This is a genomic window from Burkholderia semiarida, assembly GCF_029268935.1.
Lineage (GTDB): Bacteria > Pseudomonadota > Gammaproteobacteria > Burkholderiales > Burkholderiaceae > Burkholderia > Burkholderia semiarida.
On the sequence record NZ_JAHLCL010000001.1, the window covers coordinates 113,386 to 225,073 of the forward strand.

103 protein-coding genes and 2 pseudogenes (2 of these 105 running past the window's edge) are annotated in these 111,688 nt (G+C 68.5%); 48 read left to right on the forward strand and 57 right to left on the reverse strand.

Annotated features, from left to right (window positions below):
- From KPB06_RS00525 to KPB06_RS00545, 5 genes are all read left to right on the forward strand, one after another.
- Positions 1 to 257, forward strand: the final stretch of a protein-coding gene (locus tag KPB06_RS00525; protein WP_060011252.1) for a hemin-degrading factor. Its footprint begins 835 nt before the window's first position; only the last 257 of its 1,092 coding nucleotides appear in the window; its start codon lies beyond the left edge, outside the window; it ends in the stop codon at positions 255 to 257.
- Positions 254 to 1,171, forward strand: a complete 918-nt coding sequence (locus KPB06_RS00530; protein ID WP_059581930.1) for a heme/hemin ABC transporter substrate-binding protein — start codon at positions 254 to 256, stop codon at positions 1,169 to 1,171. Before KPB06_RS00525 ends, KPB06_RS00530 begins: the two co-directional genes overlap by 4 nt.
- Before the next feature lie 15 nt (positions 1,172 to 1,186).
- Positions 1,187 to 2,275 (forward strand): FecCD family ABC transporter permease, encoded by a 1,089-nt coding sequence (locus KPB06_RS00535; protein ID WP_060011250.1) that lies wholly within the window; start codon positions 1,187 to 1,189, stop codon positions 2,273 to 2,275.
- Between the two features lie 19 nt (positions 2,276 to 2,294).
- On the forward strand, positions 2,295 to 3,125 hold the full coding sequence (locus KPB06_RS00540; RefSeq protein WP_059581923.1) for a heme ABC transporter ATP-binding protein: 831 nt from the start codon (positions 2,295 to 2,297) through the stop codon (positions 3,123 to 3,125).
- A gap of 105 nt (positions 3,126 to 3,230) precedes the next feature.
- Complete coding sequence (locus KPB06_RS00545; protein ID WP_181035506.1) at positions 3,231 to 3,620, forward strand: VOC family protein; 390 nt, start codon at positions 3,231 to 3,233, stop codon at positions 3,618 to 3,620.
- 31 nt (positions 3,621 to 3,651) lie between these two features.
- Here the strand turns inward: KPB06_RS00545 and KPB06_RS00550 are convergent, their stop codons facing one another.
- Together KPB06_RS00550 and KPB06_RS00555 are read right to left on the reverse strand one after the other, a co-directional pair.
- A complete protein-coding gene (locus tag KPB06_RS00550; RefSeq protein ID WP_060011249.1) occupies positions 3,652 to 4,263 on the reverse strand; it encodes a trimeric intracellular cation channel family protein in 612 nt (203 codons plus the stop codon).
- Between the two features lie 8 nt (positions 4,264 to 4,271).
- Positions 4,272 to 6,410: a penicillin-binding protein 1A gene (locus tag KPB06_RS00555; RefSeq protein ID WP_060011303.1), complete on the reverse strand. Its 2,139-nt coding sequence runs from the start codon at positions 6,408 to 6,410 to the stop codon at positions 4,272 to 4,274.
- 244 nt (positions 6,411 to 6,654) lie between these two features.
- Here KPB06_RS00555 and KPB06_RS00560 point away from each other — a divergent pair, with 244 nt between their 5' ends.
- Complete coding sequence (locus tag KPB06_RS00560) at positions 6,655 to 7,449, forward strand: aminoglycoside phosphotransferase family protein (protein WP_060011247.1); 795 nt, start codon at positions 6,655 to 6,657, stop codon at positions 7,447 to 7,449.
- A 382-nt stretch (positions 7,450 to 7,831) separates the two neighbouring features.
- A complete protein-coding gene (locus KPB06_RS00565) occupies positions 7,832 to 8,695 on the forward strand; it encodes an LD-carboxypeptidase (protein WP_060011245.1) in 864 nt (287 codons plus the stop codon).
- Positions 8,696 to 8,814: 119 nt separating this feature from the next.
- Here the strand turns inward: KPB06_RS00565 and KPB06_RS00570 are convergent, their stop codons facing one another.
- Positions 8,815 to 9,375, reverse strand: coding sequence for a hypothetical protein (locus tag KPB06_RS00570; protein ID WP_124860230.1), 561 nt, complete (start codon positions 9,373 to 9,375; stop codon positions 8,815 to 8,817).
- Between the two features lie 321 nt (positions 9,376 to 9,696).
- Here KPB06_RS00570 and KPB06_RS00575 point away from each other — a divergent pair, with 321 nt between their 5' ends.
- Entirely contained in the window at positions 9,697 to 10,110 is a 414-nt protein-coding gene (locus tag KPB06_RS00575) for a hypothetical protein (RefSeq protein ID WP_059581907.1), read from the forward strand.
- Between the two features lie 78 nt (positions 10,111 to 10,188).
- Here KPB06_RS00575 and KPB06_RS00580 read toward each other — a convergent pair whose 3' ends face one another.
- From KPB06_RS00580 to KPB06_RS00600, 5 genes are all read right to left on the reverse strand, one after another.
- Entirely contained in the window at positions 10,189 to 11,025 is an 837-nt protein-coding gene (locus KPB06_RS00580) for a bifunctional allantoicase/(S)-ureidoglycine aminohydrolase (RefSeq protein WP_059581905.1), read from the reverse strand.
- Between the two features lie 849 nt (positions 11,026 to 11,874).
- Positions 11,875 to 12,315 (reverse strand): hypothetical protein, encoded by a 441-nt coding sequence (locus KPB06_RS00585; RefSeq protein ID WP_059581902.1) that lies wholly within the window; start codon positions 12,313 to 12,315, stop codon positions 11,875 to 11,877.
- Between the two features lie 377 nt (positions 12,316 to 12,692).
- Positions 12,693 to 13,352: a methyltransferase family protein gene (locus KPB06_RS00590; protein WP_059581898.1), complete on the reverse strand. Its 660-nt coding sequence runs from the start codon at positions 13,350 to 13,352 to the stop codon at positions 12,693 to 12,695.
- A 159-nt stretch (positions 13,353 to 13,511) separates the two neighbouring features.
- Positions 13,512 to 13,676: a hypothetical protein gene (locus KPB06_RS00595; protein ID WP_162838116.1), complete on the reverse strand. Its 165-nt coding sequence runs from the start codon at positions 13,674 to 13,676 to the stop codon at positions 13,512 to 13,514.
- 231 nt (positions 13,677 to 13,907) lie between these two features.
- Positions 13,908 to 14,327 (reverse strand): HIT family protein, encoded by a 420-nt coding sequence (locus KPB06_RS00600; RefSeq protein WP_059581895.1) that lies wholly within the window; start codon positions 14,325 to 14,327, stop codon positions 13,908 to 13,910.
- 230 nt (positions 14,328 to 14,557) lie between these two features.
- On the opposite strand from KPB06_RS00600, the gene KPB06_RS00605 reads away from it, so the two are divergent.
- Positions 14,558 to 15,979, forward strand: a complete 1,422-nt coding sequence (locus KPB06_RS00605) for a serine hydrolase domain-containing protein (protein ID WP_059581893.1) — start codon at positions 14,558 to 14,560, stop codon at positions 15,977 to 15,979.
- Positions 15,980 to 16,060: 81 nt separating this feature from the next.
- Here KPB06_RS00605 and KPB06_RS00610 read toward each other — a convergent pair whose 3' ends face one another.
- The 4 genes from KPB06_RS00610 to KPB06_RS00625 all read right to left on the reverse strand — a co-directional run bounded on the left by KPB06_RS00610 (position 16,061) and on the right by KPB06_RS00625 (position 19,220).
- Positions 16,061 to 16,684, reverse strand: coding sequence for a glutathione S-transferase family protein (locus KPB06_RS00610; protein WP_059581890.1), 624 nt, complete (start codon positions 16,682 to 16,684; stop codon positions 16,061 to 16,063).
- Between the two features lie 125 nt (positions 16,685 to 16,809).
- Positions 16,810 to 17,280 (reverse strand): DUF2269 family protein, encoded by a 471-nt coding sequence (locus KPB06_RS00615; protein ID WP_059581888.1) that lies wholly within the window; start codon positions 17,278 to 17,280, stop codon positions 16,810 to 16,812.
- A complete protein-coding gene (locus KPB06_RS00620; protein ID WP_060011243.1) occupies positions 17,277 to 18,599 on the reverse strand; it encodes an SDR family oxidoreductase in 1,323 nt (440 codons plus the stop codon). The genes KPB06_RS00615 and KPB06_RS00620 overlap by 4 nt, the downstream gene beginning before the upstream one ends.
- An 87-nt stretch (positions 18,600 to 18,686) precedes the next feature.
- Positions 18,687 to 19,220: a GbsR/MarR family transcriptional regulator gene (locus KPB06_RS00625; RefSeq protein ID WP_011548968.1), complete on the reverse strand. Its 534-nt coding sequence runs from the start codon at positions 19,218 to 19,220 to the stop codon at positions 18,687 to 18,689.
- 162 nt (positions 19,221 to 19,382) lie between these two features.
- On the opposite strand from KPB06_RS00625, the gene fabV reads away from it, so the two are divergent.
- Positions 19,383 to 20,585 (forward strand): enoyl-ACP reductase FabV, encoded by a 1,203-nt coding sequence (fabV, locus tag KPB06_RS00630; RefSeq protein WP_060011240.1) that lies wholly within the window; start codon positions 19,383 to 19,385, stop codon positions 20,583 to 20,585.
- A 61-nt stretch (positions 20,586 to 20,646) separates the two neighbouring features.
- Here fabV and KPB06_RS00635 read toward each other — a convergent pair whose 3' ends face one another.
- The gene (locus KPB06_RS00635; RefSeq protein ID WP_059641434.1) at positions 20,647 to 21,351 is read right to left on the reverse strand and encodes an SDR family oxidoreductase; all 705 of its coding nucleotides are present in this window, start codon (positions 21,349 to 21,351) and stop codon (positions 20,647 to 20,649) included.
- A gap of 345 nt (positions 21,352 to 21,696) precedes the next feature.
- Between KPB06_RS00635 and KPB06_RS00640 the strand changes: the two genes are divergently transcribed.
- A complete protein-coding gene (locus KPB06_RS00640) occupies positions 21,697 to 22,281 on the forward strand; it encodes a TetR/AcrR family transcriptional regulator (RefSeq protein WP_060011238.1) in 585 nt (194 codons plus the stop codon).
- A 46-nt stretch (positions 22,282 to 22,327) separates the two neighbouring features.
- Here the strand turns inward: KPB06_RS00640 and KPB06_RS00645 are convergent, their stop codons facing one another.
- A complete protein-coding gene (locus KPB06_RS00645; RefSeq protein WP_060011236.1) occupies positions 22,328 to 22,906 on the reverse strand; it encodes a hypothetical protein in 579 nt (192 codons plus the stop codon).
- Between the two features lie 268 nt (positions 22,907 to 23,174).
- A complete protein-coding gene (locus tag KPB06_RS00650; protein ID WP_060011234.1) occupies positions 23,175 to 23,705 on the reverse strand; it encodes a GNAT family N-acetyltransferase in 531 nt (176 codons plus the stop codon).
- Positions 23,706 to 23,909: 204 nt separating this feature from the next.
- Between KPB06_RS00650 and KPB06_RS00655 the strand changes: the two genes are divergently transcribed.
- The 4 genes from KPB06_RS00655 (at position 23,910) to KPB06_RS00670 (ending at position 26,073) form a co-directional block, all read left to right on the forward strand.
- Positions 23,910 to 24,275: an ArsR/SmtB family transcription factor gene (locus KPB06_RS00655; RefSeq protein ID WP_059581871.1), complete on the forward strand. Its 366-nt coding sequence runs from the start codon at positions 23,910 to 23,912 to the stop codon at positions 24,273 to 24,275.
- Positions 24,247 to 24,732, forward strand: coding sequence for an SRPBCC family protein (locus tag KPB06_RS00660; protein ID WP_059581869.1), 486 nt, complete (start codon positions 24,247 to 24,249; stop codon positions 24,730 to 24,732). The genes KPB06_RS00655 and KPB06_RS00660 overlap by 29 nt, the downstream gene beginning before the upstream one ends.
- 119 nt (positions 24,733 to 24,851) lie before the next feature.
- On the forward strand, positions 24,852 to 25,328 hold the full coding sequence (locus KPB06_RS00665) for an SRPBCC family protein (RefSeq protein ID WP_059581866.1): 477 nt from the start codon (positions 24,852 to 24,854) through the stop codon (positions 25,326 to 25,328).
- A gap of 106 nt (positions 25,329 to 25,434) precedes the next feature.
- Positions 25,435 to 26,073 (forward strand): 2-hydroxychromene-2-carboxylate isomerase, encoded by a 639-nt coding sequence (locus tag KPB06_RS00670; protein WP_059581864.1) that lies wholly within the window; start codon positions 25,435 to 25,437, stop codon positions 26,071 to 26,073.
- Between the two features lie 29 nt (positions 26,074 to 26,102).
- On the opposite strand, the pseudogene KPB06_RS00675 reads toward KPB06_RS00670, so the two are convergent.
- Positions 26,103 to 27,086: pseudogene (locus KPB06_RS00675) on the reverse strand (LysR family transcriptional regulator).
- A 101-nt stretch (positions 27,087 to 27,187) separates the two neighbouring features.
- Here KPB06_RS00675 and KPB06_RS00680 point away from each other — a divergent pair.
- Together KPB06_RS00680 and KPB06_RS00685 are read left to right on the forward strand one after the other, a co-directional pair.
- Complete coding sequence (locus KPB06_RS00680) at positions 27,188 to 28,420, forward strand: MFS transporter (RefSeq protein WP_060011301.1); 1,233 nt, start codon at positions 27,188 to 27,190, stop codon at positions 28,418 to 28,420.
- A 425-nt stretch (positions 28,421 to 28,845) separates the two neighbouring features.
- Positions 28,846 to 29,538, forward strand: coding sequence for a phosphatase PAP2 family protein (locus KPB06_RS00685; RefSeq protein ID WP_059582197.1), 693 nt, complete (start codon positions 28,846 to 28,848; stop codon positions 29,536 to 29,538).
- A gap of 102 nt (positions 29,539 to 29,640) precedes the next feature.
- Here KPB06_RS00685 and KPB06_RS00690 read toward each other — a convergent pair whose 3' ends face one another.
- Both KPB06_RS00690 and KPB06_RS00695 read right to left on the reverse strand, forming a co-directional pair.
- A complete protein-coding gene (locus KPB06_RS00690; RefSeq protein WP_059581859.1) occupies positions 29,641 to 30,300 on the reverse strand; it encodes a glutathione S-transferase family protein in 660 nt (219 codons plus the stop codon).
- A gap of 127 nt (positions 30,301 to 30,427) precedes the next feature.
- Positions 30,428 to 31,498, reverse strand: coding sequence for a rhodanese-like domain-containing protein (locus KPB06_RS00695; RefSeq protein ID WP_060011231.1), 1,071 nt, complete (start codon positions 31,496 to 31,498; stop codon positions 30,428 to 30,430).
- 289 nt (positions 31,499 to 31,787) lie between these two features.
- On the opposite strand from KPB06_RS00695, the gene KPB06_RS00700 reads away from it, so the two are divergent.
- Together KPB06_RS00700 and KPB06_RS00705 are read left to right on the forward strand one after the other, a co-directional pair.
- The gene (locus tag KPB06_RS00700; RefSeq protein ID WP_059581854.1) at positions 31,788 to 32,693 is read left to right on the forward strand and encodes an HTH-type transcriptional regulator ArgP; all 906 of its coding nucleotides are present in this window, start codon (positions 31,788 to 31,790) and stop codon (positions 32,691 to 32,693) included.
- 160 nt (positions 32,694 to 32,853) lie between these two features.
- On the forward strand, positions 32,854 to 33,066 hold the full coding sequence (locus KPB06_RS00705) for a DUF1059 domain-containing protein (RefSeq protein WP_059581851.1): 213 nt from the start codon (positions 32,854 to 32,856) through the stop codon (positions 33,064 to 33,066).
- Between the two features lie 104 nt (positions 33,067 to 33,170).
- On the opposite strand, the gene ltaE is transcribed toward KPB06_RS00705, so the two are convergent.
- Positions 33,171 to 34,184: a low-specificity L-threonine aldolase gene (gene ltaE, locus KPB06_RS00710; protein ID WP_059581849.1), complete on the reverse strand. Its 1,014-nt coding sequence runs from the start codon at positions 34,182 to 34,184 to the stop codon at positions 33,171 to 33,173.
- Positions 34,185 to 34,571: 387 nt separating this feature from the next.
- On the opposite strand from ltaE, the gene KPB06_RS00715 reads away from it, so the two are divergent.
- The 3 genes from KPB06_RS00715 to KPB06_RS00725 are packed head-to-tail and all read left to right on the forward strand — an operon-like array spanning position 34,572 to position 37,181.
- Positions 34,572 to 35,993 carry a cytochrome ubiquinol oxidase subunit I gene (locus KPB06_RS00715; RefSeq protein WP_059581846.1) on the forward strand — a complete coding sequence of 474 codons (1,422 nt, stop codon included), beginning with the start codon at positions 34,572 to 34,574 and terminating at the stop codon, positions 35,991 to 35,993.
- A gap of 29 nt (positions 35,994 to 36,022) precedes the next feature.
- Positions 36,023 to 37,030: a cytochrome d ubiquinol oxidase subunit II gene (gene cydB / locus KPB06_RS00720; RefSeq protein WP_059581843.1), complete on the forward strand. Its 1,008-nt coding sequence runs from the start codon at positions 36,023 to 36,025 to the stop codon at positions 37,028 to 37,030.
- Positions 37,002 to 37,181, forward strand: a complete 180-nt coding sequence (locus tag KPB06_RS00725; protein WP_034187692.1) for a hypothetical protein — start codon at positions 37,002 to 37,004, stop codon at positions 37,179 to 37,181. Before cydB ends, KPB06_RS00725 begins: the two co-directional genes overlap by 29 nt.
- A 126-nt stretch (positions 37,182 to 37,307) precedes the next feature.
- Here KPB06_RS00725 and KPB06_RS00730 read toward each other — a convergent pair whose 3' ends face one another.
- Positions 37,308 to 37,592 (reverse strand): helix-turn-helix domain-containing protein, encoded by a 285-nt coding sequence (locus KPB06_RS00730; protein ID WP_059581841.1) that lies wholly within the window; start codon positions 37,590 to 37,592, stop codon positions 37,308 to 37,310.
- A gap of 118 nt (positions 37,593 to 37,710) precedes the next feature.
- Positions 37,711 to 37,905: a YqaE/Pmp3 family membrane protein gene (locus KPB06_RS00735; protein ID WP_059582194.1), complete on the reverse strand. Its 195-nt coding sequence runs from the start codon at positions 37,903 to 37,905 to the stop codon at positions 37,711 to 37,713.
- Between the two features lie 311 nt (positions 37,906 to 38,216).
- Between KPB06_RS00735 and KPB06_RS00740 the strand changes: the two genes are divergently transcribed.
- Positions 38,217 to 38,438, forward strand: coding sequence for a hypothetical protein (locus KPB06_RS00740; RefSeq protein WP_059641394.1), 222 nt, complete (start codon positions 38,217 to 38,219; stop codon positions 38,436 to 38,438).
- Between the two features lie 60 nt (positions 38,439 to 38,498).
- Here KPB06_RS00740 and KPB06_RS00745 read toward each other — a convergent pair whose 3' ends face one another.
- Complete coding sequence (locus tag KPB06_RS00745) at positions 38,499 to 42,326, reverse strand: DUF748 domain-containing protein (protein WP_104013317.1); 3,828 nt, start codon at positions 42,324 to 42,326, stop codon at positions 38,499 to 38,501.
- A 151-nt stretch (positions 42,327 to 42,477) separates the two neighbouring features.
- Entirely contained in the window at positions 42,478 to 43,914 is a 1,437-nt protein-coding gene (locus KPB06_RS00750; protein WP_275905264.1) for a DUF1254 domain-containing protein, read from the reverse strand.
- 469 nt (positions 43,915 to 44,383) lie between these two features.
- Here KPB06_RS00750 and KPB06_RS00755 point away from each other — a divergent pair, with 469 nt between their 5' ends.
- Positions 44,384 to 47,185, forward strand: a complete 2,802-nt coding sequence (locus KPB06_RS00755) for a heavy metal translocating P-type ATPase (RefSeq protein ID WP_275905265.1) — start codon at positions 44,384 to 44,386, stop codon at positions 47,183 to 47,185.
- Positions 47,186 to 47,327: 142 nt separating this feature from the next.
- Here KPB06_RS00755 and KPB06_RS00760 read toward each other — a convergent pair whose 3' ends face one another.
- From KPB06_RS00760 to KPB06_RS00775, 4 genes and pseudogenes are all read right to left on the reverse strand, one after another.
- Positions 47,328 to 47,807: a GNAT family N-acetyltransferase gene (locus tag KPB06_RS00760; RefSeq protein ID WP_104013315.1), complete on the reverse strand. Its 480-nt coding sequence runs from the start codon at positions 47,805 to 47,807 to the stop codon at positions 47,328 to 47,330.
- 129 nt (positions 47,808 to 47,936) lie between these two features.
- On the reverse strand, positions 47,937 to 48,092 hold the full coding sequence (locus tag KPB06_RS00765) for a hypothetical protein (protein WP_167351646.1): 156 nt from the start codon (positions 48,090 to 48,092) through the stop codon (positions 47,937 to 47,939).
- A gap of 175 nt (positions 48,093 to 48,267) precedes the next feature.
- Positions 48,268 to 49,626 (reverse strand): flagellar hook-length control protein FliK, encoded by a 1,359-nt coding sequence (locus tag KPB06_RS00770; protein WP_104013329.1) that lies wholly within the window; start codon positions 49,624 to 49,626, stop codon positions 48,268 to 48,270.
- Positions 49,627 to 49,826: 200 nt separating this feature from the next.
- Positions 49,827 to 49,949: pseudogene (locus KPB06_RS00775) on the reverse strand (IS3 family transposase); the annotation flags it as partial.
- Positions 49,950 to 50,266: 317 nt separating this feature from the next.
- Between KPB06_RS00775 and KPB06_RS00780 the strand changes: the two are divergent.
- A complete protein-coding gene (locus tag KPB06_RS00780; protein ID WP_275905266.1) occupies positions 50,267 to 50,845 on the forward strand; it encodes a YbhB/YbcL family Raf kinase inhibitor-like protein in 579 nt (192 codons plus the stop codon).
- A 139-nt stretch (positions 50,846 to 50,984) separates the two neighbouring features.
- Here the strand turns inward: KPB06_RS00780 and KPB06_RS00785 are convergent, their stop codons facing one another.
- Positions 50,985 to 51,683, reverse strand: coding sequence for an MgtC/SapB family protein (locus KPB06_RS00785; RefSeq protein ID WP_060011227.1), 699 nt, complete (start codon positions 51,681 to 51,683; stop codon positions 50,985 to 50,987).
- A gap of 117 nt (positions 51,684 to 51,800) precedes the next feature.
- Here KPB06_RS00785 and KPB06_RS00790 point away from each other — a divergent pair, with 117 nt between their 5' ends.
- Positions 51,801 to 52,910, forward strand: coding sequence for an AGE family epimerase/isomerase (locus KPB06_RS00790; protein ID WP_275905267.1), 1,110 nt, complete (start codon positions 51,801 to 51,803; stop codon positions 52,908 to 52,910).
- Here KPB06_RS00790 and KPB06_RS00795 read toward each other — a convergent pair.
- On the reverse strand, positions 52,883 to 54,502 hold the full coding sequence (locus tag KPB06_RS00795) for a methyl-accepting chemotaxis protein (protein WP_275905268.1): 1,620 nt from the start codon (positions 54,500 to 54,502) through the stop codon (positions 52,883 to 52,885). The two genes, KPB06_RS00790 and KPB06_RS00795, sit on opposite strands and share 28 nt — an antisense overlap.
- Positions 54,503 to 54,783: 281 nt before the next feature.
- On the opposite strand from KPB06_RS00795, the gene KPB06_RS00800 reads away from it, so the two are divergent.
- Positions 54,784 to 55,227, forward strand: coding sequence for a PaaI family thioesterase (locus tag KPB06_RS00800; protein ID WP_006480333.1), 444 nt, complete (start codon positions 54,784 to 54,786; stop codon positions 55,225 to 55,227).
- Positions 55,228 to 55,267: 40 nt separating this feature from the next.
- Here KPB06_RS00800 and KPB06_RS00805 read toward each other — a convergent pair whose 3' ends face one another.
- From KPB06_RS00805 to KPB06_RS00820, 4 genes are all read right to left on the reverse strand, one after another.
- Positions 55,268 to 55,486, reverse strand: a complete 219-nt coding sequence (locus KPB06_RS00805) for a type II toxin-antitoxin system RelE family toxin (RefSeq protein WP_081075346.1) — start codon at positions 55,484 to 55,486, stop codon at positions 55,268 to 55,270.
- 48 nt (positions 55,487 to 55,534) lie between these two features.
- Positions 55,535 to 55,783 (reverse strand): type II toxin-antitoxin system Phd/YefM family antitoxin, encoded by a 249-nt coding sequence (locus KPB06_RS00810; RefSeq protein ID WP_060011222.1) that lies wholly within the window; start codon positions 55,781 to 55,783, stop codon positions 55,535 to 55,537.
- Positions 55,784 to 55,912: 129 nt separating this feature from the next.
- On the reverse strand, positions 55,913 to 56,965 hold the full coding sequence (locus KPB06_RS00815) for a CaiB/BaiF CoA transferase family protein (RefSeq protein ID WP_060011221.1): 1,053 nt from the start codon (positions 56,963 to 56,965) through the stop codon (positions 55,913 to 55,915).
- Positions 56,966 to 57,090: 125 nt separating this feature from the next.
- Complete coding sequence (locus KPB06_RS00820; protein WP_059581813.1) at positions 57,091 to 57,855, reverse strand: IclR family transcriptional regulator; 765 nt, start codon at positions 57,853 to 57,855, stop codon at positions 57,091 to 57,093.
- A gap of 134 nt (positions 57,856 to 57,989) precedes the next feature.
- On the opposite strand from KPB06_RS00820, the gene KPB06_RS00825 reads away from it, so the two are divergent.
- The 7 genes from KPB06_RS00825 (at position 57,990) to KPB06_RS00855 (ending at position 65,504) form a co-directional block, all read left to right on the forward strand.
- Positions 57,990 to 58,772, forward strand: a complete 783-nt coding sequence (locus KPB06_RS00825) for a crotonase/enoyl-CoA hydratase family protein (protein ID WP_059581810.1) — start codon at positions 57,990 to 57,992, stop codon at positions 58,770 to 58,772.
- A gap of 80 nt (positions 58,773 to 58,852) precedes the next feature.
- Positions 58,853 to 60,073, forward strand: coding sequence for a CaiB/BaiF CoA transferase family protein (locus KPB06_RS00830; protein ID WP_060011219.1), 1,221 nt, complete (start codon positions 58,853 to 58,855; stop codon positions 60,071 to 60,073).
- Complete coding sequence (locus KPB06_RS00835) at positions 60,070 to 60,867, forward strand: enoyl-CoA hydratase/isomerase family protein (protein ID WP_081075345.1); 798 nt, start codon at positions 60,070 to 60,072, stop codon at positions 60,865 to 60,867. The genes KPB06_RS00830 and KPB06_RS00835 overlap by 4 nt, the downstream gene beginning before the upstream one ends.
- Before the next feature lie 80 nt (positions 60,868 to 60,947).
- Complete coding sequence (locus tag KPB06_RS00840) at positions 60,948 to 62,000, forward strand: porin (protein ID WP_060011296.1); 1,053 nt, start codon at positions 60,948 to 60,950, stop codon at positions 61,998 to 62,000.
- Between the two features lie 10 nt (positions 62,001 to 62,010).
- Positions 62,011 to 63,333 carry an MFS transporter gene (locus tag KPB06_RS00845; RefSeq protein WP_059581803.1) on the forward strand — a complete coding sequence of 441 codons (1,323 nt, stop codon included), beginning with the start codon at positions 62,011 to 62,013 and terminating at the stop codon, positions 63,331 to 63,333.
- A gap of 39 nt (positions 63,334 to 63,372) precedes the next feature.
- Positions 63,373 to 64,527, forward strand: coding sequence for an acyl-CoA dehydrogenase family protein (locus KPB06_RS00850; protein WP_059581800.1), 1,155 nt, complete (start codon positions 63,373 to 63,375; stop codon positions 64,525 to 64,527).
- 38 nt (positions 64,528 to 64,565) lie between these two features.
- The gene (locus KPB06_RS00855; RefSeq protein ID WP_059581796.1) at positions 64,566 to 65,504 is read left to right on the forward strand and encodes an alpha/beta hydrolase; all 939 of its coding nucleotides are present in this window, start codon (positions 64,566 to 64,568) and stop codon (positions 65,502 to 65,504) included.
- A 58-nt stretch (positions 65,505 to 65,562) separates the two neighbouring features.
- Here KPB06_RS00855 and prpF read toward each other — a convergent pair whose 3' ends face one another.
- From prpF to prpB, 4 genes are all read right to left on the reverse strand, one after another.
- On the reverse strand, positions 65,563 to 66,753 hold the full coding sequence (gene prpF / locus KPB06_RS00860) for a 2-methylaconitate cis-trans isomerase PrpF (protein WP_060011217.1): 1,191 nt from the start codon (positions 66,751 to 66,753) through the stop codon (positions 65,563 to 65,565).
- A 26-nt stretch (positions 66,754 to 66,779) separates the two neighbouring features.
- Positions 66,780 to 69,374, reverse strand: a complete 2,595-nt coding sequence (acnD, locus tag KPB06_RS00865) for a Fe/S-dependent 2-methylisocitrate dehydratase AcnD (protein WP_059581791.1) — start codon at positions 69,372 to 69,374, stop codon at positions 66,780 to 66,782.
- Between the two features lie 82 nt (positions 69,375 to 69,456).
- A complete protein-coding gene (prpC, locus tag KPB06_RS00870) occupies positions 69,457 to 70,629 on the reverse strand; it encodes a bifunctional 2-methylcitrate synthase/citrate synthase (protein WP_059644323.1) in 1,173 nt (390 codons plus the stop codon).
- Positions 70,630 to 70,668: 39 nt separating this feature from the next.
- Entirely contained in the window at positions 70,669 to 71,562 is an 894-nt protein-coding gene (gene prpB, locus KPB06_RS00875; protein WP_059581788.1) for a methylisocitrate lyase, read from the reverse strand.
- A 170-nt stretch (positions 71,563 to 71,732) separates the two neighbouring features.
- Between prpB and prpR the strand changes: the two genes are divergently transcribed.
- Entirely contained in the window at positions 71,733 to 73,715 is a 1,983-nt protein-coding gene (gene prpR, locus KPB06_RS00880; RefSeq protein WP_059644326.1) for a propionate catabolism operon regulatory protein PrpR, read from the forward strand.
- A gap of 24 nt (positions 73,716 to 73,739) precedes the next feature.
- Here the strand turns inward: prpR and KPB06_RS00885 are convergent, their stop codons facing one another.
- Positions 73,740 to 74,393 (reverse strand): CGNR zinc finger domain-containing protein, encoded by a 654-nt coding sequence (locus tag KPB06_RS00885; RefSeq protein WP_275905520.1) that lies wholly within the window; start codon positions 74,391 to 74,393, stop codon positions 73,740 to 73,742.
- A gap of 251 nt (positions 74,394 to 74,644) precedes the next feature.
- Between KPB06_RS00885 and KPB06_RS00890 the strand changes: the two genes are divergently transcribed.
- Positions 74,645 to 75,028, forward strand: coding sequence for a VOC family protein (locus KPB06_RS00890; RefSeq protein WP_059581780.1), 384 nt, complete (start codon positions 74,645 to 74,647; stop codon positions 75,026 to 75,028).
- 224 nt (positions 75,029 to 75,252) lie between these two features.
- On the opposite strand, the gene KPB06_RS00895 is transcribed toward KPB06_RS00890, so the two are convergent.
- On the reverse strand, positions 75,253 to 76,101 hold the full coding sequence (locus tag KPB06_RS00895; RefSeq protein WP_275905269.1) for an ureidoglycolate lyase: 849 nt from the start codon (positions 76,099 to 76,101) through the stop codon (positions 75,253 to 75,255).
- A gap of 659 nt (positions 76,102 to 76,760) precedes the next feature.
- Between KPB06_RS00895 and KPB06_RS00900 the strand changes: the two genes are divergently transcribed.
- Positions 76,761 to 77,582 carry an IclR family transcriptional regulator gene (locus tag KPB06_RS00900; protein WP_059581775.1) on the forward strand — a complete coding sequence of 274 codons (822 nt, stop codon included), beginning with the start codon at positions 76,761 to 76,763 and terminating at the stop codon, positions 77,580 to 77,582.
- 176 nt (positions 77,583 to 77,758) lie between these two features.
- Positions 77,759 to 78,310 carry a hypothetical protein gene (locus KPB06_RS00905; protein ID WP_059581772.1) on the forward strand — a complete coding sequence of 184 codons (552 nt, stop codon included), beginning with the start codon at positions 77,759 to 77,761 and terminating at the stop codon, positions 78,308 to 78,310.
- 663 nt (positions 78,311 to 78,973) lie between these two features.
- Here the strand turns inward: KPB06_RS00905 and KPB06_RS00910 are convergent.
- The 5 genes from KPB06_RS00910 to KPB06_RS00930 form a co-directional block, all read right to left on the reverse strand.
- Entirely contained in the window at positions 78,974 to 81,331 is a 2,358-nt protein-coding gene (locus tag KPB06_RS00910) for a bifunctional acetate--CoA ligase family protein/GNAT family N-acetyltransferase (protein ID WP_059581770.1), read from the reverse strand.
- Positions 81,332 to 81,912: 581 nt separating this feature from the next.
- Entirely contained in the window at positions 81,913 to 82,218 is a 306-nt protein-coding gene (locus KPB06_RS00915) for an H-NS histone family protein (protein WP_059581767.1), read from the reverse strand.
- 102 nt (positions 82,219 to 82,320) lie between these two features.
- Positions 82,321 to 82,593 carry a hypothetical protein gene (locus tag KPB06_RS00920; RefSeq protein WP_059608900.1) on the reverse strand — a complete coding sequence of 91 codons (273 nt, stop codon included), beginning with the start codon at positions 82,591 to 82,593 and terminating at the stop codon, positions 82,321 to 82,323.
- A gap of 61 nt (positions 82,594 to 82,654) precedes the next feature.
- Positions 82,655 to 83,191, reverse strand: coding sequence for a BON domain-containing protein (locus KPB06_RS00925; protein WP_059581764.1), 537 nt, complete (start codon positions 83,189 to 83,191; stop codon positions 82,655 to 82,657).
- A 53-nt stretch (positions 83,192 to 83,244) separates the two neighbouring features.
- The gene (locus tag KPB06_RS00930) at positions 83,245 to 84,732 is read right to left on the reverse strand and encodes a sigma-54 interaction domain-containing protein (protein ID WP_059581763.1); all 1,488 of its coding nucleotides are present in this window, start codon (positions 84,730 to 84,732) and stop codon (positions 83,245 to 83,247) included.
- Positions 84,733 to 85,059: 327 nt separating this feature from the next.
- Here KPB06_RS00930 and KPB06_RS00935 point away from each other — a divergent pair, with 327 nt between their 5' ends.
- Together KPB06_RS00935 and KPB06_RS00940 are read left to right on the forward strand one after the other, a co-directional pair.
- A complete protein-coding gene (locus KPB06_RS00935; protein WP_059581760.1) occupies positions 85,060 to 86,463 on the forward strand; it encodes a GntP family permease in 1,404 nt (467 codons plus the stop codon).
- Between the two features lie 344 nt (positions 86,464 to 86,807).
- Positions 86,808 to 87,059 (forward strand): DUF4148 domain-containing protein, encoded by a 252-nt coding sequence (locus KPB06_RS00940; protein WP_059582185.1) that lies wholly within the window; start codon positions 86,808 to 86,810, stop codon positions 87,057 to 87,059.
- Between the two features lie 39 nt (positions 87,060 to 87,098).
- Here the strand turns inward: KPB06_RS00940 and KPB06_RS00945 are convergent, their stop codons facing one another.
- Complete coding sequence (locus KPB06_RS00945) at positions 87,099 to 88,697, reverse strand: thioredoxin family protein (protein ID WP_104013304.1); 1,599 nt, start codon at positions 88,695 to 88,697, stop codon at positions 87,099 to 87,101.
- A 267-nt stretch (positions 88,698 to 88,964) separates the two neighbouring features.
- Positions 88,965 to 89,465: a GNAT family N-acetyltransferase gene (locus KPB06_RS00950; protein ID WP_059581756.1), complete on the reverse strand. Its 501-nt coding sequence runs from the start codon at positions 89,463 to 89,465 to the stop codon at positions 88,965 to 88,967.
- A gap of 470 nt (positions 89,466 to 89,935) precedes the next feature.
- Between KPB06_RS00950 and KPB06_RS00955 the strand changes: the two genes are divergently transcribed.
- The 3 genes from KPB06_RS00955 to KPB06_RS00965 all read left to right on the forward strand — a co-directional run bounded on the left by KPB06_RS00955 (position 89,936) and on the right by KPB06_RS00965 (position 93,970).
- Positions 89,936 to 92,281, forward strand: a complete 2,346-nt coding sequence (locus KPB06_RS00955; RefSeq protein ID WP_275905270.1) for a phosphocholine-specific phospholipase C — start codon at positions 89,936 to 89,938, stop codon at positions 92,279 to 92,281.
- A gap of 272 nt (positions 92,282 to 92,553) precedes the next feature.
- Complete coding sequence (locus KPB06_RS00960) at positions 92,554 to 92,823, forward strand: hypothetical protein (RefSeq protein WP_059581751.1); 270 nt, start codon at positions 92,554 to 92,556, stop codon at positions 92,821 to 92,823.
- A gap of 154 nt (positions 92,824 to 92,977) precedes the next feature.
- Entirely contained in the window at positions 92,978 to 93,970 is a 993-nt protein-coding gene (locus KPB06_RS00965; RefSeq protein ID WP_059581748.1) for a DedA family protein/thiosulfate sulfurtransferase GlpE, read from the forward strand.
- A gap of 54 nt (positions 93,971 to 94,024) precedes the next feature.
- Here KPB06_RS00965 and KPB06_RS00970 read toward each other — a convergent pair whose 3' ends face one another.
- From KPB06_RS00970 to KPB06_RS01000, 7 genes are all read right to left on the reverse strand, one after another.
- Complete coding sequence (locus tag KPB06_RS00970) at positions 94,025 to 95,497, reverse strand: OprD family porin (protein ID WP_059581745.1); 1,473 nt, start codon at positions 95,495 to 95,497, stop codon at positions 94,025 to 94,027.
- Between the two features lie 163 nt (positions 95,498 to 95,660).
- Positions 95,661 to 96,683 (reverse strand): ABC transporter ATP-binding protein, encoded by a 1,023-nt coding sequence (locus KPB06_RS00975; protein WP_059581742.1) that lies wholly within the window; start codon positions 96,681 to 96,683, stop codon positions 95,661 to 95,663.
- The gene (locus KPB06_RS00980; RefSeq protein ID WP_226223484.1) at positions 96,680 to 97,672 is read right to left on the reverse strand and encodes an ABC transporter ATP-binding protein; all 993 of its coding nucleotides are present in this window, start codon (positions 97,670 to 97,672) and stop codon (positions 96,680 to 96,682) included. Before KPB06_RS00980 ends, KPB06_RS00975 begins: the two co-directional genes overlap by 4 nt.
- A gap of 2 nt (positions 97,673 to 97,674) precedes the next feature.
- Positions 97,675 to 98,577, reverse strand: coding sequence for an ABC transporter permease (locus KPB06_RS00985; RefSeq protein WP_059644373.1), 903 nt, complete (start codon positions 98,575 to 98,577; stop codon positions 97,675 to 97,677).
- Positions 98,578 to 98,590: 13 nt separating this feature from the next.
- Entirely contained in the window at positions 98,591 to 99,529 is a 939-nt protein-coding gene (locus tag KPB06_RS00990; protein ID WP_059581735.1) for an ABC transporter permease subunit, read from the reverse strand.
- Positions 99,530 to 99,540: 11 nt separating this feature from the next.
- Positions 99,541 to 101,157 (reverse strand): peptide ABC transporter substrate-binding protein, encoded by a 1,617-nt coding sequence (locus tag KPB06_RS00995; RefSeq protein WP_124658194.1) that lies wholly within the window; start codon positions 101,155 to 101,157, stop codon positions 99,541 to 99,543.
- 178 nt (positions 101,158 to 101,335) lie between these two features.
- Positions 101,336 to 101,914: a cupin domain-containing protein gene (locus KPB06_RS01000; protein ID WP_011548888.1), complete on the reverse strand. Its 579-nt coding sequence runs from the start codon at positions 101,912 to 101,914 to the stop codon at positions 101,336 to 101,338.
- Positions 101,915 to 102,411: 497 nt separating this feature from the next.
- On the opposite strand from KPB06_RS01000, the gene KPB06_RS01005 reads away from it, so the two are divergent.
- Both KPB06_RS01005 and KPB06_RS01010 read left to right on the forward strand, forming a co-directional pair.
- Entirely contained in the window at positions 102,412 to 103,932 is a 1,521-nt protein-coding gene (locus KPB06_RS01005) for a peptide MFS transporter (protein ID WP_104013327.1), read from the forward strand.
- A gap of 120 nt (positions 103,933 to 104,052) precedes the next feature.
- Positions 104,053 to 104,259 carry a hypothetical protein gene (locus KPB06_RS01010; protein WP_059581729.1) on the forward strand — a complete coding sequence of 69 codons (207 nt, stop codon included), beginning with the start codon at positions 104,053 to 104,055 and terminating at the stop codon, positions 104,257 to 104,259.
- 44 nt (positions 104,260 to 104,303) lie between these two features.
- Here KPB06_RS01010 and KPB06_RS01015 read toward each other — a convergent pair whose 3' ends face one another.
- From KPB06_RS01015 to KPB06_RS01025, 3 genes are all read right to left on the reverse strand, one after another.
- A complete protein-coding gene (locus tag KPB06_RS01015) occupies positions 104,304 to 105,428 on the reverse strand; it encodes an OpgC domain-containing protein (RefSeq protein ID WP_059581727.1) in 1,125 nt (374 codons plus the stop codon).
- Between the two features lie 421 nt (positions 105,429 to 105,849).
- Positions 105,850 to 106,749, reverse strand: coding sequence for an EamA family transporter RarD (gene rarD / locus KPB06_RS01020; protein WP_059644386.1), 900 nt, complete (start codon positions 106,747 to 106,749; stop codon positions 105,850 to 105,852).
- A gap of 16 nt (positions 106,750 to 106,765) precedes the next feature.
- On the reverse strand, positions 106,766 to 107,062 hold the full coding sequence (locus KPB06_RS01025; protein WP_006480292.1) for an acylphosphatase: 297 nt from the start codon (positions 107,060 to 107,062) through the stop codon (positions 106,766 to 106,768).
- Positions 107,063 to 107,214: 152 nt separating this feature from the next.
- Here KPB06_RS01025 and hpnA point away from each other — a divergent pair, with 152 nt between their 5' ends.
- Positions 107,215 to 108,222, forward strand: coding sequence for a hopanoid-associated sugar epimerase (gene hpnA / locus KPB06_RS01030; RefSeq protein WP_011353724.1), 1,008 nt, complete (start codon positions 107,215 to 107,217; stop codon positions 108,220 to 108,222).
- Between the two features lie 108 nt (positions 108,223 to 108,330).
- Positions 108,331 to 109,653 (forward strand): hypothetical protein, encoded by a 1,323-nt coding sequence (locus KPB06_RS01035; RefSeq protein WP_060011205.1) that lies wholly within the window; start codon positions 108,331 to 108,333, stop codon positions 109,651 to 109,653.
- A gap of 122 nt (positions 109,654 to 109,775) precedes the next feature.
- Here KPB06_RS01035 and KPB06_RS01040 read toward each other — a convergent pair whose 3' ends face one another.
- The gene (locus KPB06_RS01040; RefSeq protein WP_089465864.1) at positions 109,776 to 110,963 is read right to left on the reverse strand and encodes a glycosyltransferase; all 1,188 of its coding nucleotides are present in this window, start codon (positions 110,961 to 110,963) and stop codon (positions 109,776 to 109,778) included.
- A gap of 402 nt (positions 110,964 to 111,365) precedes the next feature.
- Between KPB06_RS01040 and ispH the strand changes: the two genes are divergently transcribed.
- Positions 111,366 to 111,688 carry the 5' end (the start) of a 4-hydroxy-3-methylbut-2-enyl diphosphate reductase gene (gene ispH / locus KPB06_RS01045; RefSeq protein ID WP_059581714.1) on the forward strand. Its footprint extends 619 nt past the window's final position, so 323 of the gene's 942 nt are visible here — the first part of the coding sequence; the start codon lies at positions 111,366 to 111,368; its stop codon lies off the right edge, out of view.

The following is a 111,688-nucleotide window of genomic DNA, read 5'->3' on the forward strand; positions in this document are numbered from 1 at the left end:
TGCGCGAGGTCGGCGCGTGGATCAACGTCCTCGATCCGGGCTTCAACCTTCATGTACGCGAGGACCTGATCGCCGCCGCATGGGTCGTGAAGAAGCCGACGAGCGACGGCATCGTCACGTCGCTCGAGCTGTTCGACCGGCAGGGCGAGCACGTCGCGCTGCTGTTCGGCGAGCGCAAGCCCGGCAAGGTCGAGCGCGACGACTGGCGCTCGCTCGTCGCGACGCTACCGGCGGCCGCACGCGGGGCCGCGCGGTGAGCGCGCGGCCGTTCGATCCGCGCCGCCGGTCGCTGCTGGCCGGCGCGGCGGCCGGTGCGCTCGCCGGCGCGCTGCCCGGCGGCGTGCTCGCCCAGGTCGCGGCCGCCGCCCCGAAGCGCGTGATCGTGATCGGCGGCGCGCTCGCGGAGACCGCATTCGCGCTCGGCGGCGCCGAGACGCCGCGTTACCGGCTCGTCGGCGCCGACACGACCTGCACGTATCCCGACGCCGCGAAGCGCCTACCGAAGGTCGGCTACCAGCGCGCGCTGTCGGCCGAGGGGCTGCTGTCGCTGCGGCCCGATCTCGTGCTGGCCTCGGCGGAAGCCGGCCCGCCGACGGCGATCGCGCAGGTGAAAGGCGCGGGCGTCGCGGTGACGACGTTCGACGAGCGCCACGACGTCGAATCGGTGCGCGCGAAGATCACCGGCGTCGCGCAAGCGCTCGACGTGCGCGACGCCGGCACCGTGCTGCTGCAGCGTTTCGATCGCGACTGGCAGGCCGCGCGCGACGCGGTCGCCGCGCGCGTGCCCGGCGGCGCGCAGCCGCCGCGCGTGCTGTTCGTGCTGAACCATACCGGCGCGCAAGCGCTCGTCGCGGGCCAGCGCACGGCCGCCGACGCGATGATCCGCTATGCGGGCGCGCGCAACGCGATGCAGGGCTTCGATCACTACAAGCCGCTGACCACCGAGGCGCTCGCGGCGGCCGCGCCCGACGTCGTGCTGATCACCGACGAAGGACTGGCGGCCGTCGGCGGTCACGCCGCGTTGCTCGCGACGCCCGGGTTCGGCGCGACGCCGGCCGGCCGCGCGCGGCGCGTCGTGTCGCTCGACGCGCTGTTCCTGCTCGGCTTCGGCCCGCGCCTGCCGCTCGCCGTCACGACCCTGCATCGACGCCTGTCCGATGCGCTCGCCTGATTCCGGATCGACCCGATGCCCGCTCACGCTTCGCCCTTCAACGCACCGAGGCGCGCCGCGCGCACCGGCGCCGCGCGCCTCGGCACGTCGCGCCGCTTCGCGCCGGTCGTCCTGGCCGCGCTCGCCGTTCTGGTGGCCGCGATGTCCGTCGTCGCGCTGTGCGTCGGCGCGTACCGCATTCCGCTGGCGCAAGCCTGGGCCGCGCTGAGCGGCGACGCGGCCGCACAGCAGGCGCGCGCGGTGCTGCTCGACATCCGCGCGCCGCGCGTCGCGCTCGCGCTGCTGGTCGGCGGCGGCTTCGGCGCGACCGGCGCCGCGATGCAGGCGCTGTTCCGTAATCCGCTCGCCGATCCGGGGCTCGTCGGCGTGTCGAGCGGCGCCGCGCTCGGCGCGACCACGCTGATCGTGCTCGGGCCCGCGCTCTTCGCCGCGCACGCGAGCGCGGCCGCGCTGCCGGTCGCCGCGTTCGCGGGCGGGCTCGCGGTCGCGGCGCTCGTCTACCGGCTGGCCGCGTCGCGCGGCCGGCTCGCACTGCCGCTGCTGCTGCTCGCCGGCATCGCGATCAATGCGCTGGCCGGCGCGGCGATCGGGCTGCTCACGTTCGTCGCCGACGACGCCCAGCTGCGTTCGCTGACCTTCTGGAGCCTCGGCAGCCTCGGCGGCGCGCAATGGACGACGCTGGCGGCCGTCGCGCCATGCGTCGCGCTCGGCTGCGGGCTGCTCGTGCGCGAACGCGACGCGCTGAACGCGCTGCAGCTCGGCGAAACCGAAGCGCTGCATCTCGGCGTGCCGGTGCAGCGGCTGAAGCGGCGTGTGCTCGTCGCGGTCGCGCTGGCGGTCGGCGCGCTCGTGTCTTGCGCGGGCGTCATCGGCTTCATCGGGCTCGTCGCGCCGCATTGCGTGCGGCTCGCGTGCGGCCCCGACCAGCGCATCGTGCTGCCCGGCGCCGCGTTGCTCGGCGCGTTGCTGACGCTCGCGGCCGATCTCGCCGCGCGCACCGTCGCCGCGCCCGCCGACATTCCGCTCGGCGTGCTGACCGCGCTGCTCGGCGCGCCGTTCTTCCTCGTGCTGCTGTGGAAGAACCGCGGCGCGCTCGGCGGGTAATCCCTTCATCACGACGACCATGCTGACTGCCCACCACCTCGACGTCGCCCGCCGGCACGATACGATCCTGCGCGACCTGTCGCTGTCGATCGAACCCGGCCGCGTGACCGCGCTGCTCGGGCGCAACGGCGCCGGCAAGAGCACGCTGCTGAAAACCTTCGCCGGCGAGCTGACCGGCAGCATCGCACCGAACGGCGTGCGCGTGACGGGCGACGTCACGCTGAACGGCGAACCGCTCGCGCGCATCGACGCGCCGCGGCTCGCGTGCCTGCGCGCGGTGCTGCCGCAGGCCGCGCAGCCGGCGTTCCCGTTCAGCGTCGACGAAATCGTGCTGCTCGGCCGCTATCCGCATGCGCGGCGCGGCGGCGCGCGCCACGTGATCGCGCATCGCGATCGCGACATCGCGTGGCGCGCGCTCGAACGCGCGGGCGCCGACGCGCTCGTCGGCCGCGACGTCACGACGCTGTCGGGCGGTGAACTCGCGCGCGTGCAGTTCGCCCGCGTCCTCGCGCAGCTGTGGCCGGACCACGACGCGATGGAAACCGGCCCGCGTTACCTGCTGCTCGACGAACCGACCGCCGCGCTCGACCTCGCGCACCAGCACCGCCTGCTCGATACCGTGCGCGCCGTCGCGCGCGAATGGCGGCTCGGCGTGCTCGCGATCGTCCACGATCCGAACCTCGCCGCGCGGCATGCGGATACGATCGCGATGCTCGCCGACGGCACGATCGTCGCGCATGGCGCACCACGCGACGTGATGACGCCGGCCCATATCGCGCGGTGCTACGGCTTCGCGGTGAAGATGGTGGAAACCGGCGACGGAACGCCGCCGGTGATGGTGCCCGCGTAGCGCGGGCGTGTGTCGCATGATCGTTGCGTCGCTCGATGTCGTACGCCACCGTGGGCGGCCGCATTGTCTCGAGACCTTTCGTTTCTCCCCTTCCAGGAGACCCCCGTGCCGCTGCCGATGACCCGCATCATCCTGTACGTCCGTGACGTCGCGTTGCTGAAGGCGTTCTATCAACGGCATTTCGCGCTGCCCGTCATCGAGGAAATCGACGGCGAATGGGCCGTGCTCGATGCAGGCGCGATCGAACTCGCGCTGCATCGGGCCGGGCCGGCGTTTCGCCACGCGGCCGCATCGGCAAGCGCAAATGCGAATGCCGCCGCCAGCAACGTGAAACTCGTATTCAGGATCGACGCCGATATCGCCGCGTATCGCGACCGGCTCGCCGGCCACGGCGTGACCGTGCGCGATCTCAAGCGCTATGACGGCTTCCCGTACCGAATGCTCGACGGCGTCGATCCGGAAGGGAACGTCTTTCAGGTGATGCAGCCGGACTGAATGCCGGCGCGGCAGGCACCGGCGCGTGCGCTCAATGCTCGACGTCCGCCGCGCCGAAGGTCCGCATCTTCCAGCCGAGCCGCACCGCGAGCATCCGCATCGAGAAGCCGGCCGCCAGCGCGACGAGCGTCGCGAACCCCGCGTCGATGCCGAGAGACTGCATCCCGACATACAGCGTGCCCGTGACGAACGCGACGCTCGCATACAGCTCCTCGCGCAGGATCAGCGGCATCTCGTTGCAGAGCAAATCGCGCAGCATCCCGCCGCACACGCCCGTGATCGCGCCGGCCAGCACGACGATGATCGGCGCCGTGCCGGCCGACGCGCCGATGTCGCAGCCGATGATCGTGAACGCCGCGAGGCCGATCGCATCGACGGTGACGAACAGCGCCCTCATCCGCGCGACATGGCGTGCCGCCCACGACGCGACGGTCGCCGCGACGAGCGTGATCACCAGGTATTCGGGATGCGCGATCCAGCCGAGCGGATAGTGGCCGAGCAGCACGTCGCGCACCGTGCCGCCGCCGAGCGCCGTCACCGCGCCGACGAGCGCGAGCCCGAAGCGGTCCATTCCGCGGCGCATGCCCATCAGCGCCCCCGACATCGCTTCCGCGACGATCGCAATCAAGTAGAGCGTATGCATCGCGCGCGTCAGTCGTCGGTCCGGAACAGGTCGAGCACGCGTTCGCGCTCGGCCGCATCGACGGCGGCGGGCATCGGTTCGTCGCGCTTGCCGTGGTCGGCCCGCGCACCCAACGCATCCGGCGCATCGACGGCCGCCGCGCCGCCGCATGCGAAGCGGCTGCGGATATACGCCGGCACGTCGGCCGTGCACGTACCGCGCGTGTATTCGGCGTAGACGAAATCGCCGTCGACGAGCACGACGTCCTGCGGCGGCGTCGCATCGACCGGCGTGCGCCCGTCGACGGCCGTCTTCATGTAGTCGAGCCAGACCGGCAGCGCGAGCGTCGCGCCGGTCGCGCGCCCCATCGGGCGCGGCGTGTCGTAGCCGAGCCATGCGACCGCGACGATGCCCGACGAGTAGCCCACGAACCATACGTCCTTCGACCCGTTCGACGTGCCCGTCTTGCCGGCCGCGTCGTCGCGCCGCAGCGCGAGCGCGCCGCGCGCGGTGCCGGCCCGCACGACGTCGCGCAGCATGCTGTCCATCACGAACGCATTGCGCGCCGACACGACGCGCTCGCCCGCCGGCACGGTCGCCTCGTACATCGCGCCGCCGTGGCGCTGCTTCACCGACAGGATCAGGCGCGGCTCCATCCGCGTGCCGCCGTTCGCGAACACACTGTACGCGCTCGCGAGTTCGAGCGGCGTCACGGCGCCCGCGCCGAGCGCGAGCGGCAGCGACGCCGGATTGCGCTGCGCGTCGAAGCCGAAGCGCACCGCGTGCTGCTGCACGTAGCGCGCGTCGGTGGCCTGCATCAGGCTGACCGCGACGAGGTTCTTCGAGCGCACGAGCCCGCGCCGCACCGGAATGAAGCCCTCGTAGTGGTTGGCGAAATTACGCGGACGCCACGGCCGCGCGCCGGTTTCCGCATGCGTGAGCGTGCGCTGCGTATCGTCGACGAGCACGCCGGGGAAGTAGCCCTTCTCCAGCGCCGCCGAATAGACGAACGGCTTGAAGCTCGACCCCGGCTGGCGATACGCCTGCAACGCATGGTCGAACACGTTGCGATTGAAATCCGCGCCGCCCACCAGCGCGAGCATGTCGCCGGTAGCCGCATCGAGCGACACGAGCGCGCCTTCGAGCCCGTTGCGCGTATCGCGCTTCGCGCGCGCCTGACGGCTCAGCGTGCGCTCGAGCGCGGCTTCGGCCGCGCGCTGGTCGCGCATCGAGATCGTCGTCGTCACGTCGAGGCCCAGCGTGTACGCATCGTCATGAAACCGCTCGACCATCATCCGGCGCGCCCGCTCCGCGACGTACGGCGCGGCGACGATGCCGGGCGGCGGCGTGGTCGCGAGCGCGATCGGCGCGTCGACGGCCGCGCGATACGCCGCATCGTCGAGCTGGCCGAGCGCATGCATGCGGCCGAGCACGTAATTGCGCCGCGCGGTCGCGCGCGCCGGGTTGACGACCGGGTTGAACGCGGACGGCGCCTTGGGCAGCCCGGCGAGCACGGCCGCCTCGCCGGCGCTCAGCGCGTCGAGCGGCTTGCCGAAGTACACGTGCGCGGCGGCCGCGAAGCCATACGCGCGCTCGCCCAGATAGATCTCGTTCATGTACAGCTCGAGCAGCTTGTCCTTGCTGTATTCGCGTTCGAGCTTGGCCGCCATCAGGATCTCGGCGAGCTTTCGGCTCAGCACCTTGTCGCGCGTCAGGTAGAAGTTCCGCGCGACCTGCATCGTGATCGTGCTGCCGCCCTGTCCCGGCTGCCCCGTGACGACGTTCGCGAACGTCGCGCGCGCGAGGCCGCCGATATCGACGGGGCCGTGCTCGTAGAACTTCGCGTCCTCGGCCGCGAGCAGCGCATGGCGCATCAGCAGCGGGATGCGTTCGAGCGGCACGAACTCGCGCCGCTCGACGCCGTATTCGGCCAGCAGGTCGCCGTCGCGCGAGAAGATCCGCAGCGGCAGCGCGGGACGATAGACGGCCAGGTGTTCGACGGACGGCAACTGCGTCCAGATGCGATCGATCGTCCACGCGCCGATGCCCGCGCACGTGAGCGTCAGGCCGAGCAGCGCGCCCGCGAGCGTGCGCCATACGCGGCGGCGGCGCGGCGGTGCGGTTGGCGGCGCGGGCGGTGGCGGCGGGTGGGCGGTGGGATCGGTCATGTCGGGCTCCTTCTTCAATGCCGCGACGGCCGGCGCGCGGGCGGCGCGCCGATCGGTCACGAAAGGCGCGCATTGTCGAAGGGATGGCGCGAAACCGGAACATTCTTTAGCCAAAGTTTGGCTGGCTAAATTTTATTTAGGAAAGCGCTTTGGAGGTCGCTCGGACCGTGCATGCGGGTTTGCGGCATGCCGTTGCGGTCACGTGTGCCGGGCGCGCGAGCCGGTTCGCTTGTACCATCGTCGGATGTTCGATCGATATCTCGACCTGTGGGGCCTCGTTCCCGACGGCGGCCCGATCCTGACCGCGAGCGGCGGCCTGCTGCCGGTCGTCTGGCACGCGCGGCCCGCGATGCTGAAAGTCGCGACGTGCGACGAAGAGCGGCGCGGCAATGCGCTGATGGCCTGGTGGAACGGGCAAGGCGCCGCGCAGGTGTGGCAGCACGACGGCGACGCGATCCTGCTCGAGCGCGCGCAGCCGACGCCGACGCTCGCCGCGTTGTCGGCCGCGGGCCACGACGACGACACGATGCGCATCGCGTGCGACGTCGTCGCGCGGCTGCATGCGCATCGTGCGCCGCAGGTGCCGCGAGTGGTGCCGCTGCATGACTGGTTTTACGCGCTGCTGTCGAACGATGTCGATAACGACGCGCTGCGCGGCTCGGCGACGGCCGCTCGCCAGTTGCTCGCCGAGCCTTCCGTCGACGAAGTCGTGCTGCACGGCGACATTCACCACGACAACATTCTTCATTTCGGCGATCGCGGCTGGCGCGCGATCGACCCGAAAGGGCTGCGCGGCGAGCGCACGTTCGATTACGCGAACCTGTTCTGTAATCCTGCGCATGACATCGCGGTCGATCCGGTGCGTTTCGAGCGGCGTGTCGTGGTCGTGGCGGATGCCGCGCAGCTTGACTCGCGCCGGCTGCTGCAATGGATTCTCGCGTGGGTCGGGCTGTCGGCCGTGTGGTTGATGGAAGACGGCCAGCCGCCCGACACGCGGCTGCAGGTTGCGATGCTTGCGACGAGAGCGCTCGGGCTGTAGCGATACGCATCGGCCATGAAAACAGCTCATCGCGGATTTCCGCAGGAAAGCTGCGAAGACCACCGGTATTCGGCCAGGAACGGCTACTCGACCTCAGCGCCTGAATCGTCGACAATCGGCGTCAGGCTGATAAAGGCGTGAATCGGGTTGCATTGCCACTTCACCGGGGGCGCATGTCGTAAGCTTGCGGGTCGCATGATGTCTCGTGCATACGGCGGCTCGCGGCTCGCCGTTCGAGACAATCGTTGCGTCAGAAGCGGCAAGAGGTAGGCAAGATGCAACGATTTCTGCTTTCAATGCGGAGGCGGGCTCTGGTTGGCGCGCGGCTACGTTCCGCTCAATGCTTGGCGCCGGCGACCGGTGAAACAACGGAGCAACCGACTTGATAGTGCAAAGTAAACGGGTGGCCGTCGTGGCGCCGGCGGGCATTCCTGACAGGGATAACCTGGCGCTGGCCGTGTCGCTGCTGGAAAGTTGGGGATTTTCCGTCTCTGTGGCCGCGCACGTAGCTGACCGGTTCCGGTATCTCGCGGGATCTCATCAGGATCGTATCGACGATCTGCTTGCGGCGTTGTCAGACCCGGCAGTCGATATCGTCTGGATCGCACGCGGCGGCTATGGCTCTACGCATGTGCTGCCCGCGCTGCCCACTACCGTGCCCCGAAAGAAAACCGTGATCGGCTTCTCCGACGCGACCGCGCTTTTCTGCGCGCTGCGGCAGATTCCCGGCATCGACGTAATTCACGGGCCGACGCTCAACGGCCTCGCGACGAAAGTTGACGAGGAGTCGCGCCTCAGCGTTCTGGGTGCGCTCACCGGGGTCCCGCCGACGCCACTGCCGCTCGAACGTCTGCATGGGTCGGCTGATTCGATCGAAGGGTCGCTTGTCGGCGGCAATCTCACGGTACTCGCGAGCATGGCCGGCAGCCGTTGGCAGCCGAGATTTCGCGACTCGATTGTCGTTCTGGAGGACGTTACTGAACTTGCATACCGCATTGACCGCAGCATCATGACGATGCGTCACGCCGGTATCCTCGATGGCGCACGCGCGATTGTGCTCGGCGACTTCATCCGCTGCCCGTTGCCAGCCGGGGCCGACTACTTACTCACGGACGTTCTGCTGGACGCACTGGCGCCGCTCGGCGCCCCAATCTATGGGGGCCTTCCCGTGGGTCATGGTCAGCGCAATCTGTCGTGGGTGGTTGGACGGCCTGCCGAGATCCGCGGGAGCATATTGCTGCGATAGCTTTGCCCTTCGCACATGCTGTCCGATCGTCGATTGTCGGGCGGCGGACGGGATTCGGCCCGGGCAGACGCTTGGTATCTCGCCTGATTCGTCGATAAAGAAGCGGCGGCGACGTTTGTTCAGCCTGCTTTGAGGAAGATCTGCTTTACCCCTCGTTTTGCGATGATGTCGAGAAGATGCATCAGGGCTGTCGTCGGCGCGGTCCCGAAGTCAACTGTGAAGAACGACCAGTGATCGTTAGATTCGACTTGGCTCGCACCGTGGATCGCACCGGCTAATCCATCGACGCTATTGCCACCGCATTCACCTACGTCTAGCCATGTGGTAATCCAGTTGTCCAACGCAAAGGTCTCTGGCGGCTGCCGATCGAAGACCACCTGCAATCTATTCCACGTGAATGGATGGAGATTCAGGTCGAACGCACGGAAACGGAAAATTTCTGCAACGAATGCTGGGTCCGGATCGATAGCGAATTCGTACGGTTTGATTTGATCTCTTTCATCCTTTGCCAAGGCATCGACGCGAAGGTAGCGGTACGGATACGGTATCCGATCGTTGTTTATGGAGATCAGGACTTCCGTCGCCACGTTGCGCACGGAGGTTTGAAGTTGGCTGACCGTCGAACGGAAGAATTGCAGGTAGCGATCACGCTCTGCCTCGAGTATGGACTCGACTGCCACCTTAGCCGTTCTCCGCGAGTGCTGTTCGTGCAACCATTTTACATTGCTCGGGTGGCCGCTGTTGCTGTGGATTGGCGTCTGCTCCGGGTCCGATTCCAGCCGTCGACCTCGCGCGCAAGCGCATCGTTCGACGCGCGTCACGGACGGTGCCGCACCGATAGACTCAAGCGTTGAATTCCGGGCTCGCTCGAAACAGCGGCCGTCTGATCGTGGAGTAGTATTCCCGCATGTTCAGGTGATTGCCCGGCCCCTACCGCGCGCAGCCGCTCCGTCTATGTGTGGCGACGCCGGCCGTGGCGACGACATCGACGGAAACGCATCATGTCAACCGAGTGGAAGCACCGCGTCAGACTCTTCGTCCAGCGTTTCTGGCAGCCGACCAGTGCGTGCATGACCTGCATGCCCGGGAGCTGGGGAAACGTCATGAGCCTTGCCCACTGGACCATCGCCTTTCATACGGGTCTCCTGACAGGGCTCCTGGCTGTACTTCTGACTTTCACGCCTGTGGCGAAACTCTACGCGCATCGATACGGCAACGCGCTGGTCGTCGGCGTCCTGACGACGTTGGGCGACGCCTACTCGCACACGAGTCACTACCGTATTCCCTATGTCGAGCACATCGTGACGGGTGCGATTTCAGGTCTCCTGGCGCTTGCGGCCTCATATCTCTTCGAAGACCGCGCGCGACGCCTTCGGGCGATGTGGGCTCGGGTTGTCGGACAGCTTGTCCGCTGACTTTCTAACCCACGAAGCCCCCGAAAAAAACCCGCCGGCATACGCCGGCGGGCTTTCATGTCCGACGTACGCGGCGCTTCAGCGCGCCGGGTTCAGCGTCAGATTCATGTGACGGTTCACGTCCTTGTACAGCAGATAACGGAACCGCCCAGGCCCGCCCGAATAGCACGCCTGCGGGCAGAACGCACGCAGCCACATGAAGTCACCGGCTTCAACCTCGACCCAGTCCTGGTTCAGCCGATAGACGGCCTTGCCTTCCAGCACGTACAGGCCATGCTCCATCACGTGCGTTTCGGCGAACGGGATCACGCCGCCCGGCTCGAACGTCACGATGTTCACGTGCATGTCGTGACGCATGTCGCTCATGTCGACGAAGCGCGTCGTCACCCATGCGCCGTTGGTGCCCGGCATCGGAATCGGCTCGACGTCCTGCTCGTTCGTCACGAACGCTTCGGGCAGCGGAATGCCGTCGACGGCCTGGTAGTGCTTGCGGATCCAGTGGAAACGCACCGCGGCATCGCTGACGTTGTGCAGCGTCCAGTCCGCGCCCGGCGGAATGAACGCATAGCCGCCCGGCTTCAGCGTGTGCTGCTTGCCTTGCAGCGTCAGCTCGGCTTCGCCTTCGACGACGAACAGCACGGCTTCGGCGTGCTTGTCCTGCTCGGGCTTGTCGCTGCCGCCGCCCGGATTCACTTCGACGATGTACTGCGAGAAGGTTTCCGCGAACCCCGACAGCGGGCGCGCGATCACCCACAGGCGCGTGTGGGTCCAGAACGGCAGCCAGCTCGTGACGATGTCGCGCATCACTCCCTTCGGGATCACCGCGTACGCCTCGGTGAACATCGCGCGATCGGTCAGCAGATCCGTCTGCGGCGGGTGGCCGCCATGCGGCGCGTAATACGTTGTCTTAGACATAGTGCATCCAGGCAATGGGTTGGTCCGGCCCCAGGCGCAAACGGCATCGGGCGGTTCGCATGCGCGTGGAGTGCGCGTGCGGCGGCGGGACATCGTTGCCGGGGTGGCTTGAAAGCGCATGCGCCTTCGATCGGTCGGCCAGGCTTCGCGGCGGGTCGTCCGGTTCAGCGACGCGGCGGCCCGGGTGGTCGGGCCGGCGGCCGCGCCGCGGCGCTCGCGATCAGGCGAGGCGCGGACGGCCGCACGGTTCGACTCCGTACGCGAGCATCGCCGACGATAGCGAAGTCGATCCCGATCGACCAATTAAATGTTGCGATGCCATCCATTCGATTTCCCACTACCCGCCGGCGCCCGCGATGCACGGCGGGGACGCGTCGCGCGAGGTGCCGACCATCAGGGAAATCCTGACGGTCGCGATGTTCGCGCGATGCGCCGGTGCGGCAACGCGGGGAGACACGCGCTGGTCTCGATGCATCCCGTTACCCGTGGCGCGGCGAAGGAGGGCATACGTGTGCGGCAGCGGATCGCGGCGCGAGGGCCGCACGGAGACCGTCACGTCAGGCTGAAACGAGCCGACGGGTCGAAGGAAAAGCAGATGTCATTCGGCCGCCCCTGTCCGAGCACATTCGGATGCGGCAACGGGTGTCGTCGAGAAACGGAGAAAAACAGCGGAAGGAGCATTGCCGGCCCGTCGATCGGGCACATGGCAGCGGCTGATGAAGCCGGAGGAGGATCGCCGGTCTGGCCGGCGAAGCCACCCGGCGGCGTGCCGGGCCGAGGCTCGCGTCGGGTGCCGACGCCGGCAGCGCGCCGGTGCGCGGCTCGCGCACCGTGCCGCGCCAGCGGCGATCAGTCCCAGTCGCGGTGGTGACGATGCTTGCGGTGATGACGGTAGCCGCGGTCGCCGTGATCGCGATCGTACGAGCTGCGCGACAGGTTGCCGCCGAGCGCCGCGCCGGCGCCGCCGCCGACCGCCGCGCCCAGCAGGCCGCCCGTGCGGCCGCCCATCGCGTTGCCTGCCGCGGTACCCGCGCCGCCGCCGAGTGCGCCGCCGATGATCGCGCCGGTGCGCTCACGACGGTTCGACGTCACCGCGCCGCCCGCGCCGCCGCCGATCGCGCCGCCGATGACGGAGCCCGTGCTGCCGCCAACCGCGCCGCCGACCGCTGCGCCGGCAACCCCGCCGAGCGCGCCGCCGAGCGCGTTGTTCAAGTCACCGGCCACGGCCGGCAGTGCAGTCGCGCCGGTCAGCACGGCGACGACGAGAGTGGGGGCGATTTTCTTCCACATTCCCGTATTCTTCCTTGTTCGCAATTCTGGTTATCGAGGTCCGCTCGGTACGACGACCTGAATCGATCGACATCGGGCCAGGCATTGTGCCGAACCGTGGACCAATTCATTTCAATGAGCTTGCGGCGAAGAATAGCACCGGTCCCGCATCCTTGCCGTGGACATTCTGGTAACAAGTTGTTGTCGAATAACAGGCGTTGAACACGCCCGCCGAATCCGGCTGAAACCCTTGCCGGTATTGACTCCGGCAAGGGTCCGTCCCCGCGTTGCGACACGTCGGTCACGCACGCGCTCGTACGTTCGAGACACACGTGGCAACACATCGGCACCTGCCGCAAACGGGCATCCGAACGATGGTGAGGGGGAAGATGGCGGGGTCAGTACACGCCGGGCAGCAATCGCCACGTCCGCGCGCAATACGCGTCGTATTCCGCGCCGAATTGCGACCGCAGCAACGCCTCTTCCGAGCGGATTCGCGCGACGAGCGGCACGAGCGTCAGCACGACCAGCAGCACGCCGACACCCGAGCGAAACGCCAGCGCCCAGCCGAGCGAATTGAGGAGGAGGCCGAGATAGCTCGGATTGCGGATGCGGCTGTAGATGCCGCCGGTCACGAGCGTATGGCCCGGCTGGATCGCGACGAGCCCGCTGAAGCGCTTGCCGAGCACGAACACGGGCCACATGCGCAGCCCGCCGCCCACGAGGTACAGCGCGACGCCGATCCAGCGCACCGTCTCGCCGCCGAAGGTCCAGACGTCGAGCCGGTCGGTCAGCGCCGGCAGGTACGCGAGCAGGAAGCCGCTTACCGCGAAGGCCGCGAGCACCCAACGGTTGTCGCGATTTTCGCGCTCGCCGCTGCTCAGGTTGCCTTCGCTGAACAGCGCGGCGACGGCCATCGCGAACGTCGCGACGACGATGACGATCAGCTGCGGGTGCGAGAAGAACGCAGCGAACCCGCCGCTGCCGAGCACGGCGAGCCCGAGATAGACGAGCGTGGATACGCCCGACAGGACGACGACCTTCGGGGTGACTGTCATGACGGCCTCGCGGGGATGCGCTTTCCTGTGAAGTATAGGAACTGCGCGCCCCGCGCGCCGGGCGGCACCGTCATGCGGCGCGCGAACTCGCGTGCATCGGCCGGCCGGCCGACCGCAGCCGGCCGAGCCGGTATATCTCGGCCGGCGCGCTGCAACGGATCAGCGGATGTGGAAGTGGCCGCCGATGCCGACGGTGACGGGCGGCGCGTAGTACGCGGGCGCATAACCGTAGTAGGCCGGCGCGGGCGCGTAGCCGTACGGCGGCGCCACGTAGCAGCCGGACAGGCCGCCGATCAGGGCAAGCGTGATGAGAAGTCTGGACATGGCTCGATTCCCGGCGCGAAAGACGAACGACACCTCGCGAAGGCCCCACCGCAGCACAACGCGGCGGCCGGCACGAAGAGGCGATCCGCCCTTCCTGTCGCTCGATGAAACAATGCGCGCAGTCTAGCGCCGGGCCTGGCCGCGCGAGTTTCCCGGGCGGTTACACGTGTTACGTGGTGTGACCGCTGAAACAGGCTCGGGAGGCGCAACGGCCGACCGGTGGGCGGGCTGTTACACGAAGCGCGCGCGAATGCGCTGCGCGAGCGCTTCCAGCGTCGCCGCGTCGGCGATCTCGCGCGCATGCATCCGCAGTTCGACGCCTTCCCAGCGCGGAATCACGTGAAAGTGCACGTGCGGGACCGTCTGGCCGGCTGCCGCGCCGTTGAACTGGCCGATGAACACGCCGTCCGGCTCGAGCGCCGCGCGCACCGCCGCAGCGACGCGCTGCGTCATGCGGATGCCGGCCGCGGCCGCGTCGCCGGACAACTCGAAGATCTGCGCGGCCGGCTCCTTCGGGATCACGAGCACGTGACCGTCGGCCTGCGGCATCAGGTCCATGATCGCGAGCGTCGCGTCGTCTTCGGCGACCTTCACGCACGGCAGTTCGCCGCGCAGGATTTTGGCGAACGGGTTGTTGTTGTCGTAGGACATGGCGTTTCCGATCTCGGTTGGTCAGTGGGACGGGCAGAGCAAAGCGCAATGCCGGACGATTATCGGCCGACGGCCGACCCGATATCAACTCGCCCGATGCGCGACGCCGGCCGCGCCGTCGGACACGCGGCGGTCATCATGCGTCACACGGCAGCGATTGCACCGCATCGCCCGAACCTGCGACACTGCCGCATCGATGCCGGCCGGCACGCCACCGAGGACGCTCGCGCATGACGATCCCCCTCAAGAAGCCGATACTGCGCGGTGTCGCGCTCGTGTTCGTGGCCGCGATCGGCTATACGGGCTACATGCTGTCCCGGCTCGCGCCGATCGCGACCGGCTATGCGGCCAAGGCGCTGTGTTCCGGCGTGTTCGTATCGGGCCGTCCGGCCGCATCCGTGATCGACGTCGACATCATGGCCGGCGTCCATCCGCTGCTGAAACTGGTGCGCCCGTCGCTCGATCCCGACCATCGTCGCGCCGTGGCGACCTTCGCCGGCTTCGCCGAACGCGAAGCCGACTTCCGGCCCGGGCTCGGCTGCACGCTCGCGCTCGGGGCCACGGCCGGTGCGGCGGCGGCCACCTTGCCCGCCGCGCTGCCGGCCCTCCCCGATCCGCCGCCCGCGCAACCCGACCCGCCCGCACCGGCCACGCCGCCCGCCGGCATCGACACGCACAAGCTGCAGACCGCGCTCGACCGCGCGTTCGACGAACCCGATCCGGCGCGGCCGCGGCGCACGCGCGCGGTCGTCGTGATGTGGCGCGGCCAGGTGATCGCCGAACGCTATGCGCCCGGCTTCACGGCCGCCACGCCGCTGCCCGGCTGGTCGATGACGAAGACCGTCACGGCCGCGCTGGTCGGCACGCTGGTCGCGCGGCACAGGCTGTCGCCCGACGCGTCGGCACTGCTGCCAGAATGGCGCGGCAGCGGCGATCCGCGCGCGGCCATCACGCTCGACGAGCTGCTGCGGATGACGAGCGGCCTGCAATTCAACGAGGACTACGACGATCCGCTCTCCGACGTCGCGGTGATGCTGTTCACGCAGCCCGATACCGCGCGGTTCGCGTCGGCGAAGCCGCTTGCCGCGACGCCCGGCACGCAGTGGTCGTACTCGAGCGGCACGAGCGCGATCGTCGCGCGCGTGATGCGCGAAGCGCTGGGCGGCAGCGACGCCGACTACCTCGCGTTTCCGCGCCGCGCGCTGTTCGCGCCGCTCGGGATGCGCAGCGCGGTGTTTGAGCCCGATGCGTCCGGCACGCTCGTCAGCGCGTCGTACATGTATGCGAGCGCCCGCGACTGGGCGCGCTTCGGGCAGCTTCTGCTGCAGGACGGCGTGTGGAACGGGCAGCGGCTGCTGCCCGAAGGCTGGGTGCGCTATCTGACGCGCGCGACGCCCCAGTCACCGCGGCAGGAATTCGGCGCGCAGCTGTGGGTCAAGGTGCCGGAGCCGTTCAACGATCGCGATCCGCATGCGCGGGCGATGCCGGCCGACGCGTTTCATGCGGTCGGCCATGAAGGCCAGTTCGTCAGCGTGGTGCCGAGCCGCGAGCTGGTGGTCGTGCGGCTCGGGCTGTCGCGGCCGGAAGCCGCGTGGAATCACGAGGCGTTTCTCGCACGCGTGCTCGACGCGGTGCCGGCGCCCGGTGCGTGACGACGGGCAGGTGCGTCGGTGAATCGGTCGTGAAGCGGCGATGAAGGCAATACCACCGCTTCAAGCGCTGCCTGCGCCGCATTACGGATTCGCGCTGCCCGCGTACTGCTTGAACCCTTCGCGGGTCGCGAGCCGTTCAACGTAGCGCGACACTGCCGGCAGGTCCGGATGCTCGAACGGCGTACCGAACCACCGGTTCACCGACAGGCCGATCGGGATATCCGCGAGCGTGAACGTGTTGCCGGCCACGTACGCGCCGGTCTTTTCGAGCTGCGCATTCAGCACGCGCATGTGAGTCGTCCAGCCCGCGATCGACTGAGCGATGCCGTCCGGATCCTGGTGATCGGGCGACTTGCGCACGAGGCCGAGGAAGGCGCCGACCCACGAGCGGTTCAGGTCCGAGCCCTGCCAGTCGATCCACTGGTCGACGCGCGCACGCGCCTGCGGCTCGGCCGGATACAGCGCGTCGCCGCCGTAGCGGTTCGCGAGGTAGCGGATGATCGTGTTCGATTCCCAGAGCACGAAGTCGTCGTCCTTGATGACGGGCACGAGCGCGTTCGGATTCAGCGCGAGATAGGCCGGGTCGTGGGTCGTGCGAAAGCCCGCGCCCCAGTCTTCCTGTTCGAACGGCAGGTTCAGTTCGGTGCACAGCCACAGCACCTTGCGGACGTTGATGGACGGAATCTTGCCGAGGACTTGCAGCATGCAGGCTCCTTGTGAGGTCGGGTGCGAACGTTCGGCGCGCACGGCACGCGCCGAACGCGGTCACGCCGAAGTTATACACGACCTCGCGGGAAACGGCAGGCCGCTTCCGCACGACGGCGACGGGCTCACATCGGCTTGACCACCATCAGGAAGTAGACGGTCAGCATCGCGAAGAACGCCGGATAACCGAGCCGTTCCCAGCGCTTCGCATAGCGCCAGTAGCGCTCGGGCAACGCGGCGTCGCCGTTGGCGTGCGCGAGCTTCGCCATCGCCGCCAGTTCGAGCTGCAACCACACGACCGGCAGCCAGCACGCGCCGGCGACCGCGTACAGCACGATCGACGCGAGCAGCCACGGCGTATGCCACGGCCACCCGGCCGTATGCGCGAGCCACAACCCGGACGCCGGCTGGAAGATCACGGCCGGCGTCGTGAACCACCAGTCCGCGCGCACCACGAGCCGCGACACGGCCGCGATCGCGGGCACCGATCGCGTGCGGTTCGCGAAGAACAGGTAGAACGCGGTGCCGAACCCCGTGCCGACCAGCAGCACCGAAGACAGGATGTGAAGCGCCTTGATGACGAGATAGGTGTTCATGCGCGTTCTTCTTCTGAAAAGAGGATCAACAGGATGGCGAGAATCGGCACGTTCTTGAGCACGGGGCCGAACGGTTCGGCCAGCAGGCCGGGCATCGTGACCGCGATGACCGCCGAGTACGCGACGATCAGCGCCGCCTGCACGGCCCACAGGCGCCGCGACGGCGCGACGACGGTCGCGATGCCGAGCGCGAAGTCCAGCGCGCTGGCGGTGTAAAGCGCGATCAGCGCGGGCAGCCCCGTCAGGTGCGCGGGCGCCAGCAGCGCGAGGCTTGCGTGCAGCGGATGGATGAAGGCGCTCGCGATCGCCGTCCAGATCCACACGATCGCGAGCGCGCCCAGCAGCAACGGACGCCGCCACATCGCGAGCGCGTCGCGGCGCAGCGCGGCGGCTTCCGCGCCGATGAACCCGCCGATGCGGCGCGGCGGCCGGCCCAGCACGGCCGCGGTGGCAGCCGGATCGCCCGTGTTGCCGCCGCGCAGCATCGTCCACGTGTCGCGCGTCAGCATCGCGCCCGGCAACGCGCCGAGCAGTACGGCCGCCGCGCCGACCAACGGGCCCGGCAGCGTCACGCGGGCCGCCGGCGGAAACCCGAGCGCAGCGCGGTAGCCGGCCAGCATCTCGCGGTATTCGACTTCGTCGCTGCCGACCACGTCGATCACGCGACGGCCCGCCGCCGACGGCGAATCGGCCGGCTCCATCACGAGCCGCGCCACGACTTCGGCGAGATCGTCGACATGCACCGGGCGCAGCCGCTGACGGCCGCCCGCCGGCAGGACGTGCACGGGCAGGCTCGCGAGCATCCGGAAAAACCGCGCCGATGCGCCGGCCGCCCCGTAGACGAGCGCCGGGCGCACGATGCGAAAGTCGATCGGCAGCGTCTGCAGGAAGTGGTCGGCCGCCTGCTTGCTCGCGAAGTACCGCGTATCGCCGCGCTCGACGCCGAACGCCGAGATCTGGATCACGCGCCGCACGCGGGCGCGGCAGCACGCGGTAAAGAGCGCGCACGGCGCGGCGCGATGCACGGCGTCGAGCGTCGCGCCGCGTCGATCCGCCAGCATGCCGACCGCGTTGATCACCACGTCGACACCCTTCAGCCGCGCGAGCCATGCTTGCGGATCGACGTCCCGCACGAAGTCCATCGCGACGTCGTGCGGGCCGGCCGCGTGACGCACGCCGCGCAGCACGCGATGCCCGCCCGCTTCGAGCTGCGCGCACAGCGCCCGCCCGATGAAGCCGTTCGCGCCGCACACGAGCACAGTCACGCCGCGTGCGCCGGAACGCTCGGGCGGGCAGGTCGACGGCAAGACTGCGTTCATGTTCGTCCTCTATTTACAGTTATTTCTGTAATGACAGAAACAACAACTCCGAAAAAAGCGGGCTGCGTGCCCGCTCTCCGTTACCGCTTACTTCGACGGCTTGCGCCTGACCGTCTGGCTGATCTTCGCACCGATGCCGAGCGCCTTCATCAGCGTATCGGGCTTGAGCCGCAGCATCTCGTCCGACCAGGTCGTCAGCGTCTCGACGAACTGCAGCGTGTCGCGGATGCGCTGTTCGGTCTCGCGGCTTTCGTTCGCGATCTCCGGGCTCGTCAGGCAATCGCGCAGCACCGTGAGCGTCGGCTCGATCTCGCGCTGCCGCCGCCCTTCGACGATCAGCTTGAACAACTCCCAGATGTCGGTCGACGTCTCGAAGTGGTCGCGGCGGTCGCCCAGCACGTGCACGACCTTCGCGAGCCGCCACGCCTGCAACTCCTTCAGGCTCGTGCTGACGTTGGAGCGCGCGACGTTGAGCGTCTCGGCGATTTCGTCCGCTGCCACCGGCCGGCCGGCCAGATAGAGCAGCGCGTGAATCTGCGAGACGGTGCGGTTGACGCCCCACCGCGAGCCCATTTCGCCCCAGTGGAGGATGAATCGTTCGGCAATCGGTGTGAGTTCCATGTCTGGAAATTTATTCATTTCAGTTATTTCTGTCAAGAGAGAAATAACCGGGCGATCGCGCGCCTTCCGGCCGCGCCCGCCCGCGATCGGCCGCTTCCTTTACAATGCGCGGGATTTTTCCGATTTCAGGCCGTCCCCGCCTTTCTGACTAGAGGTTCTCCCATGATCATCAAACCGCGCGTGCGTGGCTTCATCTGCGTGACGACTCATCCCGTCGGCTGCGAAGCCAACGTCAAGGAACAGATCGATTACGTGACTTCGCACGGCCCGATCGCCAATGGCCCGAAAAAGGTGCTCGTGATCGGCGCGTCGACCGGCTACGGCCTCGCCGCCCGGATCTCCGCCGCATTCGGCTCGGGCGCGGACACGCTCGGCGTGTTCTTCGAGCGCGCAGGCAGCGAGACGAAGCCGGGCACGGCCGGCTGGTACAACAGCGCCGCGTTCGAGAAATTCGCCGCCGAAAAGGGGCTGTATGCGCGCAGTATCAACGGCGACGCATTCTCCGACAAGGTCAAGCAGGTCACGATCGACACCATCAAGCAGGATCTCGGCAAGGTCGATCTGGTCGTCTACAGCCTCGCCGCCCCGCGCCGCACGCATCCGAAGACGGGCGAAACGATCAGCTCGACGCTCAAGCCGGTCGGCAAGGCCGTCACGTTCCGCGGCCTCGACACCGACAAGGAAGTGATCCGCGAAGTGTCGCTCGAGCCGGCGACGCAGGAAGAGATCGACGGCACCGTCGCGGTGATGGGCGGCGAGGACTGGCAGATGTGGATCGACGCGCTGGCCGAAGCCGGCGTGCTGGCCGACGGCGCGAAGACCACCGCGTTCACGTACCTCGGCGAGCAGATCACGCACGACATCTACTGGAACGGCTCGATCGGCGAAGCGAAGAAGGATCTCGACAAGAAGGTGCTGTCGATCCGCGACAAGCTGGCCGCGCACGGCGGCGACGCCCGCGTGTCGGTGCTGAAGGCGGTCGTCACGCAGGCCAGCTCGGCGATCCCGATGATGCCGCTGTACCTGTCACTGCTGTTCAAGGTGATGAAGGAGAAGGGCACGCACGAAGGCTGCATCGAGCAGGTGTACGGGCTCCTGAAGGACAGCCTGTACGGCGCGACGCCGCATGTCGACGAGGAAGGCCGCCTGCGCGCGGACTACAAGGAACTCGATCCGCAGGTGCAGCAGAAGGTCGTCGCGATGTGGGACACGGTCACGAACGAGAACCTGTACGAGACGACGGACTTCGCGGGCTACAAGACCGAGTTCCTGCGCCTGTTCGGCTTCGAGATCGCCGGGGTCGACTACGGCGCGGACGTGAACCCGGACGTGAAGATCCCGGGCATCATCGACACCACGGTCTGACGGCACGACCCGCCGCCGCCGCGCCCACGGCGCGGGCGGCGGGTTCGCACGACCGGCGGCGTCAACGCGGCGCCGGTTCTTCCAGATAGACGCCCGACGACAGCGTGGCCTTCACCTGCCGCGTGAACTCGTCGGTCGACACTTCCTCCGCCCCTGCCTCGATGGCGTCGTACGCCTGCCGCACGACGTCGGCCGGCGTGGCTTTCGGCACGTCGAGGCCGGCCGTCAGGTCGGTATCGATGAAGCCGGCATGCAGCCCGACGACCTGCGTGCGCTGCTCGCGCAGCGAATGGCGCAGCCCGTTGGTCAACGCCCATGCGGCCGATTTCGACACGCCGTAGCTCGACAGGATCGGCCGGTTCACCCAGCTCGCGACCGACAGGATGTTCAGGATCGCGCCGCCGCCGTGGGCCGCCAGGGTGCCCGCGAATGCGCGCGACATCGCCAGCATCCCGAACACGTTGGTCTCCAGGTGAGCGCGCAATGCGTCGGGCGCGCCCTCGTCGGTCAGGCTGCCGAGCCGCGCGATGCCGGCGTTGTTGATCAGCAGCGTGACGTCGCGCGCCGCCTCGGCCGCTGCCGCGACCGCCGCGGGGTCGGTCACGTCGAGCTTCACGGGCACGACGCCCGGCAGCGTCACGCTGGCCGGATCGCGCGCGCCCGCATAGACCTTCCGCGCGCCCCGTTCGAGCGCCTGCTTCGCGAACTCGAGCCCCAGCCCGCGGTTCGCGCCCGTGATGAACACCACTGCACCTTCGATTTTCATGATGCGTCCTTTCGCGTGATGAATCGCCCGCGCGCCGGCTCGCCGCGCGTGAGATCCGGGTAAAAACGAGACTGTCGTTGCCTGGCGAACCGTGGCGCCGCGGCCTGCCGCCGACGGCAAGCCGCCCGCGACCCACACCCCACGGCGCCAAAGACGCTGACCCGTTGCCATCCGGTGTACCCGCCGTGGCTTTGCCACGATCCGCCCAGTCGGCTACACTCAATGTCAATGTTGATCACCATTGTCTTTGCGGTGCATTGTGTTCTCGCCGCATGGTCGTGTCAATGGCGATCACCATTGTGTTTTTCAATCGACGCGATCGAACAGGAAATCAGGGAGAGATCGATGGGCGTGTCCAGACAACAGGCTGCCGAGAACCGAAGCGCGATCGTCGCGGCCGCCGAGCGGCTGTTCCGCGTGCGCGGCGTCGACGCCGTGGGGCTGACGGAACTGATGAAGGAAGCCGGCTTCACGCAGGGCGGCTTCTACAACCACTTCAAGTCGAAGGACGCGCTGGTCGCCGAAGTGATGGAAAAGGCGATGCACGACCGCGCGGATTCACCGAATGCCGGCAGTCTCGACGCGCAGGTGGCCGCGTATCTGTCGCCCGCGCATCGCGACAACGTCGAGGCCGGTTGCCCGCTGTCTGGCTTCGCGGGCGATGCGCCGCGGCTGACCGATGCGGCGCGCGCGTGCTATGCGCACGGCCTCGCAGCGTATCTCGATCGGCTGGAACGGATGGTGGCGGCCGAAGGCGCGACGCCCGCGCAGACGCGTCGCGACGCGCTCGCGGTCTTCAGCCAGATGGTCGGCGCGCTCGTGCTGTCGCGCGCGATCGCCGGCACCGATCCGGCGCTGGCCGACGAGATTCTCGACGCGGGACGGGACACGCTGGCCGGCCGACGCGGCGAATCGGCCACGTCGAGTTGAGCGTTGGCCGTGCGCGCCGCGGCGCGGCGTCCGCGTTCTTGTCGCGCTATTCGATCGCCCGCGCGGCGTCCCACAGCGGCTGCGTGCCGCGCGCCGCATTCCACGCGGCGAACCGCGTGCGCCACGATTCGAACGGCTCGGCCAGCGGATGGCGCGGATCGTCGCTGAGCGAATACGCCATCCCTTCGATCAGCCAGCGCGGTTTGGTCAGGACGGCCAGGTTGCCGAGTACTTCGGCCTGCCGGTGGTGGATCAGCTCGTGCGCGAGAAAGTACGTCTGCCAGCCGCGCGGCGCGATCACCACGCCGAAATCGCCGAGCGTCAGCGCCGCGCGTGTGCCGAGGCCGAACGCATCGGCGCACGTGCGGGTCGCGCAGAACACGACGCGCGGTGCGGCGCGGAACGCGCCGACGGTCGCCGCCGCGCGCGCGTAGCCGTCGTGATAGAGCTGCCGCGCCTCGCCGAGCCTCGCGACATCGTCCGTGCAGATGTCGGTGCTCGGGCACGACACGCCGGGGATCAGCGCGGGCGCGACGACGCGCAGCGGCTTGACGAGCGCATACGCGGCGATCGGCAGCGCGACGAGCAGGCCCGTGAGGGCGAAAGCGGCGTGGGAGCGTTTCATCGAGGCGGCGGTTTCGTGACGTGTGGTGGGCGTCTTGCTGCGTGCACGCGACTATATCGGACCGGGGGCCGCGCGCGGTGACGCTTTTCTCACAGGCCACACCCGTCACGCGACGCGCGCCCGCATCGACGACACCGGCTCCGCCACGGCACCAGCGTGCGGCGGCGCCACCCGGCAGCGAGCCACGCGGGCGCGATCGGCGCAACGACACCGGCCGCACGCATGGCGAACAACGGCGCCGGCGCGGCCGGATGCATGACGATGGCCGTTACGCGAGCTGCTTGTGGAAATACGTCGTCGCGCACGGCGCGCCGTCGGGCATCAACGCATAGTTCGGCACGACGCCGACGCGCTGCCAGCCGGCCCGCTCGTACAGCCGCTCGGCGTCGCCTCCCATCACCGTGTCGAGCACGAGCACGGTCTTGCCGGCGTCGCGCGCGGCCGCGTCGGCCGCCGCCATCAGTCGTGCGGCGACGCCCTGCCGGCGCGCATGCCGCGACACGAGCATCTTCGCGATGTCCGCGCGATGCGGCTGGTTCTCGGGCTGCGCGATCACGATCTGCACCGTGCCGACGATCCGGCCGGACGCATCCTCGGCGACGAGCAGGATGCGCTCGTCGCTCGCGACGCCCTCGGCCACACGCGTCCAGAACGCGACGGCGGTCGCCCGCTCGATCGGCAACATGAAGCTGACGGACGCGCCGCCTTCGACGCAATCGATCAGCACGTCGGCCAGCGCATCGACACAGGCCATCGCTTCGCTTGCGCCGACGCGGCGAACGGTAACGGGTTCGGTCATGCCCTCTCCGGTAGTCAGGTGGGCCGCACGCGCGGGTTCGGCATGGGCCCCAATCGGAACGAACGCGGGCCGGGCGTCGCGGCACGCGCGACGACGGCAGGCGTCCGGCAACGCGGCGCCCGACCGGCGCGCGTTACCGCCCCATCATCGTACGCGACGAAAATTGTCGTTGCACCGATGGCCACATCGCCTACACTTAGCCAAATGGATAACTTTCAACCCGGCATCAGCGACGTGTTCCATGCCCTTGCCGATCCGACGCGCTGCGCGATCGTCGGCGCGCTCGGCCAGGGCGAGCGGACCGTCTCCGCGTTGGCCGCGCCATTCGACATGGCGCTGCCGTCGTTCATGAAGCACCTCGCCGTGCTCGAGCGCAGCGGCCTCGTGGCGACCCGGAAAACCGGCCGTTCGCGCACCTGCGCGCTGGTCGGCAGCCGGCTGACCGAGGCCGAGGCATGGCTCGCCGCGCAGCGCGCGCAGTGGGAAGCGCGATCCGATCGTCTCGTCGAATTCGTCGAACGCCGTCACCAGGAGGAGCAAGATGTCAGCCAGCCACGTCGAACCCGCTGAAGCCAATGATCTCGTCATCACGCGCACGTTGCGCGCGCCGCGCCACGCGCTGTGGCGCGCATGGACCGACCCGGCACTGCTGAAGGAATGGTGGTGCCCGAAACCATGGACCACCGAGGTACGCGCGTTCGACCTGCGGCCGGGCGGCGCCTTCCATACGTTCATGCGCGGCCCCGATGGCGGCACGAGCGACAACCCCGGCTGCTTCCTCGACATCGTGCCGGAATCGCGTATCGCGTTCACGTCGATGCTCGCGGGCGGCTGGCGGCCGCAGACGCCGTGGCTCGGCTTCACGGCGATCGTCACGATGGCCGACGACGACGCGGGCAGCCGCTACGAGGCGCGCGTGATGCACCCCGACGCCGCGACGCGCGAGCGCCACGAAGCGCTCGGCTTTTTCGAGGGCTGGAACACCTGCATCACGCAGCTCGACGCCTTTGCCGCCACGCTGCGCTGAACGCCGCTTCGCGTGCGGTCATTGCATGCCGCCACGCCCGCGCCTAGGATTCCTGAAGGAAGCATGACGACACGCCGGGCGCCGGCGTGCACCGTCTCGCACGCTTCGCGGGAGGCGACATGTTGCACACGCACACGCATTCGACCCGGGTCAGCCGGCACCTGAACGCGCCGCGCGGGCGCGTCTATCGCGCGCTGCTCGACCCGCACGCGGTCGAGCAATGGAAGGTGCCCGACGGCATGACGTGCCGCGTGCACGCGTACGACACACGGGAAGGCGGCGCGCTGCGGGTGTCGCTGAGCTACGACGCGCCGTCGGCCGGCACCGGCAAGACCACCGCGCGCACCGACACCTATCACGGCCGCTTCGTCACGCTGGTGCCCGACCAGCAGATCGTCGAGATCGACGTATTCGAAACCGACGACCCGATGCTGCGCGGCGCGATGACGATCACGATCACGCTGTCCGACGAAGCGGGCGGCACGCGCGTGGACGCCGTGCACGACGGCATACCGCCCGGCGTGCCGGCCGCCGACAACGAGACCGGCTGGCAGATGGCGCTGGCGAAGCTCGCGGCGCTGGTGGAAGCCGCTTAGCGGTCGTTCATTCCGGTGACGAAAGGCGGTGCTGCGGCGCAAAACGCCGCCGCGTGCGACACTGCCCTGCAGCCGACAACCGGATCCGCCCGAGGAGACTCCCGCGATGAACGCCCCGCGCACCGCCAGCTGGTATTTCGATTTCGTTTCGCCGTTCGCCTACCTGCAACAGGAACAGTTCGACCGGTTGCCGCCCGCCGCCGCGTTCGAGCCGCGGCCGATCGTGCTCGGTGCGCTGCTCACGCACTGGGGCCAGAAAGCGCCGGCGGAGATCGCGGCCAAACGCGTGTTCACCTATCGGCATGCGCAATACCGCGCGGACAAGCTCGGCATTGCGTTCCGGATGCCGCCCGCGCACCCGTTCAATCCGATCAAGCCGCTGCGCCTCGCGATCGCGATGGGCGGCTCACGCGACGCGATCCAGCGGATCTTCCGGCATATCTGGCGCGACGGCGAGGACGTGTCGACGCCGGCAGGTTTCGCCGCGCTGTGCGAAGCCGTCGGCTTCCCGGAAGGCGTGACGGCCGTCGAAGCCCAGCCGGTCAAGGACGCGTTGCGCGTGAACACGGATCGCGCGATCGCCGACGGCGTGTTCGGCGTGCCGACCTTCGTGCTCGACGGCGACCTGTTCTGGGGCGAGGACGCGACCGACATGTTCGTCGACTGCGCGACGTCGCGCGCGTGGCTCGATTCGCCTGAAGTGCGCCGCATCAGCGCGCTGCCCGAAGGGATCCGGCGGGGCTGACGGCGTACCGCCACCCGGGCCGCGTTGCTTCAGCCGTCGCGCCCTTCGACGAGCGCCGGCACGGCCTCGCGCATCATCGCGGCGAACCGCACGAGCCGCGACGGATAGAACTGCGCATGCGGATAAGTCAGGTAGACGGGCAGCGACGCGGCCTCCCATTCGGGGGCGAGGTGCACGAGATCGCCGCGCGCGAGATCGTCGGCGAGCATCCACGATGATCCGACGCACGCGCCGACGCCCAGCAGCGCCGCGCTGCGCAGCGCATACAGGTTCGCGGTCGTGATGCGCGGGCGGATCGCGATGCGCCGCGTGTCGCCGGTGGCCGCATGCGTCAGCGCGAGCTCGTTGCGGTAGTACGTGCGCAACGCGAGCCATGGCAGCGCGGCGAGCGCGTCCGGATCGGCCGGCACGTCGGCGCCGTTCAGTATGGACGGCGCGGCGACCACGAAACGCGGCACCTTCGTCAGCCGGATCGCGACCACGCCGGGATCGGTGGGCTCGCCGACCTAGATCGCGCAATCGATGCCGCTGCCGACGAAATCGCGCACCTCGTCCTGCAGCAGCCACTCGACCGACACGCGCGGATAGTCGCGCAGGAACTGCGCGAGCGGCGCAACGAAACGTTGCTGCCCGAACGCGTGCGGCACCGCGACGCGCAGCAGCCCGTCCGGCTCCTCCTGCGCGCCGCGCAAATCGGCCTCGAACGCCGCCCAGCTCGCCAGCAGCTCCTTCGCCTGCTTGAAGCACCGCTCGCCGTCGACGGTCAGCCGCATCGTATGGGTCGTGCGTTGCAGCAGCCGCATGCCGAGCGAACTTTCCAGCGCCTGCAGCCGGCGGCTGATCGTCGGCTGCGTGGTATGCAGCTGCACGGCGGCCGCCGACAGGCTGCCGGCCTCGACTATGCGCACGAAGGTTTCCATCAGCTCGAAGCGATAGCCCGCACCGTTCACCGGCACCGTCTGAACGCGCGGAGATCCGCCAGCAGCGCGAGAGGGAGGAGATTTTTCGGTCATTCGTGGAGCGTATAACAAATGTGCGCAAGGCGGCACTACCGTCGTCCGCCGAGTACCGCCACACTCGCGTCCAACCCTTTCTTCAACCGAGGATGCACGCGATGTCCACCCCGACCAGTCTCGACGCCGCGCCCCGCGTGGCGCATGCCCCGGCCCGCCCGGCTGCCCATTCGATGCCCGATCGCCGGCTCGTGCTGCTGCTCGCGGCCGCCGCCGGCCTCGGCGTCGCCCCGCTCTACTACGCGCAGCCGATGCTCGGCGCGCTCGCGCCCGATCTCGGCGCGTCGGCGCGGGCGATCGGCTTCGTGCCGACGCTCACGCAGCTCGGCTATGCGCTCGGCATCCTGCTGCTCGCGCCGCTCGGCGACCGCTTCGACCGGCGCCGCGTGATCGTGACCAAGGCCGCCGCGCTGGTCGTCGCGCTGCTGCTGGCCGCCGTCGCGCCGTCGCTCGGCCTGCTGCTCGCGGCGAGCTTCGCGATCGGCCTCGCCGCGACGATGGCGCAGGACGTCGTGCCGGCCGCCGCGACGCTCGCTCACGACACGCATCGCGGCCGCATCGTCGGCACCGTGATGACGGGGTTGCTGCTCGGCATCCTGCTGTCGCGCGTCGTGGCCGGATTCATCGCCGAGACGGCCGGCTGGCGCGCGATGTTCGCGCTCGCGGCCGCCAGCGTCGCCGTGATCGGCGCGGTGGCCGCACGCGGGTTGCCGCGCTTCGAGCCGACCACGCGGCTGCCGTACCGTGCGCTGATCGGCTCGCTCGGCGCGCTGTGGCGCGAGCATTCGGCACTGCGCCGCGCCGCGCTCGCCCAGGGGCTGCTGGCCGTCGGGTTCAGCGCATTCTGGTCGACGCTCGCGGTGATGCTGCACGGCGCGCCGTTCCATCTCGGCAGCGCGGCAGCCGGCGCATTCGGCCTCGCGGGCGCCGCCGGCGCGCTGGCCGCGCCGATCGCCGGACGTCTGGCCGACCATCACGGCCCCGAGCGCGTCACGCGTATCGGCATCGGCATCGCGACGGTGTCGTTCGCGTCGATGGCCGCCGCGCCGCTGATGTCGCCGCATGCGCAGCTCGTGCTGCTCGCGCTCGCGACGATCGGCTTCGATCTCGGCGTGCAGGCCACGCTGATCGCGCACCAATCGATCGTCTACCGGATCGATCCCGCGTCGCGCAGCCGTCTCAACGCGGTGCTGTTCGTCGGCATGTTCATCGGGATGGCGGCGGGCGCGGCAATCGGCAGTTCGTTGCTCGCGCAACTGGGCTGGAATGCGGTGACCGCGCTGGCCGTCGTGACGTCGCTGGCCGCGCTCGCCGTGCGGGTGTGGCGCAACTGAAGCCGCGCATCGCGTCACGCCGGCGGGCAGGCCGATGAGGCTTGCCCGCTTTTTAATTTTTTGATCGGCACACGCATGACGCTGCGCCGCCCGGCAGATTTACGCCACTCCGGCACGGCAATCACTCATTCGGCGCAAGGTCCGCACCGTCCTGCCGAATTGTCCAGTTCAACAAAATATTTTTCCGGCGCGCGTGCATGGCCGCCCGCAAACGTCGGACGATTCGACCTACCGCACCACACGGCGCTCGCCCATCCGGCCCCACCACACAGCCCCGGTTTATCAGGGGAATCCCGGTATTTTTTCGCATTTTCTTCGAAATAACGGGTGACATACTTGCCCCCCGTTGCGCTCGGTGCGAGCGCGCTTTTCGATCCAGCCGGCCGCCCGTCATGCGCGGCGCGTCCGCCCGGGTCGCACAGGACATGAACGATTTCGACACCACGATCCAGATCTTCCTCACCCACGTGACGTTCGGCCCGTTGATGAATCACGCGATCCGCGTGATCGCGGGCCTCTACACGTTCAAGGGCTTCGTGCTCGTTCCCGTGCTGTGCTGGCTGTGGTTCCAGCCCGGCCCGCATCGCGAACGGCAACGCGAACTGGTCGTCGCCACCGTCGCGAGCGGGCTCGTCGCGCTCGCCGTCGGCCGCGTGCTCGCGCAGGTGCTGCCGTTCCGCGTGCGGCCGATCTACAACCCGGACCTGCACCTGCACTTCCCGTCGGCCGGACTGCGCGCGGCGACCCTGCAGACATGGAGTTCGTTTCCGAGCGATCACGCGATGCTGTGGATGGCGATCGCGACCGGCATCTTCATCATCGCGCGCCGCGTCGGCGTCGTCGCACTGCTGTATTCGGTCGTATTCATCTGCCTGCCGCGCGCGTATCTCGGCTTTCACTACCCGACCGACCTGATCGCGGGCGCCGCGATCGGCATCGCGATCGCGTGGCTGCTGACGCGCGACGCGATCCGCTCGCGCTTCGCGCCGCAGGTGCTGGAGATGATCCGGCGCTTCCCCGCGCCGGCCTATACGCTCGCGTTCCTGCTGTGCTTCGAGTTGATCACGCAGTTCGACGAACTGCTGACGCTCGCGCAGTCGGCCACGCACACGATGTAACGGGCACCCGCGCGATGCTGCCGCTGCTGCTGTCGTTCCGTCGCCCCGGCGCGCGCTGCCGGCCATGCTCGGCGGCGGCACGCCGTGCGACGGCCGCGCCCGTCAGTCGCGATCGGGTGCGCCGAGCGGAAAGAACGAACGGTACGGCCGCGCCTCGTCGACCGCGCGCGCAAACGAAGGCCGCGCGAGCAGGCGCTTGCGGTACGCGATCACGTTCGCGAACGCCGGATCGATCCGGTGCGTCCAGTCCGCGTAGAACAGGAACGGCGCCGCGCCGCAATCGGCGAGGCTGAAACGATCGCCGGCCGCCCATTCGCGATCGGCCATCGTCTTGTCGAGCCACGCGTACGACGTATCGAGCATCGCGCGCGCGTCGGCCACCCCGCGCGCATCGCGCTCGGCTTCCGGCCGCAGCGCGTCGAACACGACCTTCTGCTGCGGCGTCGCCACGTAGTTGTCGAAGAAGCGGTCCATCGTCCGCACCTCGAGCGCGGCGCGCGGATCGTCGGGCAGCAGGCGCACGGGGCCCGGATGGGCCAGGCCGAGATACTCGATGATGATCGACGCCTCGATCACCGTGCGGCCCGCGTCGACGAGCACCGGGAAGCGCTTCAGCGGCCACAGCGCGGCCAGTTCCTGCATCGGCTTCGGATCGTCGTGCGCAAGCACGCGATAGTCGAACGGCGTGCCGTTCTCGTACAGCGCGGTCAGCACCTTCTGGCAGTAGGACGAAAAGGGATGGGCGTAAAGCGTCGGCATCATCGCGGGTCTCTCAGGGTTTCGGCGCCGCGTCAGGCGGCGCCACATGATCGGATACCTGGACGACGAACGGCGCCGGGCCGTTTCGACACCGGTCCGGATTTTTTTTCGAGGGAGCCGGCCTCGGCCGCTACGACCGGCCGTCCATCACGACGCGCCCTTCGGCGCGCCAGCGCAGCATCCCGCCACCGAGATTCGCGACCGCATCGAAGCCGGCCTGCTTCAGGATCACCGTCGCCTGCGCGGAGCGCCCGCCGGCCCGGCACACGGTCACGACCGGCCGGTCCCGCGCGATTTCGCCGGCGCGCGCGGCCAGTTCGCCGAGCGGAATCGGCGTCGCGCCGGGCAGATGACCGAGCGGGCCCGTGAATTCGTCCGGCTCGCGCACGTCGACGACCTGCACGGCCGGCAGATGATCCTCGAGCCATTGCGGATCGATTTCCCAGAAGCCGGCGAACGTATAGACGAGCGGCGCCCAGCCGGGGGCGGCCTGCGCATCGGGCGCGTTCGCGGCCACGCCGCACCGCAGGTTCGCCGGCACCGCGACGTCGATCTGGCGCGGATGCGCGAGCCCGAGATTGCGCATGTAGCCGGCGAAATCGTCTTCGCTGAGATCGCCGCCGAGGCGCGGGTTGAAGCGCCGCTCCTCGCCGACGCTCGTCACCGTGAGCCCGCGATAGTCGTGCGCCGGATACAGCAGGCACGCGGCCGGCAGCGTGAAGAGCCGGCCGTGCACCGCGCGATACAGCGCGCGCGGGTCGCCCTGCTGGAAGTCGGTGCGGCCGGTGCCGCGGATCAGCAGGCAATCGCCGGTGAACGCCATCGATTCGTCGTCGAGCACGAGGCTGATGCAGCCGTTCGTGTGGCCGGGCGTCGCGCGCACGGTCAGGTAGCGCGCGCCGAACGCGCAACGGTCGCCGTCGTTCAGGTAGCGGTCGGCGCCTTGCGCGCCGCTCGCCGCCGAGATCGCGATCGCGCTGCCCGTGTGCTGCTTCAGCAGCCACGCGCCCGTCACGTGATCGGCGTGCACGTGCGTGTCGACGGTCGCGACGAGCCGCAGCCCGAGTTCGTCGAGCAGCGCCGCGTCGCGGCGCACCTGCTCGAACACGGGATCGATCAGCAGCGCTTCGCGCGATGCGCCGTCGGCGAGCAGATACGTGTACGTCGACGACTGCGGGTCGAAAAGTTGCCGGAAGATCATTGCTTTATTGCTCCGTCGCGTGTTCTTCAGTGAGGTGTAGTCGGATCGGCACACTGCATGGCGTCGTCAGGGGCCTGCGCCGGCACGACGACATCGCCGCCGCGCGAGCGGCATCGCGCACATTCATACAGCGTAGATCAAAATGCCCGCGCCGCCGCGCCCCATGCGCGGCAACCGATTCCGACGACGAATCGCGCACCGCCGAACGACGTGCCGCGCCGGGACGGCAACGCACGCTGCCTTACACTACGGCCTGTTCTCGTCCCCGATCACAGGAATTGCTCCCGACATGTCGATGACGATCGATCCGAAGCAGGCCGCCGCGCTGCTGGCCGTCGCCGACACCGGCAGCTTCGAGCAGGCGGCCGTGCGCCTGCACGTGACGGCGTCCGCCGTCACGCAGCGGGTCCGCGCGCTGGAAGCGAGCCTCGGCACGCCGCTCGTGCTGCGCACGCGGCCGTGCCGCCCGACAGTGGCCGGGCAGCGCGTGCTGCAGCATCTGCGCCGCGTCGCGCTGCTGCAGGCCGACCTCCAGAGCACGCTCGCGGCCGAGCGCGAATCGCCGATCTCCGTGACGATCGCGCTGAACGCCGACAGCCTCGGCACGTGGTTCCTGCCCGCGCTGACGTCGGTACTCGCGGGCGAGCGGATCCTGTTCGAACTGATCGTCGAGGACCAGGACCACACGTTCGCGCTGCTCGAAAGCGGGATGGCGGTCGGCTGCGTGACAACCGAGCCGAAGCCGATGCGCGGCTGCCTCGCGACGCCGCTCGGCACGATGCGCTACCGGCTGCTCGCAGCCGCCGCGTTCGCGGTGCGCTGGTTTCCACGCGGGCTGAACCGCACGAGTGCGCGCCACGCGCCCGTCGTCGCGTATTCGCGGCGCGACACGCTGCAATCGTCGTTTCTGAAGGAAAAGTTCGGGTTGCCCGAAGGCGCGTATCCATGCCACTACGTGCCGGGCACCCATTCGCACTTCGCGGCGGTACGGCACGGGCTCGGCTACGCGATGGTGCCGGAGCCACTGATCGGCACCGCGCCGCTCGATGCGCAAGGGCTCGTCGATCTCGCGCCCACGCATCCGACCGACGTCACGCTGTACTGGCACGCGTGGACCGTGCAGTCGCCGACGATGGCGTCGCTGTCCGCGCGGGTGGTCGAAGCGGCGCGCCGGCTGCTCGCGCCGTTGCCGTGACGCGCCGGCCGGCGCGCGGGCGATCGACACGGCCGGCGCGGTGCGCACTGCGGCGAGAAAAGTCGGCCGCGCCGCCTATACTTTTTCCATCGGCCTCGCGAACGCGCCGCGCGGCCGATCATCCAGGTCCGGCCGTTCCCTTTCGTGTGAGGAGAACATCATGTCCCGCCGCTATATCGATTGCCGCGAGTTTCCCAGCGCGATGCATTGCTCGGTCGCCATTTCGGCCGACTCCGACAACGAACTGCTCGAGGCCGCCGTGCAACATGCGGTCTCGGTACACCAGCACACCGACAGCGCCGAACTGCGCACGCAACTGAAATCGCTGTTCCACGACGGCACGCCGCCCGTCGACACGCCGTCGCAAGCGTAATCCGCCCGCGCGGTAACGATCGACCGCCTACATGCCGCGTCGTCCCTCGGGGTTTTGCGTCATGCCACGTCGCGCCGGCCCGTCGCCGGCCGGCGCATTCCGCTTCACGCGCGACGCTGCGCGAAATACGCGCCGACCGCGTCGATGAACGTGTCGATGTCCGCGCGCGACACGTCGCAGTGCGTGACGAAGCGGGACGCATACAGCATCTGCGTGAGGATGCCGCGTTCCTTGAGCCACGCCTCGAGCGGCGCGCAATCGGCTTCGGGGAATTGCGCGAACACCATGTTCGTCGCATGCGACAGCACCTTCACCGAATCGATGCGCGCGAGGCCGGCCGCGAGATGCGCGGCATTCGCATGATCGTCCGCGAGCCGCTCGACGTTGTGATCGAGCGCATACAGGCACGCCGCCGCGAGAATGCCCGACTGCCGCATCCCGCCGCCCAGCACCTTGCGCCAGCGCTGAGCGCGCTCGATCAGCGCACGGCTGCCGACCAGCACCGAGCCGACCGGCGCACCGAGCCCTTTCGAGAAGCAGATCGACACGGTGTCGAACGGCGCGCACAGCTCGGCGATCGGGCGCCCCGACGCGACGGCCGCGTTGCACACGCGCGCGCCGTCGAGGTGCGTCGACAAGCCGCGGCCGCGCGCGAACGCGACGGCTTCCTGCACATAACCTTCCGGCAACACCTGGCCGCCGATCGTGTTTTCGAGCGCGAGCAGGCGCGTGCGGGCAAAGTGATTGTCGAGCGGCTTGATCGCCGCGGCGATCTTCGCGAGCGGCAGCGTGCCGTCCGGCGCGTTCTCGATCGGTTGCGGCTGGATGCTCCCGAGCACGGCCGCGCCGCCGCCTTCGTACTTGTAGGTGTGCGCGAGCTGGCCGACGATGTACTCGTCGCCGCGCTCGCAATGCGACATCAGCGCGGCCAGGTTGCTCTGCGTGCCGCTCGGGAAGAACAGGCCGGCTTCCTTGCCGGCCCGCTCGGCCGTCACCGCCTGCAGACGCAGGACGGTCGGGTCGTCGCCCCAGACGTCGTCGCCAGTTTCGGCGGCGGTCATTGCGGCCAGCATCGCCTGGCTCGGACGTGTCACGGTATCGCTGCGTAAATCGATCATCACTGTGCCCTGGGTAAACGCGAGCCGGAACCGATGCGCCCGGCCCTGCCGAAACGAAGCTGAGAGTGTACGCAATTCGCGCGGCGCCTGCCGGCCGCCGCCGCGCGCGCCGATTCCGGACGCGCGACGTCGTTCCGATGACGCGACGCGCCATATTGACGCACGTGCGTCAGACCGCCACGCCGCGGCCGCACGCGCGGCGAACGGCCTTCTTGATACGAATCAAAGATTTACCGCGAAACCGGGCGCGATGGGCTGGACATCTGCGACGAGTTGGCGCATTTCGCGGTGCAACATCGCGGCCCATACTCCAGCCAACCCCGACGCCAGTCCGCCGGGGTCCGTCGGCACCCGCCGGCGGGTATCGTCAAGCCTCGGTCAACTGGTATGGACACCGCACTTTCGGCCCTCGATCTGGCCCGCCTGCAATTCGCGTTCACCGTCTCCTTTCACATCGTCTTCCCGGCACTGAGCATCGGCCTCGCCAGCTTCATCGCCGTGCTCGAATACCGCTGGCTCAAGACCGGCAAGCAGTACTACAAAACCCTCTGCCTGTTCTGGTCGAAGATCTTCGCGGTCGCGTTCGGGATGGGCGTCGTGTCCGGCGTCGTGATGAGCTATCAGTTCGGCACCAACTGGTCGGGCTTCTCGAGCTTCGCCGGCGCCGTCACCGGTCCGCTGCTGATGTACGAGGTCATGACCGCGTTCTTCCTCGAGGCCGGCTTCCTCGGCATCATGCTGTTCGGCTGGAACCGCGTGAGCCCGCGCGCGCACTTCGGCGCGACGCTGATGGTCGCGATCGGCACGCTGATTTCGACGTTCTGGATCCTCGCGTCGAACAGCTGGATGCAGACGCCGCAGGGCTTCGAGATCGTCGACGGCCGCGTCGTGCCGACCGACTGGTTCGCGATCATCTTCAACCCGTCGTTCCCGTACCGCCTGTTCCACATGGCGATCGCCGCGTTCATCGTCGCCGCGCTGGTGGTGGCAGCGACGGGCGCGTGGCACCTGCTGAAGGGCCGCCGCGACAAGGGCGTGAAGAAGATGTTCTCGATGGCGCTGTGGCTGCTGCTGGTGCTCGCGCCGCTGCAGGCCGTGATCGGCGACCAGCACGGCATCAACACGCTGAAGCATCAGCCCGCGAAGATCGCCGCGATCGAGGGGCTGTGGGAAACCGAAAAGGGCGGCACCGCGCTCAACCTGTTCGGCATTCCGGACATGAAGGCCGAAACGACCCGCTACGCGGTGAAGGTGCCGCACCTGGGCAGCCTGATCCTCACGCACAGCTGGGACGGCGAGATCCGCGGGCTGAAGGATTTCCCGCCGCAAGACCGCCCGAATTCGACGGTCGTGTTCTGGAGCTTCCGGATCATGGTCGGCCTCGGCTTCGCGATGATCGGCCTCGCCGCGCTCGCGTGGCTGCTGCGCCGCCGCGGCCGCCTGTATGAATCGAAGTGGTTCCAGCGCTTCGCGCTCGTGATGGGCCCGACCGGGTTCGTGTCGCTGCTCGCGGGCTGGGTGACGACCGAAGCCGGCCGCCAGCCGTGGGTCGTGTATGGCGTGATGCGCACCGCGCAGGCCGTGTCGCCGCTGTCGGTGCAGCAGGTGAGCCTGTCGATGATGACGTTCGTGATCGTGTACTTCCTCGTGTTCGGCACCGGCGTGTACTACATGCTGAAGCTGATGAAGGCCGGCCCGGCGCTGCCCGACGTCAAGCACGACGCGAAACACGATCTGCCCGATACGCGCCCCGATCACACCGCGCGCCGCCCGATGTCGGCCGTCGACGAGCTGATCGAGACCGTCTGAGCCCATCCCATTCGCATACGAGAAAACCTATGGACGTCACCGTAATCTGGGCCGCGATCATCGCATTGGGGCTCTTCATGTACGTCGTGCTCGACGGCTTCGACCTCGGCATCGGCATCGTCTTCCCGTTCTTCCCGGACGAGAAGGAACGCGACCTGATGATGAACACCGTCGCCCCTGTGTGGGACGGCAACGAGACGTGGCTCGTGCTCGGCGGCGCCGGGCTGTTCGCGGTGTTTCCGATCGTCTATTCGACGGTGCTGTCGGCGCTGTATCTGCCGCTGATCTTCATGCTGGTGTGCCTGATCTTCCGCGGCGTGTCGTTCGAGATCCGCGCGAAGGCGCGACGCACGAAGCAGCTGTGGGATCTCGCGTTCATCGGCGGCTCGGCCGGCGCGACGCTGTTTCAGGGCATCGCGCTCGGCGCGTTCCTGCAGGGCATCGACGTGAAGGACGGCGTGTACGCCGGCGGCGCGTTCGACTGGCTCACGCCGTTCAGCCTGCTGACGGGCCTCGGCCTGATCGTCACGTACGCGCTGCTCGGCTGCTGCTGGCTCGTCGCGAAGACCGAAGGCGACCTGCAGCGCCGCCTGCATCGCGTCGTGTGGCCGCTGACCGTCGTGCTGCTCGGCTTCATCGCGGTCGTCAGCCTGTGGACGCCGCTGCAGGACCCGGCCATCGCGCAGCGCTGGTTCGATTCGGGGCTGTTCTGGCGTCTGCTGCCGGTGCCGTTCCTGGTGGCCGCGTGCGCGGTGTGGATGCGCCGCGCGGTGCGCGGCCGGCACGACATGACGCCGTTCCTGCTCGCGCTGGCGCTGGTGCTGCTCGGCTACGTCGGCCTGCTCGTCACGCTATTCCCGTACGCGATTCCGCAGACGATGACGATCTGGGAAGCGGCGGCGCCGCGTTCGAGCCAGACCTTCACGCTGGTCGGCGCAGCGGTTATCCTCCCGATCATCATCGCCTACACGACGATGGGTTACTGGGTATTCCGAGGCAAGGTGCGCCATGAAGACCAGCATTACTACCACCACTGATTCCGCCGATCGCCCGCCCGAGGCGCCACGGCCGCGGATGCGCGGCTGGATGTGGTTCGTCGTTCTGTGGGCGGGCGGCGTGATCGGCGCCGTCACGCTCGGCTATGCGTTCAAGATCTTCATGAACCTGACGCTGTTTGCGGTGAAGTAGGCCGGAGCGGCCGCCCGGTCGAACGATGGACCGGGCGGCCGTTTTGTCGTCGACGGCATGCCGCTTCAGCCGCATGCAGCCAGCGCCGCAATATCGAGGAACCTCCGGCCGACATGTGCTGCCCGGCTACGGGCTCTGCCGCACCACACCCAGTTTGAGCCCCAGCATGCCGAAGATGCGATTCATCGTCTGTACCGTCCCGTCACTGCGGCCCTGTTCGATATCCTGAATCGTCTTGGTCGACACGCCTGCGAGCTTCGCCATCTCGGCGCTCGTCAGCCGCATCGTCTTCTTCAGATGGCGCACCGATTCGCGCAACGACCACTCGGGATGCGCGAGAACGTCCTCGATTGCCTGGCGCGGCAGCGCAAGCTGTTCGGGGAGCGACATCGCGTTATAGCGTTTGTCCATTTCAGCAGAAATCTATACAAATCGCGCCTAACTTGGCCCGCAAATTATGTAGATATCTGCCGAAATGCCCGGTATCGGCATGCTTGTCAGCGGAAAATATTGCGCTGTCGCTTGCGCCCTACCCCCGCCCGCGCAACGCCGCCTCGATCTTGCGATCGGTCTTGTACTGGCTCAGCGCATACACGGACCAGATCGCGGCCGGCAGCCAGCCGATGATCGTGATTTGAAGGATGAGACAGATGATCCCCGCGATCGGGCGACCGATCGTGAAGAACTGGAACCACGGGAGCAGCAGGGCAAGCAGAAGGCGCATGAACGATCCTCTCGGTACGTCGTTGAACGGGTGATACCCGGCCAATATGGCCGGTTGCGCGCCCCGTTTCAAGCCCGGGCACGACGCGCGCCGGGCGAAGCGCCGGGCCGATGCCCTCGCCCACGCCGAACCGGCCAGCCCCTGCGCGACACGCGCGACACCGCGACGAGCGCGATGCCCGTCGCCGCCCATGAAGGCGTCGCAATCCACGGCCCTCGCGTGCGCCGGCCCCGCGCGGACGGATTTTTTTTCGGCTTGGCCCGCGACTATTGGCGTGTAATAAAGGGTTTTCCCTGACCCGGAGCACGAGTATGTCGACCCTGGAAGCCCTCCGGTTCGTGCTGGACGATGCACGTACCCCCGAAATCATTCGCCATCACGTCGTCGACGCGCTGCAGTACGCGCTGCGCAACTACGGACAGGTGTTCACCGCGAAGGAAGTCGAATGGCTGACGCAGTGGGACGACGCACGTCTGCCGCTGGCCGCGAGGAAGGAGCTGGACAAGCGCGAACCGGCGATCGCCAGCCGCTGAAAAAAGCCGCCGCGCCCGACGGGTGCGGGCGCGGCGGCGGATGACGGTTGGCGATAACGCTTACTGCAGCCCGAAGTCGACGCGGGTCGTCGCGCCCTTGTCCGAGATGCCCTTCGCGTCGAGCTTCGGCGCGACGACGAACATGCGGCTCGAATCGATCTTGCCGTCGAGATACTGGCGCACGGCCTGCGCGCGCTGCTGCGCGAGCGCACGCAGCGCGTTGTCGTCGGCGGGCGCGTGATCGGCGAGCGCCTGCTTCATGTCCGCATCGGGCAGCGTCTTCTGCAGGCCGACGAGGTTGCGCGGCTTCTTGAAGTCGGCGGCCTTGTACGCGCGCGTCAGGTATTTCGAGTATTCGGCCTTGTCGACCTTCACCGACATCGGGTCGATGCTTTCGCCCTGGCCGATCACGTCCTTCAGCTTCTGCTGACGCACCAGCCGCTCGACGTACGCGTCGCGCAGCCCCGGGGTGTCCTGCGCCGGATCGACGCGGCCGATCAGGTCGAGGCGGATCGACGGCTTCTCGGTCAGCATCTTCACGACCGTGTCGAGCTTCTTCTCCTGCGCGTCGGTCAGCACATACGAACCCGGCGCGAACTCGACGTAGCCGAGATCCTCGCCGCCGCCCCCGCCGAACGCATTCGCGAGCAGCGTGAACGGCGACGTGACGGCCTTCGCGATCAGGTTCAGCACCGCGCGCCAGATCAGCCCGCCGACGCTGAATTCCGGATTCGACAGCGAACCCGACACCGGCAGGTTCACGTCGATCTGGCCGCGCGTGTTCTTCAAGAGCGAGATCGCGAGCTTCACCGGCAGCTTCGTCGCCGTGTCGTTCTCGATGTGGTCGCCGAACGTCAACTGGTCGATGAAGATGTGGTTGTTCGCCGACAGCTGATCGTTCGCGAGCTGGTAGTGCAGATCGACGTTGAGCTTGCCCTTCGTGATCGGATAGCCCGCGTACTTCGCCGAATACGGCGTCAGGTTGGTCAGCTCGATGTCGTGCGCGGTTGCCGTGAGGTCGAGCGCCGGCTTCTCGATCAGCGGGTTCACCGAGCCCTTGATCGTGATCGGCCCGTTGCCCGCGAGGTTCGCGGCGACGTCGACCGGCGCGGACGTCGTCGAATCCGTGCCGAACGCGCCGACCGTGCCCTTGATCGCGACGAGGTTCGCCGTGTAGTTCGGCTTGATGAAGTTGTCCGTATACGTGACGCGGCCGTTCTGCAGCACCAGTTCGCCGAAGTGCATCCGCACCGGGTTCCGCGGCTGCGGCGCGGCCTTCACGACCACCGTCGCCGACGCGGCGGCCGGCACGGACGCCTGCTGCGCGGCCGCGGCCGATGCGGCCTGCGCGGCGGCCGGCGGCGTCACGCCCGGCGACAGCGGCACCGGCTCGCCCTTGCTCGCGTCGCGCGTGAGCGACTGCGCGGGGCCCGTTTCCTTCGCGACCACGTCCTTCAGGTTCAGCCGGCCCTGCGCGTCGAGCAGCACGCGGCCGTAGAAGTTCGAGAACGTCACGCGCGCGGCGTCGACGTCGGTGCCCTTCTCGTCGTAGTTCGCCTTCAGGTTCGACAGCGCGAGCGAGCGCCAGCCGGCGAACGGGTCGGAAGTCGCCTTGTCGAGCATCCGCACGTCGACCAGCGCGACGTCGCCGCGATAGGTCGCGCGCGGCGTGTCCTTCACCTGCGCGAACGTCAGGTTGCCCTGCGCGTTGAGCAGCGCGCTGGCGATCGTCGCGTTCAGCGCGCTGCCGAAGTACGGCTCGAACGCGGCCGCGTCGAGGCGGTTGCCGTTGATCTTCAGGCCGAGCTTCAACGGCTGCGCGGTCACGTCGCCCGACACGTTCAGCGAGCCCTTGCGGTTCAGCGTCGCCTTCAGCTGCACGGGCAACGGCTTCGTCAGGTCGTCGCTGATCTTCTGCACCGACAGGTCGAGCGGCTTGATCGCGAGCTTCACCGGGCGCGGCGTCGACAGGTCGGTGAAGTTCGCCGCAGCGTCCTTCACGTTCAGCGCATCGATCCGGTAGTGCCACGACGGCGCGGCGGCCTGCGCCTTGCGCGCGACCGTGCGCGGCGGCACCGCCGCCTGCGCGGGTTCGGCCAGCGCCGCGAGGTCGATCTTGCCGTCCTTCAGGCGCTTCACGTCGAGCGCGAGCCCGCTCGCGTCGACGCTGGCGATCTCCGCGGTGCGCGCGGCGACGTCGACCTTCGCGATCTTCGCGGTTGCGTCGGGCAGGACGATGGCCGGCGCCTTGTTGTCCGGCGTGGCGATCTTCAACGATTTCAGGCTGACCGTGCTGTCGGCGACTTCCGCGGCGAGCGGCGTCTTGCCCCAGTCGGTCTTCGCGTTGACGGTCGCGCCGAGCGTGCCGTCGAGCACGCGCGCGCGCGTCGCCTCGCCAAGGTACGGCTGCAGCGCGGGCAGCGCGAGCGCGGCCACCGCCAGCTTCGTGTCGGCCTGCTTCGCCGCGAGGTTGAACGCGCCTTCGACCTTCACGTCGCCGCCGCGCGACAGCGACGTCGACAGCGTGTATTTCGCGGGCGTCTTGCCCTGCAGCGAGAAGCCGTCGAGCGTCGCGGCGAGCTTCGTCAGCGAGATCGCGGTCGGCGTCGCCGGCACGCGGTCGTCGACGTTGATCGTGCCGCCGTCGATCGCGACATGGCGAATCGTCAGGTCGAGCGGCGGCGCTGCCTTCGCGGCGGCGCCGCCTTCGGCCTTCGCGCCGCTGGCGGCGGCGACGGTGGCACCGGACGCACCGGACGCACCGGAAACGGCGGCGGCCGACGCGGCCGGCTTGCCGGTTTCGGCCTTCGGCGCGGCGGCCGGCTGCACGACGAGCTTCTCGACGTTCAGCACGCCCTGCTTGTCGCGCGACAGGTCGACCACCGGCTGGTCGAGCCGGATCTCGTCGAAGTGCATCGCGTTGCGCAGCGGCTCGAGGCCGGCCGCCGCGACGTGCACGCCGCGCGCGGCGAACAGCGGCGCCGACGCGCGGTCGGTCACCTTCGCGTCGTTCAGGTCGACGGTGCCCGACACGCGCAGCGCGGGCGTCTCGCCGCTCATCACGAAATTGACCGTGAGGTTGCTGCTCAGCAGGCCGCTCGTCACGGCCACCGGCAGCTTCGCCGGCACGTACGAGATCAGCTTCGGCACGTCGAGCCGGTCGAACTTCAGCGCGATCTCCGATTCGCGCGACTGCGCGAACGGCTTGGTCTTGCCGTCGATCGAGATCGGGCTGCCGTCGAAGCGCGCACGCAGCTTCGGCTCGACGAAGATGTCCGTCTTCGAGGCCAGCGTCGCGATGTACGGAATGCCGAGCGTCCAGTGGTCGACGACGTGCTTTTCGTTCAGCAGGCGATCGTCGAAATCGATCCGGCCGTCGTTGACCTGGATGTTCGACACCGAGAACTGCGTCGGCTTGCTGTCGGGCGTCGGCGACGGCGACGAGAACTTCTCGATCAGGTCGGTGAAGTTGAAGCGCTGCGCGTCGTAGCGGACGACGTGAAAGCGCGGCGAATCGAGCCGGATTTCGTTGACGATCGGCGCGCCGCGGAACAGCGACGACCACGACGGCCTCACGACGAGCTTGCCGATGTCGATGAAGTCGCCCTGGCCGCCGCGCTCGCCGAGGTGGATGCCTTCGGCTTCGAGGTTCAGCGTGTACGGGTTCAGTGCGATGCGCTGGATCGTGGCCGGCCGGTCGAGCTGCTTGCTCAACTGCTGTTCGGCGACATGGCGGATCAGCGGCGGCGCCGCGAAGAAGCCGAGTAATCCGAATAAAACGAGGAAGATCAGCACGCCGATGCCGATACGCCGGGTCCGGCGCGAGCGTGCAACGCCGCCGAGGGCATGGAGGGTCGAGGGTAAGGTTTCTTTGTCTGCGCTTGCCATGCTTGAATGCCTCGGGAATGGATGCCGGGCCGCGCCGGAAAACCGGGCGGCCGCGCACGCTATCCCGAAAGTATAGGCTCAGGAGGTGGCGGTACGGCGGTCGGGCGCCGCCGCCGCGCCCGGCGGCCGGACAACGGCGGCGGTCAACCGGTCATTTCCGGACGATGGCGGGCGGCATCCACGACCCGTCGCTCGCTTGCGGCTTCGGCGCGTACAGGCGCAACGCGAGCGCGAAATCGGTACGCGGCGCCGGCAGCCAGTTCGCCGCATGCGTACCGCCCGGCGACGCCGATACGACGACGTCGATCGAACCGTCACGGTTGCGGCGCAGCCGGTCGCGATCGCCGAGCGAGCGGCGCGCCGACCCGACGTCGGGCAGCGCGCCGTTGGTCGTGTACGGCGTGAGCGTCCAGAACGCGCGCACCGGCGGCAGCGCACCCGGCGCGAAATGCAGCACGTAGCGGTTTGCACCGTTCAACGCATGGCCGTCGCTGTCGACGCGGGTGATCGCGAGCGTTTCGTCGTCGCGCGTCGCGGTGCCGAATTGCGTGTAGGCCGCGTACGCGCGCAGCGCGTAGTCCTGGCCGTACTTGCCGGCCGTGTCGCCGATCCAGGTCCAGCCGTTCGCGTTCAGCAGGTTCGACGGCGGCGTCGCGAGCCGCGCGCGCGCCTCGGCGACGCCGGCCGTCGCGGCCGTGAGACGGTCGCCCGTCCACAGCACCGGGTAGCCGGCCGTCACGCCGATGTCGGCGAGCGATTCCTGCGCGTGCGCGTCGTCGGCCGGCGGCGGATTGTCCTGCAGCGCCCGCGCGAAGCGCGTGAAGAACGCCTTCGGATCGAGCGCGGCCACCTGCTCGGCCGGCGTGCCGCCGCCCACCGCTTCGAACGGCGCGCTGCCCGCATGGACCGCCACCGACGCGCCGCGCTCGGCGCCGGTGTAGACGGACAGCGGCACCACGCGGATCGCGCGCTGCAGTTTCTTCACGTTGGTCAGGTCGCGCCCGCCGCTCGTCTGCAGCCGCACTTCGAGCCACGCATTGGCGGACGGCACGTCGACGCGCAGCACGCCCTTCGGCAGCGTGCCCTGCCAGTCCTTCGCGGCGAAGGCAATCGTTTGCGATCGCCCGGCGCCACGGGGGCCGCGCGCCGCGACGCTCGACGACGACCACAGCACGTTCGTCCACATGTCGAGCGCGCGTGCGTCCCAGTAGCGGCCGCGCGTGTCGGGCAGCGTGACGATCACGGGTTCGGCGGCGACGTCGAGCCAGCCGGTGGAGTCGAGCGTGTCGACGCCCGGCAGCGGCGGGTTGACCGCACCGACCGGCGGCAGCGCCTGCGCGTGGCGCAGCGTGTTGAGCGGCGCCTGCCCCGGTTGCGCACCGTCGCCGCCCGTCGCCGCTTCCTTCGCGACGTCCATCAGCACGAGCGGATACGCATAGATATAGGAGTCGGCGACTTCCGCGCGCATCCAGCCGGTTTTCCGCTGGATCGCGTCTGGTTGCGACGCGCATCCTGCAAGCAATGCCGCCATCGCCAGCGACGCGCACGCGCGTCGCAGGGAAACTGATTCTCGCTGGTTTTCAATCATCGATTACTGGCCGAATATCGTTCTTTTCAGTCAACGCCTTGTTCGTCTCGCGAACGCGAACAAGGCACCCCAGCGTGCCCGGATGACCGTCTCGCAACGTTTCGTCACGGTGGGCGCTGATGTCAGGCCGGTATCATAGCGCCTAAGGGCATCCCCCAATATGCCGAATAACGGGCGAAACGCTAGTTGAACCGTCAAAAAATCTGAAATAGTTCGCCGGATTCAGCAAAAATCCGGAATAGCGCCGGCACCCTCAGCCAGTTGCCCGTAAACGCCTCGCGAGCGCCAAGCTTGGTCCTCAGCGCGCACCGGCTTTCCGTCTGGAAGCCGGGCGATCGCTTTTTCCGTGTTGTGACACCCTGTGTGCATCGACTTGCGCCACATCGCCGCCGGTACTTGACCTTACCATCATGGGAATGTTGATACTGGAACCATCCGCGGCACGAACCGCGCTTTTGGGGAATCCGACATGACTGAACCACTCGCCTCCGCGGCGCTGCAAACGATCGAGCTGAGCGTCGACGGCATGCATTGCGGCGGTTGCACGGGCCGCGTGCAGCGCGCGCTGGCCGCCGTGCCGGGCGTCGTCGATGCGGCGGTCGATCTCGACGCGCATGCGGCGACGGTTACCGCGCAGGAAGCGGTCGAGCCCGGCCGGCTCGTCGACGCGATCGGCGAGGCCGGCTACCGCGCAACCGTGCGCGAAGCGGTAACCGAAACGGTCGCGGCCACGCCTTCGTCGGAGAACGCGCCACACGCGGCGCCGCCGCCTGCGCCGGTTGCCGCCGCGACGATCGAACTCGACATCGACGGCATGACCTGCGCGTCATGCGTGTCACGCGTCGAGAAGGCGCTCGCGAAGGTGCCGGGCGTCACGCGCGCATCGGTCAACCTCGCGACCGAACGCGCGACGGTCGACGCATCGGCCGGCGTTTCGGCCACCCAATTGGCGGACGCCGTGAAGCAGGCCGGCTATGGCGCGACGCCGGCTGTGTCGGACACCGTCGTCCCGGCCGCCGCGCCCGCGAACATCGAACTCGACATCGGCGGCATGACCTGCGCGTCATGCGCCGGCCGCGTCGAAAAAGCGCTCGCCGCCGTGCCGGGCGTCGCGCGCGCGACGGTCAATCTCGCGACCGAGCGGGCGTCGGTGCACGGCGCCGGCGCACTCGATGCCGCCACGTTGATCGCCGCAGTCACCACGGCCGGCTACCGTGCATCGCTTCCCGCCGCCTCGCCCGCCGGCGCAACGATCGGCGCCGATGCACGACCGGCCGGCCCCGCGCAGGACCCCGACGCACGCAAGCGCCGCGAAGCGATCCGCGAACGCAACCTCGTGATCGCGGCCGCCGTGCTGAGCGCGCCGCTCGTCGCGCCGATGCTCGCCGCGCCGTTCGGCATCGACCTGATGCTGCCCGGCTGGCTCCAGCTCGTGCTCGCATCGATCGTGCAGTTCGGATTCGGCGCGCGCTTCTACCGCGCGGCGTGGCATGCGGTGAAGGCGCGCACCGGCAACATGGACCTGCTGGTCGCGCTCGGCACGTCGGCCGCGTACGGGCTGAGCCTGTGGATGCTGCTGCGCGATCCCGCGCATCCCGGCCATCTGTATTTCGAGGCGTCGGCCGTCATCGTCACGCTCGTGCGCTTCGGCAAGTGGCTCGAATCGCGCGCGAAGCGCCAGACCACCGACGCGATCCGCGCGCTGAACGCGCTGCGCCCCGACCGTGCGCGCGTCGTCGAGCACGGGGTCGAACGCGACGTGCCGCTGTCGCAGGTGCGCGTCGGCACGCACGTCGGCATCCGGCCCGGCGAGCGCGTGCCCGTCGACGGGCGGATCGTGTCGGGCCGCTCGCACATCGACGAATCGCTGATCACCGGCGAAAGCCTGCCCGTGCCGAAGGACGACGGCGATGCCGTCACGGCCGGCTCGATCAACGGCGAAGGCGCGCTCGTCGTCGAAACCACCGCGATCGGTGCTGAAACGACGCTCGCGCGCATCATCCGCCTCGTCGAATCCGCGCAGGCCGAGAAGGCGCCGATCCAGCGGCTCGTCGATCGCGTCAGCGAGGTCTTCGTGCCTGCGATCCTCGGCATCGCGGTGCTGACGCTCATCGGCTGGCTGCTCGCCGGCGCCGGGATGGAAACCGCGATCCTCAACGCGGTCGCGGTGCTCGTGATCGCGTGTCCGTGCGCGCTCGGTCTCGCGACGCCCGCCGCGATCATGGCCGGCACGGGCGTCGCGGCCCGGCACGGCGTGCTGATCAAGGACGCGCAGGCGCTCGAGCTCGCGCAGCGCACGACCGTGATCGCGTTCGACAAGACCGGCACGCTGACCGAAGGCAAACCGTCCGTGACGGCGTTCGACGCCGTCGGCGTGCCGCGCGACGAAGCGCTCGCGCTCGCCGCGGCCGTGCAGCGGCAGAGCGACCATCCGCTTGCGCGAGCCGTGGTTTCCGCGCATGAGGCGGAGGTGGCCACACATGGCGGTGCGGCTGCGTCGGTCGTCGCGACCGACGCGCGCGCGGTGGCCGGGCGCGGCGTGGAAGCACACGTCGGCAGACAGCGGCTCGCGCTCGGCAGCACGCGCTGGCGCGACGAACTCGGCATCGCGGCGCCGTCGGCGCTCGACGCGCGCGCGGCGGAACTCGAACGCGCCGGCAACACGATCTCGTGGCTGATGCGTGCCGATGCGCCGCGCGCGGTGCTCGCGCTGATCGCATTCGGCGATACCGTGAAGCCGGGCGCCCGGGACGCGATTGCAGCGCTGGCGGCGCGCGGCGTCGCGAGCGCCCTCGTGACGGGCGACAACCACGGCAGCGCGGCGGCCGTCGCGGCGGCGCTCGGCATCGGCGAAGTGCACGCGCAGGTGCTGCCCGACGACAAGGCGCGCGTCGTCGCGGAACTGAAGCGCACGCACGGCGGGATCGTCGCGATGGTCGGCGACGGAATCAACGACGCGCCCGCGCTGGCCGCGGCGGACGTCGGCATCGCGATGGCGACCGGCACCGACGTCGCGATGCACACGGCCGGCATCACGCTGATGCGCGGCGACCCGGCGCTCGTCGCCGACGCGATCGACATCTCCAAACGCACGTATCGCAAGATCCAGCAGAACCTGTTCTGGGCGTTCGTGTACAACCTGGTCGGCGTGCCGCTCGCCGCGCTCGGGTTGCTGAACCCGGTGATCGCGGGTGCGGCGATGGCGTTTTCCAGCGTCAGCGTCGTGACCAACGCGTTGCTGTTGCGGAGATGGAAAGGCCGCGCGCGTTGAGGCGGCAGGCGGTGATTGCCGGATGGCCGAACGGGGCGTTGGGCGTTGGGCCAACGGGAAGGATAAGGAAGCGGGCCGGTGTTGGCCGGCTATGCGGCGCGCCGAACCGGCAGCACGTGAGGACGCACCCGGGCCGACGGATTCAGCCCGACACGACCGGCTTGATCAACGTCGTGGTAATCGGTACGAACCCACACGCGCGATACAGCGCACGCGCCGCCGCGTTGTGATTGAACACCGACAGCCCGATCTCGGTGACGCCGTACCGGCGCGCCTCGGCGTCGAGCGCTCCGAGCGCGCGCGTGGCCCAGCCCTGGCGGCGCCGGGACGGAACGATGTCGAGGTCGTAGATGAACAGCGTACGGTTCGGCCCTTCGGGCACGATCGCGTACCAGAGGTCGCCCACCGTGTCGCCGGTGGCGGCGTCGATGAGCGTGACGAGGGTCTGGCCGGCAGTCAGCAGGCCGTCCGGCAGCAGCGTGTCGAAACAGGCGCGCGCACGGTCGGCCGCGTCTTCGACAGCATTTTGCCCGGAAGAAACGAGATCGCGCGCGTAGCCGTCGATGGCTCGCGTGCGGTACGCGTGGAATTCGCCGGCCGTCATCGGCCGCATCTGCAGCATGGCCCGGTCGCCGTGAACGGAATCGGACTTCCAGTGTAGCGGGACACTCGCACCGGCGCGCGACGCAGCGGCGGAAACGGGCAGGCAGGGACGCAGCGCGCCGAATCAGCGAATCAGCGAATCAGCGAATCAGCGACGGTACACGACGATCGGCACGAGGTGCGCACGGCGCACGCGCTCGGCTTCCGCATGACGCGCGGCGTACGAGTAGTCGGCGTCGAGCGGCAGGTGCGGGGACACGAACAGGTCGTCGATCTTTTGCAGCAGGGCGAGGATGAAGCTCATGTGAGACTCCTGACAGACGTGGCTAGGGTTTTCCCTTAGATGACCTCCATTCTAAGGGTTTTCCCTGAACTCTGCCAGTGAGCTGCATCGGTTTGCCGCACGCGCGCGACAGCCGAGCGTCGGTGCGGAACGGCGACCCTTGCTCCGTTGGGCTTCCAGGATAGGGTCGAAACGATTAGCGCGCGCGACGGCCCCGCTTCGCGACGGCCGCCTCGCGGTTTGCGTTGCGCTGAAGCCGGTCGACTTGCGACAGGAGCGCTTCGTGATGCTCCTCGAGCGTCATCAGCGTGGCTTGCTGCGTCGACAGATCTGCTGCGAGGCGATCGATCCGCTGCTGCTTGGTGACCACGTCCTGCTTCAGGTGCGCGATCTGCCGCGTTTGCAACACCAGCGCGACGAGCCCCGCCAGCACGACGACGGCCAGCGCGAGCAACAGGCGGTTGACCCGGCGCATCTCGCGGTCGGCCGAGCGCGTCAGGCCGTCCACGTCCGACTGCAGCGCGGCGAGCCGGTCGGTCAGCGGGCGCAGGTGCGTGTCCGGATCGAAGGCCGGCGCGGCCGGTTGTTCACGCTCCGACGATGGCTTGGTCACGAACGATGCGGCGGAGGCCACCGGCTGCGTGACCGGCGGCGACGAAGCGTCCGGCTGCGCGGCTATGTCGCGGGGCTTCGGAGCATGCGCGGCGATGGCCGGTTCGGGCGGTCGTGCCGGTTGTGCCGGTGTCTGCGGCTCGACCGGCGCGGCGGCGAGCGGCAGCAGGTTCGATTCAAGCGCTTCCGGCTTCGAGCCGACGCTCGTTGCAACCGCTACGGTTTGCGTTGCCGCCGCTTCGTTGGCCCCGGTAGCCGCTCGGCGCTTGCCGCCCGACGACGCGCGGCGTTCCTTCGCGGCATCACCGGAAGATTTCCCTTCGCGGGATTTGACGACTGCCGCCTCGACCGCAGGCTTCGCGACTTCGCCGTCTGTCGCCTGCGATTCCGCCGCCTGCGCCGCCTCGCCATCCGCGGCTTGCAGTGTCGTCTCCGCCTTCGCGGCGCCATCGATCACCGGCACATCGACCTGCGTGACGACGCGATCGCCGGCAAGCAAATCCACTGCCTCCGTTGCACGATCCTCTGCAGATGTACCGTTGACGTTCGCGGCCAAACCGCCTTCAGGCGTCGAAACAACCGCGTTCGCCACATCGGGCGCCGCCGCACTTTCCGCTTCCCCGAGCCCCGCGGCAGCCGCATCCGCTGGCGGGCTGAATCCATCCAGCGTGGCCTGTCGCCCGTCGTCGGCGCCGGCCGACTCATCGGCTTCCACGATCGCTTCATCGCGCACCGCAACCGGCATGCGCTCGCCGGGCTCGAGCACCGGATCGCCGAACAGGTCGAGCGTCCGTTCGTCGCGCGGCGCGTCGCCGGCCGCTGCGCTGCCGGATCGCGCCGTCGCCCCGGCGGACGTGCTGCCTGCGGCAGCGGCCGAGCGCGGGCGGGAACGGGCCGACGAACGGGCGGAACGGGAGCGAGGCGTGGAAACGGATTCGGTCACGTCTGCCAGATTATCGTCCAGGGACATCCAGTGAAATCCTATTGTTCTTCAACAAATCAATAACTTGCGTCTTCAACCCATCCAATTTGCTCTGACTCCATCCAGCCTGTCCAGTCATCCCCGATGGGCTACGCGATGGGCCAAAAACCGATGCTAACCGACAAACAAGCCAAAGCGCTCAAACCAAGCGGCAAACCCGTCTTGCGTATCGCCCAGTCCACCACCGCCGTCAGATACGCGAAACCGCGCGCCATTGGAATGTAAGTCGTGTCGAGTACCCACGCCTGGTCGGCCCGCTTGATCTTCATGCCTTGTAGCAAGTACGCATTGACGATTGTCGGAGAACCGCCGCGAGTTCACATGACCCGCGGCGGTTTTTTGTAAACGATCGCTTGTCCGTGCAGTGGCCATTCGTTCGAAGGCGCGAGCACGCTCATTCAGCGCCAACCGCTGCCGCGCTCGTCTATGCGGGCGCTCGACCTTGCCGGCACGAGCGACGATCGAATCGACCGGAAATCCCGCCAACGACGTTGCAGCCAAGGCAACACCGTGGTTCGCGAATGCGCCTTCCGGCGCGAATCGCCACAAGATACCGTGGATACCGTTGTACTGAACTCTCACCCTTCAACGGAGCAACGTCATGCGACCGAGGATTTTTTTGTCCGCGATGCTATTCACCTCAACGGCATTGGCGTTCATCCCGGCGACAGCCAGCGCGGAGCCGTTCACGATCACGGTCGATGGCCTCCATCGCGGGCACTTTACGAACGAACACGTGTACGGAGGTTTCGGCTGTCACGGTCAGAACGTTTCGCCGCGCATTTCGTGGGCTCACGTTCCGCGCGGCACGAAGAGCATCGTCGTGACGATCTTCGACCCCGATGCGCCGACCGGGGGGCTTGGCTGGACCCACTGGGAGATCGTCAATATTCCACCTTCGGAGTCGTCGATCGAAAAAGGCGCTTCCGGCAATCCGAAGCTCATGCCGAGCGGCGCTGTCGAGACATTGACGGATTTTGGCGAATCCAGATACGGTGGGCCCTGCCCGCCTCAGGGTGCATCGCATCGATATGTCGTGACGGCGTCCGCCCTGAACGTGGAAAAAATCGACGTGGCGCCGGCGGCAAGTCCCGCAGTCGTCGCTTATCAGATGCACGGGAAAATCATCGCTCAGGCAAAGTACGTCGCCCGATATCATCGCGCCTCCACTACCGATTGACGGTTGCGATTACGCCAACGACATTCCACCACGTTGAGGTTGCCGCCGCACCCGACGGCACCACGTAACACCATGCGGCATCAACCAACGCCCCGGACCGACGACTCCCTCCGCCCAGCGCATTCGTGCCGATAGGCCGCTATTCGTCACTCGACAACCCATTCCCGCCGTCGAACCGCGTGACGCCCGGCAGTGCGCGCAGCTTGTCGCAGATCGCCTTGTATTCGCCTTCCGACACCCGCGCGAGCGCGATGCGCACCTCGTCCTGCTCGCCCGTGTCGTCGACACGCTGCACGATGAACTGCTTCACGCGCGCACTGTCGGGGCCGAGCGCCGCGTGCAGCGAATCGAACGTCAGCGTGCCGCTCGCCACCGTCAACGCGAGCTGGCGCCGCTGCCGCACCGTGAAATAACGCCGTTCCAGCGGCTTGATGCCGGCCAGGATGATCAAAATGATGATCGTCGCCGAAATCGCCGCGACATAGAGCCCGCCGCCCACGGCGAGCCCGATCGCGGCGACCGACCACAGGCTCGCGGCCGTCGTCAGCCCGCGTACGATCTCGCCGCGCAGCAGGATCGAGCCCGCGCCGAGGAAGCCGATGCCCGACACGACCTGCGCGGCGATCCGCGACGGATCGAGCACGACGTGGTCGCTGGTGCCGAGCACGTCGGCGAAACCGAACGCCGACACGATCATGATCAGCGTCGAGCCGACACACACCAGCATGTGCGTGCGCAGGCCGGCGGCCCACGACAGGCGCTCGCGCTCGAAGCCGATGACGCTGCCGAGCGCCGCCGCGAGAACGAGCCGCATCACGAGTTCCAGGTTGCTGAGCATTCGATTTATCTCCTTTTTTTGGTGCCGGCCGCGCGGAATGTTTTATCCTTGGCCCCGGCCGCGCCGATTCTCCGGGCCGCGCCGACACGTTTCGATCCAAGCGCTCAAAACCCCGCCATGTCCGTTTCCGACTCCGCTTCCGCCCAGGCCGCCCAGCTGCGCCACCATTTCGCGCACGTCGTCTTGCCGATCTGGCGAGGTTCAGGGTTCGACTCGGCATTGCAACTGCCGTTCGAGGCCGTCGATCCGGCCACCCACGCGCCGCTACCCGTGACCCGTTATCGCGCAATGGCGTGCGCGAGGCAACTGTTCGTGTTCGCGCAAGCCGGCGATACCGCACACGCGGCCACGCTGTTCGACGCGCTGTGCCGGCACTTTCGCGACCCGCGCCACGGCGGCTGGATCTACAGCGTCGATGCGCACGGCGCGCCGCTCGATACGACCAAGGACCTCTATACGCACGCATTCATCGTATTTGCGTGCGCCGCGTGGCATGCGGCGTCGGGCGACGCCGCCGCGCGTACGGTCGCAGAAGAAACGGCCGCACTGATCCAGGACCGCTTCGCGCCGCGCCACGGCGACGCGTTGCTCGATGCCGCACGGCACGCCGATTTCTCGTCATCCGGCAGCGGCGCGCTGCAGAATCCGCTGATGCACCTGACCGAAGCGTGGCTTGCGGCCGCCGATGCGTTCGGCGACACCGCGTTCGACGATGCGCTCGCGCGCACCGCGCAGGCCGTCGAGCGCACGTTCGTCGATCCGGCAACGGGCTGCGTGGCCGAGCTGCCGCTCGGGGCGGCCGACAACCGTTTCGAGCCCGGCCATCAGTTCGAGTGGTTCTATCTGGTCGATGCGGCCGGTGCGCGGCTCGCGCAGACCGGGCTCCCCGCCGCGCTGTCGCGCGCGTTCGCGTTCGCCGAGCAACACGGCGTCGATCCGCAGACGGGCGGCGTGTGTGCGGCGCTCGACGCGCAAGGCGCGTGCATCGACGGCACGCAGCGGATCTGGGCGCAGACCGAATACCTGCGCGCGCTCGCGACGCACGGCGGCACGCCGGCCTCCGCGCCGCTCGCACGTCAGATCGAGCGGTTCGCCGCGCGCTTCCTGCATCCGCGCGGCTGGTTCGAGTGCGAGACGGCCGACGGGCAGGTATCGCGCGCCGACATGCCGTCGACGACGCCCTACCACCTCGCGACCGCCTACGCGGCGCTGCCGGCCGGTTCGTAACCTGCCGCGGCAAGCGACGGCGCCGCGCGATCGCCGCGTGCGGCGCGTCCGTCGCCCAGTTCGAACACCGACACCGCCTGCATCAGGTGCGCGGTCTGGTCGTTCAGCGACGCGGCCGCCGCCGCGACTTGCTCGACCAGCGCCGCGTTCTGCTGCGTGAGCTGATCCATCTGCGTGACGGCCTGATTCACCTGCTCGATCCCGACGCTCTGCTCGACCGACGCCGCCGTGATCTCCGACATCGTCTGCACGACCCGCGTGATCGACGCCGACACCGTGCGCATCGCGTCACCGGCGCGCTCGACGAGCTCCGCGCCGCCATTGATCTGCGCGACCGAATCCTCGATCAGCGCCTTGATCTCCTTCGCCGATTGCGCGCTGCGCTGCGCGAGCGAGCGCACTTCGCCCGCGACCACCGCGAAGCCGCGCCCCTGTTCGCCGGCCCGCGCGGCCTCGACCGCCGCGTTCAGCGCGAGGATGTTGGTCTGGAACGCGATGCCGTCGATCACCGAGATGATCTCCGCGATCCGCCCCGAGCTCTGCGCGATGCCGCGCATCCGGTCGATCACGCTGTCGACCACGCCGCCGCCGTGGCTCGTCGCTTCGAGCGCCGCGTCGGCCAGCGCGCTCGCCGCACGCGCGCTGTCGGTGTTCTGCCGGACGGTCGCGGTCAATTCCTCCATGCTCGCGGCGGTTTCCTCGAGCGACGCGGCCTGCGTGCCCGTGCGCGCCGACAGGTCGGCGTTGCCCCCGGCGATCTCGCCCGCGCCGAGGTGGATCGCGTCGGACGCGTGGCGCACCGTGCGCACGGTGCCCGCGATGCTCGTCTGCATCGTGGCGAGGCCGCGCAGCATTCGGTCGATCTCGAACACGCCGCCCGCCTGCACGGCTTCGTCGAGACGGCCCTGCGCGATCCGCTCGAAATGGCGGCCGGCCTGCTCCAGCGGCGCGACGACCGCGCGCCGCGCGGCCGCGTAGATCGCCGCGCTCGCCGCGAGCATCGCCACCAGCAGCACGATGCCGACCGACTTGAACCACAGCATGCCGCCGTCAATGGTATCGAGCGCCGCGCGGCTCGACGTGCCGCCATAGTCGGTGAAGCGATGCAGCTCGGCGATGTACGCGTCCTGGAAGCCCTGGGTCGGCTGGTCGAGGAACGCCTGGATGTTGTCGGCGTCGAGGAACTGCACGAGTTCGCCCAGCGCGCCGCGCAGCGCGCGATAACGCTCGGTGAGCGCCGCGACGCGTGTACGGTTGGTGTCGTCGACCGGCTGCGCGGCCGTCAGCACCGCGAACGCCTTGTCCGCTTCCGCGAGCGACGCGCCTGCATGGCGGATGATGTCTTCGGGCTTCGGCCCGCCGCGCACCATCCGCGTGCCGGCGCGCGACAGGTTGATGCGCGCGTCGAGCAGCTGCTCGGTCGCGCGGCTGGCCGCGTCGACCTGCGCGATCGCGACGTTCGACAGATCGTCGACGCCGCTGCGCGTCGACGCGAGCGTCCAGAAACCGAGCGCTTCGATCGCGAACAGGAAGAGACAGAACACGGTCAACACGCCGAGCAGACCCGACGCGAGCTTGATTTTTCCGAACATGGGGGGATTCCTGGAAAGCGGACGATGAGGCAATGCCCCGGCATTAGCGGCATTTCTTCGTCGGACTTTAGGCGGAACGGCCGGAAACGCGGGCCAATCGCGCGCTTCGCTCGCGCATTCGCGTCGAATCGCCCGCAAACGCGGAGATCTTCGGTATTCGACGCAATAATCGCGTCGCATCGCACCGGGATTTGCACGAAATGCGGACGAATTTCCTTGCTTATCCGGAACCCCCTTCCTAGAGTTCAGCGCAAGCGGGCACTCATTTCGAAGGAAATTCGATGACCGACATCACGGACCACGCGCGCGGCGCATTGCGCGCGCAGCCGTTCAGCATGCTGCTGGGCACGGAGCTGATGCATATCGGCGACAACGAAGTGTCGCTGTGTCTGCCGGTGCGCGAGGAATTGCGGCAGCAGCACGGTTTCGTGCACGGCGGCGTGATCAGCTATCTCGCGGACAACGCGCTGACCTTCGCCGGCGCGCTCGTGCTCGGCCCGCGCGTGATCACCGCCGAATACAAGATCAACTATCTGCGGCCGGCCGTGAACGGCACGCTCGTCGCCCGCGCGAAGCTCGTCTACGCGGGCCGGCACCAGGCGACCTGCCAGTGCCACGTGTTCGTCATCGACGGCGATCACGAGCGGCTCGTCGCGATCGCGCAAGGCACGATCAATCGGGTCGGCGACGGCAAGATGCCGGATGCGCCGGTGGAAACGGCGTGAGTTGCCGAGTGCGGGCATGGATGCCGCGACGCGTGTCGCGCTAGCGTTTCATCGCAGCGAGATAAACCGCATCACGCTCTCGGCGGCCCACCGCGACCACAAGGACGATCACTTCCGCGTCGCGCACTTCGTAGACGAGGCGATAGCCGACACCACGCAGTTTGATCTTGTAGCGATCCGGGTGGCCGTGCAATTTGGCTGACGGGATGCGAGGATGGTCGAGCCGCTCGGGCTGGCTCGCTTTGAACTGATCACGCACGGTGCGATCGAGCTTCTCCCCTTCAATGCAGGTTCGAGAAAGGCGAGATCAAAGGTCATTCAGCTTGATCTTGACGACCTTCTCCTTGGTGCGCGAATCGGCCAACGCATTGTCTTCGATGTCTCCCGGGCGTTCGACCATCGCCTCCCACGTCTTCGCCGGAATGCAGTAGAACGCGGGTTCGTTGTGATTCAGGATCGCGACCGGAAAACCTTCGCCTGCGGCAACGGTTCCCATCGGATTCCGCTTCAGCTCCGAGACGCTAGCCGTCACGCTTGCCAGAATGGTGTGAGGCATACCCGCTCTTTCTCCAATCGAGCGTCGATTGTACTTAATTTGATACGAAATTTGGCACAAAAATTTGGCTCTCTGATGCGCTCGACACCCGGCCGTCGACGAACGGAAGCAGCCTCCTGAAAGACAGCCCTAGTCGGTTTCATCCCCCGCCAACGGCAAAAACCGCGGCGCCACCCTCGCCCGCACGTTCCCGCGCTCATCCGTCCGATAGATCCCGCGCGCCGCGTTGTGCGGATGCACGGCCGCGTCGGCCACGCTCAGCACCGGCGCGAAACACGCGTCGGTGCCTTCGAGCAGCGCGCGCCAGTGCGCGGACGGCCGCTGCGCGAACACGTCCGCGAAACGCGCCTTCAGCGCGGGCCAGCGCGCCCGGTCGTACTGCGACGCGGGATCGACGTCGGTCAGCCCGAGCCGTTCGACCAGCAGCGCATAGAACGGCGGCTCGAGCGCGCCGATCGTCACGCATTCGCCGTCCGCGCAGCGATACACGTCGTAGAACGGCGCGTCGTGGAACAGGCTCGGCGGCGCGCCGTCGAGCTGCCCGTTCGCGCGTGCCCACAGCGCGAGCGAACCAAGCATCGACACGATGTCGACGATCGCGCCGTCGACCACGCGGCCCGGCCCGCCGCCGCGCACGTCGAGCAATGCGCAGACGATCCCGAAAGCAAGCCCGAGCGCGCCGCCCGCATCGCCGACGACGGTGGGCGGCACGCCCGGCCGGCCGTCACGCGGTGCGGACAGCGACAGCAGCCCGGTCAGCGCGACGTAGTTCAGGTCGTGCCCGGCCGCGGCCGCGAGCGGTCCATCCTGGCCCCAGCCGGTCATGCGCCCGTAGACCAACGTCGGATTGCGGCGCGCGCAAACGTCGGGCCCGAGGCCGAGCCGCTCCATCACGCCGGGCCGCAAGCCCTCGATCAGCGCATCGGCCTGCGCGATCAGGTCGAGCGCGGCGTCACGCCCGGCCGGCGCCTTCAGGTCGAGTTCGACGATCGTCTTGCCTTCGCGCAGCAGGTCGCCGTCGCGGGCCCGCAGCGCGTCCGGCGCGCTCGTGCGGCCGGACGGACGCGCGACAAGCGTGATGCGCGCGCCCATGCCGGCGAGCATCCAGCCTGCGAGCGGGCCGGGGCCGAGACCTTCGAATTCGACGATGTGGATGCCGGAAAGCGGTGCGTGCAATGACATGGCGACCTCGCTGAAATGCAGTCGGGACAGGGGCGGCGGGATTTTCCGATTCTATGCGAATGCCTGCGCGCGTCGGCATCGCGCGGCTAGAGCCTGTTCACGCCAATAACGGGCTTGCGCTCGCCCTAGCGGACCCCGTCGCCCGCACGCTCGGCGAGCGCCGCCCGCATCGCGCGCACGATCGCGTCCCGATGCGGGTCGATCCGCTCGACCGGCCCGGCCACGCCCATCGCCAGCGGCAGCCCGTTCCAGCCATCCGCGATCACCATCGAGATCATCGCGGCGCCCTGCGTCACGGTGTGCGCCGAATACGAATAGCCGAGCCGGCGGGTCTGTTCGACCTTGTCGAGCACGACGTCCTCGTCGATCGTCCTGCCCGACTTCCCGATCCGGCGGATGCTGCGCGACACGAGCCGGCGGATCGTGCTGTCCGGCTGGATGCTCAGCAGCGCCCAGCCGAGGCCCGACATGCAGATCTCGCGACGCGTGCCGATCGGCGCGTAGAACTGCACCGGAATCGCGTGCGAACCCTCGACCGCGTCGATGTACTGCACGTACAGGTCGCTCTGCACCGCGATCACGACTGCCTCGTGCGTGCGCGCCGCCAGCCGCTTCGCGACCGCATGCCAGTGCCGCCGGCTGCCGGCCGCCGAATCGACCAGCGCTTCGCCGAGATTGACGAGCCGCGCGGTGGGCGCATACGCATGGGTTGCATCGTCGTAGGCGAGGTAGCCGAGCGTCTTCATGCTGGTCAGCAGCGCCGCCGCGCTCGACCCCGGATACCCGCAGCGCGTCGCGATCTCGCGCACGCTCAGCGGCCGCTGCAAGGTGCTGAAGAGTTCCAGCACCTCGAACACGCGCGCCGCGCTCTTGACCACGTTTCCGCTCATCCCGCCCTCTCCACAGCGACCGGCACGGGCCTTCCACGTATGTGGAACGGAATTTCCCGCCGCCGACCGTCGTGACGATACTAGGCTTCGGCCCGCGGCGTGAAGTCCCGCGGCACAGAACACACGGAGACACCATGGCAGCCTTTTTGATCCGTGAACGGCAGGGCGCGATTCTGACCGTCACGATGAACCGTCCCGACACCCGCAACGCCATTTCGGATAACGATGCAATCGACGCGCTGACCGAATGCTGCGACGAAGCGAACCGCGACGAATCGATCCGCGTGCTGATCCTGACCGGCGCCGGCACGACGTTCTCGTCGGGCGGCAACGTGAAGGCGATGCGCGCGTTCGTCGAAGCGGGCCCGCACGACCCTGCCGCGATCCGGACCAGCTATCGCCGCGGCATCCAGCGGCTCGCGCACGCGTTCCAGCACCTCGAAGTACCGGCCATCGCGGCGGTCAACGGCCCGGCCATCGGTGCCGGCACCGATCTCGCGTGCATGTGCGACATCCGCATCGCCGCTGAACGCGCGCGCTTCGCGGAGAGCTTCATCGCGCTAGGTCTCGTGCCCGGCGACGGCGGCGCGTGGTTCCTGCCACGGATCGTCGGCGCCGCGGTCGCCGCCGAAATGTCGTTCACCGGCGATGCGCTGGACGCGCAGGCCGCGCTGCGCTGCGGGCTCGTGTCGCGCGTCGTGCCCGAGGGCGACCTCCTCGCGCATGCGCACGAACTGGCCGGCCGCATCGCGCGTCACTCGGGCACCGCGCTGCGTCTGACCAAGCGGCTGCTGCGCGAAGGCCGCCACGCGAGCCTCGACACGCTGCTCGACCTGTCGGCGTCGTACCAGGCGTTCGCGCATGCCAGCCCCGAACATCGCGCGGCCGTCACCGCGCTGTTCGCCGCGCGCGGCTGAACCCGCGACGCATCGCGGCCGTGCAGCCGGCGCATGCCGGCCTGCCGGCCCGTCGAATCCACATCGAAGGAGACATCGTCATGACCAGCAGCAACGAAGGCGCGCTCGCAGGCGTGCGCGTGGTGGATCTGAGCCGCGTCTATGCGGGGCCGTTCTGCGCGCAGACGCTCGCCGACCACGGCGCGGACGTCATCAAGATCGAACCGCCGCAGGGCGACGAGACGCGCGACTGGGGGCCCGTGATGCCGAACGGCATCTCCAGCTACTACTGGGGGCTCAACCGCAACAAGCGCAATCTCGCGCTCGACCTGTCGCATCCCGACGGACGCGACGTGCTGTTCCGCGTGCTCGAAACGGCCGACGTGCTGATCGACAACTTCAAGCAGGGGACGCTCGAACGCTGGGGCATCGGCTACGAAGACTGCCTGCGCGCGCGCTTCCCGCGCCTCGTCCACTGCTCGATTTCCGGGTACGGCACCGACGGCCCGCTCGCGCGGTTTCCGGGCTACGACGCCGTCGCGCAAGGCCTCGCCGGCTTCATGTCGATCAACGGCGAGCCGGGCGGCATGCCGCTCAAGGTGCCGTTTCCCGTCGTCGATTACGCGGCCGGCCTGAGCGCCGTCTCCACCATCCTGATCGCGCTCGTCGAGCGGACGCGCTCCGGCCTCGGGCAGCACGTCGACATCGACCTGTTCAGCACCGCGCTGTCGATGCTGCATCCGGTCAGCACGAGCTGGATGGCGACCGGCGACGTGCCCGTCGCGACCGGCAACGTGTACGGCGCGATCGCGCCGTACGGCGTCTATCCGTGCAAGGACAAGCCGGTCGCGACCGGCGCCGGCAACAACCGCACGTTCGCGCGGCTCGTCGACGCGCTCGGCGTGCCCGAGCTGGCGCGCGATCCGCGCTTCGCGACCAATGCGCAGCGCGTCGCGCATCGCGAGGCGCTCGACACGCTGCTCGGCCAGCTGACCGCCGAACTGCAGGCCGACGACGTCGTCGAACGGCTGATGCAAGCCGGCGTCGCGACGGGGCCGGTGAACACCGTGGCCGATGCGTTCGGCCATCCGCAGGCGACGCGCAACGCGATGTTCGTCGACACCGATACGTACACCGGCGCGGGCATCCCCGCCAAGCTGTCCCGCACGCCGGGATCGATACGCCGGCCGCCCCGGCCGTTCGCCGCCGATACCGACGCCGTGCTCGACGCATTCGGGATCGACGCGGCGCGCCGCGACGCGTTGCGGCAAGCGGGCGTGCTGCACGACACGCGGGCGGACGCCGCCGGGAGCGCGTCATGATCGCCCCGCCCGTTTCTTCGCCGACGGGCGACGATGCCCCGTCGATCCTGCGCGACGACGCCGACGGCATCGCGTGGCTGACGATCCATCGTCCGCACGTCGCCAACGCGCTGTCCGCCGAAGCGATCCGCCGCCTGTGCGACGAACTCGTCACGCTCGACGACAACCCGTCGATTCGCGTCATCGTGATCCGCGGCGCGGGCGAACGCGCGTTCAGCGCCGGCGTCGATCTCGGCGACCCCGAAATTCGCGGGATGCAGCCGATGCGCGGGCTCGCGCGCAACGTGCACGAGCTGATCCTGGAGCTGCGCAAGCCGACCATCGCGGCCATCAACGGCCACGCCATCGGCGGCGGCTGCGAAATCGCCCTCGCGTGCGACCTGCGCATCGCCGCCGATCACGCGACCTTCGCGCTGCCCGAAGCACGGGTCGGCATGGGCGCGAACTTCGCGAGCGTGCTGCTGCCGCGCATGTTGCCGCACGCGATCGCGATGGAGTTGCTGTTCACGGGCCGCCGCTTCGACGCGGACGAAGCGCGGCACGTCGGCCTGCTGAACCGCGTCGTGCCCGGCGCCGCGCTCGACGACAGCGTGCGCGAACTCGCGCGGACGATCGCCGCGAACGCGCCGCTCACGATCCGCCGCATCAAGGAAACCGCGACGCGCAGCCAGGGGCTGCCGGTAGCCGCCGCACTGCGGCTGGACGTCGGCCCCGACGTCTATGCGAGCGAGGACCGGATCGAGGGCGCCCGCGCGTTTCTCGAGAAGCGCAAGCCGGTGTTCAAGGGACGCTGAGCCCGGCGCCGCACCGCGACACCCCGCGCGCACCGCTCCCAGAACGCGGGCGCGAATAAAACATGGACGGAGACACCTTCATGCAACGGAAAGCATTCCTGGTCGGCGCGTGCGTGCTGTGCGCCACGCCAGCGCACGCGTCGTCGGTCACGCTCTATGGGATCGTCGACAGCTACGTCGAATTCGATCGCATCGGCAGCCTGTCGAGCATGCGGCAAAGCGGCGGCGGATCGTCGACGAGCCGCTTCGGACTGACGGGCGTCGAGGATCTCGGCGGCGGCACGTCGACGAAATTCGTGCTGGAAAGCGGCTTCTCGCCGGCCGACGGATCGTTCCAGGGCGGCACGCTGTTCTACCGGCAGGCGTACGTGTCGCTGCAGAACACGCGCTACGGCGACCTGCGGCTCGGCCGGCAATACACGCCCGCGTTCTACGTCGTGTACGACGGCGATCCGTTCGGACTCAACGAACGGATGTCGCCGCTCGCGCTGCTCGCGACGTCGACGGACACGATCACTAGCAACACGACACCGCCGATTCCGCGCTTCAACCAGGCGGCGTCGTATCTGAGCCCCGACTGGAACGGCCTGCGTGTGATGGCCACGTACGGCTTTCCGACGCCGAACGCACTGTCGACGCAGGCCGGACGCAACTACGGCGCCGGGCTGCAGTACCGGATCGGCGGCCTCTACGTCGGCGCCGGCTTCCAGGGCGATACGTCGGCCGGCAACCTCGCGCCGGCCGTCGCCCCGTCGACGACCCGCCACTACGTGTTCGCGACCAACTACGCGTTCGCGCGGGTCAAGCTGTACGCCGCGTTCCTGTACGGCGTCGGCACGGCGGCGCGCCTGCCCGCGTTCTCGACCGCGAGCGTCGGCGCGTCGATCAACGTCGGCGCGCTCGATCGCGTGCTCGTGTCGGTGGTGCGCCGCGACGTGAAGGGCTCGGCGAACGACGCGACCGCGCTCGGCGTCGGCTACGACCATCCTCTGTCGAAGCGGACCTCGCTCTACGCACGCTATCTCTACATGAAGAACGGCGGCGACGCCCGCAATACCGTCGTCGCCGGCCTGCAACCGCAACCAGGCGGCACCGAGCAGGTGTTCGCGCTCGGCATCGTTCACCGCTTCTGACGGAGTGCCCATGCCCCCGACCCTTTCGACCCGTCCGGCCGCCGTCGACGACGGCGCGACGCAGGCGCTCTACCGCCGGATCTCGCGCCGGCTGCTGCCGTTCCTGATCCTCTGCTACACGCTGTCGTTCATCGACCGGATCAACATCGGCTTCGCGCACGCACAGATGGCCGCCGACCTGCACTTCTCCGACGCCGTCTACGGGCTCGGCGCCGGCATCTTCTTCATCGGCTACATGGCGTTCGAGATTCCCAGCAACGCGTGGCTCGCGCGGATCGGCGCGCGCCGGACGATTGCCCGGATCATGGTGCTGTGGGGCCTCGGCTCGGCCGCGACGATGTTCGTCACGACGCCCGCGCAGTTCTACGCGTGCCGCTTCCTGCTGGGCGTGTTCGAGGCCGGTTTCTTCCCCGGCATCCTCTTCTATCTCGGCGCGTGGTATCCGCCGCGGCAGCGCGCCAAGGCGTTCGCGCTGTTCATGACCGCGCTGTATCTCGCGGGGCTGATCGCCGGCCCGGTGTCGGGCGCGATCCTGTCGTACTTCGACGGCGTGGCCGGCCTGAGCGGCTGGCAATGGCTGTTCGTCGTGGAAGGGTTGCCGAGCAGCGCGCTCGGCCTCGTCGCGCTGCGCTTTCTCGACGACCGACCGGACGACGCACACTGGTTGTCCGACGCCGACAAGGCCGCGCTGCGCGCCGCGCACGCGCGGGCCGAAGCCGGTACGCCGGACGCGAACGCGGCGCGGCCGTTGCTCGCGCATCGCGATTTCTGGCTGCTGTGCGCGGCCAATTTCGCGATCGCGGCCGCAGGCTACGCGCTCGTGTTCTGGATGCCCGTGATCCTGCATCGCGGCGGCCTCCATGGCGCGATGCAGATCGGGCTGCTGTCCGCGCTGCCGTACCTGTGCGGCATCGTCGGCATGCTCGCGATGGGCTGGCGCACCGAGCGCCGGCGCGAATGGCGCAAGCACGGCGCCGTCGCGATGCTCGCGTGCGCGGCGGCGCTCGCCGGCCTCGCGAGCAGCGCCGGCACGTTGCACCTGATGATCGCGCTGTGCATCGCGGTCGCCGCGCACGCCGCGGCGCTGCCCGCGTTCTGGGTGCTGCCGGGGCTCGCGCTGCCGAAGCGCTCGATGGCGGTCGCGATCGCGGCGATCACGATGACCGGCGCGATCGGCGGGTTCGCAAGCCCGTTCCTGATGGGCGTACTCAACACGGCCACCGGGTCGATGCGCGGCGGCCTCTATTTCAATGCCGCGCTGCTGGCGGCCGGCGCGCTCGCGTTGCTCGGCACGCTGCGCGCCCGTGCGGCGGCGTGCGCGAACGCCGGCTGACGGTGCGATTTCTTCCTCCTCTGTACGGACCCCACCCTCATGAATTTCGACCTTGAACTCGAACACCGGATGATCCGCGACCTCGTCGCGCGTTTCGTGAAGGACGAACTGATTCCGCTCGAAGCGGCGGTGATGGCGCGCGAGGCCGACGGCCAGCGCTTCGGGCTGCTCGCCGACGAGCGGGCGCATCTCGACGAGCGCTCCCGGCAACTCGGCCTGTGGGGACTCGACGCGCCGCTCGACGCGGGCGGCTCGGACCTGCCGGCCGTCGCGATGGTCGGCGTGAACGAGGCGATCGGCACGACCGTCACCCCGTACATCCTGCCGCCCGATTCGCCGAACCTGCGGATGCTGTGCGACGCGGCCGACGATGCGCAACGCGCGCGCTATCTCGAACCGTACGCACGCGGCGCCACGCGTGCCGCGATGGCGATCTCCGAGCCCGGCGCCGGCTCCGATCCGGGCGCGCTGTCGACGACCGCCGTGCGCGACGGCGACGGCTGGGTGCTGAACGGCCGGAAGATCTGGATCAGCCACGCGGCCGAAGCGGACTGGACGATCGTGATGGCGCTGACCGACCGCAGCAAGGGCAAGCGCGGCGGCATGTCGGCGTTCATCGTCGAGCGCGACACGCCGGGTTTCGTCATCGAGCGCCGGATCCCGATGATCGGCGGACTGTCGACCTACGAAATCGTGCTGGAAGACTGCCGCATTCCCGCCGCGCAACTGCTGGGCCGGGAAGGCGCCGGCTTCGCGCCGATGCAGGCCCGGCTCGCGAACCGGCGGCTGGAGATGGCCGCATGGTGCATCGGCCGCGCCGAACGCGCGGTCGCGCTCCTGTGCGACCATGCGAAACAGCGCACGACCTTCGGCGTGCCGCTCAAGGAGCGCCAGGCGGTCCAGTGGTGGGTCGCCGATGCGCTCACGCAGATCCACGCATGCCGCCTGATGACCTACGAAGCGGCCGCGCGCGTGGATGCCGGGCAGGATGCCCGCACGCAGATCTCGATGGTCAAGGTGTTCGCGACCGAAATGGCGTCGACCGTCATCGATCATGCGATGCAGACGCTCGGCGCGATGGGCATGACGAAGGAAATGCCGTTGCAGCAGATGGCCAGCGAAGCGCGGCTGATGCGCATCTTCGAAGGCCCGACCGAGGTGCACCGCTGGGTCGTCGCGCGCAGCGTGCTCTGACCGCGGTGCGCCGCCCACTTCCACGATGGAGCCCTGCGTTGAACACCCTGCATCTCGTCGATCCCGAAATCCGCCCGCTGCTCGAGACCTGGCCGACCGTCACGCTCGACGCCGACAACCTCGCGCAGTCGCGCCAGCGCGTACTGCCGCTGCCGCCGCCCGACCCGGCCGGCAGCACGCTCGAACGCCGCACGGTGCCCGGCCCCGCCGGCGCCCCGGACGTCCCGGTCCTCGTCTATCTGCCCGACGGCCACGTGCGCCCGCTGCCGGCGATCGTCCACCTGCACGGCGGCGGCTTCGTGCGCGGCGCGGCAAAGGAGCTCGAAGCGGTGCACCGGTCGCTCGTGACGCAGCTCGGCTGCGCGCTGATCTCGGTCGACTATCGGCTCGCGCCGGAAACCGTGTTTCCCGGCGCGATCGAGGACTGCTACGCGGCGCTCGCGTGGGTGTTCCGTCACGCCGATACGCTCGGCATCGACGCCACGCGGATCGGCGTGGCGGGCGAAAGCGCGGGCGGCGGGCTCGCCGCCGCGCTGGCGCTGCTGGCCCGCGACCGCGGCGAATTCCGGCTCGCGTTCCAGCACCTGATCTATCCGATGCTCGACGATCGCACCTGCACGCGCACGCCGCATCCGCATGCCGGCGAATTCATCTGGCATGCGGCCAACAACCGGTTCGGCTGGACCGCGCTGCTCGGCCACGCGCCGGGCATCGATGGCGTGTCGCCGTACGCGGCGGCCGCGCGCGCCACGCGGCTCGACGGCCTGCCGCCCACCTTCCTGTCGGTCGGCTCGCTCGACCTGTTCCTCGACGAAAACCTCGACTATGCGCAGCGCCTGCTCCGCGCGGGCGTGCCGACCGAACTGCACGTGCTGCCCGGCGGCGTACACGGATTCGACATCGTGCCCGGCGCGCGGATCTCGGAAACGGCGCGCCGCCTGAGCCACGACGCGCTGCGCCGCTTCCTGCACGGCTGACCCAGACGACGCGGGCGGCCGAAGCCGCCCGCATCCGCGCCGATCCCGACGGCAACGATCAGAACGCATCCCCCGGCACGCGCGCCCAGCCTTCCATCAGCACGCGCGCGCTGCGGCTCATGATCGCTTTCGTGACGGTCCACTCCCCGTTCTCGAACCGCGCTTCCGCGCCGACCCGCAGCGTGCCCGACGGATGGCCGAAGCGCACCGCGTTGCGTTCGCCGCCACCCGCCGCGAGATTGACGAGCGTGCCGGGAATCGCCGCGGCCGTGCCGATCGCGACCGCCGCCGTGCCCATCATCGCGTGATGCAGCTTGCCCATCGACATCGCGCGCACCAGGAGGTCGACATCGCCTGCGTTCACGCGCTTGCCGCTCGACGCGACGTAATCGGCCGGCTTCGCGACGAACGCGACCTTCGGCGTGTGCTGCCGCGTCGCGATTTCGTCGAGCGTGTCGATCAGGCCCATCCGCAACGCGCCGTGTGCACGGATCGTCTCGAACTTCTCGAGCGCCTTCGCGTCGCCGTTGATCGCGTCCTGCAACTCGGTGCCCGTATAGCCGATCGCTTCCGCCTCGACGAAGATCGTCGGAATCCCGGCATTGATCATCGTCGCCTTCAGCGTGCCGACGCCCGGCACCGCGAGATCGTCGACGAGGTTGCCGGTCGGGAACATCGAGCCGCCCGCGCCTTCTTCCTCGGCGGCCGGGTCCATGAACTCGAGCTGCACTTCGGCGGCCGGGAACGTGACGCCGTCCAGCTCGAAGTCGCCCGTCTCCTGCACCGCGCCGTTCACGATCGGCACGTGCGCGACGATCGTCTTGCCGATGTTCGCCTGCCAGATCCGCACGGTCGCGACGCCGTCGCGCGGCACGCGCGCCGGGTCGACCAGCCCGCCGGCGATCGCAAACGGGCCGACCGCCGCCGACAGGTTGCCGCAGTTGCCGGTCCAGTCGACGAATGCCTTGTCGATCGCGACCTGCCCGAACAGGTAGTCGACGTCATGACCGGGCCGCGTGCTCTTCGACACGATCACCGTCTTGCTGGTGGACGACGTCGCGCCGCCCATCCCGTCGATCTGCTTGCCGTACGGATCGGGGCTACCGATCACGCGCAGCAGTAGCGCGTCGCGCGCGGCGCCCGGCGCCTGCGCGGCATCCGGCAAATCCTGCAGCCGGAAGAACACGCCCTTGCTGGTGCCGCCGCGCATATAGGTCGCGGGAATCCTGATTTGAGGAATGTGAGCCATGTTTGCGTTATCCCTGTGTGCGCCGGTCAGGCGGCCTGCGACGATTCGAGGAAGTCCTGCGCGAAACGCTGCAGCACGCCGCCCGCTTCGTAGATCGACACTTCCTCGGCCGTATCGAGCCGGCACGTCATCGGCACCTCGACGCGCTCGCCGTTCCTGCGGTGAATCACGAGCGTCAGGTCGGCGCGCGGCGTGCGCTCGCCGATCACGTCGAAGGTCTCGGTGCCGTCGATGCCGAGCGTCGTCCGGTTGGTGCCCGGCTTGAACTCGAGCGGCAGCACGCCCATCCCGATCAGGTTCGTGCGGTGGATCCGCTCGAAGCCTTCGGCGGCGATCGCCTCGACGCCCGCGAGCCGCACGCCCTTCGCGGCCCAGTCGCGCGACGAGCCCTGGCCGTAGTCGGCGCCGGCGATCACGATCAGCGGCTGCTTGCGATTCATGTACGTCTCGATCGCTTCCCACATCCGCATGACCTTGCCGTCCGGCTCGACGCGCGCGAGCGAGCCCTTCTTCACCACGCCGTCGACCACCGCCATCTCGTTGACGAGCGTCGGGTTCGCGAAGGTCGCGCGCTGCGCGGTCAGGTGGTCGCCGCGGTGCGTCGCGTACGAGTTGAAGTCTTCTTCCGGCAAGCCCATCTTCGCGAGGTATTCGCCGGCCGCGCTGTCCGGCAGGATCGCGTTCGACGGCGACAGGTGGTCGGTCGTGATGTTGTCGCCGAGCACCGCGAGCGCCCGCATGCCCTTCAGCGTGCGCTCGCCGGCAAGCGCGCCTTCCCAGTACGGCGGGCGGCGGATGTACGTGCTCTGCGCGCGCCAGTCGTACAGCGGCGCCGCGCGCTCGCCGGCGTCGGCGCTGCGCGCGAACATCGGCTCGTAGACCTTGCGGAACTGCTCGGGCTTCACGCTCGACGCGACGATCGCATCGATCTCCTCGTCGGTGGGCCAGATGTCCTTCAGCGTGACGGGGTGGCCGTCCCGGTCGTGGCCGAGCACGTCCTTCTCGATGTCGAAGCGGATCGTGCCGGCGATCGCGTACGCGACGACGAGCGGCGGCGACGCGAGGAACGCCTGCTTCGCATACGGGTGGATACGGCCGTCGAAGTTGCGGTTGCCGGACAGCACGGCGGTCGCGTAAAGATCGCGATCGACGATCTCCTGCTGGATCTTCGGATCGAGCGCGCCCGACATCCCGTTGCAGGTCGTGCACGCGAACGCGACGATGCCGAAGCCGAGCTTTTCGAGTTCCGGCAGCAGGTTCGCTTCCCGCAGATACAGCTCGACCGCCTTCGACCCGGGCGCGAGTGAGCTCTTGACCCACGGCTTGCGCGTGAGGCCCTTCGCGTTCGCATTGCGCGCGAGCAAGGCCGCCGCGATCACGTTGCGCGGGTTGCTGGTGTTCGTGCAGCTCGTGATCGCGGCGATGATCACCGCGCCGTCGGGCATCTCGCCCGGCTTCTCTTCCCACTGGCCGGCAATGCCGCGCGCGGCGAGATCGGAGGTCGGCAGCCGCTTGTGCGGGTTCGACGGGCCGGCCATGTTGCGCACGACGCTCGACAGGTCGAACGTCAGCGTGCGCTCGTATTGCGCGTTCGCGAGCGTATCGGCCCACAGGCCGGCCGCCTTCGCATACGTCTCGACGAGCTTCACCTGCTCGTCGCTGCGGCCCGTGAGGCGCAGGTAGTCGATCGTCTGGCCGTCGATGAAGAACATCGCGGCCGTCGCGCCGTATTCGGGCGCCATGTTGGAGATCGTCGCGCGATCGCCGAGCGTGAGGCTCGCGGCGCCTTCGCCGCGGAATTCCAGATACGCGCCGACCACCTTCTCCTTGCGCAGGAACTCGGTCAGCGCGAGCACGACGTCGGTCGCGGTGATGCCGGGCTGGCGCTTGCCGGTCAGCTCGACGCCGACGATGTCGGGCAGCCGCATCCACGACGCGCGGCCGAGCATCACGTTCTCGGCCTCCAGCCCGCCGACGCCGATCGCGATCACGCCGAGCGCATCGACGTGCGGCGTGTGGCTGTCGGTGCCGACGCAGGTGTCCGGGTACGCGACGCCGTCCTGCGCCTGGATCACCGGCGACATCTTCTCGAGGTTGATCTGATGCATGATGCCGTTGCCGGGCGGGATCACGTCGACGTTCTCGAACGCCTTCTTCGTCCACTCGATGAAGTGGAAGCGATCCTCGTTGCGACGATCCTCGATCGCACGGTTCTTCGCGAACGCGTCCGGATCGAAGCCGCCGCATTCGACGGCGAGCGAGTGGTCGACGATCAGTTGCACGGGCACGACCGGGTTCACCTTCGCCGGATCGCCGCCGCCGTCCGCGATCGCGTCGCGCAGGCCGGCGAGATCGACGAGCGCGGTCTGCCCGAGGATGTCGTGACACACCACGCGCGCCGGAAACCACGGGAAATCGCGTTCGCGCTTGCGCTCGACGATCTGCTTCAGCGAATCGGCGAGGATCGCCGGATCGCAGCGGCGCACGAGGTTTTCGGCGAGCACGCGCGACGTGTACGGCAGCGTGTCGTACGCGCCGGGCGCGATCGCATCGACCGCGGCACGCGCGTCGAAATAGTCCAGCGACGTGCCGGGCAGGGGTTTGCGGTTGGCGGTATTCATGATGTGGGGCGGAATTCGGGGAATGACGCGCCGCACGCGCGGGCCGCCCGCATCACGGGCGCCGGCGCGCGCGGCGGGCGTTTCAGCGCTTCTCGATCGGCACGAACTGCAGGTCTTCCGGGCCCGTGTAGTTCGCGCTCGGGCGGATGATCTTGTTGTCGATGCGCTGCTCGATGATGTGCGCGCTCCAGCCCGACGTGCGCGAGATCACGAACAGCGGCGTGAACATCGCGGTCGGCACGCCCATCATGTGATACGACACCGCGCTGAACCAGTCGAGGTTCGGGAACATCTTCTTCGCGTCCCACATCACCGATTCGAGGCGCTCGGCGATGTCGTACAGCTTCAGGTCACCGGCTTCCTTCGACAGCTTGTGCGCGACGCCCTTGATCACCTTGTTGCGCGGATCGGAGATCGTGTAGACGGGGTGGCCGAAGCCGATCACGACTTCCTTGTTCTCGACGCGGCGGCGGATGTCGGCTTCGGCGTCGTCCGGCGAGCTGTAGCGGCTCTGGATCTCGTACGCGACTTCGTTCGCGCCGCCGTGCTTCGGCCCGCGCAGCGCGCCGATCGCGCCGGTGATCGCCGAGTAGATGTCCGATCCCGTGCCCGCGATCACGCGGCCCGTGAACGTCGACGCGTTGAATTCGTGCTCCGCGTACAGGATCAGCGACGTGTGCATCGCCTCGACCCACGACTTCGACGGCGCCTTGCCGTGCAGCAGGTGCAGGAAGTGGCCGCCGATCGAGTCGTCGTCGGTTTCCGTCTCGATGCGCTTGCCGTTGTGCGAGAAGTGATACCAGTACAGCAGCATCGAGCCGAGCGACGCCATCAGGCGATCGGCGATGTCGCGCGCGCCCGGCAGGTTGTGGTCGTCCTTCTCCGGCAGCACGGTGCCGAGCACCGATACGCCGGTGCGCATCACGTCCATCGGGTGAGCCGACGCCGGGATCTGTTCGAGCGCGGCCTTCAGTGCGCTCGGCAAGCCGCGCAGCGCGCGCAGCTTGGTCTTGTACGCGGCCAGTTCGGTCAAATTCGGCAGCGTGCCGTGCACGAGCAGGTGCGCGATTTCCTCGAATTCGCACGATTCGGCGACGTCGAGAATGTCGTAGCCGCGGTAGTGCAGATCGTTGCCGGTCTTGCCGACCGTGCACAGCGCGGTGTTGCCGGCCGTCACGCCCGACAGCGCCACCGACTTCTTCGGCTTGAATGCGCCTGCGGCGGCCGGTGCTGCTGCGTCTTTCGTCTCGCTCATGTTTTCCTTCTCCAATGGGTATCGGGGGTGCGGGCCGCGTTACTTCCTGCCCTGCGCGAACAGTTCGTCGAGCTTGCGTTCGTATTCGTGATAGCCGAGGAAGTCGTACAGCTCGGCGCGCGTCTGCATCGTCGGCACGACCGCCTTCTGCGTGCCGTCGCGGCGCAGCGTTTCGTAGAAGTTCAGCGCGGCCTTGTTCATCGCGCGATACGCGCCGCAGCAGTACAGCGCGATGTCGACGTTCGCCTCGCGCAGCTCGTCCAGCGTGAACAGCGGCGTCGAGCCGAATTCGGTCAGGTTCGCGAGGATCGGCACCTTCACCGCGGCCTTGAAACGGCGGTAGTCGTCGAGCGTCTTCATCGCTTCCGGGAAGATCATGTCCGCGCCGGCCTCGACGTACGCGACCGCGCGCTCGATCGCCGAGTCGATCCCTTCCGCGGCGGCCGCGTCGGTGCGCGCCATGATCACGAACTGGTCGTCGGTACGCGCATCGACCGCGGCCTTCACGCGATCGACCATCTCCTCGGTCGGCACGACTTCCTTGCCCGGGCGATGGCCGCAACGCTTCTGGCCGACCTGGTCCTCGAGGTGCACGGCCGCGACGCCGGCGTTGATGAACGAGCGGACCGTGCGCGCGATGTTGAACGCGCCGCCCCAGCCCGTGTCGATGTCGACCAGCAGCGGCAGGTCGGTCGCGTTGGTGATCCGGGTCGCGTCGATCAGCACGTCTTCCATCGTGCTGATGCCGAGGTCGGGGATGCCGAGCGAGTTCGCGGCGACGCCGCCGCCCGACAGGTACACGGCCTTGAAGCCGACGGCCTGCGCCATCTTGGCCGCGTACGCGGTGATCGCGCCGACCACCTGCAGCGGCTGCTCGGCCGCGACTGCCGCGCGGAACTTCGCGCCGGCGCTCTGAAGATGCGTATTGCTCATGAACGGCCTCCTGATGGAATGCCAGATAACAGCAAGGACCGGGCCAGCTTGCGGAATGTCGCTAACCCACTGATTCTTAAGCAACCGCCGAGGGCGGTGCATCGGCCGTCGATTTCAATTCGGCAATTTGATGTTTCAAAAATGAAATCACGCGCGCATAATCGGCCGTCATGGACCTCTCTTCGACCAAGCCCGTCGGCCCGGCCGACCGCACGGTGCGCCCGCGCATCTGGGCGATGGGCATCAGCCGGCTGCGCGAGCTGTTTCGCGAGATCGCCGGCGAATTCGACGAACGCGCCGACGTGCGCATCGTCACGCGTGCCTATGAAGATGCGCTGAGCGCGATCGCGGAAGCCGGCACCGCGCGGCCCGACGTGATCGTCGCGGCCGGCTCGAACGGCGGCTTCCTGAAAACGCGCGCGCAGGTGCCGGTGGTGGTCGTGTCGCCGACCGGCTTCGACGTGATGCAGGCGCTCGCCCGCGCGCGGCGCGACGCCGCGCGGATCGCGCTCGTCAGCGCCGGCGAAACGCCACCCGAAGTGCGCCGCTTCGTCGCCGCATACGGCCTCGACGTGCAGTTTGCGTCATATCAGTCCGCGCAGGAAGCGGAAGCCTGCGTGCACGACCTGCGCGACCGCGGCATCGAGACGATCGTCGGCCCCGGCCTCGTCACCGATCTCGCGGCCAGCGCCGGCATGGGCGCGGTGTTCCTGTATTCGCATGCGTCGGTGCGCAAGGCCGTCGAGACGGCGCTCGAGGTCGCGTACGCGACACACGCCGAGGCATTCCGCCGCCAGCGGCTCGATACGCTGCTGCAGCATCTGCGCGACGGCGTGGTCGCGCTCGACGCGCACGGCCGCGTCGAGGCGATCAACGAGCGGCTCGCGTCGGCGCTCGGGGTCGAACCGGCGGCGGCCGTCGGCCGCGCGCTCGTCGACCTGCGGCCCGAGCTGCGCACGCTGCGCGGCGAGGACGGCGACGCGCTCGCGACCGTGCGCGGCGTGCGCTACGTCGTGCATCGCGGGCCGCTCGTCGATCGCGGCGTCACGTCGGGCAGCGTGCTGACGTTCCAGGAATCGCGCGCGGTCGAACGGCTCGATCGCGCGTTGCGCTCGCAACCGACCACGCAGCAGTTCGCCGCACGCTATGCGCTCGACGACGTGGTCGGCGCCTCGGCGCCGATGACGCGCGTGCGCGACCTCGTGCGCCGCTACGCGAAATCCGACGCGACCGTGCTCGTGCTCGGCGAAAGCGGCACCGGCAAGGAAATGATCGCGCAGAGCCTGCATGCGCTGTCCGCGCGGCGCAGCTACCCGTTCGTCGCGGTCAACTGCGGCGCGTTTCCGGAAGCGCTGCTCGAGAGCGAGCTGTTCGGCTATGAGGAGGGCGCGTTCACCGGCGCGCGGCGCGGCGGCAAGACCGGCCTGTTCGAGGCCGCGCACCGCGGCACGCTGTTTCTCGACGAGATCGGCGAGATGCCGCCGTCGTTGCAGAGCCGGCTGCTGCGCGTGCTGCAGGAGCGCGAGGTGATCCGCCTCGGCTCGACCGAGCCGATCCGCATCGACGTGCGCGTGATCGCCGCGACGCATCGGCCGCTGCTCGCGGCCGTCGAGGCCGGCACGTTCCGCGCGGATCTCTATTACCGGCTCAACATCCTGAACATCGGCCTGCCGCCGCTGCGCGAGCGCGCGGCCGACATTCCCGCGCTCGCGGCGACGCTGCTCGTGCAGGCCGCGCGGCGCGAGCCGCGTCTCGCCGAACGCGTGCGCGACACCGACGACGCGCTGCGCGTGCTCGACGCGACGCAGGCGACGCTCGCGCGCTACCGCTGGCCGGGCAACGTGCGCGAACTGCAGAACGTGGTCGAGCGGATCGCGGTCGAGCTGGCCGAGGAAGTCGACGAAAGCGATCCGGCTGCCCCGTGCGCGGCGCTCGCACCCGGCGCGCTGCAAGTGATCGCGCCCGAGCTGTTCGCCGCGCGGCCCGATGCGGCCGACGCCGACGACGCGCAAACCCTGCAAGCGCGCCGTCGTCGAGCGGAAGCCGACGAGATCCGCGCGGTGCTCGACGCGTGCGGCGGCGACCGCGACCGCGCCTGCGCGATGCTCGGCATCAGCAAGACGACGCTGTGGCGCAAGTTGTCGGCGAAATAGGTGCGGGCGGCGCCGGCCGCGCCGTCATTCGGCCTTGTGGTAGTGGCGATACGCCTTCGCGCGATTGCCGCACGACGACATCGAGCACCAGCGGCGGCTGCCGTTCTTGCTGTCGTCGATGAAGAGCCACTGGCATGCATCGTTCGCGCAGCGCTTGACCTTCGCGAGCCGCGCGCCGCCGAGCAGGTCGATCGCCGACCACAGCACCGGGCTCAACAACCCCGCGAGCGTCGCGCTCGACGCATCGATCCGCCACGCATAGCGGCCATCGACGCGCGCCAGCGCAACGCGCGGCGACGCTTGCGCCAGAAAGCCGCCGAGCAGCGCGAGATCGTCGGGCTGCGGCTCGCGTTGCTCCGCCTGTGCAAGAAACAGCCGGTACAGCGCCTCGCGCAATGCGAGCGCCCGCGCAAGCATCGGCGGCGCGTCGCTCTTGTCTTGCTCCTTGTCGGGCACGCGGCATGCGTCGGTCAGGCAGGCCGGCACGCCGGCCTGCTCGCGGCACCACACCAGGAGGTCGTCCACCGTGGCGAAGGTTTCCGTCGGCGGATCGCTGCCGCGCCAGTACAGCGTGTTCGCGAAATCGACGCTCAGCGTATCGGGCGGCGCCGGGACCAGGCAGTCGGTCGTGACGGAAGGTTGCATTTTGTTCATGACGCGATCGTATCTAACCACCATGCCGGTTGACAAGCGCTCGAGCGATTTCTAACATAACCGGCATGATGGTTAAAAACAGGTTGATTGCACTGACGCCCCTTCAATTCAAGGAGACACAGATGATCGATTGCCTTTCGTTCGACGTTATCCACACCGCGGCCGGCCGCGCGTACGACGACAGCACGCTCGGCGCGCTTCGCTACAAGCGGCTGGCATGGTGCCTTTGAGCAGGTCTGCCGCACTGACGTCCCCTTCCGTTCAAGGAGCCACAGATGATCGATCACCTTTCATTCGGCGTTGCCCACGTCGACCGCAGCCGCACCTTCTACGACAACGCGCTCGGCGCACTCGGCTACAAGCGTCTGTATAGCGACGACAGCGCCATCGGGTACGGCGCGACCGAGCCCGAGCTGTGGTTGCAGCACGCGGCTCGCCCTGTCGCCGCCGATCCCGAGTCGGGGATGCACCTGTCGTTCAAGGCCGCGTCGCCGGCCGAGGTCGATGCGTTCTACCGCGCCGCGCTCGAGCACGGTGGCAAGGACAACGGCGGGCCCGGCAAGCGCGAGCACTACGGCCCCGGCTATTACGCGGCGTTCGTCGTCGATCCCGACGGATATCGGCTCGAAGCGCATTGCGAGCTGGACAACGTCGTTTGATCCGCTTCGTGCGGACGCCGACGAGCGACAACGGCCCGATTCCGCATCGCGCGGAATCGGGCCGTTGGTTTAGGGCCTGTTCACGCTAATAACGGGCGTGCGCTGGCTGCATCGTCGTTCGGTTCGCGGCCGCCACCGACGGCGGCTGGGCCGACATGTCGAAGCGCGTGACCGGCACGCGCGGACGGGTTGCGCCCTCCGGCCAGCGCCCGCCGCGCACGCGCTTATTGCGCGTTGCGTGTGCGCTGCAACTGTTCGCCGAGCCCTTCGATCCCGAGGCGCACCGCCTGCCCGGCCTTCAGGAACACCGGCGACGGCTTGACGCCCATGCCGACGCCCGGCGGCGTACCGGTCGTGATCACGTCGCCCGGCAGCAGTGTCATGCACGCCGACAGATAGGCGACCAGTTGCGCGACGGTGAATACCATCGTGCGCGTGTTGCCGTTCTGATAACGATGGCCGTCGACTTCGAGCCACAGGTCGAGACGCTGCGGATCGGGCACTTCGTCGCGCGTGACGAGCCACGGGCCGATCGGGCCGAACGTGTCGAAGCCCTTGCCCTTGTCCCACTGGCCGCCGCGTTCGATCTGCCATTCGCGCTCGGACACGTCGTTGACGACGCAGTAGCCCGCGACGTAATCGAGCGCGCGCGCTTCGTCGACGTCCTTGCATGTCGCGCCGATCACGACGCCGAGTTCGACTTCCCAGTCGGTCTTCACCGAGCCCTTCGGGATATCGATGCCGTCGTTCGGGCCGCAGATCGAACTCGTCCATTTGCCGAACACGACCGGCTCATTCGGCACCGGCATGCCGGCTTCGGCCGCGTGATCGGCATAGTTCAGGCCGATGCCGATGAACTTGCCGATGCGCCCGACGCACGCGCCGATGCGCGGCTCGCCGGACACGAGCGGCAGGGTGGCCGGATCGATCGCGCGCAGCCTCGCGAGGCCGGCGTCGGACAGCACGTCGCCGGCAAGATCCGGTACATGTGCGGACAGGTCGCGAATCCGGCCGGCCGCGTCGAGGAGGCCGGGCTTTTCCTGGCCGGACGGGCCATAGCGAAGCAGTTTCATCGTGCTTAACCTCTGTTGTCGAATGAGACAGCATACCGGCCAGCGCGGCCTTCCGCAGCCGCGCACCGGACTGATGGTCGATCGTCGATTGCGCGCGTCGGCGCCGCATGCGGCATGCCGTCGACGCGCGGGGGTCGCGCGGGCGCAGCGATCGCGGCGCCATACGCAAGGACGGCGCGCATCGAACGGGCAGCCGCCGGTCCGTGCATCGGCGACGACGGCCCGGCACTTGCGACGCACGCCGCCCCATGCGGCCGGCTGCATGCGCGGCCGCGCCGTCGCCGGCCCGCAACCCTTTGTACCATCGGCCGCGCGCCGTGAAATGACGCGCGACGGATACCGACTATTGGTGCACCCGCAGACGCTGCGACGCAGCACGCGCTGCACCGGCGTCGGTGGCTCGGCCGCCATTCGCAATGGCGCCGGCCATCGGTGCGTGAATACTGGCTATTCGGGGTGCCCTGTCATCGGAAACGTTTGCCCATCCGTTCTTTTCCGGTAATGATCAGTAAAAAGACGCTGCATTGCACACTGTATGTTTATTGCTAAGCTCGTACGGATGGCTTTCATCGCCATCCGCGGGGCCGCCCTCTACACGTGCAGAACCGGCCAGCGTGCGTCGCCAATCGATCGAGTAATCCCCCAACCTCACACCGACAATGCAGACAACCAACGACCCGCTTCCCGGCTGCGACGCACGGGAATCGATGGCCGCTATCGAACGCTATCGCGCCCCCGCGCTCGACAAGGGCCTCGACATTCTCGAACTCCTGTCCGAGCAGAAGGAAGGACTCACCCGCACCGAAATCACGAAGGAGCTCGGCCGTAACGCGAGCGAAATCTACCGGATGCTCGAACGCCTCGTCGCGCGCCGCTACGTGATGCGTTCGACCGGCGGCGATCGCTACACGCTCAGCCTCAAGCTGTTCGCGCTTGCACACCGGCATCCGCCGATGAACCGGCTGATCGCCGAGGCGCTGCCGCCGATGCAGCGCTTCGCCGATGCCGCGGAGCAGTCGTGCCACCTGTCCGTCTACGATCGCGGCAACCTGCTCGTGATCGCCCAGGTGGACGGGCCCGGGCCGTGGGGCGTGTCGGTCCGGCTCGGCTCGCGCGTCGGGCTCGCCGATACGGCGTCGGGGCGCATGATGCTGGCGTTCCAGGGCGCCGAGCAACGCGCGCACATGCTGGCCGAGCACCGCAAGGTCAAGGGCGAGGCGCCGCTGAACGAACAGGAGCTCGCGACTGCGTGCCAGTCGATCCGGCAGTCCGGCTATCTGCGCCAGGACAGCCGCCAGGCGTACGGCGTGACCGACCTGACCGTGCCGATCCTCGGGCCGGCCGGCCATGCAATCGCGGTGCTGACCTGCCCGTACATGCGCCGGATCGATGCGCACATGGCGCCGTCCGTCGACGTGGTCGTCGGCGCACTGCGCGACACGGCCGCCCATCTGTCGATGTGCCGCACCGAGACCTGCTGACGCGCGGGATAGCCGGCCACGCGCACCGGGCAACGCGAAGCGGCGCCGGCTCCGGTTGCGCGCGGCGCCCGTGCGGTGGCCGATGCGCGATGTCGCATCGGGCGCCCGCGGCGCTACGCTAGAATAGCGGCCCTCTCAAAAACTACGGCGGCCGGTTGTCGCGGCCGTCGTGTCCGATGGATGTCATGGCCAAACTTCTGAACGATCAAGAATTCCAGCGTTTCTCCGAACTTCAGCAGAAGCAGGCAAGCTTCACGATCACGCCCGAGGAAGCGGACGAGCTGCGCGATATCGTCGCGCGCGCACAGAAGAAGCGCGACGATCGCGCCGCCGCGATGCAGGCGATCGAGAACTACATCGAGCAGTTCGACATCACGCCTGACGAACTCTTCTCGCCCGAGCAGATCGGCGACGCGGCCCGCACCTACGGGCTCATCACGGCGACCAAGAAGGAACGCACGCTGCCGCCGTCGATCACGTTCAACGGCAAGCCGTACCAGTGGACCAAGACACTTCCGGACGACGTGCGCGGCGCACTCTTCGATGCGTTCACGTCCGGCGAATCGGTCAAGCGCTTCATCGCGATGCCGAAAGACACCGCGCGCTGTGCGCTGACGATCGCCCGCCTCGAGCGCGAAACCGGCGCCGTCTATGCCGATCCGCACCTCGAGGAACTCGCGATTTCGCGCGATCAGGTGAACGACGCGGCGTCGAAACTCACTGCGTGAATGTCATCGCGGGCACGCTTCCTGCGTGCCTGCACCCGCGCGTGACGCCGGCATTGGCCGGCGCCGCGCCCGCGGGAGCCGTGCATTCGCATGCTCCCGAAAAAGCTCACCTCGGCATCCTGCAAGCCCTCACCACCGCCTCCCGGAAAACCTCACCCAAGGCGCCCCGAGACGCTGACTGACACCTCCCGAACATCCTCACCGATTGCTCCCGCAAGTGCTCACCGAAGCGCCCCGGAAAGGCTCACCGGCACCTCCCGCAGGTGCTCACCGGCCGTTCCCGGGAAAGCTCACCGAATGCTCCCGTATCGGCTCACCACGCTGTCCCGGAAAAGCTCCCTCACTGCTCCCGAAAAATCTCACCTGTCTCACCTTCGTGATGGCTTTGAATCCGCGAGGCCGGCATATGGCCGCGAATATTTGCGAGCACATCGCTTGAAACGGCGGCGCAAGACGAATATCGCAGCACGCTGGTGCGCATCTCCCGACCTCATCCGTGCCTCGCGATATCGCCGCGATCGACAGGCTCGACACGTTGGCAAGCGCTTCATCCGGGATGATTTTTCGACTTCTTTGCATTCCTGATCGAAATTCCGGCATGGCGAAACATTGCTGCCTCGACGCCATGCGCTCACCCTTCAGCGTCGGGGCGCGGACCGACGCCTACGGCTGCAACTTCATCCTGAAACCCACGACACCGGGCTCCTCCGTCGTCGACACCTCGAAACCGCACGATTTCGCGAGCGAGATCATCGCCGAATTCTCGCGCAGCGCCTCGCCGACCATCCAGGCGGTGCCGCGCGAGCGTGCGTAGTCGATGATGCGGGTCATCATCAGCCGACCGAGCCCCTTGCCCTTCTGGTCGGGCCGCACCGCGATCGCGAACTCCGCCGTCTCGTTGTCGGGATCGGCCACCGCGCGCACCACCGCGAGCGTGTGGTCGCGCCCGGACACATCGGTAAACGACACGATGAAAGCCATCTCGCGGTCGTAGTCGATCTGCGTCATGCGCGCCACCTGCGAATGATCGAAGCTGCGCACCGCGCCGAAGAAACGCATCCGCAGATCTTCCGGCGTCATCGCACCGAGCAGTTCGTTGTGCGCGGCTTCGTCCTCCGGACGGATCGGGCGGATCGTCACCGTCTCGCCGTGCCACTCGAGCGTCTGCTCGAGGTGCCGCGGATACGGCATGATCGCGAGCCGGCTGCGCCCCGAAGCCAGCGTGATGCGCGGCGCGATTACCCATGCGCGGTCGGACAGCACGCGCAGCGTGACCGACATCGCCACGACTTCACGCACGTCGCAAACGGCCTGCGACAGCGCAGTCAGCGCATCGAGCGTGGGCTCGACGGGCGTGCTGCGCGCATACGGCGAGCGCTCCATCACCGCGCGGGCGAGCACGGTGTTCAGCGGCGGCAGGCCGTAGACGACGAACGGCGCCGATACACCGTCCGCGGGCGGCACGGCATAGCGAAACACCGGACCGAAGTTCGAATCGTCGTACATGTCGACCGTGATATCGACGATTTTCTTGCCGGCCGGCTCGTCGGGCTGCTCGCCCTGCAGACCGAAACGGGACAGCCAGCGCAGCGCGGCTTCGCCGGCCAGTTCATGCTGACCGGCTTCGACCATGCGGCGCGCATCGGCCTGGGCCGATGCCACGCACTCGGCCGGCTGCAGCGGCGCGCCTTCCGGCGTCTGCATCAGCAGTTGGCGCCCGAGGTTGTAGTCGACGAGACGCGCATACGCGCGTGCGAGCCGCTGCGGCGTCGTATGCACCGGAATGCCGTTCGCGTGCAGCGCGTCGCGCGTCGCCGCGTCGACCGCGCCGAAGAAACACGCGAGGATGCCGCGATGCGCGTATTGCCGCGAGTCGATCAGCGTGCGCGCGACCCGATCGGCCGGCGCGCTGTGCGAAGTCGAATGAACGACGAACAGCGTGCCCGTCTGCGGAAACGGAGCGAGCGCCTTGATCGCCTCGGCAAAATGCTCGGGGCGCGCATCGTCGCCCAACGTGAGCGGGTTGCCGGGTGCCGCGAGATGCGGCAGCGCGGCAGCAACGGCCGACGTTGCCGCGGGCGACCAGTTTGTCAGTACGTCGCGCACCTCGGCCACCGCATCGACCGCGAGTTTCGCCACGCCCGCGTCGCTCGTCACGAGCGTCGCCGCCCCACGCGCGGTGACACGGCCGACGCCGAGCGTCTCGATTTCGTCGAGCAGATCGTCGAGCGCATCGACGCGCACCATGCCCGCGCGCTGGAACGCCGCCGTGTACAGCGCGTCGCCGGGGTCGGCCCGGCCGGTGCGCAACGCGAGCACCGGCTTGTTGCGTGCGGCCGCGCGCGCGGCCGACATGAACTTGCGCGCCGCGCGCACGGTATCGAGTTCGAGCAGGATCGCGCGCGTGCCGGGGTCGCTTGCCAGATAGTCGAGTACGTCGCCCGCATCGACGTCGGATTCGCTGCCGAGCGCGACGACATGCGAAAAGCCGAGGCCGCGCGCATCGGCCCAGCCAAGCACCGCGTTCGTCAACGCATTCGATTGCGACACCCACGCGACGCCGCCCGATCGCGCCGTATACGCAGGCGCGCCGAAATGCGCATGCCGCGCGGGCGACAACACGCCCAGGCTGCCGGGCCCGACGATACGGAGCACGAACGGCTTCGCCGCCTTCAGCGTACGATCGACCGCGGCGCGATCGGCATCGGTGCGCGCCTCGCCGACGATCACCGCGACGCGCGTGCCGAGCTCGCCGAGCTTGCGCACGATGCCGGCCCAGGTCGCGGGCGGTGTGCAGATCACGGCAACCGACGGGGGCGCGGGCAACCGGTCGACATCGGAGACGACCGCATGCCCGTCCAGCTCGCGATATTTCGGGTTGACCGGCCACACGGGCCCCTGGAACGCGCCGTCGAGCACGCGCGACCACACCATCGCGCCGATACTGCCCGCGCGCGATGACGCGCCGACGACCGCAACGGACCTGGGCTGGAACAATGCATCGAGATGGCGAACGGTCACATCGGCTCCCTGCGGTGACGAAAGACGACACGATCGGCATGCGGCCGGGCAGGCCATGCGCCGATCGACGCGAACTCCAAGCATAGGCGAAGCGCCCGCGACTGCCTATATGCCGAACGGCCGACTATTCGACGAACGTCAATGCCCGCACCATGGGCCTGCACCACATGCGGCCCGGCATCGCAGCGCCGCTCGCACGATGCACGCAACGCGGCACGACGCTGCAGCCGCTTTCTCAAAGGTGAGGATTTACAGGAGCCATGGTGAGTATCTTCGGGAATCGCACGACATACCGCGCCACCACGCGAACGGTGATGAAAATCCGCGTCATGCATGCACCGCGAAAATGGCGAATGCCAATGCGCGTGCGCTGCGCCATTACGCGGTTGTTTACGCAAATTCCCCGCGATATGCAGTCGGATCGCGGCAAATTCGCAAAGCGGTATCCGTTAATTGCGCGGCGGCGCACCTCAATCCGTCGGGGAAAATCGCATGACGCGCGCGCAAAAACAAAACGGTGCGAAGGCCGCATGGCCATTCGCACCGTCGGTCGACACGCGAAAGGTGAGGATTTTCGGGAGTCAGTCCTTGATCAGGAAACGTCCGCGATTCTTGCCGAGCCATGCCGGCGCCCGCCCGCGGCCACTCCAGGTTTCGCCCGTCTTCGGGTTCAGGTACTTCGGCGGCAAGGTGCGCCTGGGCTTCGCGGCGGCAGCGGCGGCCGCCGCTCCTGCCGGGCGAAAACCGAGCTCTTCCGGCGTGATGTCGTATTCGTCGATTTTCGCGCGGATCGTCGCGATCGCGTCGGCGATCGCCTTTTCACGTTCCTTGTCGATCTTTTGCTGAAGCCGTTCGAGCTGCGCGGTCAATTGCCTGTAGGTCGCCATATGGATGGGACTCCGTGAGTGTTATTCGTGAAAAACAAGTGACTCAAGCAAACAGAAAAGCGCTTCGCCCGATCGTGGTCTCCTCAGCCGGTCATTTCGGGATCAATAACCGCTTTTCTTCTTGCATGCGAAGAGAAGATTTCGCACGGCGTCATCCGTCGATTGCTGGATCACGTCGAAATCTCCGTTGCACATGGCCCGGGCATTGTCCGTGCAATTGCTCCAGTCGCTGCCGGTGCATTGCACCTGCGTGGTCGGACGCCCGTCCGAAGTGAACAGCGGAGCACCGCCACCGCACCCGCCGAGCCCGGCAACCAGAACCAGCATCACGGCCGCCCGAGGCCACCGACAGACCGACGCAAGCATGTGTTTCATTGTTGTTCCCGTCAACCTTTTTTTGAATGTCGCGAGTATGCCATGGGCAGCCGTTCGGCCGTCAGTCCGGCGTGCGGTCGGGTTGCCCGCGCGCCTTGTACGGCAAGCGCTTGCGCGGATCGTCGGTGATGCGAATGAAAACCTGCTCGACGTCCGGAAGCGCCTCGAATTCGCGTTGCAGCGCCTGGCGATCGAATGCCGTATCCGCGCATCCTTCGACGTAGATGAAACGTCGCTGCACGGTGATCCACAGGCTCGTGCCGCGCAGACGATCGGAGCCGGCAAAGTGCGCCTTCGCCGCATCGGCGATCGACGCGTCATACATGTACGAGTTCGGCTTCGTGCAGCGATGGGCGAGCCAGCAGGTCGTGCCGCGTTCGGCGCGGTAGTGCGCATCGTCCGTCATCTCCGCGCGCGTCATCCACGGGCCGAGCGGCAACGGGCATTCGGCCACGTCCCGCGACAGCGCGACGAACGGATCGTTGTACCAGTTGCGCCGCGTGTCGGGCGCGTCGGGCGTGTCGGTGTTGCCGGCCTGCGCGAGTGCGGCGCCCGCCAGCAACATGGTCAGCCACCCCGCGATGCCGATCTGCTTCATCGTGACTCCTGTTCGATGCGTTACATCGGGCCGCATCGGCGTCGCCGATCGGCCTACCGGGCGATACCGAGCGCCGCCAGTTTCTTGTACAGCGTCGCGCGGCCGATGCCGATGCGCGCGGCCGCTTCAACGACCTTCCCGTCACAAGCCGCCAGCGCATCGGTCAGGAACTGGCGCTCCCACGCCGCCAGTGCATCGGCATACGAAACGGCCGGCGCACCGGATGTCGTCAACGCGTCGCCCGCGCGCTGCTCGGCCGGCACCGCGGCAATCCGCTGCGCCGGCGCCGCACCGTCCGGCGAGATGCGCACCGGCCCGAGAAACGGTGCGAGCGCGCGCGCATCGATCACCGAACGGTCCGACAGCATCAGCGCGCGTTCGAGCGTATTGCGCAACTCGCGCACGTTGCCCGGCCACGGATACGCGCACAGCATCCGCAATGCATCGTCGGTCAGCTCGCAGTGCGCGGCGCGCCCGTGCTGGGCCGCCAGTTCCTCGAGCGTCGCATAGACGAGCGCCGCGATGTCGGATGCGCGTTCGCGCAGCGGCGGCGCGTGGATCGTCAGCACGTTCAGCCGGTAATAGAGATCCGCGCGAAAACGCCCGGCTGCCACGAGCGCCGGCAGGTCGGCCGACGTGGCGGCGATGATGCGCACGTCCGCCCGCACGATCCGGTTCGAGCCGACCGGCTCGAACTCCTTGTCCTGCAGCACGCGCAGCAGCTTGCCCTGCAACGGCAGCGGCATGTCGCCGATCTCGTCGAGAAACAGCGTGCCGCGATCGGCCAGCTCGAACTTGCCGACGCGCCCCTTGCGATCGGCGCCGGTGTACGCGCCGGGCGCCGCACCGAAGAATTCGGTTTCGAGCAGCGTGTCGGGAATCGCCGCGACGTTGACGGTCACGAGCGGCTGGAGCGCACGCGCCGACGCCGCGTGAATCGCGTGGGCGAGCAGTTCCTTGCCGGTGCCCGTCTCGCCGAGCAGCAGCACCGGCGAATCGACTTGCGCCGCGCGACGCGCCTGGCGCTTGGTCTCGAGGCTCGCGGCGCTCGTGCCGACGAAGCTCGCGAACGTGTATTTCGCGCGGCGCGCCTGCGCGAGCGAGCGCTGCGTCGCGATCAGTTGCTGCTGAAGCTGCGCGTAGCGGGAAAAAATCGGCGTGAGCGTCTTCAACTGGTCGAACAGCGCGAAGCCGATCGCGCCCACCGTCTCGCCGGCCTCGTTCTTCAACGGCAGGCGCGTGACGACGAGCGGTTCGCGGCCCGTCTCCATGATGTCGAGCAGGATCGGCTGCCCGGTCGACACGACCTCGCGCATCAGGCTGTTCGGAATCACGGCCTCGCAGTCGAGGCCGACGGCCTGCTGCGGATCGGCGAAACCGAAGCGTGCGGCGTAACGCTCGTTCATCCACACGACGCGCGCCTCGCGATCGACGACCACCGTGCCCGCACTCGAATCCTCGAAAGTCCGGAACAGCGACTCGGCGGCGCGCCGCAGCACGTCGCCGTAGTTGACGGGCAGGCGGGCCCAGTCGTTCATCATCGTGTCGTCGTCTCCATTTATCGTCGGCCAGATTGTCTCTGAAACGAGACGGATTATCTCACTCTGGAGACACCCCGCAATGCGTTGTCCGGGAAAGCCCTGCATGATTTCGAGGGTCGGCCGGATGGCCGAAACGTCTCCCGATGGAGACGTTTTATGTAGAATCGTCAGACTTACGCCGGCGCGGGCCCGCCGGCCGTCGGCGGGCCCATGTCCGGCGGCGCAATGCGCCCGATGGCACGAAACCTGCACCAACCCGAGTTGGTCCGCGGTGCACCGCGCGATCGAACAACAACCAAAGCCATTCCAAGCTTTTAGGAGACTCCCTTGTCTTTCGTGATCGTCCTCGCCGCGCTGGCGTTCCTGATGTTCGCCGCGTATCGCGGCTACAGCGTGATCCTGTTCGCGCCGATCGCCGCGCTCGGCGCGGTGCTCCTGACCGAACCCGCCGCCGTCGCACCCGTTTTCTCGGGCATCTTCATGGAGAAGATGGTCGGCTTCGTCAAACTGTATTTCCCGGTCTTCATGCTCGGCGCCGTGTTCGGCAAGGTGATCGAGCTGTCCGGGTTCTCCGAGTCGATCGTTCACGCGGCGATCCGCTACATCGGCCGCTCGCGCGCGAATGCAGTGATCGTCGCGGTATGCGCGCTGCTCACCTATGGCGGCGTCTCGCTGTTCGTCGTGGTGTTCGCGGTCTATCCGTTCGCGGCCGAACTCTATCGCCAGAGCAACATCCCGAAACGGCTGATGCCCGGCGCGATCGCCCTCGGCGCGTTCTCGTTCACGATGGATTCGCTGCCCGGCACGCCGCAGATCCAGAACATCATCCCGACCACGTTCTTCAAGACGACCGCCTGGGCCGCGCCCGCGCTCGGCACGATCGGCTCGCTGTTCATCATCGTCGTCGGCCTCGCGTATCTCGAATGGCGGCGCCGTTCGGCAATGGCGAAGGGCGAAGGCTACGGCACGTCGCTCGTCAACGAACCGGAACGCGTCGAGGCGAAGGCGCTGCCGCACCCCGCGCTGGCGATCCTGCCGCTGATCCTCGTCGGCGTGTCGAACTTCGCGTTCACGAAGCTGATCCCGCAGTGGTACGGCGCCGCGTCGTACACGGTCGCGCCGGAAGTGCTGCCGGGCGTGCACGCGCCGGTCACGACGTCGATCAAGACCGTCGTCGCGATCTGGTCGGTCGAGGCCGCGCTGCTGCTCGGTATCGTGCTGGTGGTGCTGACGGCATTCAAGCGCGTCAGCGACCGCTTCGCGGCCGGCTCGAAGGCCGCCGTCGCCGGCGCGCTGCTCGCCGCGATGAACACCGCGTCGGAATACGGCTTCGGCGGCGTGATCGCCGCGCTGCCGGGCTTCCTCGTCGTCAGCGATGCGCTGAAGAGCATCCCGAACCCGCTCGTCAACGCAGCCGTGTCGGTCAGCTCGCTCGCCGGCATCACGGGCTCGGCGTCGGGTGGCATGAGCATCGCGCTCGCCGCGATGTCGGACCTGTTCATCAAGGGCGCGCAGGCCGCCAACATCCCGATGGACGTGCTGCACCGGGTCGTCGCGATGGCGAGCGGCGGCATGGACACGCTGCCGCACAACGGCGCGGTCATCACGCTGCTCGCGGTCACGGGCCTCACGCACCGCGAGTCGTATCGCGACATCTTCGCGGTCACCGTCATCAAGACGCTCGCGGTGTTCTTCGTGATCGCCGTGTACTACGCGACGGGGCTCGTGTAAGCGTTGGCATCAGGGCGGCGCTTCGTGCGCCGCCTTCCCGTCTTTCAAGATCGGACCGCATGCGCGCCGGAATCAATTCCGGAATGCGCATCCGGTCCGACTTCATTTCCCTGCCCGCCGAATCAGGTCAAATTCACGCCGCCGCGCCTGCACACGCGTGGCGGCTGCCCGGCGCCATTGCACGACCTCGCCCCTTACGCGCCCATTGTTACCCGCAGCAAAACACTGCGTTGGGCGCGATCGCATTTTTCCCGGGCCCGCCGCGGCCTACACTGGTTCCAACGTCGCGCGGCGCTTCGACGAACGAAGCGCCGCGAATTACCGGAATCGCGGAGGTCCCGATCATGAAGCGCCTGTTCCAAGCCGTTGCCATCGCCCTGGCCGTCTCGGCCCCGTTCGCCGCACAGGCCCAGTCGAACCAGCCGCTCACGCGCGCGCAGGTCCACGCCGAAGTCAAGGCGCTCAAGCAGGCCGGCTTCCAGTCGAGCGACTGGTTCTATCCGGCCAGCATCGTATCGGCCGAAGCGAAAATTGCCCGCGAGCACGACGCCGGATACGGCAGCGACCGCGGCGCATCGTCGGAGTCGGGCCGGTAATCGTTCGCCCCGCCCGCTCGACGATCCGTCGACGCGTCGTTACGCCTTCACGGGCTGGATCAGCTTCGCGCACGCCGCTGCCTGCGGATCGCCCGCCGGCAACTTCCCGCACACGCCGTCGAACTGCTTAACGACCGACCTGACCGACGCATCGTGCGCGCCGCTGCCGCGCCAACGGTTCAACTGCGTGACGACCTTGGTCAGCGCGCGCAGGTTCGCGCCGTAGAACGCGTCCCGGGTCTTGTCGGCCTGTGCGAGCACGCTGGCGGCAATCCCTTCGATGCGCGCCGAATCGTTCGGCGCCAGTTCCACCGCATTCGCAAAGTAAGTCGCGCCCCAGCGCAGCTTCGTCGCCGGCCCGCTCGCCGCGTCGTACGCCTTGCGATACCAGTCGAGCGCGGCCGCCTTGTCGCCGCGCGCCTTCGCGTTCGCGGCCAGCCCCGACATGAAGTAGTACGGCGTGGACGAACGCGGCAGCTCGGCCTTCAGCAACGCATCCGATTCGTCGTACAGGCCGGCGTCGGTCAGCGTGTCCGCGCCTTCGCTGACGAGCGCCTGCCGCTCGTACGCGTTCGCCGCGCCCTGCACCGACGCGGCGATCTGCTTGCGTGCGGTGTCGGCCAGCGCCGCCGGTGCGGCGGGCGACGTGCCGCTGCGCGCGTCGCCGCGCGCGAGCAGCACGCGGCCGTGCAGCGCCATCAGCCGGTCGATCGACGATAGCGTGGTGTCGGTCGACAGGCGCGCGAGCGCCGCGTCGTATGCGCCGCGCAACTTGGTGCGCTGCGCGTCGTCGCCGCCGAGATACGCGACCACGCGCGCGGGGGCCGCGACCAGCACGTCCGAATCGGCGCGCGACAGCGCGGCATCGTGCAGCACCGTGCGCAGCGAATCGGCCAGCGCAGCCTTGTCGAGCGCACCGGCCTGCGTCGGGTCGTCCGACGCGGCGACCACCGCCGACTTCAACGCGAAGCGCGCCGATTCGGCTTTCGCGCCAGCCGCCCGTGCGCGTTGCGCGAGCGACTGCAGCGTCTCGGCGACACGATCGGCCGGCACCGGCAGCGCACCGTCGGTATCCCACGAATAGTCGGCCAGCAGGCGCCAGTCGTCCGGCGTCAGCGACGCGCCGTTCTTCAGCGCCGTCGCGAGCGTCTGCCGCACCGGATGCGCGGCCGTCATCCCGAGCGACAGCGCCTGCATGTAGCGGTCGAGATCGGCCTCGCCCGGCAGCCGCGTCACTTCGGTGCCGTCGGGACGGAACAGGATCATCGTCGGATAGCCGTGCACCTTGAAACGCTCGCCGAGCTTCTGCGCGCTTTCGGTATCGCCGTCGAGATACACGGGCACGAAGAACGACGAGCGCGTCTTGAATGCCTGCTGGCTGAAGATCGTCGACTTCACCTGGTTGCACGACGGGCACCATACCGCGCCCCAGTACAGCAGCAGCGGCTTGCCCTCGCGCTTCGCGAGCGCGAATGCGGCATCGACGTCGCCGTGTTGCCACGCGATACCGGGCGGCAGATGCGCACCGTCGGGCGATGCGCTCGCCGCCGGCGCGGCCGCGGGCGTGGCAGCGGCAAGCGCCGCACCGGCGGCGGCGAACAGGCAGGCGGCGGTGAGATTGCGGAGAACGGTTTTCATCGAAGCGGATTCCGTTGAAAAAGACGGTTTCAGGGCGATGCCGCGCAGGCAACGAGGGCCGTGAAGCGATGACGATGAAGTCGGCCGACATGCCGCGCCGCGCAGGCATCGATACGGAGAAACGAAGCCGGCCGAATCGGCCGGCAAATCTTTCGACGATACGACGGATACAGCCGAAGGAAAACGAACGAATTCTCGATTGAATATGACGCGCGGCAGCGCGGCTGCACGGCCGCGCGTGCCGTCACGTCCGCGACGGCCGGCCCTTCATTGCCGCGCCCTGATCCGGGCCATGTGATACACGGACGCATGCACGCCGTCGCGCAATGCGTAATCCGGCGATTCGCCCTCGATGCGGAAACCGTGTTTCTCGTAGAGCGCGATCGCCGCGCGGTTGTCGGTGAACACGGTCAGCTCGACGCGCGTGATGTTCAGCCAGTTCTCCGCGAGATCGATCGCGGCCGCGAGCAGCCGGCCGCCGATGCCATGCCCGTGACGGGCCGCGTCGACCATCATGCCGAGCGCCGCCGCGTGCCGCCTGCGGGGATTCGGCTCGGGACGCAGGCCGAGATGGCCGACCACCGTGCCGTCGATTTCGGCGACGAGGCTCACGCCGTGCGCGCGTATGTCGTCGAGCCGCTTCTGCCATTTTTCGAGCGACGGAAACGGCTGCAGCAACGTATTCATGTACACCGCGGGGTGCGCGGCGATCTGCCGGATCGCGTCGACGTCGTGCGTCTCGCTGTGCCGGATCCTGATATCGGTCATGGGTGGGCCGGGTCCGAAAAGTCGCGCCGATGGCGCGGACCGCGCACGCGCGCGGCAATGCATCGAGCTTAGCCGATTTCACGCATTTGAAACACGGGGTCACGCCGTGTCCGTCAGGTTGCATCCGCAACGAAACGCCTTCGCACCGCGCGCGCGGAATCCGGAAAATTCTGACCGGCCGCCCCTCGGCGATCGGTAATTTATTACCGTTTTCAAGCTCGCAAAGCGCTCGAATGAATCGTTGTGCATGCAACGTCGCGTTCGCGACATGCAATGTCATTTCTTCATCACGTCGACGTCATGCGGCCTCCCTAGACTGAGCGCCGCGCCGGCCGCGATGCGCGCACCGCCGCGACACGCGGCCGACGCCCCGAACGCGCAAGCATCGCGGACCGTCCCGTGGCGGGACGACACCCGGGCACCGCCAGACGAACTCACGAACGCTCCCACCTTCACAGGATCCGAACGCCATGACGTCACGCCGCAAATTCCTTCAGCAGACCGCCGGTTCCGGCCTCGCCGCCGCCGCGCTGTCCGCGTTTCCGCCGAGCATTCGCCGCGCGCTCGCCATTCCCGCCTTCCACGAAACGGGAACCATCCAGGACGTGAAGCACGTCGTGCTGCTGATGATGGAGAACCGCGCGTTCGACAGCTACTTCGGCACGTTCAAGGGCGTGCGCGGCTATGGCGACCGCTTCGCGGTGCCGTCGCCGAACGGTCGCGACGTGTTCTACCAGTCGTACACGAAGGTGACGCCCGCCGCGACCGTGACGCCGTATCACCTCGACGCGCGCCAGGGCAACGCGCAGCGCGCGGGCGGCACGCCGCACGCATGGGCCGATGCGCAGGCCGCGTGGGATCACGGCCGGATGAACCGCTGGCCCGACACCAAGACGCCGCTGTCGATGGGCTATTACGACGCGGCCGAAGTGCCGTTCCAGCGCGCGCTCGCCGATGCGTTCACGCTGTGCGACCACTACCACTGCGGGATGCACACGGGCACGATCGCGAACCGCCTGTTCTACTGGAGCGGCACCAACGGCCCGAACGGCATCAGCCCGGCCGACGGCAGCCGCGTGAAGATCGCCGCGCTGAACAACCAGTTCAACGGCGGCAACGACATCGGCCCGTCGAGCCAGGGCTGGACCTGGACGACGTACGCCGACCGGCTGCAACAGGCCGGCGTGAGCTGGAAGGTCTACCAGAGCCTGATCGACAACTTCGGCTGCAACGAGATGATGAGCTTCCGCCACTGGCGCGCGGCGATCGAGCAGATGCCGGCCGCGCGCCGGCCCACGTACGTCGCGTCGACCGACATCACGCAGCCGGTGACGGCGGCCGGCGCGTTCTACGATCCGGCGATCGACGATCCGCTGAGCCCGCTCGCGAAGGGGTTCGGCAACACGATGCCATACGGCTTCCTCGAAACGTTGCGCGACGACATCCGCAACGGCAAGCTGCCGGAAGTGTCGTGGATCATCCCGCCGTCCGCGTACAGCGAGCACCCGGGGCCGTCGAGCCCCGCGCAGGGCGGCTGGTACGTGCAGGCCGTGCTCGACGCGCTGACGGCGAACCCGGAGGTCTGGAGCAAGACCGTGCTGCTGGTCAACTACGACGAGAACGACGGCTTCTTCGACCACATGCCGTCGCCGGCCGTGCCGTCGCGCAACGCCGACGGCACGCTCGCGGGCGGCCATACGCTGTCGGCCGCCGACGTCGCGGTCGAGTACCACGACTTCACGCCGGCCACGTCGAGCCAGCCGGCCAGCGACGGCCGTCCGTACGGCCCGGGCCCGCGCGTGCCGATGTGGATCGTGTCGCCGTGGAGCCGCGGCGGCTGGGTCAACTCGCAGGTGTTCGACCATACGTCGACGCTGCGCTTCCTCGAGAAGCGCTTCGGCGTCGCGGAGCCGCAGATCAGCGCGTACCGCCGCGCGGTGTGCGGCGACCTGACGAGCGCGTTCAACTTCCGCACGCCGAACGACGAGCCGCTGCCGACGCTCGCGGGCCGCACGACGAAAAGCCAGGCCGATGCGCTGAGCGCCGCGCAGCAAACCGCGCCGAAGATCGTGCCGCCCGCCACGCCCGCGCTGCCCGCGCAGGCGACCGGCGTGCGCCCGTCGCGCGCGTTGCCGTACGAGCTGCACGCGAGCGCGCGCGCCGATGCCGCCGCCGGCACGGTCACGCTGAAGTTCGCGAACACCGGCCGCGAGGCCGCCGTGTTTCACGTCTACGACAAGCTGCACCTCGACCGGCTTCCGCGGCGCTACGTCGTCGAGCCGGGCAAGACGCTGCATGGCGACTGGGCCGCGCGCGCGGACGACGGCGGTAAATATGACCTGTGGGTGCTCGGCCCGAACGGCTATCACCGCCGCTTCACCGGCGATCTGAGCCGCCTGGCCGGGGCGCGCGCGCCGCACCCGGAAGTGCGCGTCGGCTATGCGGGCGCGAGCGGCAGCCTCCACCTGCGGCTGCGCAACGACGGCGGCGGCACGGTGCGCTTCACGGTGAAGTCGAACCAGGTCTACGGGCCGCTGTCCGGTCGCGGCGCAAGCGCCGACCATGGTCATGGTCACGGCGACGAAAACGGTCACGGTCACGGCAACGGCCATGGCACCGGCACCACGTGGACCGTCACGGTGCGCGCCGGCGATCAGTCCGAACTGCACTGGAAGCTCGATTCGACCGGCTACTGGTACGACTTCATCGTCACCGCCGACAGCGACGCGAGCTTCTCGCGCCGCGTGGCCGGGCGCGTCGAAACCGGCCGCCACTCGGTCAGCGACCCGGCGATGGGGCTCGCCGACCGCTTCTGACGCCACCGCGGCGACGCGCGGCGCGGCGCGCGCCGCCCGCGCCGGGGCGGCCGCGAACGCCGTTCGGGTACCGGTTCCGGCCGGGGCCGATCCGGCGCAGACGCCCGCCCGGCGCGGCTCAAACATCAGAAGGATCGGTGGTGTAGCCCTCATTTCCGGCCCACGAAAATGCTCCGTGTCGCGGCCCGTTCGCGTTAAACTGCGTCAAGCCGTATTCAACAAAGACATCCTTGCCGCTCCGGCATCCACGACACGATACGAGGATAGGTTCGATGCGCACTACCGGCTCATCCGGGGCAATGACCCTGCTCACCGAACACGACGCGGCCGACGGCCGCGAACTGCGCTCCCTCCGGCTCGAAGCCACCGGCGACGGCAAGAGCGTGCTGCTGATCGAGGTCGACGAACGCAAGCCCGGCATCCACCGCGAGGTTCGCTACGAGATCACCCCGGCCGAACTGATCGCGGCGATCCGCTCGCACGGCGCCGAGCTGCCCGGCGAAAACCACGGCGCCGCGTCGCTCGCCCGTACGCCCTCCTGATTCCGAACGGTGAGCCGCGTGCAACGCGCCGGCTCACCCACATTCCCCTGCCGCCGTCAGGCGCTTTGCATCATTCCCGCCGCCGCGTTGAAAAAGGCCGATAATCGGCCCATCCGCCTTTCCTGCCCACGCGTTTCCTTTTCGGCCAGCCGTCATGCTCCGTGACCTCGTCGCCCAGTACGGGCCGCTTCTCGTGTTCGCCAACGTGCTCGCGGCGGCCATCGGCCTGCCGGTGCCCGCGATGCCGACGCTCGTGCTGTTCGGCGCGATGTCCGCGATGCATCCGGCGATGATCGGCTCGCAACTCGTGACGGTCGTGGCGCTGTCGGTGCTCGGCGCGCTGGTCGGCGACACGGTCTGGTACGTCGCCGGGCGGCGTTACGGCGGCACGACGCTGAAGACGATCTGCCGGCTGTCGCTGTCGCGCGATACCTGCGTGAAAAAGACCGAGCGCTTCTTCGGCCGCTACGGCGTGCGCGTGCTCGCGGTCGCGCGCTTCATTCCGGGGTTGTCGCTCGTGTCGGTGCCGATGGCCGGCGCGCTCGGCACGCGCTACCGCACGTTCGCCGGCTACGACGCGCTCGGCGCCGCGCTGTGGACGATCGTCGGGCTGGGCGCCGGCCTCGTGTTCTACCGGCAGATCGACTGGCTGTTCGCCGGCGCGAGCCAACTCGGCCGCGCGGTGCTGCTGGTCATCGTCGCGCTGCTCGCGGTCTATGCGGCCGTGCGCTGGATGCGCCGCCGTGCGCTGATCCGCCAGCTCGCGAACGCGCGGATCGGCGTCGACGAGCTCGACATGCTGCTGCGCGACGCCGCCGCGCCGGTGGTGCTCGACGTCCGCTCGCCCGAGCACCGCAAGCTCGACCCGTTCACGATTCCCGGTGCGCAGTTCGCCGACGAGCGCCAGATCGGCGACATCGTCGCGCGCTATCCGCTCACGCAGAAATTCGTCGTGTATTGTTCGTGCCCGAACGAAGTGACGGCCGCGCTGATGGCCAAGCGCCTGCTCGATGCAGGCTTCACCGATGCGCTCGCATTGCGCGGCGGCCTCGACGCGTGGCGCGATACGGGCCGCCAGCTAACGTCGCTCGTGGAAGAGGTGCCCGCCGCGAACGATTCCGTAGCGGGATGGCACAAGCCGGCCTGATCGCATCGATCGCCGGCCGGCCGTGCGAGACAGGGGGCCTTGCGCCCCCTTCGGTCAGAACGCGTGCAGCGGCAGGTTCACGACCAGACGGTACTCGGTGTTCGTCGCGTCCGAGTAGTGGGCCGAACCGTTGTGCCACATCGCGATGAACGTGACCTTCGTGTTCTTCAGCTTGCCGCTCTGGAACGTGTACGACGGGATGAAGCCGAACTCGTGGTGACGGCCCTGCACCGGCGCGCCGTTGCTCCAGTAGATGCTCGACTTGCTCGGGTCGTTCGCCGCGCCCGCGCTGCCGTCCGCGCCCCAGCCGGTCACGCCCCACACCATCGCCTTGAAGCCGGGCAGGCCCGCTTCCTTGCCGTAGAACGTGTAACGCAGCTGCAGCGATTTTTCGTGCGGCGCGTTGTAGTCGACGTCCATCGAGTTGGTCAGGAAGATGCCGTTCGTTTCGTTCAGGTAGTCGAAGAACTGGTCGCCGAGCACCTGCTGGAAGCCGACCAGCAGCTCGTGCGGGCCGTGCTGCGCCGCCAGCGACAGGCTGTACGCGTTGTTGTTGATCTTGCCTTGCAGCGCGTCGCCCGTGTCGTGCGTCGAGTAGACGTTGCCGAAGCCGGTCCACTTGATCGTCTGCGGGCTGCCGATGCTGTGCTTCACCGACGCGTAGTACTGGTGCCACACGTCGTCGGCCTGGTTCGCGTACAGCGCGACCTCGCCGTTCGGCGAGTAGTCCCACGTGCCGCCGACGTAGGTCAGGCGGTTCACGCGCGTGCCGCCGTATTGCGTCGTCAGGTTGGTAAGCGTCGTATGGCCGCGTGCGTCGGTCTTCGTGAAGCTGCCGGCCTCGAGCATCACGTTCTTGAATTCATTGCTGACGATCGTCGCACCGAGGAACGTCGGCGGCAGCGCGCGGTTGTCGTGCTGCTCCATGAACGGGTTGTCGACGGCCTGCAGACCGTACTTGACCACCGTGTTCGAGATGCGCGCCTTCACGTCGTAGATGCCCGGGTACGCCCATGCAAGCTGGTTCGACCCGCCGCCGCCCTTCGCCACGTGCACCATGTTGCCCGCGCCGGCGCCGCCGTCGAGCTTCAGGCCCGCGTACAGCGATGCGTCGACGCCGAAGCCGATCAGGCCCGCCGTATAGCCGGACTCGAAGTTCGCCATCACGCCCTGAACCCACGCATGGCGATGCGGCCCGCCCTTGTTGTCGAGGATGTCCGAATAGTTGCGGAACAGGAAGTCGAGATGGCTGTCGGCGATGAAGCCGTTCGATTTCGACTGCGCCGACGGCTCGTCGGGCGGCGTGACGGCCTGGCTGGCCTCGGCATTGACAATGGCGTTCGGGGTCGTTGCCTGCGCAACGGCCGCGCCCGAGCCGGCGGCAGGCGCGGCCTGCGCGACCGTCAGCGGCGCGGGGGCCGCGTCGTCGGCGTGCGCGACGCCCGTCAGCGAGACGCCGGCGAGCGCCGGCAGTCCCCATGCAAGCAGCATCTTCGATGCCGTCCCGATCGTCTTCTGCTTTTTCATCGTAATAATTCTCGTCTTGTGTTGATATCGTCCACGCCGGTCGCGATCCGCTCCCAGCCCCCCGGCGAGCCCCGCCAAGGACGCGCCTGTACCCGCGGTGCGAAGATCGTTCGCGCCGCACCTACCCCTGTTGACCTGCCTTGGTTATGTTTGCTGTGTCACTTCAGCACGCCGCGCCCGCGCGGATGCATGCGACGCGCGCCGCCGACCCCTGCCGCACTTCCGGCAGCGGCACGTCCCGCGCGCATGCGTCGATCGCGACCGGACAGCGCGTGCGGAACGCGCAGCCGGACGGCGGGTTGAGCGGCGAGGGCATCTCGCCCGCCAGCAGCATCGGACGGCGAGCACGCTCGCGCGCCGGCTCCGGCGTCGGCGCCGCATCGAGCAGCGCCTTCGTGTACGGGTGCTGCGGCACGCCGTACACGTCATGCCGCGTGCCGAACTCCATCACGCGGCCGAGATACATCACGAGCACGCGCTGGCTGATGGCCTTCACCACCGCCAGGTCGTGCGCGACGAACAGATAGGACAACGACAGTTCGCGTTGGAGATCGCGCAGCAGGTTCACGATCTGCGCCTGGATCGACACGTCGAGCGCCGATACCGGTTCGTCGCAGATCACGAGCTTCGGCTCGCTGATCAGCGCGCGCGCAATGCCGACGCGCTGGCACTGCCCGCCGGAAAATTCATGCGGATAACGCAGCAGGTGATGCGCGTTCAGGCCGACGCGTTCGAGCATCGAGATCACGCGGCGGCGCACTTCGGTACGGCCGAGGCCCGCGTGATGCGTGACGAGCGGCTCCGCGACGACCTGCTCGATCGTCATGCGCGGGTCGAGCGACGCGAGCGGATCCTGAAAGATCATCTGCACTTCGCGCCGCATCGCGGTGCCGCGCAGGTGATCGGGCGCGACGGCCTGGCCGCGCCATTTCACGGTGCCGGCCGTCATCGGCACGAGGCCGATCAACGCCCGCGCGAGCGTCGACTTGCCGCAGCCCGATTCGCCGACGAGCCCGACCGTCTCGCCGCGCTTGACGTCGAACGACACGCCGTCGACCGCGCGCAGCGTGCCCTTCGGCGACCACGGATAGCCGCCGAGCGGCACGCGGAAATGCACTTTCAGATTGTCGACGGACAGCAGCGTGTCGTCCGTCGCGCCGGCTTGGCGGCGTTCATCGACGCTCATCGCAGACCTCCGATCAGATCGGCCACGGGCCGGTGGCACGCGCGCACCGCGCCCTCGGCGCCATAGGTTACGAGCGCCGGGCGCTCGGCGCCGCAGCGTTCTTCCGCATACGTGCAGCGCTTCGCGAACGCGCAGCCGGCCGGCGCGGTGCCGGGCATCGGCGGGTTGCCGGGAATCGCGACGAGCGGCGCATCGTCCGCATCGGTCAGGCGCGGCAGCGCGTTGAGCAGGCCGATCGTGTACGGATGCGACGGCGCCGCGAAGATCGAGTCGGCCGGCGCGTATTCGACGGTGCGGCCCGCGTACATGACCATCACGTCGTCGGCGAGGCCGGCGACCACGCCCATGTCGTGCGTGATCAGCACGATCGCGGTGCCGCGCTCGCGGTTCAGCTCGCGCAGCAGGTCGATGATCTGCGCCTGCACGGTCACGTCGAGCGCGGTGGTCGGCTCGTCGGCGATCAGGATTTCCGGCTCGGACAAGAGCGCCATCGCGATCATCACGCGCTGCCGCATGCCGCCCGAGAACTCGTGCGGATACATGCGGATGCGGCGCGCGGCGTCGGGAATGCGCACCGATTCGAGCGCCTCGATCGCGCGCTTGATCGCTTCCTTGCGCGACAGCTTGCGATGCAGCTGCAGCGTCTCGGTCATCTGCCGCTCGATCGTCAGGAACGGATTGAGCGACGTCATCGGATCCTGGAAGATCATCGCGATGCGGTCGCCGCGCACCGCGTTCAGCGCGCGCGTATCCATGTCGAGCAGGTTGTCGCCGCGGTAGCGCGCGGCGCCCGTCGTCGTGCCGTTGCCGGCCAGCAGGCCGAGCAGCGCCATCACGGTCTGGCTCTTGCCCGAGCCCGATTCGCCGACGATGCCGAGCGTCTTGCCGGCTTCGAGCGAGAACGACACGCCGTTCACGGCGTCGATCGGCGGCGCATCCTTGCGCGTGAAGCGCACGCCGAGGTTTTCAACTTCCAATAGAGCGGCCATCTTCAGCGATCCTTCGGGTCGAGCGCGTCACGCAGGCCATCGCCGACGAAGTTCACGCAGTAGAGCGTCACGCACAGCATGACGGCCGGGGCCAGCAGCAGCCACGGCATCGATTCCAGTTTCTGCGCGCCGTCCTGGATCAGCACGCCCCAGCTCGTCATCGGCTCCTGCACGCCGAGGCCGAGGAACGACAGCACCGATTCGGTGAGCACGATGTTCGGCACCGAGACCGTCGCGTACACGACGACCACGCCGAGCAGGTTCGGCACGACGTGGCGCAGCACGATCGACGCCGGCGACACGCCGATCGCGCGCGCCGCATCGACGAACTCGCGGTTGCGCAGCGACAGCGTCTGGCCGCGCACGACGCGCGCCATGTCGATCCACGAGAACGCGCTGATGGTCAGCACGACCAGCATGAACGAGCGGCCGAACAGGGTCATCATCAGGATCGCGATCAGCAGGTACGGGATCGCGTACATCATGTCGACGACGCGCATCATCACGGCGTCGACGCGGCCGCCCGCGAAGCCGGCGGTCGCGCCCCACGCGACGCCGAACAGGCCCGACACGAGCGTGCCGAGCAGGCCGACCTCGATCGATACGCGGCCACCGATCAGCGTGCGCACGAGCAGGTCGCGGCCGAGCTCGTCGGTGCCGAACCAGTGCTGGTTCGCCCAGGTCGGCGGCAGGCTGATCGAGGCCCAGTCGCTCGCGGCGGGATCGGCCGCGAGCAGCCACGGGCCGACGAAGCACGCGAGCGTGATCAGCGCGAGCAGCACGAGGCTGAACACGGCCGCACGGTTGTGAAGGAAGCGTGCGAACGCCAGCTCGAGCGGCGAGCGCGAACGCGGCGGCGAATCGGTCTGCACGGGCAGGCCGACGACGGGAGTGGTCGGGGTCATCGCTGTGCCTCGCTCAATAACGGATGCGCGGATCGAGCCACGCGTACGCGAGGTCGACCAGCAGGTTGAACAGCACCGCGAAGACGGTCGTCAGCACGACGAGGCCGAGCACCAGCGTGTAGTCGCGGTTGATCGCACCGTTCACGACGAGCTGCCCGAGGCCCGGCAGCGCGAACACCGATTCGGTGACGACGGCCGCCGTGATCGACGTGATGCAGACCGTGCCGAATAGCGACACGACCGGCATCAGCGCGGGCTTGAGCGCGTGGCGCAGCACGATGGTCGAGCCCGGCAGGCCCTTCGCGCGCGCGGTGCGGATGTAGTTGCTCGACAGCGTCTCGATCATCGAGCCGCGCATCACGCGCGCGAGCAGCGACACGTTGATGAGTGTCAGCAGCGCGATCGGCAGCAGCCGGTACCGCCAGCCGCCGTCGCCCCAGCCGCCGGCCGGCAGCCAGCCGTTGCCTTCCGACGTCTTCAGCAGGATCGCGAAGATCCACACCATCACGGGGCCGAGCACGAACGGCGGCACGACGTTGCCGAAGTTGCCGATCAGCATCACGAAGCGGTCGATCACGCTGTCGCGGCGCACGGCCGCGACGGTGCCGAGCAGCACGCCGAGCACGATCGAGATCGGGATCGACACGCCGCCGACGCCGAGGCTCACGGGCAGCGCCTTCTTCACGAGATCGTTGACCGACCAGTCGACGTAGCGGAACGACGGGCCGAGATCGCCGTGCAGCAGCGAGCCGAGATACAGCAGGTACTGCTTCCACAGCGGCTCGTCGAGGTGGTACTTCGCGTTCAGGTTCGCGAGCGTCGCGGCGGACAACTGCTTCTCCGTATCGAACGGGCCGCCGGGCGTGAAGTGCAGCAGCAGGTAGCAGACGGTGATGACCGCGAGGATCGTCGGCACCGCCCACAACGTGCGCCTCAATGCGTAGGCCAGCATGATCGCTCCGCTCAGTGCTTGATCAGGTACATGTCCTGCGAGGCGCGCATGTCGATCACGTTCTTCAGCGAATAGCCGCCCACGTACGACTTCACGAGACGGTCGGCCGAATACTGGAACAGCGGCACCATCGGCGTGTCCTTCATCGCCATGTCGTGCGCCTGCGTGAGCAGCGCGGCGCGCGCCTGGTCGTCGAGCTTCTGGTTGCCTTCCTCGACGAGCGCGTCCACCTGCTTGTTGCAGTAGCCGACGGTGTTCTGCGCGCTGCCGCAGCGGATCAGGTCGAAGAAGGTCATCGCGTCGTTGTAGTCGGCGAACCAGCCGTCACGCGCGATCTGCACCTTGCCGTCGTGCCGCTGCTTCATCAGCACCTTGAACTCGACGTTCTCGAGCTTCGTGTTGATGCCGAGCTTCGTGCGCCACTCCGACGCGGCGAACAGCGCGACCTTCTTGTGCAGGTCGTTGGTGTTGTACGTGAGCGTAAACGACAGCGGCTTCGCGTCCGAGTAGCCGGCCTGCTTCAGCAGGTCCTTCGCGGCCGCGACGCGCCTGGCCATCGGCCACGCCGCCCATTCCGGCGTGAACGGCTGCTGCACGCCCTTCGTGCCGTTCGGCATCAGCCCGTACATCGGCTTCTCGCCGGCCTGCGTGAGCTTCGACGTGAGCACGTCGCGATCGATCACCATCGACAGCGCCTGGCGCACGCGCTTGTCCTTCAGCGCCGCGTCGCTGTTGTTCAGGTAGTAGTAGTAGGTCGCGAGCTGCAGGCCCTGGCGCAGCTCGCCGCCGAACTGCTTGCTGACCTGCTGGAAGATGCCCGACGGGATCGAGTAGCTGTAGTCGATCTGGCCGGCCTGGTACATGCGCATCGCGGTTTCGTCGCTTTCGATCGGCAGGTACGTGACCTTGTTGATCACGACCTTCGACGCGTTCCAGTACTTCGCGTCCTTCGTCGCCACGATGCGGTTGTTCGGCTGCCAGTCGGCGAGCTGGTACGCGCCGTTGCTGACGATGTTGCCCGGGCGCGTCCACGCGTCGCCGAACTTCGCGACCACGTCCTTGTTCACCGGCGCGAGCGGCGCCATCGCGGTCAGTTCGGGGAAGAACGCGACGGGCACGTCGGTCGTCACTTCCAGCGTGTACGGGTCGACCGCACGCACGCCGAGCGTCGACGGCGCGGCCTTGCCGGCGATGATGTCCTTCGAGTTCTTGATGAACTCGACGAGGATCGTGTACTTCGAGCCCGTCTTCGGATCGACGAGACGCTGCCACGAGTAGACGAAATCGGCGGCCGTCACCGGCTGGCCATTGCTCCACTTCGCGTCGTGGCGAAGCTTGAAGATCCATGTCTGCGGCGTCTTGCGTTCCCACGACAGCGCCACGCCGGGCACGATCTGGCCGGCCGCGTCGATGCGCGCGAGCCCTTCGAACAGGTCGAGGCCGATCGTGTTGCCGGTCCACGATTCGATGTGCGCCGGGTCGAGCGACTCGACTTCGGCCGGCACCTGGCGCGTGAGGTCCTGTTGGGGAGCGAGCGCGACGTTGGACGGAACGGTCACGGCGTGGGCGGCGGGCGTCGTCAGGGCGAGCGCGGCCAGCACGGCCGACATGGCATGCAAGGATTTCATCGTGGCGGTCTTGAGAAGGTGGTTCGGTGGGCGTCGCGCGGCGGATGCCGCGGCTTACGCGTGAGACGCTGACGGGTGCAGCGATCGGGGAGGCCCGTGGTTCTCGTATTGCATGTTAGTATTCCTTGCATTTCTTTCGACGGGCATCCCGTCGAAGAAACGAAGGAATACCCGTGCGTTAGAACAGCCGCGGCGTACCGACCCAGACCACCACCGACTCGATCTTCGCGGTGTTGACCCAGCTGTGCGGCACCGTCGACTGATAGTGCGAACTGTCCCCGGCCTGCAGGACGAACGTCTTGCCTTCCAGCGTCAGCGACACTTCCCCTTCAATCACGTACAGGAACTCCTCTCCTGCATGTGTCGTCACCTCCGACCGCTTCTGCCCCGGCGGCATCCTCACGAGGATCGCCTCCAACTGGCGCCCTTCGGACACGTTCGTCAGTCGCGCGAACAGGTTCGCCGAATCGGCAAACCCGAAGAAGCGCAACTGATCGCCTCGGCACACCGAGCGTTCCTCGCTCGGCGTATCCACGAAGTACTGCACCGTCACGCCGAGCGCGTGGGCGATACCGGCCAGCGACGTCAGTGACGGCGACGCGAGCCCGCGCTCGACTTGAGACAGAAACGGCTTCGAAATCCCCGCGGCGGTAGCGGTGTCGTCGAGCGTGCGCTTCAGACGTTGGCGCAACGCGCGAATCTTGCTGCCCAGTGCGACAGCGTCTGCCGATCGCGAGTTTTCAGTGGGGGGAACCATAGCAGGCCGAAAAGTGGTCGTCAAAAAATGTTTGATGGAAAGTAACTAAGTTAATTAGAGATAGCTTAATCTTCGGTTTCGTACACGCTTTCGGCGTTGAGCCCGGTGCACTAAACAGGGGCCGAAGCGAGCGAAACGACGCGCTATCTTGCCAGACTCGCCGGCTTCACAGGCAAGCTGCAAGCGGCTCTCCGGGAATTTGCGGAGAACGGTCGCGAAGCTTACAAGTAGATGATGAGACAAATGTTCCTGAAAGCTGCTGCCATATCGGGAGTTTCCCTAAGTGGCGCGGACCCGACGCACCGGACCGGCAAACGTTACCATTCGCGCGCCGGTCGGGGGCTTGCTCCGCCTTCCAACGCGGAGTTCGACCCCGGCCCGGGCTAACCGCCCGACTGCTCCATCGCCGACGCCAAGCCTACCCGGCCACCGTGCTCCGGCGCCAGTTCGACCCCAAGGCGACGCGCGATCCGCGCCGTCCGTTTCAAACGAGATTGATGATGCAAGCACCTGTTTCACAGACCCGATCGTTTACGACGGTCTTCCTCATCGAAATGTGGGAGCGCTTCGGCTACTACGGCATGGCCGCGCTCCTGGTCCTCTTCATGGTCGACCGGCTCGGCTTCACCGACAGCCACGCGAACCTGACCTGGGGGGCGTTCACCGCGCTCGTCTACGCCGCGCCGTCGATCGGCGGCTGGATCGGCGACAAGGTGCTCGGCGCGCGCCGCACGATGATCATCGGCGCGTCCGTGCTGTGCGCCGGCTACCTGATGCTCGCGGTGCCGAACGATCACCTGGCGTACATGTACGCGTCGCTCGGCGTGATCGTCGTCGGCAACGGCCTGTTCAAGGCCAACGCGGCGAACCTCGTGCGCCGCATCTACGAAGGCGACGACGCGCGCATCGACAGCGCGTTCACGATCTACTACATGGCGGTCAACATCGGCTCGACGGTGTCGATGCTCGCGACGCCGTGGATCAAGGATCACTGGGGCTGGCACACCGCGTTCGCGGTCTGCTGCGGCGGCATGCTGCTCGCGATCCTCAACTTCATGCTGATGCACCGCACGCTCGCGCACGTCGGCTCGCAGCCGGACGACGAGCCGATCCGCTGGAAGCGCCTCGGCGCGGTCGCGGCCGGCGGCGTCGCGCTCGCGCTGGTCACGCTGTACGTGCTGCAGCACAAGCAACTCGCGGTCGCGAGCGTGTGGACGGCCGCATTCGCGATCCTCGCGATCTTCGCGTACATGATCGCGAAGTCGGAGCGCTCGGAGCGCGCGGGCCTGATCGCGGCGCTCGTGCTGATCGGCCAGGTGATCCTGTTCTTCATCTTCTACGTGCAGATGTCGACGTCGCTGACGCTGTTCGCGCTGCGCAACGTCGATCCGCGCTTCATGCTGTTCGGCACGACGCTGTTCACGTGGAGCGCCGCGCAGTTCCAGGCGCTGAACCCGATCTGGATCATGCTGCTGAGCCCGGTGCTCGTGTGGGTCTACAACGCCGTCGCGAAGGGCGGGCGCGATCTGCCGGTCGCCGCGAAGTACGCGCTCGGTTTCGGTGCGGTCGCCGCAGGCTACCTGGTGTTCACGATCAGCGGCCGCTATGCGGTCGACGGCCGCGTGTCGTCGTGGTTCATGGTGTGGGGCTACGGCCTGTACTCGCTCGGCGAGCTGCTCGTGAGCGGCCTCGGCCTCGCGATGATCGCCCGCTACGTGCCGGCGCGCATGAGCGGCTTCATGATGGGCGCGTATTTCGTCGCGACGGGCGTGTCGCAGTATCTGGGCAGCGTCGTCGCGAACTTCGCGCAGATGCCGTCGCACGACCTGCCGGCCACCGAATCGCTGCCGCTCTACCTGTCGCTGTTCGAGAAGCTCGGCTGGCTCGCCGCGATCGGCATGCTGCTCGCGCTGCTGCTGCTGCCGCTGATGAACCGCCTGTCGCGCCAGCATCAGCGCTGCACGGACGAGCGCCGCGAAGAAGCGCTGCAGGCGCAGGCCGCCGCCGCCGCGCAGTAAGGACTATCCCTCGGCGTGCGGCGTGCACGCCACATTCTCCCGCCAGAAACGCGAACGCGTCCTACACTGGTTGCAGGCAACGCATCCGCTTCGCGAGATGCGCACTGGCGGGAGAACACGATGAAAAGCAAGACGACGCGGCTTTTGAGGATCCTGTCGGACATCCGGCACGCGCAACGCTGCACCGCGATGCGCGCCGCCCGGGCCGCGGCCGAAGCCGACGCGGTGCTCGCGGAGCGCGACGAGCCGGCGCAGGACGAACGCGACGACGCCGAACCCGACGACGCCACCGCCACGCCCCGCTCCCGTATCGGCTCACCTCACTGACGCCGCGCGGCGCCTGCCGCGCCGCATACGCCACTTCCGCGCGCCTACGCCGCCGCGCCGCGCCATCGCGCGATCCACGTTCCCGAACCGGCCACCGCCATCATCAGCCCGAGCGCGCACGCGTCGGCCACGAGGCCCACGCCGACATGCCGCAGATCGGCGCCGCGCACGACCGGATGCAGCAGCGAATCGATCACGAGCGAGATCGCCGCGCCCGCGACGAAGCAGACCAGCCCGCGCTGGCCGACCGCCACGACGGGCCGCACGCCCTGCGCGATCCGCGCGATCCAGCCGAAGCGCACGCAATCGGCCATCAGCCACGCGACGGCCGCGAAGCTCACGACGCGCGGCAGCGCGAGATCGCGCTTGAACACGCCTTCCGGCACCGGCAGCCCCGAGAACAGCTTGTAGCTCGCGCAACCGAGCACGATCGCGCACGCGAGCCCGGTCGCCGCGGCGCCCCAGCGGCCGAGCGCGATGCGCCGGTAGAACGGCTGGCAGCGCGCGAGCACGCCGGCGACGAACATCAGTTGCCACGCGAACGGGTTGAAGCTCCAGCGGAAGCCATCGGTATCCAGCAGCTCCGGGCCGAGCCAGGCCGCCGCGAGCCACGACGCGACGCTGAGCGCGACGAGCGGCCACGGATGGCGCCGCGCGAACGGCACCAGCACCGGCGACGCAAGCGCGAACAGCACGTACATCGGCAGCACCGACGCGAGATACGGCTGGCGCTGGAACGTCAGCAGCTCGGCGAGCCCCGTGAGCGGCGACGCGAGCATCACGCTGACGTCGTCGAGCGCGAGGTTCGGCGCATCGATCCCGTAGTGGTCGAGCACCGCCGACACGACGAGCATCAGCGTCGACGTCGCGAGAAACGCGCGGTAGATCTGCATCGCGCGCCGCACGAACCGCTGCTGCGCGGCGCGCGCGCCGTGCCGCTCGGCGATCGCGCCGTACGCGCTCGCGGTCGCGAAGCCGCCGAGGAACACGAACACCTCGGCCGCATCGCACAGCGCGAATGCGTGCAGCGTCACGCGCGACAGCACGCTCGCGCCGATGTGATCGACGACGATCATCAACAGCACCAGCCCGCGGAAGAAATCGATTTCGATCAGGCGGCCGCTGCGCGGCGGCTGCACCGTAGTGGAATGCAGCGGGCTCAACGACATGAGCGCACCTGTACGGCGGCGGTGCAACGCGCACCGGGGAGGGGATCGGGAACAAGCAGGCGAACGCGATCGGCGGCGATACGCGTATGCCCGTATCGCGCCAACCCGGCTGGCCAGGCACGGAGATGACCGTTCATCGAAAATCTGCATACGAAGGGAAGTCGGTCAGGTCAGTCTAATGGCCGATCAGCGGAGACCCTAAGTAACAAAATGCAACTGAATCTTCTCTTCGATTACAAGCGCGAGCGTGGCGCAACGAAGCTGGCGGCGTCGCCAGATTCGCGTCAGCGCGGCGTCGGTTGCCGGTCGGTACCGATTGGATTCGGCGGGATTCCGCAGCGAAACGGGCGCCGTTCGACGGTCGATGAAGCACGCGATGCGCGGCACGTTTCCGCACGGCCCGCGCATCGCGACGAAGCCGTTATCCGCGCGCGGGCAGGCGCCGCATCAGCATCGCGCCGTGCCACGCGGTGAGCGCGACGGCAGCCCAGATCGGCCCGTACGTCGCGAGCTGCGCGACGCTCAGCGTTTCGCCGAGCAGCAGCAGCGACACCACGACGAGCAGCACCGGCTCGACGTAGCCGAGAATCCCGAACAGCGCCATCGGCAGCATGCGGCTCGCCTTCAGGTAGCTCGCGAGCGCGAGCGTGCTGAGAATGCCGAGCCCCGGCAGCAGCGCGGCCCACAGCAGCGGATGGCCGGCGACACGCGTCGTGCTCGCCGCGACCATCGCGAACGCGACCGGGCACAGCAGCACGATCTCGATCGCGAACGCGGCCAGCGAATCGGCGCTGATGCGCCGGCGCAGCACGAAATACGGCGGATAGCCGAGCGCGACGACCAGCGTCGGCCACGCGAACGCGCGCGTCGCCCACACCTCGTGCGCGACACCGAGCGCCGCACAGGCGACCGCCGCCCATTGCAGCGGGTCGAGCCGTTCGCGATAGTAGAAGCGGCCGACGAGCACCATCGTCAGCGGCAGCAGGAAATAGCCGAGCGACACTTCGAGCATGCGGCCGTGCAGCGGCGCCCACAGGAACAGCCACAGTTGCACGCCGAGCAGCGCCGCGCTCGCCGGCAGCGCGATCAGCAGGCGCCAGTCGCGCGCACCGCGCGCGGCGAGGGCGACGAGCGCCGGCCAGCGGCCGCGCAGCGCGATCAGCGCGAGCGCGCCCGGCGCGGTCCAGAGGATGCGCCACGCGAAGATGTCGAGCCCCGTGAGCGGCGCGAGCAGTTTCGCGTAAGCCGACATCAGCGCGAACAGCGTCGATGCCATCACCGACAGCATCAGGCCGCGCCCCGCCTCCGGATACCCCGTCATGATCGTCGTGTGCCCCTTACTGCTGCTGGAAACGTTCGAAGCGCTTCTCGGTGCGGCGTTCCTCGAACGTCACCTCGGTCACGCGCGCGGCGGGCGGCCCGTGACGCAGCCACGCGAGCATCCGGTCGATCTGTGCGCCGGGCCCCTGGATCATCGCCTCGACGGTGCCGTCCTCGAGATTCGCGACCCAGCCGCGCAGCTTCAGCGCATGCGCTTCGCGCACCGTCGCATGACGAAAGCCGACGCCCTGCACGACGCCGCGCACCCGCACGTAGTAGGTCTCGATCCGTTCGTCCAGTTCATTGCGGCTCATCGCGTCGCCCTCCCGTTGCATTCAAGCCCGGCATTGTAGTCGCGTCGGCCGCTTCGCACACGCGCCGGCCGGGCGTCGCCGCGCACGCCGACCACGTACAATCTCGCCGATGCCCAACCGCCGCGCCGCCCGCGCGGCCCAGAAGGAAACGCATGACTGATACTTCCCGCGATCTCGTTCTCGTCACCGGCGCGTCCGGTTTCGTCGGCTCGGCCGTCGCGCGCATCGCGCAGCAGAAAGGCTATGCGGTGCGCGTGCTCGTGCGCCCGACCAGTCCGCGCACGAACGTCGCGGATCTCGATGCCGAGATCGTCACCGGCGACATGCGCGACGAGGCGTCGATGCGCGCCGCGCTGCGCGGCGTGCGCTACCTGCTGCACGTGGCGGCCGACTACCGGCTGTGGGCGCCCGATCCCGACGAGATCGAGCGCGCGAACCTCGAAGGCGCGGTCGCGACGATGCGCGCGGCCCGCGCGGAAGGCGTCGAGCGGATCGTCTACACGAGCAGCGTCGCGACGCTGAAGGTGACGAGCGCCGGCGACCCGTCCGACGAGAACCGGCCGCTCACGGCCGAGCAGGCGATCGGCGTCTACAAGCGCAGCAAGGTGCTCGCGGAGCGCGCGGTCGAACGGATGATCGCCGACGAAGGGCTGCCGGCCGTGATCGTCAATCCGTCGACGCCGATCGGCCCGCGCGACGTGAAACCGACGCCGACCGGCCGCATCATCGTCGAGGCCGCGCTCGGCAAGATTCCCGCGTTCGTCGATACGGGGCTGAACCTCGTGCACGTCGACGACGTCGCGCACGGCCACTTCCTCGCGCTCGAGCGCGGCCGGATCGGCGAGCGCTACATCCTCGGCGGCGAGAACCTGCCGCTGCAGCAGATGCTCGCGGACATCGCGCAGATGACGGGCCGCAAGGCGCCGACGATCGCGCTGCCGCGCTGGCCGCTGTATCCGCTCGCGGTGGGCGCCGAAGCGGTCGCGAAGTTCACGAAGAAGGAGCCGTTCGTCACCGTGGACGGGCTGCGGATGTCGAAGAACAAGATGTATTTCACGTCCGCGAAGGCCGAGCGCGAGCTCGGCTACCGGGCGCGCCCGTATCGCGAAGGGCTGCGCGATGCGCTCGACTGGTTCGGCTCGGCGGGCTACCTGAAGTAACACAAAGCGGCGCACCTCGCGCCGCTTTGCGCACTTTGTTACACGTCGCGCACGGACCGGCATCGGCGCAGCGGTTAAAATCGCGGGTCTTACGCAGAGAAGACACGCATGAACCTCAACGATCAGATCGCTTCGCTCGCCACGGGCGTCGATCAGCTCCTCCACGATCACCACGCCGCGCAGCAGGCGGCACGCAGCGCGGAAGCCTTCGCGCGCGCCGCCGCGGCGGAGGCCCGGGCTGCCGCCGAGCGCCACGCGGCGGCGGAAGCCGAAGCGAAGGCCGCCGCGCAGCGCCATACGGCCGCCGCCGCCGATGCCGAAGCCGCGCAGCGGCGCCATGCCGATGCCACCGCCGTCGCCGAGGCGGCCGCCCAACGCCATACCGATGCCGCCGCGCAAGCCGAAGCCGCTTCGCAGCGCCATGCGGAAGCCACCGCGCTGACCGAAGCGCTCGCGCAACGTCACGCGGATGCCGAGGCCGCATCGCAGCGGCACGCGGCGGCGATCGCCGAAGCCGAGGCCGCCGCGCAGCGTCATCACGCTGCCGCGACCGAAGCCGAAGCGGCCGCGCAACGTCATGCGGCGGCGACCGCCGAAGCCGAAGCCGCCGCGAAGCGCCACGCGGAAGCGACCGCCGAAGCCGAGGCCGCCGCACAGCGCCACCGGGCCGCGATCGCCGAGGCCGAGGCCGTCACGCAACGCCACGCCGAGGCGATCGCCCAGGCCGAAGCCGCCGCGCAACGCCACGCCGAGGCCACCGCCGAAGCCGAAGCCATCACGCAGCGCCATACCGAGGCGATCGCTCAGGCCGAAGCGGCCGCGCAGCACCACGCGAAGGCCATCGCCGACGCCGAGGCGCTGGTCGAGGCCGTCGTCCAGGAAGCCGCGACGAGCGCGGCGGCAACCGCCGTGGCGGCTGAAGTCGTCGAGCCGGCGGTGGCGCCGCCAGCGTCCGTGAACGCGGCCGCGCCGGCCGTGGCTGAAACGGTCGAGACGGTCGAAGTGGTCGAAGCAGCCGGCGCGCCGGCCGATGCCGAGACGGCACCGATTCCGACCACACGAGCCGAAACCGCGGTTGAAGCCGGCGCCGCTGCCGCGCCTGCCGACAAGGCGACGCTGCACGTGTCGCGCCCGTCCCAGAACGAACTCACGCTGTCCATCAACGGCCAGTCGATCACGCTGCATCCCGAGCAACTGGGCCAGTTGATCGAGGAGCTCGCGCATGCACGCGCGTCGATGCAGCCGGAGCCGCCGCCCGGCATTCCGGCCGGCTGGCGTTTCGTGACGACGAAGAACCCGATGATGGCCGTGCAGAAGCAGGCGAACGGCGACCGCCTGCTGGTCGCGCGCCACACGGGCTACGGCTGGGTGCCGTTCACGTTCTCGCCGGACGTCGTGATCCAGATGTACATGATGCTGACGCAGCGGTAAGCGCCGGCATCGGCCGGCAACCGGCCGGAAAGCAAACAGCCCGAATCGGCTTGCGTCGATCCGGGCTGTGTGTTTTCAGGGGGCCGGTTTATCGGTACGGCAGCGGCATCCGCCGGCGTGGGTCAGCGCTCCACCGGCGCCTGCACGCGCGCCTTCCACTGGCCGCCCTTGCCGCGCCAGTAACGCCACGCGGACGCGAACGTCGCGCCGACGTAGAACAGCGCGACGAGCGGCAGCGCGGGCGCCCACAGCGGCGAGCGCCGGTAGTAGCGCAGCATCGGCGCATACGCGGCGCACATCGACGCCCACGCGAGCCAGGCCGGCCATGCGCGCGCGCCGTAGGCCAGCGCGGCGACGGGCGGCACCAGATAGATGATCGTCATCCCGAGCAGCGTGCCGGCCAGCAGTAGCGGCGAATAGTGCAACTGCGTGAACGCGGTGCGCGCGATCATGTTCCAGATGTCGCGCCAGCTGTCGTACGGGCGCAGCGACACGCTGCGATCGGCGAGATCGAGCCGGATCGGATGGCGGCCGCCGCCGCGATGCTTGATCTGCGCGGCAAGGCTGCAGTCGTCGATCAGCGCGCCGCGAATCGATTCGATGCCGCCCGCTTCCTCGAGCGCCGTGCGCTTCACGAGCATGCAGCCGCCCGCGGCGCCGGCCGTCCGGTTGCGCGGGTTGTTGATCCACGAGAACGGGTACAGCTTCGCGAAGAAGAACACGAACGCCGGAATCAACGCCTTTTCCCAGAACGAATCGCAGCGCAGCCGCACCATCAGCGACACGAGATCGCGATTTTCGGCCTGCGCGCGCGTGACGAGCTGCGCGACGGCGTCGGGCGGATGGCCGATGTCGGCATCCGTCAGCAGCAGGTAGTCGGCCCGCAGGCCGAGCGTCTGCACGGCCGCGATCCCCTGCGACTGCGCCCACACCTTGCCCGACCAGCCGGCCGGCAGCGGCTTCGCGCTCAGCACCGTCAGCCGGTCGGCGCGGTTGATCGCGAGCGCGGCCGCGCGGGCCGCGTCGGCGGTGCCGTCTTCGCTGTGGTCGTCGACGATGATCAGATGAAAGTCGCCCGGATAGTCCTGCTCGAGCAGCGAAGTCGCCGCGCGGGCGATCACGTCGGCTTCGTTGCGCGCCGGCACGACGGCCACGACGGCCGGCCAGCCGGCCTCGGCCGCCGCGCCGCGGGCGTCGGGCGGCAGCGGCCGCGCGGGCTGCGCGCGCCAGAAGCCGCCGCGCGCGACGAGCAGCACGATCCAGATCACCAGCGACAGGCCGGACACCAGGAAGGCGATCGCGAGCATCATCGGCCTGCCCCCTGCCGGGCACCGGCGCGTGCGACATCAATAAGGGTCTGGAACAAAACACCCGGCCCCGCAGGGGCGGACGGGCAATACGCGTAAGAATCGACGGTCATCGAATGGCCTTGAAATGAGCGCGATGGCGGGCAGCCGGAGCGGCCGCCCGCGAAACCGCGCAGTTTACCGGGTTCCGCGCGCGCCAGCGCCGACGCGGCTCTCCCGCAATTGCAACGGTGTCGATACGGCACCGAAGCAAGGACGGCCCGATAGGGTTAAAATGCGCGATTAATTCGGGGTTCCGGGGCCTGGCCGGCCGGTTCGTTCCTGCCTTCATAACATCAAGCCGGGGCGAGCAAGCGCGTGCCAGCGCCTCGAACCCCGGCGTCTGTCGTCGGAGTTCGCTCACCTATGCGAGTCATCCTTGCCCAGCCCCGCGGCTTTTGTGCGGGGGTTGTCCGTGCGATCGAGATCGTCGATCGCGCGCTGCAACAGCACGGTGCGCCGGTCTATGTGCGTCACGAGATCGTGCATAACCGGCATGTCGTCGAAAATCTGCGTAATAAAGGGGCACGATTCGTTGAGGAACTCGACGAGGTGCCGCACGGCGCTGTCGCGATCTTCAGCGCGCACGGTGTCGCCCAGACGGTCGAGCGCGACGCGCAAACGCGCGGGCTCGACGTGCTCGACGCGACCTGCCCGCTCGTCACGAAAGTGCACGTGCAGGGCCGCCA

What these genes read in the sequence shown, in the direction of transcription:
- KPB06_RS00535 (WP_060011250.1), top strand. Translation starts at nt 1,187, where the DNA reads ATGCCCGCTCACGCTTCGCCCTTCAACGCACCGAGGCGCGCCGCGCGC.
- KPB06_RS00540 (WP_059581923.1), top strand. Translation starts at nt 2,295, where the DNA reads ATGCTGACTGCCCACCACCTCGACGTCGCCCGCCGGCACGATACGATC.
- KPB06_RS00550 (WP_060011249.1), bottom strand. Translation starts at nt 4,263, where the DNA reads ATGCATACGCTCTACTTGATTGCGATCGTCGCGGAAGCGATGTCGGGG.
- KPB06_RS00555 (WP_060011303.1), bottom strand. Translation starts at nt 6,410, where the DNA reads ATGACCGATCCCACCGCCCACCCGCCGCCACCGCCCGCGCCGCCAACC.
- KPB06_RS00560 (WP_060011247.1), top strand. Translation starts at nt 6,655, where the DNA reads ATGTTCGATCGATATCTCGACCTGTGGGGCCTCGTTCCCGACGGCGGC.
- KPB06_RS00575 (WP_059581907.1), top strand. Translation starts at nt 9,697, where the DNA reads ATGTCAACCGAGTGGAAGCACCGCGTCAGACTCTTCGTCCAGCGTTTC.
- KPB06_RS00580 (WP_059581905.1), bottom strand. Translation starts at nt 11,025, where the DNA reads ATGTCTAAGACAACGTATTACGCGCCGCATGGCGGCCACCCGCCGCAG.
- KPB06_RS00585 (WP_059581902.1), bottom strand. Translation starts at nt 12,315, where the DNA reads ATGTGGAAGAAAATCGCCCCCACTCTCGTCGTCGCCGTGCTGACCGGC.
- KPB06_RS00590 (WP_059581898.1), bottom strand. Translation starts at nt 13,352, where the DNA reads ATGACAGTCACCCCGAAGGTCGTCGTCCTGTCGGGCGTATCCACGCTC.
- KPB06_RS00595 (WP_162838116.1), bottom strand. Translation starts at nt 13,676, where the DNA reads ATGTCCAGACTTCTCATCACGCTTGCCCTGATCGGCGGCCTGTCCGGC.
- KPB06_RS00600 (WP_059581895.1), bottom strand. Translation starts at nt 14,327, where the DNA reads ATGTCCTACGACAACAACAACCCGTTCGCCAAAATCCTGCGCGGCGAA.
- KPB06_RS00605 (WP_059581893.1), top strand. Translation starts at nt 14,558, where the DNA reads ATGACGATCCCCCTCAAGAAGCCGATACTGCGCGGTGTCGCGCTCGTG.
- KPB06_RS00610 (WP_059581890.1), bottom strand. Translation starts at nt 16,684, where the DNA reads ATGCTGCAAGTCCTCGGCAAGATTCCGTCCATCAACGTCCGCAAGGTG.
- KPB06_RS00615 (WP_059581888.1), bottom strand. Translation starts at nt 17,280, where the DNA reads ATGAACACCTATCTCGTCATCAAGGCGCTTCACATCCTGTCTTCGGTG.
- KPB06_RS00620 (WP_060011243.1), bottom strand. Translation starts at nt 18,599, where the DNA reads ATGAACGCAGTCTTGCCGTCGACCTGCCCGCCCGAGCGTTCCGGCGCA.
- KPB06_RS00625 (WP_011548968.1), bottom strand. Translation starts at nt 19,220, where the DNA reads ATGGAACTCACACCGATTGCCGAACGATTCATCCTCCACTGGGGCGAA.
- fabV (WP_060011240.1), top strand. Translation starts at nt 19,383, where the DNA reads ATGATCATCAAACCGCGCGTGCGTGGCTTCATCTGCGTGACGACTCAT.
- KPB06_RS00635 (WP_059641434.1), bottom strand. Translation starts at nt 21,351, where the DNA reads ATGAAAATCGAAGGTGCAGTGGTGTTCATCACGGGCGCGAACCGCGGG.
- KPB06_RS00640 (WP_060011238.1), top strand. Translation starts at nt 21,697, where the DNA reads ATGGGCGTGTCCAGACAACAGGCTGCCGAGAACCGAAGCGCGATCGTC.
- KPB06_RS00645 (WP_060011236.1), bottom strand. Translation starts at nt 22,906, where the DNA reads ATGAAACGCTCCCACGCCGCTTTCGCCCTCACGGGCCTGCTCGTCGCG.
- KPB06_RS00650 (WP_060011234.1), bottom strand. Translation starts at nt 23,705, where the DNA reads ATGACCGAACCCGTTACCGTTCGCCGCGTCGGCGCAAGCGAAGCGATG.
- KPB06_RS00655 (WP_059581871.1), top strand. Translation starts at nt 23,910, where the DNA reads ATGGATAACTTTCAACCCGGCATCAGCGACGTGTTCCATGCCCTTGCC.
- KPB06_RS00660 (WP_059581869.1), top strand. Translation starts at nt 24,247, where the DNA reads ATGTCAGCCAGCCACGTCGAACCCGCTGAAGCCAATGATCTCGTCATC.
- KPB06_RS00665 (WP_059581866.1), top strand. Translation starts at nt 24,852, where the DNA reads ATGTTGCACACGCACACGCATTCGACCCGGGTCAGCCGGCACCTGAAC.
- KPB06_RS00670 (WP_059581864.1), top strand. Translation starts at nt 25,435, where the DNA reads ATGAACGCCCCGCGCACCGCCAGCTGGTATTTCGATTTCGTTTCGCCG.
- KPB06_RS00680 (WP_060011301.1), top strand. Translation starts at nt 27,188, where the DNA reads ATGTCCACCCCGACCAGTCTCGACGCCGCGCCCCGCGTGGCGCATGCC.
- KPB06_RS00685 (WP_059582197.1), top strand. Translation starts at nt 28,846, where the DNA reads ATGAACGATTTCGACACCACGATCCAGATCTTCCTCACCCACGTGACG.
- KPB06_RS00690 (WP_059581859.1), bottom strand. Translation starts at nt 30,300, where the DNA reads ATGATGCCGACGCTTTACGCCCATCCCTTTTCGTCCTACTGCCAGAAG.
- KPB06_RS00695 (WP_060011231.1), bottom strand. Translation starts at nt 31,498, where the DNA reads ATGATCTTCCGGCAACTTTTCGACCCGCAGTCGTCGACGTACACGTAT.
- KPB06_RS00700 (WP_059581854.1), top strand. Translation starts at nt 31,788, where the DNA reads ATGTCGATGACGATCGATCCGAAGCAGGCCGCCGCGCTGCTGGCCGTC.
- KPB06_RS00705 (WP_059581851.1), top strand. Translation starts at nt 32,854, where the DNA reads ATGTCCCGCCGCTATATCGATTGCCGCGAGTTTCCCAGCGCGATGCAT.
- ltaE (WP_059581849.1), bottom strand. Translation starts at nt 34,184, where the DNA reads ATGATCGATTTACGCAGCGATACCGTGACACGTCCGAGCCAGGCGATG.
- KPB06_RS00715 (WP_059581846.1), top strand. Translation starts at nt 34,572, where the DNA reads ATGGACACCGCACTTTCGGCCCTCGATCTGGCCCGCCTGCAATTCGCG.
- cydB (WP_059581843.1), top strand. Translation starts at nt 36,023, where the DNA reads ATGGACGTCACCGTAATCTGGGCCGCGATCATCGCATTGGGGCTCTTC.
- KPB06_RS00725 (WP_034187692.1), top strand. Translation starts at nt 37,002, where the DNA reads ATGAAGACCAGCATTACTACCACCACTGATTCCGCCGATCGCCCGCCC.
- KPB06_RS00730 (WP_059581841.1), bottom strand. Translation starts at nt 37,592, where the DNA reads ATGGACAAACGCTATAACGCGATGTCGCTCCCCGAACAGCTTGCGCTG.
- KPB06_RS00735 (WP_059582194.1), bottom strand. Translation starts at nt 37,905, where the DNA reads ATGCGCCTTCTGCTTGCCCTGCTGCTCCCGTGGTTCCAGTTCTTCACG.
- KPB06_RS00740 (WP_059641394.1), top strand. Translation starts at nt 38,217, where the DNA reads ATGTCGACCCTGGAAGCCCTCCGGTTCGTGCTGGACGATGCACGTACC.
- KPB06_RS00745 (WP_104013317.1), bottom strand. Translation starts at nt 42,326, where the DNA reads ATGGCAAGCGCAGACAAAGAAACCTTACCCTCGACCCTCCATGCCCTC.
- KPB06_RS00750 (WP_275905264.1), bottom strand. Translation starts at nt 43,914, where the DNA reads ATGATTGAAAACCAGCGAGAATCAGTTTCCCTGCGACGCGCGTGCGCG.
- KPB06_RS00755 (WP_275905265.1), top strand. Translation starts at nt 44,384, where the DNA reads ATGACTGAACCACTCGCCTCCGCGGCGCTGCAAACGATCGAGCTGAGC.
- KPB06_RS00760 (WP_104013315.1), bottom strand. Translation starts at nt 47,807, where the DNA reads ATGCTGCAGATGCGGCCGATGACGGCCGGCGAATTCCACGCGTACCGC.
- KPB06_RS00765 (WP_167351646.1), bottom strand. Translation starts at nt 48,092, where the DNA reads ATGAGCTTCATCCTCGCCCTGCTGCAAAAGATCGACGACCTGTTCGTG.
- KPB06_RS00780 (WP_275905266.1), top strand. Translation starts at nt 50,267, where the DNA reads ATGCGACCGAGGATTTTTTTGTCCGCGATGCTATTCACCTCAACGGCA.
- KPB06_RS00785 (WP_060011227.1), bottom strand. Translation starts at nt 51,683, where the DNA reads ATGCTCAGCAACCTGGAACTCGTGATGCGGCTCGTTCTCGCGGCGGCG.
- KPB06_RS00790 (WP_275905267.1), top strand. Translation starts at nt 51,801, where the DNA reads ATGTCCGTTTCCGACTCCGCTTCCGCCCAGGCCGCCCAGCTGCGCCAC.
- KPB06_RS00795 (WP_275905268.1), bottom strand. Translation starts at nt 54,502, where the DNA reads ATGTTCGGAAAAATCAAGCTCGCGTCGGGTCTGCTCGGCGTGTTGACC.
- KPB06_RS00800 (WP_006480333.1), top strand. Translation starts at nt 54,784, where the DNA reads ATGACCGACATCACGGACCACGCGCGCGGCGCATTGCGCGCGCAGCCG.
- KPB06_RS00810 (WP_060011222.1), bottom strand. Translation starts at nt 55,783, where the DNA reads ATGCCTCACACCATTCTGGCAAGCGTGACGGCTAGCGTCTCGGAGCTG.
- KPB06_RS00815 (WP_060011221.1), bottom strand. Translation starts at nt 56,965, where the DNA reads ATGTCATTGCACGCACCGCTTTCCGGCATCCACATCGTCGAATTCGAA.
- KPB06_RS00820 (WP_059581813.1), bottom strand. Translation starts at nt 57,855, where the DNA reads ATGAGCGGAAACGTGGTCAAGAGCGCGGCGCGCGTGTTCGAGGTGCTG.
- KPB06_RS00825 (WP_059581810.1), top strand. Translation starts at nt 57,990, where the DNA reads ATGGCAGCCTTTTTGATCCGTGAACGGCAGGGCGCGATTCTGACCGTC.
- KPB06_RS00830 (WP_060011219.1), top strand. Translation starts at nt 58,853, where the DNA reads ATGACCAGCAGCAACGAAGGCGCGCTCGCAGGCGTGCGCGTGGTGGAT.
- KPB06_RS00835 (WP_081075345.1), top strand. Translation starts at nt 60,070, where the DNA reads ATGATCGCCCCGCCCGTTTCTTCGCCGACGGGCGACGATGCCCCGTCG.
- KPB06_RS00840 (WP_060011296.1), top strand. Translation starts at nt 60,948, where the DNA reads ATGCAACGGAAAGCATTCCTGGTCGGCGCGTGCGTGCTGTGCGCCACG.
- KPB06_RS00845 (WP_059581803.1), top strand. Translation starts at nt 62,011, where the DNA reads ATGCCCCCGACCCTTTCGACCCGTCCGGCCGCCGTCGACGACGGCGCG.
- KPB06_RS00850 (WP_059581800.1), top strand. Translation starts at nt 63,373, where the DNA reads ATGAATTTCGACCTTGAACTCGAACACCGGATGATCCGCGACCTCGTC.
- prpF (WP_060011217.1), bottom strand. Translation starts at nt 66,753, where the DNA reads ATGGCTCACATTCCTCAAATCAGGATTCCCGCGACCTATATGCGCGGC.
- acnD (WP_059581791.1), bottom strand. Translation starts at nt 69,374, where the DNA reads ATGAATACCGCCAACCGCAAACCCCTGCCCGGCACGTCGCTGGACTAT.
- prpC (WP_059644323.1), bottom strand. Translation starts at nt 70,629, where the DNA reads ATGAGCGAGACGAAAGACGCAGCAGCACCGGCCGCCGCAGGCGCATTC.
- prpB (WP_059581788.1), bottom strand. Translation starts at nt 71,562, where the DNA reads ATGAGCAATACGCATCTTCAGAGCGCCGGCGCGAAGTTCCGCGCGGCA.
- prpR (WP_059644326.1), top strand. Translation starts at nt 71,733, where the DNA reads ATGGACCTCTCTTCGACCAAGCCCGTCGGCCCGGCCGACCGCACGGTG.
- KPB06_RS00885 (WP_275905520.1), bottom strand. Translation starts at nt 74,393, where the DNA reads ATGGTGGTTAGATACGATCGCGTCATGAACAAAATGCAACCTTCCGTC.
- KPB06_RS00890 (WP_059581780.1), top strand. Translation starts at nt 74,645, where the DNA reads ATGATCGATCACCTTTCATTCGGCGTTGCCCACGTCGACCGCAGCCGC.
- KPB06_RS00895 (WP_275905269.1), bottom strand. Translation starts at nt 76,101, where the DNA reads ATGAAACTGCTTCGCTATGGCCCGTCCGGCCAGGAAAAGCCCGGCCTC.
- KPB06_RS00900 (WP_059581775.1), top strand. Translation starts at nt 76,761, where the DNA reads ATGCAGACAACCAACGACCCGCTTCCCGGCTGCGACGCACGGGAATCG.
- KPB06_RS00905 (WP_059581772.1), top strand. Translation starts at nt 77,759, where the DNA reads ATGGATGTCATGGCCAAACTTCTGAACGATCAAGAATTCCAGCGTTTC.
- KPB06_RS00915 (WP_059581767.1), bottom strand. Translation starts at nt 82,218, where the DNA reads ATGGCGACCTACAGGCAATTGACCGCGCAGCTCGAACGGCTTCAGCAA.
- KPB06_RS00920 (WP_059608900.1), bottom strand. Translation starts at nt 82,593, where the DNA reads ATGAAACACATGCTTGCGTCGGTCTGTCGGTGGCCTCGGGCGGCCGTG.
- KPB06_RS00925 (WP_059581764.1), bottom strand. Translation starts at nt 83,191, where the DNA reads ATGAAGCAGATCGGCATCGCGGGGTGGCTGACCATGTTGCTGGCGGGC.
- KPB06_RS00930 (WP_059581763.1), bottom strand. Translation starts at nt 84,732, where the DNA reads ATGATGAACGACTGGGCCCGCCTGCCCGTCAACTACGGCGACGTGCTG.
- KPB06_RS00940 (WP_059582185.1), top strand. Translation starts at nt 86,808, where the DNA reads ATGAAGCGCCTGTTCCAAGCCGTTGCCATCGCCCTGGCCGTCTCGGCC.
- KPB06_RS00945 (WP_104013304.1), bottom strand. Translation starts at nt 88,697, where the DNA reads ATGAAAACCGTTCTCCGCAATCTCACCGCCGCCTGCCTGTTCGCCGCC.
- KPB06_RS00950 (WP_059581756.1), bottom strand. Translation starts at nt 89,465, where the DNA reads ATGACCGATATCAGGATCCGGCACAGCGAGACGCACGACGTCGACGCG.
- KPB06_RS00955 (WP_275905270.1), top strand. Translation starts at nt 89,936, where the DNA reads ATGACGTCACGCCGCAAATTCCTTCAGCAGACCGCCGGTTCCGGCCTC.
- KPB06_RS00960 (WP_059581751.1), top strand. Translation starts at nt 92,554, where the DNA reads ATGCGCACTACCGGCTCATCCGGGGCAATGACCCTGCTCACCGAACAC.
- KPB06_RS00965 (WP_059581748.1), top strand. Translation starts at nt 92,978, where the DNA reads ATGCTCCGTGACCTCGTCGCCCAGTACGGGCCGCTTCTCGTGTTCGCC.
- KPB06_RS00970 (WP_059581745.1), bottom strand. Translation starts at nt 95,497, where the DNA reads ATGAAAAAGCAGAAGACGATCGGGACGGCATCGAAGATGCTGCTTGCA.
- KPB06_RS00975 (WP_059581742.1), bottom strand. Translation starts at nt 96,683, where the DNA reads ATGAGCGTCGATGAACGCCGCCAAGCCGGCGCGACGGACGACACGCTG.
- KPB06_RS00980 (WP_226223484.1), bottom strand. Translation starts at nt 97,672, where the DNA reads ATGGCCGCTCTATTGGAAGTTGAAAACCTCGGCGTGCGCTTCACGCGC.
- KPB06_RS00985 (WP_059644373.1), bottom strand. Translation starts at nt 98,577, where the DNA reads ATGACCCCGACCACTCCCGTCGTCGGCCTGCCCGTGCAGACCGATTCG.
- KPB06_RS00990 (WP_059581735.1), bottom strand. Translation starts at nt 99,529, where the DNA reads ATGCTGGCCTACGCATTGAGGCGCACGTTGTGGGCGGTGCCGACGATC.
- KPB06_RS00995 (WP_124658194.1), bottom strand. Translation starts at nt 101,157, where the DNA reads ATGAAATCCTTGCATGCCATGTCGGCCGTGCTGGCCGCGCTCGCCCTG.
- KPB06_RS01000 (WP_011548888.1), bottom strand. Translation starts at nt 101,914, where the DNA reads ATGGTTCCCCCCACTGAAAACTCGCGATCGGCAGACGCTGTCGCACTG.
- KPB06_RS01005 (WP_104013327.1), top strand. Translation starts at nt 102,412, where the DNA reads ATGATGCAAGCACCTGTTTCACAGACCCGATCGTTTACGACGGTCTTC.
- KPB06_RS01010 (WP_059581729.1), top strand. Translation starts at nt 104,053, where the DNA reads ATGAAAAGCAAGACGACGCGGCTTTTGAGGATCCTGTCGGACATCCGG.
- KPB06_RS01015 (WP_059581727.1), bottom strand. Translation starts at nt 105,428, where the DNA reads ATGTCGTTGAGCCCGCTGCATTCCACTACGGTGCAGCCGCCGCGCAGC.
- rarD (WP_059644386.1), bottom strand. Translation starts at nt 106,749, where the DNA reads ATGACGGGGTATCCGGAGGCGGGGCGCGGCCTGATGCTGTCGGTGATG.
- KPB06_RS01025 (WP_006480292.1), bottom strand. Translation starts at nt 107,062, where the DNA reads ATGAGCCGCAATGAACTGGACGAACGGATCGAGACCTACTACGTGCGG.
- hpnA (WP_011353724.1), top strand. Translation starts at nt 107,215, where the DNA reads ATGACTGATACTTCCCGCGATCTCGTTCTCGTCACCGGCGCGTCCGGT.
- KPB06_RS01035 (WP_060011205.1), top strand. Translation starts at nt 108,331, where the DNA reads ATGAACCTCAACGATCAGATCGCTTCGCTCGCCACGGGCGTCGATCAG.
- KPB06_RS01040 (WP_089465864.1), bottom strand. Translation starts at nt 110,963, where the DNA reads ATGATGCTCGCGATCGCCTTCCTGGTGTCCGGCCTGTCGCTGGTGATC.